At 63.6% G+C, this 114763-nt stretch carries 100 protein-coding genes and 1 tRNA gene (2 of these 101 only partly in view); 59 read left to right on the forward strand and 42 right to left on the reverse strand.

What is annotated here, in order from left to right:
- From SIN08_RS14945 to SIN08_RS14965, 5 genes are all read left to right on the forward strand, one after another.
- On the forward strand, positions 1–535 hold the 3' portion of the coding sequence (locus SIN08_RS14945) for a helix-turn-helix domain-containing protein (protein WP_322452398.1). It extends 353 nt beyond the left edge of the window; only the last 535 of its 888 coding nucleotides appear in the window; the start codon falls outside the window, past its left edge; the stop codon is at positions 533–535.
- Positions 536–993: 458 nt separating this feature from the next.
- Positions 994–2826, forward strand: a complete 1833-nt coding sequence (locus tag SIN08_RS14950) for a mechanosensitive ion channel family protein (protein WP_322452399.1) — start codon at positions 994–996, stop codon at positions 2824–2826.
- A gap of 150 nt (positions 2827–2976) precedes the next feature.
- The gene (locus SIN08_RS14955) at positions 2977–3132 is read left to right on the forward strand and encodes a DUF5993 family protein (protein WP_322452400.1); all 156 of its coding nucleotides are present in this window, start codon (positions 2977–2979) and stop codon (positions 3130–3132) included.
- Between the two features lie 7 nt (positions 3133–3139).
- Entirely contained in the window at positions 3140–3727 is a 588-nt protein-coding gene (locus SIN08_RS14960) for a disulfide bond formation protein B (protein WP_322452401.1), read from the forward strand.
- A gap of 86 nt (positions 3728–3813) precedes the next feature.
- The gene (locus tag SIN08_RS14965; protein ID WP_322452402.1) at positions 3814–4302 is read left to right on the forward strand and encodes a hypothetical protein; all 489 of its coding nucleotides are present in this window, start codon (positions 3814–3816) and stop codon (positions 4300–4302) included.
- 34 nt (positions 4303–4336) lie between these two features.
- Here the strand turns inward: SIN08_RS14965 and SIN08_RS14970 are convergent, their stop codons facing one another.
- Positions 4337–5191: a PrsW family intramembrane metalloprotease gene (locus tag SIN08_RS14970; protein ID WP_322452403.1), complete on the reverse strand. Its 855-nt coding sequence runs from the start codon at positions 5189–5191 to the stop codon at positions 4337–4339.
- Positions 5192–5669: 478 nt separating this feature from the next.
- On the opposite strand from SIN08_RS14970, the gene SIN08_RS14975 reads away from it, so the two are divergent.
- The 4 genes from SIN08_RS14975 (at position 5670) to SIN08_RS14990 (ending at position 9152) form a co-directional block, all read left to right on the forward strand.
- The gene (locus SIN08_RS14975) at positions 5670–5948 is read left to right on the forward strand and encodes a hypothetical protein (protein WP_322452404.1); all 279 of its coding nucleotides are present in this window, start codon (positions 5670–5672) and stop codon (positions 5946–5948) included.
- On the forward strand, positions 5945–7123 hold the full coding sequence (locus SIN08_RS14980) for a low temperature requirement protein A (RefSeq protein ID WP_322452405.1): 1179 nt from the start codon (positions 5945–5947) through the stop codon (positions 7121–7123). The genes SIN08_RS14975 and SIN08_RS14980 overlap by 4 nt, the downstream gene beginning before the upstream one ends.
- A complete protein-coding gene (locus SIN08_RS14985) occupies positions 7123–7782 on the forward strand; it encodes a potassium channel family protein (RefSeq protein ID WP_322452406.1) in 660 nt (219 codons plus the stop codon). Before SIN08_RS14980 ends, SIN08_RS14985 begins: the two co-directional genes overlap by 1 nt.
- A 131-nt stretch (positions 7783–7913) precedes the next feature.
- Entirely contained in the window at positions 7914–9152 is a 1239-nt protein-coding gene (locus SIN08_RS14990; RefSeq protein ID WP_322452407.1) for a PQQ-dependent sugar dehydrogenase, read from the forward strand.
- 72 nt (positions 9153–9224) lie between these two features.
- Here the strand turns inward: SIN08_RS14990 and SIN08_RS14995 are convergent, their stop codons facing one another.
- The 5 genes from SIN08_RS14995 to SIN08_RS15015 all read right to left on the reverse strand — a co-directional run bounded on the left by SIN08_RS14995 (position 9225) and on the right by SIN08_RS15015 (position 15719).
- Entirely contained in the window at positions 9225–10259 is a 1035-nt protein-coding gene (locus SIN08_RS14995; protein WP_322452408.1) for a LacI family DNA-binding transcriptional regulator, read from the reverse strand.
- Positions 10252–12666 (reverse strand): GH116 family glycosyl hydrolase, encoded by a 2415-nt coding sequence (locus tag SIN08_RS15000; protein ID WP_322452409.1) that lies wholly within the window; start codon positions 12664–12666, stop codon positions 10252–10254. Before SIN08_RS15000 ends, SIN08_RS14995 begins: the two co-directional genes overlap by 8 nt.
- Before the next feature lie 98 nt (positions 12667–12764).
- Positions 12765–13850 (reverse strand): TRAP transporter substrate-binding protein DctP, encoded by a 1086-nt coding sequence (gene dctP / locus SIN08_RS15005; protein ID WP_322452410.1) that lies wholly within the window; start codon positions 13848–13850, stop codon positions 12765–12767.
- Positions 13851–13880: 30 nt separating this feature from the next.
- Positions 13881–15167, reverse strand: coding sequence for a TRAP transporter large permease (locus SIN08_RS15010; RefSeq protein WP_322452411.1), 1287 nt, complete (start codon positions 15165–15167; stop codon positions 13881–13883).
- Positions 15168–15170: 3 nt separating this feature from the next.
- Positions 15171–15719: a TRAP transporter small permease gene (locus SIN08_RS15015; RefSeq protein WP_322452412.1), complete on the reverse strand. Its 549-nt coding sequence runs from the start codon at positions 15717–15719 to the stop codon at positions 15171–15173.
- Positions 15720–15987: 268 nt separating this feature from the next.
- Here SIN08_RS15015 and araD (SIN08_RS15020) point away from each other — a divergent pair, with 268 nt between their 5' ends.
- The 5 genes from araD (SIN08_RS15020) to SIN08_RS15040 are packed head-to-tail and all read left to right on the forward strand — an operon-like array spanning position 15988 to position 21346.
- Complete coding sequence (gene araD / locus SIN08_RS15020) at positions 15988–17712, forward strand: L-arabinonate dehydratase (protein ID WP_322452413.1); 1725 nt, start codon at positions 15988–15990, stop codon at positions 17710–17712.
- Between the two features lie 21 nt (positions 17713–17733).
- Positions 17734–18534, forward strand: coding sequence for an HpcH/HpaI aldolase family protein (locus SIN08_RS15025; RefSeq protein WP_322452414.1), 801 nt, complete (start codon positions 17734–17736; stop codon positions 18532–18534).
- 9 nt (positions 18535–18543) lie between these two features.
- Complete coding sequence (locus SIN08_RS15030; RefSeq protein WP_322452415.1) at positions 18544–19413, forward strand: SMP-30/gluconolactonase/LRE family protein; 870 nt, start codon at positions 18544–18546, stop codon at positions 19411–19413.
- Positions 19414–19421: 8 nt separating this feature from the next.
- Positions 19422–20192: an SDR family NAD(P)-dependent oxidoreductase gene (locus tag SIN08_RS15035; RefSeq protein ID WP_322452416.1), complete on the forward strand. Its 771-nt coding sequence runs from the start codon at positions 19422–19424 to the stop codon at positions 20190–20192.
- A 38-nt stretch (positions 20193–20230) separates the two neighbouring features.
- Positions 20231–21346, forward strand: coding sequence for a Gfo/Idh/MocA family oxidoreductase (locus SIN08_RS15040; RefSeq protein WP_322452418.1), 1116 nt, complete (start codon positions 20231–20233; stop codon positions 21344–21346).
- Positions 21347–21457: 111 nt separating this feature from the next.
- Here the strand turns inward: SIN08_RS15040 and ppk2 are convergent, their stop codons facing one another.
- Positions 21458–22357 carry a polyphosphate kinase 2 gene (ppk2, locus tag SIN08_RS15045; protein WP_322452419.1) on the reverse strand — a complete coding sequence of 300 codons (900 nt, stop codon included), beginning with the start codon at positions 22355–22357 and terminating at the stop codon, positions 21458–21460.
- A gap of 312 nt (positions 22358–22669) precedes the next feature.
- On the opposite strand from ppk2, the gene SIN08_RS15050 reads away from it, so the two are divergent.
- The 8 genes from SIN08_RS15050 to SIN08_RS15085 all read left to right on the forward strand — a co-directional run bounded on the left by SIN08_RS15050 (position 22670) and on the right by SIN08_RS15085 (position 31691).
- The gene (locus tag SIN08_RS15050; protein ID WP_322452420.1) at positions 22670–23296 is read left to right on the forward strand and encodes a hypothetical protein; all 627 of its coding nucleotides are present in this window, start codon (positions 22670–22672) and stop codon (positions 23294–23296) included.
- 69 nt (positions 23297–23365) lie between these two features.
- Positions 23366–24499: a transporter substrate-binding domain-containing protein gene (locus SIN08_RS15055; RefSeq protein ID WP_322452421.1), complete on the forward strand. Its 1134-nt coding sequence runs from the start codon at positions 23366–23368 to the stop codon at positions 24497–24499.
- A gap of 469 nt (positions 24500–24968) precedes the next feature.
- Positions 24969–25754 carry a DeoR/GlpR family DNA-binding transcription regulator gene (locus tag SIN08_RS15060; RefSeq protein ID WP_322452423.1) on the forward strand — a complete coding sequence of 262 codons (786 nt, stop codon included), beginning with the start codon at positions 24969–24971 and terminating at the stop codon, positions 25752–25754.
- Entirely contained in the window at positions 25751–27340 is a 1590-nt protein-coding gene (locus SIN08_RS15065) for a sugar ABC transporter ATP-binding protein (RefSeq protein WP_322452424.1), read from the forward strand. The genes SIN08_RS15060 and SIN08_RS15065 overlap by 4 nt, the downstream gene beginning before the upstream one ends.
- The gene (locus tag SIN08_RS15070) at positions 27333–28316 is read left to right on the forward strand and encodes an ABC transporter permease subunit (RefSeq protein WP_416208079.1); all 984 of its coding nucleotides are present in this window, start codon (positions 27333–27335) and stop codon (positions 28314–28316) included. Before SIN08_RS15065 ends, SIN08_RS15070 begins: the two co-directional genes overlap by 8 nt.
- 51 nt (positions 28317–28367) lie before the next feature.
- Entirely contained in the window at positions 28368–29309 is a 942-nt protein-coding gene (locus tag SIN08_RS15075; RefSeq protein ID WP_416208080.1) for an ABC transporter substrate-binding protein, read from the forward strand.
- Positions 29310–29391: 82 nt separating this feature from the next.
- The gene (araD, locus tag SIN08_RS15080; protein ID WP_322452425.1) at positions 29392–30105 is read left to right on the forward strand and encodes an L-ribulose-5-phosphate 4-epimerase AraD; all 714 of its coding nucleotides are present in this window, start codon (positions 29392–29394) and stop codon (positions 30103–30105) included.
- Positions 30102–31691 (forward strand): ribulokinase, encoded by a 1590-nt coding sequence (locus tag SIN08_RS15085; RefSeq protein WP_322452426.1) that lies wholly within the window; start codon positions 30102–30104, stop codon positions 31689–31691. Before araD (SIN08_RS15080) ends, SIN08_RS15085 begins: the two co-directional genes overlap by 4 nt.
- A 61-nt stretch (positions 31692–31752) precedes the next feature.
- Here SIN08_RS15085 and SIN08_RS15090 read toward each other — a convergent pair whose 3' ends face one another.
- From SIN08_RS15090 to SIN08_RS15115, 6 genes are all read right to left on the reverse strand, one after another.
- Positions 31753–31965, reverse strand: a complete 213-nt coding sequence (locus SIN08_RS15090; protein ID WP_322452427.1) for a hypothetical protein — start codon at positions 31963–31965, stop codon at positions 31753–31755.
- A 244-nt stretch (positions 31966–32209) separates the two neighbouring features.
- A complete protein-coding gene (locus SIN08_RS15095) occupies positions 32210–33337 on the reverse strand; it encodes a substrate-binding domain-containing protein (protein ID WP_322452428.1) in 1128 nt (375 codons plus the stop codon).
- A 75-nt stretch (positions 33338–33412) separates the two neighbouring features.
- Positions 33413–34405: an ABC transporter permease gene (locus tag SIN08_RS15100; protein WP_322452429.1), complete on the reverse strand. Its 993-nt coding sequence runs from the start codon at positions 34403–34405 to the stop codon at positions 33413–33415.
- Positions 34402–35385: an ABC transporter permease gene (locus SIN08_RS15105; protein WP_322452430.1), complete on the reverse strand. Its 984-nt coding sequence runs from the start codon at positions 35383–35385 to the stop codon at positions 34402–34404. Before SIN08_RS15105 ends, SIN08_RS15100 begins: the two co-directional genes overlap by 4 nt.
- Positions 35382–36917 carry a sugar ABC transporter ATP-binding protein gene (locus tag SIN08_RS15110; protein WP_322452431.1) on the reverse strand — a complete coding sequence of 512 codons (1536 nt, stop codon included), beginning with the start codon at positions 36915–36917 and terminating at the stop codon, positions 35382–35384. The genes SIN08_RS15105 and SIN08_RS15110 overlap by 4 nt, the downstream gene beginning before the upstream one ends.
- Positions 36914–37780, reverse strand: a complete 867-nt coding sequence (locus SIN08_RS15115; RefSeq protein ID WP_322452432.1) for a sugar phosphate isomerase/epimerase family protein — start codon at positions 37778–37780, stop codon at positions 36914–36916. The genes SIN08_RS15110 and SIN08_RS15115 overlap by 4 nt, the downstream gene beginning before the upstream one ends.
- A gap of 266 nt (positions 37781–38046) precedes the next feature.
- On the opposite strand from SIN08_RS15115, the gene SIN08_RS15120 reads away from it, so the two are divergent.
- Entirely contained in the window at positions 38047–39105 is a 1059-nt protein-coding gene (locus SIN08_RS15120) for an AraC family transcriptional regulator (protein WP_322452433.1), read from the forward strand.
- A gap of 234 nt (positions 39106–39339) precedes the next feature.
- Here SIN08_RS15120 and SIN08_RS15125 read toward each other — a convergent pair whose 3' ends face one another.
- Positions 39340–41316 (reverse strand): BTAD domain-containing putative transcriptional regulator, encoded by a 1977-nt coding sequence (locus SIN08_RS15125; RefSeq protein ID WP_322452560.1) that lies wholly within the window; start codon positions 41314–41316, stop codon positions 39340–39342.
- Between the two features lie 158 nt (positions 41317–41474).
- Between SIN08_RS15125 and SIN08_RS15130 the strand changes: the two genes are divergently transcribed.
- From SIN08_RS15130 to SIN08_RS15140, 3 genes are all read left to right on the forward strand, one after another.
- Entirely contained in the window at positions 41475–42014 is a 540-nt protein-coding gene (locus SIN08_RS15130; protein ID WP_322452434.1) for a cupin domain-containing protein, read from the forward strand.
- A 123-nt stretch (positions 42015–42137) separates the two neighbouring features.
- Positions 42138–43223: a cysteine synthase A gene (gene cysK, locus SIN08_RS15135; protein ID WP_322452435.1), complete on the forward strand. Its 1086-nt coding sequence runs from the start codon at positions 42138–42140 to the stop codon at positions 43221–43223.
- Entirely contained in the window at positions 43168–44718 is a 1551-nt protein-coding gene (locus SIN08_RS15140) for an aspartate aminotransferase family protein (protein ID WP_322452436.1), read from the forward strand. Before cysK ends, SIN08_RS15140 begins: the two co-directional genes overlap by 56 nt.
- Before the next feature lie 168 nt (positions 44719–44886).
- Here the strand turns inward: SIN08_RS15140 and SIN08_RS15145 are convergent, their stop codons facing one another.
- Positions 44887–46179: an NCS2 family permease gene (locus tag SIN08_RS15145; RefSeq protein ID WP_322452437.1), complete on the reverse strand. Its 1293-nt coding sequence runs from the start codon at positions 46177–46179 to the stop codon at positions 44887–44889.
- Between the two features lie 323 nt (positions 46180–46502).
- The gene (locus SIN08_RS15150) at positions 46503–47417 is read right to left on the reverse strand and encodes a LysR family transcriptional regulator (RefSeq protein WP_322452438.1); all 915 of its coding nucleotides are present in this window, start codon (positions 47415–47417) and stop codon (positions 46503–46505) included.
- 96 nt (positions 47418–47513) lie between these two features.
- On the opposite strand from SIN08_RS15150, the gene SIN08_RS15155 reads away from it, so the two are divergent.
- From SIN08_RS15155 to cml, 7 genes are all read left to right on the forward strand, one after another.
- Positions 47514–48476, forward strand: a complete 963-nt coding sequence (locus SIN08_RS15155) for a TAXI family TRAP transporter solute-binding subunit (RefSeq protein ID WP_322452439.1) — start codon at positions 47514–47516, stop codon at positions 48474–48476.
- 1 nt (position 48477) lies between these two features.
- The gene (locus tag SIN08_RS15160; RefSeq protein ID WP_322452440.1) at positions 48478–50337 is read left to right on the forward strand and encodes a TRAP transporter fused permease subunit; all 1860 of its coding nucleotides are present in this window, start codon (positions 48478–48480) and stop codon (positions 50335–50337) included.
- Positions 50334–51680, forward strand: coding sequence for an acyclic terpene utilization AtuA family protein (locus tag SIN08_RS15165; RefSeq protein WP_322452441.1), 1347 nt, complete (start codon positions 50334–50336; stop codon positions 51678–51680). Before SIN08_RS15160 ends, SIN08_RS15165 begins: the two co-directional genes overlap by 4 nt.
- 57 nt (positions 51681–51737) lie before the next feature.
- On the forward strand, positions 51738–52067 hold the full coding sequence (locus tag SIN08_RS15170; RefSeq protein WP_322452442.1) for a hypothetical protein: 330 nt from the start codon (positions 51738–51740) through the stop codon (positions 52065–52067).
- A gap of 213 nt (positions 52068–52280) precedes the next feature.
- A complete protein-coding gene (locus SIN08_RS15175; RefSeq protein WP_322452443.1) occupies positions 52281–52979 on the forward strand; it encodes a hypothetical protein in 699 nt (232 codons plus the stop codon).
- Between the two features lie 55 nt (positions 52980–53034).
- On the forward strand, positions 53035–53250 hold the full coding sequence (locus SIN08_RS15180; RefSeq protein ID WP_322452444.1) for a hypothetical protein: 216 nt from the start codon (positions 53035–53037) through the stop codon (positions 53248–53250).
- A 361-nt stretch (positions 53251–53611) separates the two neighbouring features.
- Positions 53612–54820, forward strand: a complete 1209-nt coding sequence (cml, locus tag SIN08_RS15185; RefSeq protein ID WP_322452445.1) for a CmlA/FloR family chloramphenicol efflux MFS transporter — start codon at positions 53612–53614, stop codon at positions 54818–54820.
- Positions 54821–54935: 115 nt separating this feature from the next.
- Here cml and SIN08_RS15190 read toward each other — a convergent pair whose 3' ends face one another.
- The 10 genes from SIN08_RS15190 to SIN08_RS15235 all read right to left on the reverse strand — a co-directional run bounded on the left by SIN08_RS15190 (position 54936) and on the right by SIN08_RS15235 (position 64351).
- Complete coding sequence (locus tag SIN08_RS15190) at positions 54936–55958, reverse strand: formate dehydrogenase subunit gamma (protein WP_322452446.1); 1023 nt, start codon at positions 55956–55958, stop codon at positions 54936–54938.
- A 41-nt stretch (positions 55959–55999) separates the two neighbouring features.
- Positions 56000–56596: a formate dehydrogenase FDH3 subunit beta gene (gene fdh3B / locus SIN08_RS15195; RefSeq protein WP_322452447.1), complete on the reverse strand. Its 597-nt coding sequence runs from the start codon at positions 56594–56596 to the stop codon at positions 56000–56002.
- Positions 56597–56609: 13 nt separating this feature from the next.
- The gene (locus SIN08_RS15200; protein ID WP_322452448.1) at positions 56610–59522 is read right to left on the reverse strand and encodes a formate dehydrogenase subunit alpha; all 2913 of its coding nucleotides are present in this window, start codon (positions 59520–59522) and stop codon (positions 56610–56612) included.
- A 7-nt stretch (positions 59523–59529) separates the two neighbouring features.
- Positions 59530–59748: a formate dehydrogenase gene (locus SIN08_RS15205; RefSeq protein WP_322452449.1), complete on the reverse strand. Its 219-nt coding sequence runs from the start codon at positions 59746–59748 to the stop codon at positions 59530–59532.
- Between the two features lie 53 nt (positions 59749–59801).
- Positions 59802–60596, reverse strand: coding sequence for a molecular chaperone TorD family protein (locus SIN08_RS15210; protein ID WP_322452450.1), 795 nt, complete (start codon positions 60594–60596; stop codon positions 59802–59804).
- Between the two features lie 242 nt (positions 60597–60838).
- The gene (locus SIN08_RS15215; RefSeq protein WP_322452451.1) at positions 60839–61528 is read right to left on the reverse strand and encodes a DUF3306 domain-containing protein; all 690 of its coding nucleotides are present in this window, start codon (positions 61526–61528) and stop codon (positions 60839–60841) included.
- The gene (locus tag SIN08_RS15220) at positions 61525–62016 is read right to left on the reverse strand and encodes a DUF3305 domain-containing protein (protein ID WP_322452452.1); all 492 of its coding nucleotides are present in this window, start codon (positions 62014–62016) and stop codon (positions 61525–61527) included. The genes SIN08_RS15215 and SIN08_RS15220 overlap by 4 nt, the downstream gene beginning before the upstream one ends.
- A gap of 9 nt (positions 62017–62025) precedes the next feature.
- Complete coding sequence (locus SIN08_RS15225; RefSeq protein WP_322452453.1) at positions 62026–63039, reverse strand: DUF6352 family protein; 1014 nt, start codon at positions 63037–63039, stop codon at positions 62026–62028.
- Entirely contained in the window at positions 63036–63581 is a 546-nt protein-coding gene (locus SIN08_RS15230) for a DUF6505 family protein (protein WP_322452454.1), read from the reverse strand. Before SIN08_RS15230 ends, SIN08_RS15225 begins: the two co-directional genes overlap by 4 nt.
- On the reverse strand, positions 63572–64351 hold the full coding sequence (locus SIN08_RS15235) for a biotin/lipoate--protein ligase family protein (protein ID WP_322452455.1): 780 nt from the start codon (positions 64349–64351) through the stop codon (positions 63572–63574). The genes SIN08_RS15230 and SIN08_RS15235 overlap by 10 nt, the downstream gene beginning before the upstream one ends.
- Positions 64352–64414: 63 nt before the next feature.
- On the opposite strand from SIN08_RS15235, the gene SIN08_RS15240 reads away from it, so the two are divergent.
- Positions 64415–66454, forward strand: a complete 2040-nt coding sequence (locus SIN08_RS15240; protein WP_322452457.1) for a 4Fe-4S binding protein — start codon at positions 64415–64417, stop codon at positions 66452–66454.
- Positions 66455–66458: 4 nt separating this feature from the next.
- Here SIN08_RS15240 and SIN08_RS15245 read toward each other — a convergent pair whose 3' ends face one another.
- Positions 66459–67760 carry a c-type cytochrome gene (locus SIN08_RS15245; protein WP_322452458.1) on the reverse strand — a complete coding sequence of 434 codons (1302 nt, stop codon included), beginning with the start codon at positions 67758–67760 and terminating at the stop codon, positions 66459–66461.
- A 90-nt stretch (positions 67761–67850) separates the two neighbouring features.
- On the opposite strand from SIN08_RS15245, the gene SIN08_RS15250 reads away from it, so the two are divergent.
- Positions 67851–68057, forward strand: coding sequence for a DUF6494 family protein (locus tag SIN08_RS15250; protein ID WP_322452459.1), 207 nt, complete (start codon positions 67851–67853; stop codon positions 68055–68057).
- A 49-nt stretch (positions 68058–68106) separates the two neighbouring features.
- On the opposite strand, the gene SIN08_RS15255 is transcribed toward SIN08_RS15250, so the two are convergent.
- Positions 68107–68988 carry a helix-turn-helix transcriptional regulator gene (locus SIN08_RS15255; protein ID WP_322452460.1) on the reverse strand — a complete coding sequence of 294 codons (882 nt, stop codon included), beginning with the start codon at positions 68986–68988 and terminating at the stop codon, positions 68107–68109.
- 85 nt (positions 68989–69073) lie between these two features.
- Between SIN08_RS15255 and SIN08_RS15260 the strand changes: the two genes are divergently transcribed.
- From SIN08_RS15260 to fosX, 6 genes are all read left to right on the forward strand, one after another.
- Positions 69074–69766: an ABC transporter permease gene (locus SIN08_RS15260; protein WP_322452461.1), complete on the forward strand. Its 693-nt coding sequence runs from the start codon at positions 69074–69076 to the stop codon at positions 69764–69766.
- A 2-nt stretch (positions 69767–69768) separates the two neighbouring features.
- Positions 69769–70491: an energy-coupling factor ABC transporter ATP-binding protein gene (locus tag SIN08_RS15265; protein ID WP_322452561.1), complete on the forward strand. Its 723-nt coding sequence runs from the start codon at positions 69769–69771 to the stop codon at positions 70489–70491.
- A 16-nt stretch (positions 70492–70507) separates the two neighbouring features.
- Entirely contained in the window at positions 70508–71344 is an 837-nt protein-coding gene (locus SIN08_RS15270; RefSeq protein ID WP_322452462.1) for an extracellular solute-binding protein, read from the forward strand.
- A 61-nt stretch (positions 71345–71405) separates the two neighbouring features.
- Positions 71406–72536, forward strand: a complete 1131-nt coding sequence (locus tag SIN08_RS15275) for a molybdopterin-binding protein (RefSeq protein ID WP_322452463.1) — start codon at positions 71406–71408, stop codon at positions 72534–72536.
- A 10-nt stretch (positions 72537–72546) separates the two neighbouring features.
- Positions 72547–74526 (forward strand): molybdopterin biosynthesis protein, encoded by a 1980-nt coding sequence (locus SIN08_RS15280; protein WP_322452464.1) that lies wholly within the window; start codon positions 72547–72549, stop codon positions 74524–74526.
- A 90-nt stretch (positions 74527–74616) separates the two neighbouring features.
- A complete protein-coding gene (fosX, locus tag SIN08_RS15285) occupies positions 74617–75036 on the forward strand; it encodes a FosX/FosE/FosI family fosfomycin resistance hydrolase (RefSeq protein ID WP_322452465.1) in 420 nt (139 codons plus the stop codon).
- Between the two features lie 83 nt (positions 75037–75119).
- Here fosX and mobA read toward each other — a convergent pair whose 3' ends face one another.
- Together mobA and fdhD are read right to left on the reverse strand one after the other, a co-directional pair.
- Positions 75120–75746, reverse strand: a complete 627-nt coding sequence (gene mobA / locus SIN08_RS15290) for a molybdenum cofactor guanylyltransferase MobA (RefSeq protein WP_322452466.1) — start codon at positions 75744–75746, stop codon at positions 75120–75122.
- Positions 75736–76623: a formate dehydrogenase accessory sulfurtransferase FdhD gene (fdhD, locus tag SIN08_RS15295; protein WP_322452467.1), complete on the reverse strand. Its 888-nt coding sequence runs from the start codon at positions 76621–76623 to the stop codon at positions 75736–75738. Before fdhD ends, mobA begins: the two co-directional genes overlap by 11 nt.
- A gap of 155 nt (positions 76624–76778) precedes the next feature.
- Here fdhD and glp point away from each other — a divergent pair, with 155 nt between their 5' ends.
- The 9 genes from glp to SIN08_RS15340 all read left to right on the forward strand — a co-directional run bounded on the left by glp (position 76779) and on the right by SIN08_RS15340 (position 88795).
- Positions 76779–78035 carry a gephyrin-like molybdotransferase Glp gene (gene glp / locus SIN08_RS15300; protein WP_322452468.1) on the forward strand — a complete coding sequence of 419 codons (1257 nt, stop codon included), beginning with the start codon at positions 76779–76781 and terminating at the stop codon, positions 78033–78035.
- 250 nt (positions 78036–78285) lie between these two features.
- On the forward strand, positions 78286–78519 hold the full coding sequence (locus tag SIN08_RS15305) for a sulfurtransferase TusA family protein (RefSeq protein WP_322452562.1): 234 nt from the start codon (positions 78286–78288) through the stop codon (positions 78517–78519).
- A 245-nt stretch (positions 78520–78764) separates the two neighbouring features.
- Positions 78765–80372 (forward strand): NAD(P)H-dependent oxidoreductase subunit E, encoded by a 1608-nt coding sequence (locus SIN08_RS15310; protein WP_322452469.1) that lies wholly within the window; start codon positions 78765–78767, stop codon positions 80370–80372.
- Position 80373: 1 nt separating this feature from the next.
- Entirely contained in the window at positions 80374–83169 is a 2796-nt protein-coding gene (gene fdhF, locus SIN08_RS15315; protein ID WP_322452470.1) for a formate dehydrogenase subunit alpha, read from the forward strand.
- A 641-nt stretch (positions 83170–83810) separates the two neighbouring features.
- Positions 83811–84941 (forward strand): sterol desaturase family protein, encoded by a 1131-nt coding sequence (locus tag SIN08_RS15320; protein ID WP_322452471.1) that lies wholly within the window; start codon positions 83811–83813, stop codon positions 84939–84941.
- 55 nt (positions 84942–84996) lie between these two features.
- Positions 84997–85689, forward strand: coding sequence for a TVP38/TMEM64 family protein (locus SIN08_RS15325; protein ID WP_322452472.1), 693 nt, complete (start codon positions 84997–84999; stop codon positions 85687–85689).
- A 45-nt stretch (positions 85690–85734) separates the two neighbouring features.
- The gene (locus SIN08_RS15330; RefSeq protein WP_322452473.1) at positions 85735–85935 is read left to right on the forward strand and encodes a hypothetical protein; all 201 of its coding nucleotides are present in this window, start codon (positions 85735–85737) and stop codon (positions 85933–85935) included.
- A gap of 289 nt (positions 85936–86224) precedes the next feature.
- Positions 86225–87775: an alpha/beta fold hydrolase gene (locus SIN08_RS15335; protein ID WP_322452474.1), complete on the forward strand. Its 1551-nt coding sequence runs from the start codon at positions 86225–86227 to the stop codon at positions 87773–87775.
- A 180-nt stretch (positions 87776–87955) separates the two neighbouring features.
- Positions 87956–88795: an alpha/beta hydrolase gene (locus tag SIN08_RS15340; protein WP_322452475.1), complete on the forward strand. Its 840-nt coding sequence runs from the start codon at positions 87956–87958 to the stop codon at positions 88793–88795.
- An 84-nt stretch (positions 88796–88879) separates the two neighbouring features.
- Here SIN08_RS15340 and SIN08_RS15345 read toward each other — a convergent pair whose 3' ends face one another.
- On the reverse strand, positions 88880–89692 hold the full coding sequence (locus SIN08_RS15345; RefSeq protein ID WP_322452476.1) for a helix-turn-helix transcriptional regulator: 813 nt from the start codon (positions 89690–89692) through the stop codon (positions 88880–88882).
- A gap of 113 nt (positions 89693–89805) precedes the next feature.
- Between SIN08_RS15345 and SIN08_RS15350 the strand changes: the two genes are divergently transcribed.
- The 7 genes from SIN08_RS15350 to SIN08_RS15380 all read left to right on the forward strand — a co-directional run bounded on the left by SIN08_RS15350 (position 89806) and on the right by SIN08_RS15380 (position 98590).
- Positions 89806–91827 (forward strand): CocE/NonD family hydrolase, encoded by a 2022-nt coding sequence (locus SIN08_RS15350; protein ID WP_322452477.1) that lies wholly within the window; start codon positions 89806–89808, stop codon positions 91825–91827.
- Between the two features lie 167 nt (positions 91828–91994).
- Positions 91995–93578, forward strand: a complete 1584-nt coding sequence (locus SIN08_RS15355) for an ABC transporter substrate-binding protein (RefSeq protein WP_322452478.1) — start codon at positions 91995–91997, stop codon at positions 93576–93578.
- Positions 93579–93596: 18 nt separating this feature from the next.
- Positions 93597–94535, forward strand: coding sequence for an ABC transporter permease (locus SIN08_RS15360; protein WP_322452479.1), 939 nt, complete (start codon positions 93597–93599; stop codon positions 94533–94535).
- A 1-nt stretch (position 94536) separates the two neighbouring features.
- A complete protein-coding gene (locus SIN08_RS15365; protein ID WP_322452480.1) occupies positions 94537–95424 on the forward strand; it encodes an ABC transporter permease in 888 nt (295 codons plus the stop codon).
- The gene (locus tag SIN08_RS15370; protein ID WP_322452481.1) at positions 95421–96443 is read left to right on the forward strand and encodes an ABC transporter ATP-binding protein; all 1023 of its coding nucleotides are present in this window, start codon (positions 95421–95423) and stop codon (positions 96441–96443) included. Before SIN08_RS15365 ends, SIN08_RS15370 begins: the two co-directional genes overlap by 4 nt.
- The gene (locus SIN08_RS15375) at positions 96440–97429 is read left to right on the forward strand and encodes an ABC transporter ATP-binding protein (protein ID WP_322452482.1); all 990 of its coding nucleotides are present in this window, start codon (positions 96440–96442) and stop codon (positions 97427–97429) included. Before SIN08_RS15370 ends, SIN08_RS15375 begins: the two co-directional genes overlap by 4 nt.
- Positions 97430–97453: 24 nt before the next feature.
- The gene (locus SIN08_RS15380; protein WP_322452483.1) at positions 97454–98590 is read left to right on the forward strand and encodes a succinylglutamate desuccinylase/aspartoacylase family protein; all 1137 of its coding nucleotides are present in this window, start codon (positions 97454–97456) and stop codon (positions 98588–98590) included.
- Between the two features lie 114 nt (positions 98591–98704).
- On the opposite strand, the gene SIN08_RS23670 is transcribed toward SIN08_RS15380, so the two are convergent.
- The 4 genes from SIN08_RS23670 to SIN08_RS15395 all read right to left on the reverse strand — a co-directional run bounded on the left by SIN08_RS23670 (position 98705) and on the right by SIN08_RS15395 (position 100510).
- A complete protein-coding gene (locus SIN08_RS23670) occupies positions 98705–98797 on the reverse strand; it encodes a hypothetical protein (RefSeq protein WP_416208081.1) in 93 nt (30 codons plus the stop codon).
- Positions 98798–99010: 213 nt separating this feature from the next.
- Positions 99011–99220 (reverse strand): hypothetical protein, encoded by a 210-nt coding sequence (locus SIN08_RS15385; protein WP_322452484.1) that lies wholly within the window; start codon positions 99218–99220, stop codon positions 99011–99013.
- On the reverse strand, positions 99213–99746 hold the full coding sequence (locus tag SIN08_RS15390; protein WP_322452485.1) for a TatD family hydrolase: 534 nt from the start codon (positions 99744–99746) through the stop codon (positions 99213–99215). Before SIN08_RS15390 ends, SIN08_RS15385 begins: the two co-directional genes overlap by 8 nt.
- Positions 99743–100510: a hypothetical protein gene (locus tag SIN08_RS15395; RefSeq protein ID WP_322452486.1), complete on the reverse strand. Its 768-nt coding sequence runs from the start codon at positions 100508–100510 to the stop codon at positions 99743–99745. The genes SIN08_RS15390 and SIN08_RS15395 overlap by 4 nt, the downstream gene beginning before the upstream one ends.
- Positions 100511–101012: 502 nt before the next feature.
- Between SIN08_RS15395 and SIN08_RS15400 the strand changes: the two genes are divergently transcribed.
- Together SIN08_RS15400 and SIN08_RS15405 are read left to right on the forward strand one after the other, a co-directional pair.
- A tRNA-Phe gene (locus tag SIN08_RS15400) sits at positions 101013–101088 on the forward strand.
- A 213-nt stretch (positions 101089–101301) separates the two neighbouring features.
- Positions 101302–102537 (forward strand): tyrosine-type recombinase/integrase, encoded by a 1236-nt coding sequence (locus SIN08_RS15405; protein ID WP_322452487.1) that lies wholly within the window; start codon positions 101302–101304, stop codon positions 102535–102537.
- Between the two features lie 40 nt (positions 102538–102577).
- On the opposite strand, the gene SIN08_RS15410 is transcribed toward SIN08_RS15405, so the two are convergent.
- From SIN08_RS15410 to SIN08_RS15440, 7 genes are all read right to left on the reverse strand, one after another.
- A complete protein-coding gene (locus SIN08_RS15410; protein ID WP_322452488.1) occupies positions 102578–105346 on the reverse strand; it encodes a hypothetical protein in 2769 nt (922 codons plus the stop codon).
- The gene (locus SIN08_RS15415; protein ID WP_322452489.1) at positions 105343–106182 is read right to left on the reverse strand and encodes a hypothetical protein; all 840 of its coding nucleotides are present in this window, start codon (positions 106180–106182) and stop codon (positions 105343–105345) included. The genes SIN08_RS15410 and SIN08_RS15415 overlap by 4 nt, the downstream gene beginning before the upstream one ends.
- A 6-nt stretch (positions 106183–106188) precedes the next feature.
- Positions 106189–108258, reverse strand: coding sequence for an AIPR family protein (locus SIN08_RS15420; protein ID WP_322452490.1), 2070 nt, complete (start codon positions 108256–108258; stop codon positions 106189–106191).
- 2 nt (positions 108259–108260) lie between these two features.
- The gene (locus SIN08_RS15425; RefSeq protein ID WP_322452491.1) at positions 108261–109238 is read right to left on the reverse strand and encodes a PD-(D/E)XK motif protein; all 978 of its coding nucleotides are present in this window, start codon (positions 109236–109238) and stop codon (positions 108261–108263) included.
- Positions 109235–111985, reverse strand: a complete 2751-nt coding sequence (locus SIN08_RS15430; RefSeq protein WP_322452492.1) for a Z1 domain-containing protein — start codon at positions 111983–111985, stop codon at positions 109235–109237. Before SIN08_RS15430 ends, SIN08_RS15425 begins: the two co-directional genes overlap by 4 nt.
- Positions 111982–113472, reverse strand: coding sequence for an ATP-binding protein (locus SIN08_RS15435; protein WP_322452493.1), 1491 nt, complete (start codon positions 113470–113472; stop codon positions 111982–111984). The genes SIN08_RS15430 and SIN08_RS15435 overlap by 4 nt, the downstream gene beginning before the upstream one ends.
- Positions 113473–113559: 87 nt before the next feature.
- Positions 113560–114763: the 3' portion of a DNA cytosine methyltransferase gene (locus SIN08_RS15440; RefSeq protein ID WP_322452494.1), read on the reverse strand. The gene runs 290 nt beyond the window's last position; the window shows 1204 of its 1494 coding nt (coding positions 291–1494); its start codon lies off the right edge, out of view; the stop codon is at positions 113560–113562.

The raw sequence follows: 114763 nt of genomic DNA on the forward strand, positions 1-114763 counted from the left end.
GTTCCGGCCTCCTGCGACCGGCCATGTCGATGAGAAGGCGCTATTTCTCGCCCATCTGGTAAAAGATGAAATTCAGCGAGGGAAATCGATAAACCATCTCTATATGGATTCCCTTCTTACCGTCTTCTCCACCTACCTCCTGCGCAATTATTCGACGCTTCAAGATCGTCCCGCATCCCGACATCGAGGGGGGCTTTCGCCCAAAGCCTGGCGTGACGTTCAGGATTATATCAGGGCCAATATCGGTGAACGGTTGTCGGTCGAACGGCTGGCATTGTTCGCCGGTTTATCGCCCAGCCATTTTCTGCGCGCCTTCAAGCAGACAGCCGGCCAATCACCCCATCAATATATTCTCACGACACGCCTCGAGGTGGCCGAGCACCTTGTGATCACGACAGACATGCCCCTGGTCGAAATCGCCAGCCTCACCGGATTTGCCAATCACAGTCACCTGACCGCATCCATGCGGCGCCACAAACTCACGACTCCAAGCGCCCTGCGTCGCAATCGCATCCTTCGCGGAGCAGGAGCATGACGGTACCTCAAGGAGAAGCGTATAACGAAGCTCGCGATCCATGCGGCTGATCGGCTCATGCCGAGATTGCCGGCTACACAATGGACGGCACCAGCGCCTATGACGACTGCTCGTGGGCTGCAAGGTCGACAGCCCTGATGTGAGCGTGCCAACCATCGATGACGAGCCGTAACTCGACAAGGAGAGGAATCCCAACTTTGATTCGGAAGACAACTGCAACGCCCCGGGGCGTCACGGTTCCGGCTGTGATCCCGAAAATGCAGGCTGGGACCGGAGATCTGCTGCAGACCTGTCGGAACCGTTTGCCAACTGGCAGGGCGTCATGATTGGCGATGTCGGGTGACCATTCGGAAATGGTGAAGAATGCTGCACTGCTGTTTTATTCTAAGCCCATATTTGAGACCTTAGGCACCTGGCTTTGCCAGCTACGCCTTCCAAACACGTGTTGATCGAGTGAAATGAGCAACCAAAATCGGATTCTGCGCCTTGTCATGGCGCTCCTTGTCATCGCTCTTGGAACAACGGCATTTGCCCAAGATGCTGGCTCTGACCCGGTCGGGGAGGACGCCGGCATATCTTTCTTTCCGTCCGAAAGTGTGCGCGACGTCGAAAACATCCTCAATCAGCTCACCGAATCTGGTGAAGAGGGTATCCAGCCCCTGGAGGAGTTACTGGAGCCGGCGAACACCAACAGCCCTCGCGATACGATCATCAGCTTCATCAAGCTGACCCAGCGCTACTACGACCTGCTGCAGCAGGACGCATACACCCGGGAGGACGCGGCGGAACTGCAGCATCTCTACGACGAGATGCAGTGGTTCTTCGATCTCAGGAACGTCGCCCCTTCATTACGCCAGGACGTGGCGGTAAACGACGCCGTTTATCTGCGCGAGGTCATAGACCGGATCGGTCTGCCCCCGCTTGAAAATATCCCTGACCGGGAACAGATGCGCGCCGCAATCGACGAGGGCCACGCACCGTCCTGGAAGATCGAGAACAGCCCCCTGGAGATCGTACGAATCGACGAGGGGTCGAATCAGGGAAAGTATCTGTTCAGCGAGGAGACGCTCGAGAGCGTCGAAGACCTGTACTGGCAGCTCAGATCGTTTCCCTACCGCACCACGGCCGCTGAAGGGTTCTACGAAGCATCTTTTCTGACGCCCAACCCTACGCTCCAGGCGTGGACGGAGGGCTTGCCGGGCTGGTTGTATAAAGACATCCTGGGACAGACCCTTTGGCAGTGGATCGCCATGATCGCTCTCTTTGTCCTGGCGATTCTGGCAATCTGGCTTCTGTGGTCGATCCTCAAACGCCTGACGCGAAGCGCTTCGGCCCTCACGCGGGATTCGATACTGCTTCTCGTGCCGCTTTTTGCGGCTCTAGTCAGCTTTGCTCTCTACGACCTGATCGGGGACAAGATCTTCATCACCGGCCTGGTGTTTCAGAGCGCGGTTTACGTCATCTATGGCATGGCGCTCATAGCGACGATCATCTTCATTTTCTCGCTTGGGACAGTGACGATCGATCTGTCTGCCGCCACCGAATACGCAAAGCAGCGTCCATCCGACGTCCATCTTGTCGCCCTTGGTATTCGCGTTCTCAGCATCGTTGCGATTATCGCCGTCCTGCTGCAGGGAATGCGCCTTATGGGCTTTTCTTTGGCCACGATCGTCGCCAGTGCCGGTGTCACCGGTCTTGCGGTCGCGCTCGCCGCGCAAAACACGCTGAAGAACGTCTTCGGCAGCCTCATGCTGCTCCTGGACAAGCCATTCGAGGTCGGCCAGCGGATCAAGATTCGGGGCTACGATGGCGTTGTTGAAGATATCGGCATGCGCTCCACGCGGCTGCGGCTGCTCAGTGGCCATCTCGTCAGCATTCCCAACGAAAACGTGGCCGAGATGGATATCGAGAATGTTGACATGCGGCCTTCGATCAAACGCACGATCAACATTCCCCTGCCTCGCGATGCATCCCTGGAGAAAATCCAGCGCGTGGTGACAATCCTGGAGGAAATCTTGGCCGTACCCGGTTCCGGCAGGGCGAAAACCGACGGGCAGCCCTCGTCGCAAAGGCAATCGCATGATGAGCAAGTGTCATCTGCGCCGCACCCGAATGAAGCGATCAATCATCCGGATCAGCCGCCACGCGTCTTCTTCGATGAAATCAATCCGGATTCTCTCAACCTCAACGTCACATACGCGTACAGTCCGCCAGACTACCCGGCCTATCTGGAGCACGCCCAGATGATCAATCAGGAGATTCTCCGCCGCTTCCGCGAAGAAGGCATCTAGCCAGGTGTCTCCGGGCGGCCAGTCAAGACCGTAAATGCCTCGCCGGCCAACACTTCCGTCCGATCTTGACCAGGCGGTCAGAAGTCAAAGGAAGAAAAGGCATGAGATTCAGAGACTTATCGATACCGGCCGTTGGTGCGTGTAGCTGAAATGATGGCACTGCCTTTCGCAACACTCTTCATCGGCGTCCTGTGCGCATGGTGGGGCTACCGTTCCTGGGCGATCGGGCTGTGGGCGATCACGCTCGTTCTCATGATCGTGCTTCTCCTGCTTCACGCAACCGATCCCCTGGGCCTGCAGTTCTGAGGTATGAATGCTTGACGACAGCGCCAGATTTTTGAATGCGTTAGCGCTTCTCGGCATCAGCGCCTTGCTGACATTTGCGTTTATTGACCAGGTTGTCTTCTTCGACCTGCCGTGCCCGCTATGCATCCTGCAGCGACTTGGCTTTGCGCTCGCCGGGTTTGGCTTCGTCTTGAACCTGATGTGGGGCGCGCGTCCCGACCACTACGCCCTGTCCATCCTTGCTTCGGTTGCCGGCGCGACGGCGGCTGGAAGACAGGTTCTGCTTCATATCGTTCCTGGAAGTGGCTCCTACGGACAACCCTTGTTCGGGTTGCATTTCTATACATGGGCGTTCATCGCCTTCACGATGATCATCATCTGGTGTGCGTTGCTGCTGGCGATCGACCGCCGGCTCCCGCTCCAGGGAAAAGCTTCGCCAGGGCACGAAAACGCCGGCTCCGCGGCGCACTCGGTTGCCCCGGCCCGGAAATTGATCGTCGTGTTCCCGGTTGCGATTTTTGCTCTGCTGGTCGGCTTGAACGCGCTCTCGACGTTCCTTGAATGCTCGACCGGCATTTGCCCCGCCGATCCCTCCCACTACGAATTGCTACGATGAGGGAATTTGCGCCACGTCTGCAACGGCATTTTGGGAGGGCGGAAACTGATGCTTTTCGTCGAGAACTGGAACAGGAGAAAAGGCAAATGAGGCTCGGTGTTATAGCGGTTGCGACAACCATCTTTGCATACTCCATGCCGGCAATGGCCCAGGGCGATATGGGCTTCGACGTCAACGTCACGCTTTCCAAGGAGGCAGCCGCCAAGCTCGCGGCTGAAAAGGAGGGGATCGCAGCCTTTGCCTCCTATTACGGCGACCCGAAGCCGAATGCCGAGAAGCACGCCAACGAGATCGGCCAAATCAGCGTTTCACCCGAGGACGAGTGGGTGGAAATCCCGGCTACAGGCGGACACGCCCACATCAGCGGCACAAAGGTCGATAGGCAAACCCTCAAGTGGGTGGATGGCGGCGTTATGGTCAACGTCAACGTCGTGTCAGCACGCAAGAGCAATCCGGATAATATGCTGGACTGCGATATCATTGACGGTGCGGTTGCTGAAGTCAGGAAAGCACCGGTTACGCTCCACTGCTACCTGATTGAAGAAGCGCATCCGGACACAAAGGTGAAACCGTAAGGCACCCGGTGATGCACCCTGCCGGCGACAATCATCAATCGATGTCGGTAGAGTGCCGGTGGACCTTTTCGACGATCTCGCGCCGGTGCAACCAGCGCAGCGCGATGACGAACAGCGCGCCGTAAGCAGGTGCGATGAAGAACACGGCGTATGAGGCAAGTACAGTCGCGCTGTCAAAGATCGCGTGCAGGATGAATGCGATCAGGAAGCCCCGAAAGATCCACCGAAGTGCTCTGCCCGGTGATAGCCGCTGCCGCGCAGCCATCCCGGCGGCCAGACCCGTAGCAGCGGTGAACATCGGATGGGCATGGGCCGTGAAAATCTCCCTGACCACATAGGTCGCAACGAGGCCGCCGAAACCGTCATCGGAGAGGCTGCTGTTCAGATACGCGATGTCCTCTGCGAAACCGAAACCAGTGCCGACCAACGCCCCATAGACAAGCCCGTCCCAGGGGCCACGCAGACGCCGCCGCGCGTAGGCATAGAGCAGGACGATGAAGAGCCCCTTTGTAAATTCCTCCCACAAGGGCGCGACGACCATCGTATCGAGATTGGGAACTCCCAGTGACGCGTCAATGGCAACGAAGACGTCTTCGAGAACGATTGCGGCGGCGAAGGAGACCAGGCTACCCCACGCCAGCGCCGATACCATCAGGTCTTGCGGACGCGGCGGGCTGGGATCGTAGTGCAGCAGAACCGTGAGCCAGACCCCATAAGGCACCAGGATCGTCAGTCCGCACAGCGCATAAATCCAAGTCTGCTTCAGTGGCGCCTCTTGCAACAGCATGACCAGCAGCACTGTCGCAACGAAGATACCTGCCGCTGCAACGGCAGCGGCAAGGCGAGAAGCGCGGACATTATCGACTTTAAATGGAAAACGCTGGTTCATCGCCTCTTCGAGTAACCTATGACAAGATAAAGGGAAGAACATTGGCAAAAATATTATCCGAAGCCATGATCATTTTGCCTGCAAATCGATATCAATTGTTAAAATGTTGCGAACTTTCAGGATGGTATCAAAAAATGACTATACTAAAATTTGTCCTTAACACTTCTCCTCCAATAGGCGCTATGAAGAATCATCCATGGCAGCATCGATGTGCACGGAAGCTATGTGGAAACCGACATTGGTTCACTCATCTGGCTGGTCCGATTTGGCGATGCGGCAGGAGACCGTTGGTCCGGTTCTGCCGATGCTGCGCTAACGTGACATCGGCGGCCTCAGCGCGCATTTGAAGATCCGTGGAAACTCTGGTCGCCTATACTCCAAGTCGTTGCTCATCTCGCCAGGTTATCAGAGTATATCCGCTCCATGGCAGGGATATTGGCGTCATGCTTACACCGTTTTCCTAAGGCTGGGGATCGTTATGCACACGATTTTTGTCATACTCGGCGGCCTCCTGTTGCTCGCGGCCGTGTTTGGTGCCGCGCATCTGACCGGGCGGCCATTCAGAGCATTCCTGCCGTGGTATCTGCTCGTCTGGCTGATCTGCGCCGTGGTCAACATGTGGATCGGGGTCACGCAAGCCGGCTACAGCGTGATGGAGGAGCTTCCGATCCTCGTCCTCATCTTCGGCGTTCCCGCGTTCGCCGCCGTTCTCCTTTCGCGGAAATCGGTCGAAACTAGAGTGAGAAGAATTCCGTGACGCAGCCAGTTCTACACAAACTTGTCCCCAAAGCCGCCCTGCGCAGCCTGAGCCCTGGAGACAGCCCGCGTGTGACGAACATGGAGCTGTTCTTTGATCTGGTCTACGTTTTCACGATCATCCAGCTTTCTCATTTCCTTCTGGAGCATGAGACATGGCTCGGCGCGCTGCAAGCTGCCACGCTCTTTGCGGCGGTCTGGTGGGCTTGGAACTATACTGCCTGGGCGACGAATTGGCTAAATCCCGATCACGCTAGCGGGCGGGTGCTCATGGTGATGCTGATGGCCTGCGCGCTCCTGATGGCTGTCGCAATGCCACAGGCCTATTCCTCGCGTGCGGGCCTTTTCGTCGGGGCCTATGTCGCCATGGCCCTGATCCGCGCGGGCTATATGGCGATTGTATTCCGTGGCGAGCAGATGGGCCGAAACTACGCGCAGCTCTGCGCCTGGAGTGGGATATCCGGTGTGTTCTGGATCGCCGGTGCGATTCTTCCCGAAGTCCGCGTCTGGCTGTGGATCGTCGCGGTGCTGATCGACTATGCCGCGCCCTATATCGGGTTCTGGCTGCCCGGCCAAGGCGCGACGCCGATGGAAAGCTGGCCATTGAAGGGCCTTCATCTTCTCGAGCGCAACCAGCAAGTCTTTATCATTTCGCTCGGCGAATCCATTCTGCTTCTGGGCGGACTGCTCGTCGGCCACGCGCTGCATGCTGACATCATCGCTACAGCCCTCGTCGGGTTTCTGCTCATTGTCACTTTGTGGTGGATCTACTTCGTCCAATTGACCGAAGCAGGCGAATACCGGTTCGAGCACGAGGGCGATCACGCCAAGCTGGCGCGGGCGGGCTTGGCCTATGCCCACGGCATCATGGTCTGCGGGGCAATTGTCGTGGCAGTGGCGATAGAGTTGCTCGTGGCCCATCCCCATGACGCGGTTGCCGCGTCAACGGCGTTCATCGCTGCCGCAGGACCGTCGATTTTTCTGCTAGGCAGCGCGCTGTTCCACCGCACGATGGCGCAGAAGATGCCCGCCTCTTATCTCGCGGCAGTCGGGGCGCTGGCGATCTGGAGTTGGTTGGCGCTGGCCCTGCATTTCCAGGGGCTTTGGCTTGGCATGGGCGTTCTTGTCATTATGATTGCGCTCGCCGGGTTCGGACGCGCGCGCGAGGCCGTCTGATGGAAGGGGCGCTGGCAGAGAGACAGGGCATCGCGGTCAACGCGGCGCTTCTGCTTGCGATCCTGCTGCATAACCTGACCTATCCATTGTCGGGGGCCGGCGGGATATGGCCGGCAGTTTTCTATCTCTTCTATGCAATGATTTTTGTCATTGGGACCTGGGCGCTGACGGGTGACGGACGGATGCGTGCGGCATCTGCGATCTCCGGCGCCGCGGTGCTTGTCGCCGGCATCGCGAACTCCTATGCGCCGAGCGACGGAGCGGCGTTGGCCGTCTTCATCGCCTCGATTGCGTATCATTCCACGATGTGCCTGGTGCTCGCGGTCTACACCTTTCGGGCAAGGACGGTGATGGGCGATGTCGTGCTTGCCGCGACTTCGCTCTACCTTGTCATCGGTTCGGGTTTCGCCGCCATCTTCGCGCTGATCGAATGGCTCGCGCCGGGTTCCTTCGCCGCCAGTTCCGGTGCCGAGATCACTTGGCAGCAGATGGTTTATTACAGCTATATCACGCTGACGACGCTCGGATATGGCGACATCACACCGGTCGGATCTTACGCGCAAGCCTTCGCGTCGTTCGAGGCCGTGCTGGGCGTGCTCTATACGGTCATCCTGCTGTCGCGGTTGGTTGGGTTGTATTCCGCTTCATCCGACAGCTGAAATGGTGGACATCAAAGGAACCGGTGCGACATGGCGTAGCCACACATGATTGAATGACCGCAAGCCTGCTCTAGTCTCTCTTTCAGCAAAGGGATATCCCGAATGCGGCTTGTTCTATACAGGAGGCTTTCATGACGCGTTTCGTGTCGGCATTGGCCATGGCAGCGGTCCTGTGCGGTCCTGGTCTTGCCCAGACGGAAGGCAGCGGAACCGGCGAGACGGCCGAGACTGCCGCGCCGAACGCACAGGGTCAGGAGCCGGCCTTCGCGAACCAGACGCGTGCGCCGCTTCCTGCCGAAAAGACCGCTGTCGAGGCCGAGACGATCGCGCAGGACCTGCCGAATTTGTGGTCGATGGAGTTCTTGCCCGACGGTCGCATGCTCGTGACCGCCAGGGAAGGCGACATGATGATCGTCTCCTCCGAGGGTGAAGCGGGGGCACCGATCGACGGCGTGCCGGAGGTGATGTCCGAGGGCCAGGGCGGGCTTCTGGACGTTGCGCTCGCTCCCGATTTCGAAGAAAGCGGGATGATCTACTTCTCCTTCTCCGAGCCGCGAGAAGACGGCGGCAACGGGACGAGCGTCGCCCGCGCCCGACTGGAAACCGACGGGTCCGGCTCGGAAACGCTGCAGGATCTGGAGGTCATCTTCCGGCAAACCCCGGCCTATGAGGGGGACATGCATTTCGGCTCGCGCCTCGTGTTCGGGTCGGACGGCCATCTCTTCGTCACGGTCGGCGAGCGCTCCGACACCCCCATCCGCGATCAGGCCCAGGACCTCACCTCCGGGCTCGGCAAGATCTTCCGGATCAATCCCGACGGGTCGGCGCCGGAGGACAATCCGTTCGCCCAGCACGCTGCGATCCAGCCTGAAATCTGGTCCTACGGCCACCGCAATATCCAGGCGGCCGCATTGGATCCGGACGGCCGGCTCTGCGTGGTCGAGCACGGACCGATGGGTGGTGACGAACTGAACCGGCCGGAAGCTGGCCTGAATTACGGGTGGCCGGTCATCACTTACGGCCTTGATTATGGCGGCGCGCCGATCGGTCGGGGCCTCACCGCGATGGAAGGTATGGAGCAGCCGGTCTATTACTGGGATCCGGTCATCGCCCCCTCCGGCATGCTCTTCTATCAAGGTGAGGAATTTCCGGCCTGGGACGGCGCCATCCTCGTCGGCGGCCTTGTCAGCGAAGGCCTCGTCGTCCTTCATCTAGAGGACGGGCGGGTGACGAGCGAGGAGCGTATTCCGCTTGGAGCACGCGTCCAGGACGTCAAGGTCGGGCCGGATGGCGCGGTCTACGCCATTACCGAGGCCGACAACAGCAGCTCAAGCGCGATCGTCCGCGTGACCAGCCAGGCCGGCGAATGATGGCACCCGCCGCAAAGCAGCCGCGCTGATGTTTGCCAGAAGAAACCGGTCGTGAGCGGGGAGGGCGTTGAACTAGCGTACCGAACTTTCCCGGACGATAAGCTCGAAGCCGAGATCGCTACGGAGAGGGCCCTCGTCTCCGTCGTCCAGCCTTGCCAGGATCTGGTCGGCCACGCGCTCGCCGATTTCCGTGCGCGGCGGCGCGACCGTGCTTAGGGTGGGCACGCTGTCGCGCCCGAAATCGAGGTCGCCGAAGCCGATCAGGGCGACGCGGTCGGGAATCGCGATCCCGCTTCGCTGTGCCTGGAACAATGCTCCCAGCGCCAGAAGATCGTTCGAAAACACGACGCCGTCGATCGAGGGACGCCGCTCCAGAAGTGCGGCGAAAGCCGCACCGGCAGCCGCCGTGGAGGCTTCGCGTCCGATATCGATGATTTCGGGCGGCGCCGTTTCGCTGTGGCTGCGCAGGGCCTCCGCATACCCTTCCGCGCGTTGCGCGGCGCGCTGGTCGCGCTCGAGGCGCGCCCCGATAAAGGCGATTTCGCGCCGGCCCTTCTCGATCAGGTGGCGCGCCTGCATGCGGCCGACATCGCCATGGGCAAAACCCACGAGCCGGTCGATCGGCTGTGGTCCAAGCTCCCACATCTCCACCACCGGAATATCGGTGGCCTCCAGCATGCGCCGGGTGGCCCTGTTATGATGGAGGCCGGTCAGCACCATGGCCCCCGGCGACCAGGAGAGAAACGTGCGAACCAATTGCTCCTCGGTGGCCAGATCGTAATGGGTATGGCCGATCAGCATCTGGTAGTTTGCCGCCCAGAGCCTGGTTTGCAAGGCTGTCACCGTATCGGCAAAAAACGAATTGACGATCGACGGGACGACGACGCCCACGACACGCGTGCGCGTTGCCGCAAGCGCGCCCGCCATCAGATTGGGAACGTAGTTCAGACTGTCTATGGCCTTCTTTACGCGCATTCCCAGCTTGGGAGACACCGCCTCCGGCGCGCGCAGATAAAGCGATACGGTGGACGGTGCCACGCCGGCCATGCGCGCGACATCGGTCATCGTCGTGCGGTTGGTGCCGCGCCGGCGGCGGGTCTCACTCATCGCGCTTCTTCCAATCCTTATCCCGTGGGCCGGCGCGCGCATCGCCGGCCATCATCGCCCAGAGGGCGAGGGGACGCATGTTGAGCGGTGCCCGGAAGCGCCCCTGCCCATCCCACGCCGCGGGCGTGCGGAACTGAAGACGGGCCACATGGTCATGATGCCGGCTCATCGCCTGCAGCACCTTTCGTGCCTCTTCGACAAGTCCCCAGTCGCGCAAGCAGCCGGCCAGAACATAGCCCGAGCCCACCAGCACCTCGTTGACCTGGAGTTCCTCTCCACCATCGCCCTCATAACCTGTCACACCCGGCTCGGCCACCAGCAGCGGTCCGAAACGGCCTTCCTCGAATGCAAGAAAGTTGGTTGCGAAGACTTGCATGAGGTGGGCCTGTGCCTTGTCGGGCGGGACAAGATCATCGATACCGATGAGCAGTGCCTGCCACGGGCCGAAGAGGGAGTCGGCCTGGGTCGCGTTGCGGTATTTGCCGTCGCTGTTGGTGCGGTAGAAGGACCCGGTCCATAGACTCTGCAGCGTCTCGGCCGCACGGGCCCGCAACTCGGCATAGCGCCGCTCGCCCTCTATATCGCCGTGCTCGGCGGCCAACCGCTCCATGACCGCCCAGGCGGCCAGGCACAGCCCTGTCGCATAGGTCGAGTGGCCGCGCATATCCAGATTGTCCCAGGTGCTGTCGCCGAAATCGCTGTGCCGCGGCGCGCCCTCGCCGTGGATGTCCTGCACGATGGTGAAGGCCGCCGCTTCGCAGAGGGCTGCATAGGCCTTCGCCTCGACCGGCCGGCCAATGATGTGGCGGTGCAGCGCAAAGGCGACGATGAAGGCCGGATTGTGGTCCTTCCACAGGTTGGGATCGTCACGCATCACATAGCCGTTCAGCCGCACGAACGGATCTTCCGGCGGCGAGCCGAGATCATGGGGCAGCTTGCCCCGCACGAGCATCGGCTCGATGGTTTCGGTGCGGTAGACGATGCGCCGCCGCTCATTCGTCATGGCGATGGTGTCGATGAAATCCTGAAAGACGCTTTCGGCAAGCCGGGGATAGGTCAAGCTGAGCGCAGGGGCCGCGTAGGCCCATAAATCCAGCGTGTTGTAGTAGTAATAGCCGGAGTCGAAACCCTCCAGGAGCCCGAAATGCGACTGGTTGCGGAAACCGCTCCGCTCGGGCTTGTCCAGCGCCTTGGCAAGATAGGCCGTGCCGCCGCCGGTAAGAAAGCCGAGCTGATTGATCGCGGCTGGTGCAAGTTCGTGGCTGCCGCCCAGGAGACTATTCTGCCATGTGCCGATCCGTTCCAGCCAGTTGCCGCGCCCGTCGAGTGCCCGGGCAGCAAGGCGGTAGCTGTTGGTGCCCTGCCGCCCCACGGAGTCCGTGTAGGCGCGCCACCAGCGCCGGCCCATTCCGAAGCGGACCACCGGCACATCCATCGCGAGTGCGAAGTGGATCGGCGCCGGCGCCTCTCCCTTCACTAAGATGCGGCCGCCGATCGCGCTCGCCAGCGGTTCGTGCCAGTGCGCACTCCAGCTTTGGTCGTACCCCTCCCATCCGGAGCCGTCGGCGAACGCGGCTTCCATATGAGCGATGGTGTAGCGTTGCGTGCCGTCCGGCCGGCCGAGCGCGTTCTGGTCCGCCTTGAAGGTGAGCGCTCGCGAGAGTTCCCAGCCGGCCCCTTCCGCAACCAGCGCGACTTCTCCCGGCGGAACCACATCGGCATCGAGGGTTTCCCGCGTCTGGACAACGCCCAACCGCCCGTCAGCCTCCCGCGCATCATGGTGAACCTGTCCGGCATGGGTCTGGTTCGGCCATAAAGTTCCTTCTCGCCGGGCCGGTGTCATGGGCGGCAGGGACCAGCCGAGCAGGTTGGGCCAGCAAAGTCCGACCGCGACCTCCAGCTCTTTCGTGCCGCGCGGTTCGATATGAGCTGAAAACAGGGTAACGGGTAGCGCCGAGACCGTCTCGTCGCCCGGCAGAAGCGGTGAAAAATATTCCAGTGTCAGCACAAAAGGCAGGGCTGGATCGTCATAGGTCTCGACCACCAGGGGATACAGGACCGCCACGCTGCGCATGGGCGGATCGAAGCCGTCGGCGCCTTCATAGAGCCGGCGATATCCGACGCCGCCATCGGACGAACGCCAGCGCAGCATGAAAAACGCCGCATCGATGTCCTGATGACCGTGGCGACCGGGCTCGAGCTGCCAACGCGAGAACCGGCCCTTTAGGTCACGCGCGTAATTCGGCCCGCCAAGGCCGCCGAGGAACGGGCCGCAGTCCGGCCCGTCATCATGGCTCCGCTCGCGGGCGCAGGCACCGGCCGCCGGTTCACCCCCGCCTGGCGCATAAAGCAGGCCATGGCGGCGCGTGCGGTCGAAACGGGCGTCACGGTCGTTCTCGAAGGACATGCCGGCCGAAGATCTCGCTTGGTGTGGGAATACAGGAGGGCCGGCGATTGCACCGGCGCTCCTGGCGGTCCGTCCGGCTTTGCGGACGGACCCTTCAGCTATTGCATGGCCGAGGCGCGGGATTCCTCGACCTGCTTCTCGGCCCGGGCGATCGCGGCCTCGAACGCATCGAGGAATTCCTGTCCATCCTCGCCGAGCTCCTCCAGATACCAGTCGCGGATCGGCTCGGCGGCGGCACGGAACTGTCCCATCTCCTCCTCGGTCGGTGTGTAGATTTCACCGCCCGAGTCGATCCATTCCTTGAAGGCCTCCAGCTCCTTGCGCGGTTGGATGCCGAACTGGACCGAGGACATCAGGGCTGCGCCGTCGAGCACGACCTGCTGCTGGTCGGGCGTAAGCGAATCGAACTTCTGCTTGCCCATGAACCACATGGAAGCCATGTAGGCGTGGCCGTCGAGGGTGAGGTACTTCAGCTGCTCGTTCAGATTGGCATTGACGATGTCGCTGATCGAGTTCTTCGAACCGTCAACCACGCCGGTCTGCAGGGCCGTATAGACTTCCAGCCACGGAACGGGCGTCGGAGAGCCGCCCATTTCCTCGACGAGCCGTTGCTGGATTTCCGATTCGATGGTGCGGAAGCGCAGGCCCTCGACATCGGCGGGCGACCGGATCTCACGCTGGGTGTTGGCGAAATTGCGCCAGCCGCCGGTCTGGGTCATGGAGAGCATCAGGAAGCCGCCGCCGGAAGCCTCCAGGACCTTTTCGCGGATGAAACGGTTGAACTCCGGATCCTTGAGCGTCAGCTCCGCAACGCGGTCGCCGGCCAGCATATAGGGGATGTCCATGCCCTGAACCGGCGGGTAGACCGCCGACGTGCCGCCGGCGGTGGCCGTATATATGTCGAGCACGCCGGAGCGGATCGACTCGAAGCATTCGTTGGCCGAGCCGCACAACTGGGCGCCCACATAGATGTTGACGGATACTTCACCCCCGGTGCGGTTTTCGACATAGTTCTTGAAAACCTGTGCGGCGTCGTACTCCTCGTCCTGCTCGTTGGCGAGGAAGGTCAAATTGAGCTCCACGGCGCTCGCCGCCTGGGGCGCAAGCAACATCATGAGTGCGGTGGCGGAACCGAAAAGCATGGGGCGTGCACGTGCACCCGGAGCCATGGTGTCAGGCATCATTGCAGAATCCTCCCTTTGGTTGACCATTCTTCACACATACCCGAGCATCCGGGGCAGCCACAGAACGAGCTCGGGGAAATAGACGAGTGCGGCGACCACCGCGACCTCGAACAGGAAATACGGGATCAGGTCCCAGGAGATGCGTTCGATGCGCTCACCGGAAATGCCGGAGACGACGAAGAGCACCAGCCCCAGCGGCGGCGTGATCAGTCCCAGGATCAGCACGATGCACATCACGACGGCGAAGTGGATCGGATCGACTCCGACGCCGGTCAGAACAGGCGCCAGGATGGGACCGAGAATGAGGATTGCCGGGCCGGCGTCCATGATGGTGCCGATCACGAACAGGAAGGCGACGACGCAGAAGAAAAGGGTCAGCGGATCCTCGGTGAGCCCGAGCACGAAGCCGCTGATCATCTGCGGCGTGCCCTTGAGGCTGACCACGGATGCGAAGGCGACGGCCGCACCGACCAGCAGGAGCACCACGGCCGAGCGCAGCGCGGCCGCGCGGAAGAGATCCGGCAGGTCGGAAAACCTTATCTCGCGCGTGACGAACAGGCCCAGAAGCAGCGCGTAGAAGGCGGCGACGGCCGCCCCTTCCGTCGGCGTGAAGACACCGCCGACAATGCCGCCGATCAGGATGATCGGGGTGAGCATCGGTAGAAGGGCGTCTTTCCCCGCTTCCCAGCATTCGCGCCAGCTCGCGCGGGGCGAGGGGTGGGGGAAGCTGCGGAAACGCGCGACGATCGCCACCACGAACATCAGGCCGAAGCCGATGATCAGGCCGGGAACGATACTCGCGGCGAACATCGCCGCCACCGAGACGTTCATGATGAAGGCGTAGAGGATCATGAGCCCACTCGGCGGAATGATGCTGGCGAGGACTGCAGAAGCCGCCGTGATGGCCGCCGAGAAGGACTTGCTGTAGCCGGCCTGGTGCATGCCCGGGATCATCACGCCGCCGAGCGCCGAGGCGTCGGCCACCGCCGAGCCCGAGCCGCCGGCCAGCATGATGGAGGAGGTGACGGAGACCTGGCCGAGGCCCGCCCGCCGGTGAGCGACGAATGTTTCCGCGAAACGCACGATGCGCTGGGTGACCCCGCCGGCCGTCATCAGATCGCCCGCCAGGATGAAAAAGGGAAGCGCCATGAGGGGAAAGCTGTCCATGCCCGCGAAGAGGCGTTGCACGAGCAGGTTCAGAAACCGGAAATTGCCCTCGATCACCAGCGCCATGGCCGGTGCCAGCAGCATCACGAAAACGATCGGCGCGCCGACGACGAGAAGGACGAAGAAGAAATAGAGGTAAAGCATCGCCATCTGTCAGGCGTCCGCGCCCGTCGAGCTGCCGAAGACGTGCACCTCGTAGCGCCCGGGATCGATCAGGTTCCCGGCGATCCGCAGCAGCCGCTCGAGCGAGCACAGCGCCACGAGCGCAAAGCCGATGGGCATGATGGCGTAGACGTAGATCAGGGGAATCCTGAGCGCCAGAGTCTCGCTGCGCGCCGCACCCGCCGCCAGGTTGTAGGAATAATAGATTGCGCCACACAAAAGCAGGAAGATGGCCAGTTCGATGATAAGGCCGATCCACCGGTGAACGACGGTCTTTTCGAACGGGGCGACAAAGAGATCGAGGCTGACATTCAGGGCCTTGCGGTGGGCGGTGGGGAAATAAAGGAAGCCCATCCACACCATCATGGTCCGCGAAAGCTCCTCGGTCCAGGCAAAGCCGCTGTGGAGCACATAACGGAAAAAGACGTGCACCACGACGACGGCGAGCATCCCCGCCAGCAGGGCACCGGCCGCATAGCCGCAGAAGCAGGCCACCACCGTGTTGACACGTTTCAAGGCCTGGATGAAGGCATCCATCATGTCCTCCCGCGTGCGCACATTCGGCCGGTTGTAATACCGCTCGCCTGCTATCATAGCGCTTCGAAAATCGAAGCTAGCAAGGCCGCAAACCTTTGTCAAACCTCCCGGAACATCGTGGAAATGCGCCTTCCATCTTCAAATTCCCTCTGAAATGCCCTGATTCGTGACCAATCTCCCGCTGTCCTCGCGATGCATTTGACAGGGGGGATGATTTCAGTTCTATAATCGTAGCGCTACGATTTTGCAAAAGGACAGGAGCAGGGCGTAGATGGCGTCGAAAACCGTGAACGAGTTGCGCAGCCAGCGCTGGTTCGCGGCTGCCGATATGCGCGCTTTCGCCCACCGGCAGCGTGCGCAACAGATGGGCCTCAGGCGCGAGGAGTTCATGGGCAAGCCGGTTATCGCCATCCTCAACACCTGGTCGGATATGAGCCCCTGCCACGCCCATCTGCGCGATCGCGCCGAGGCGGTGAAGCGCGCCGTGTGGGCGGCCGGCGGTTATCCGGTCGAGTTGCCGGCCCTCTCGCTCGGAGAGGTGATGGTGAAGCCGACCACCATGCTCTATCGGAACCTGCTGTCGATCGAGGTGGAGGAGCTTCTGCGCTCGCACCCCATCGACGGCGCGGTTCTGCTGGGTGGCTGCGACAAGACGGCTCCGGGCCTGGTCATGGGCGCTCTCTCGATGGATATTCCGGCCATCTTCTGCCCCGCCGGCCCCATGCTCAGCGGGCGCTGGAAGGGGCAGGTGCTGGGCGCCGGCACGCACACCCGCAAATACTGGGACGATCTGCGCTCCGGCGAGATCAGCCAGGAGGACTGGATCGATCTCGAAAGCCGCATGACCCGCTCCCACGGCACCTGCAACACGATGGGCACTGCCTCCACCATGACATCCATCATCGATGCCATGGGCCTGACATTGCCCGGTGCCTCCTCGATCCCCGCCGCCGATTCGGGCCACATTCGCATGGCCTCGGCCTGCGGAGAGCGGATCGTCGAGATGGTGTGGGCCGACCGCAAGCCGTCGCGCGTCCTGAAGCGCGCCAACTTTCTCAACGGCACCCGCGTCTACATGGCGCTCGGCGGCTCCACCAATGCCGCCATTCACCTGATCGCGCTGGCGCGCCGGGCCGACATCGAACTCACCCTCGACGACCTCGACTCCATCGCTCGTGAAGTGCCGGTTCTGGCCAATATACGTCCCTCCGGCGACCGCCTGATGGAGGATTTTTACTATGCAGGCGGTTTGCCCGCCCTGCTGAAGCGCCTGGAACCCGTGCTCGACGGCGAAGCGGGGAATGTTCTGGGTGGCACGCTCTCCGACACGCTTGCGTCCGCCGAATGTTACGATGATGACATGATCCGGCCGATGAATCGGCCGGTCACTGAGGGCGCCGCGCTTGCCGTTCTCAAGGGCAATCTGGCCCCGACAGGGGCGGTCCTCAAGCCAAGTGCGGCCAGCCCCCACCTGAGCCGCCATACCGGCCGCGCGGTCGTGTTTGAAAACTATCCCGACCTCGTCGCGCGGATTGACGACCCGGCGCTGGAAATCACGCCGGATTCGGTCCTGGTCCTGAAGAACGCCGGCCCGAAGGGGGCACCCGGCATGCCTGAATGGGGCGCATTGCCCATTCCGAAGAAGCTGCTCGCCAAGGGCGTGCGCGACATGCTGCGCATTTCCGACGCCCGCATGAGCGGTACGCATTACGGTACCTGCGTCCTGCATGTCAGCCCCGAATCGGCGGTCGGCGGGCCGCTGGCCCTGGTGCGCGACGGGGACGAGATCGTCCTGGACGTGGAAGCTCGCCGGCTCGATGTCCTGGTGGACAACGCTGAACTCGAGCGCCGGCGTGCGGCATGGACCCCGCCCGAGCCGAAGACCCGGCGTGGCTATACCGGGCTCTACCAGGATCACGTCACGCAGGCCGACCAGGGATGCGACTTCGCCTTTCTGGAGGGCGGGCCTGCTCAGGGCGAGCCGGATATTTTCTGAGCCAGCAAGAAAGAAGTACCCATGGATCTGCCGCAAAATCGTCTCAAGCAATGGTTCCGGAACCCGCCGCAGCGCCGGCCTCTGGGCTCTTGGCTCATGGCCGCCAGCCCCGTCACCGCCGAAGCGATGGGCTTTGCCGGCTTCGACTTTCTCGTGCTCGACATGGAGCATGTGCCCGTCGACGTGCCGCAGGCCGCGGCGCTGATGCGGGCCATCGCCGGCACACCGGCCGAGACGATGGTGCGCCTGCCCTGGAACGATCCCATAACCGTCAAGCGCGTCATGGATGCCGGCGCGACGACGCTGATGTTCCCCTATATCCAGAATGCGCAGGAGGCGCGGGCTGCCGTCGCCTCGACGCGCTACCCCGGTCGTGGCACGCGCGGCGTGGCCGCGATGCACCGTGCCAGCCGTTATGGAACGGTGGATGACTATCTCAACCGCGCCGACGACGAGATTGCCGTCGTTCTGCAGATCGAGACGCCGGAAGCGCTCGAACGCCTGCCCGAGATCGCTGCTGTGGAGGGGGTCGACGCACTCTTCCTGGGGCCCGGGGACCTGTCGGCCGCGATGGGGCACAAGGGCGCGATCGGCCATGCGGACGTGCAGACGGCACTGCGCGAGGGCGTGGCGCGCGCGGGCCGCGAAGGCATGCCGTGCGGCATCGTCGGCGCGACGCCCGAACTCGTGAAAGGCTATATCGATGCAGGCTTCGCTTTCGTGGCCATAGCCTCGGACCTGGCTTTGATGATGGGCGCCGCCCGCAACGCGCTCGCCGAGATCGGGGCCGGTCATGAGGGTAAGTCCGGGACCGGGCGCTGAGGAGGGACCATGGCTTTCGAGACCGTTCTCGACGCCCGGGCCGCACTTGGCGAATGCCCGGTCTGGTCCATTCGGGAGGAGGTGCTGTGGTGGGTTGATATCGAGGCGCCCAGCCTCAATCGCTTCGATCCTGAAACGGGTGTGAACACCGCCATACCCATGGACGAGAACATCGGCTGTATCGGCCTCAGGGACGGCGGCGGGTTCATCGCCGGTCTGCGCTCCGGCCTGTGGTTGCTCGATGAGGATGGCAGCAAGCGCGCGCCGATCGCCAACCCCCAGGAGGATACGACCGTTAGCCGCTTCAATGACGGCCGCGTCGATCCCTGGGGGCGCTTCTGGGCCGGCACGATCCATGAGCCGCGCGACCGGCCGGCGGCCGCTCTCTACCGGGTGGATACCGACCTTTCCTGCCATAGGATTGCCGGCGGCATAAAGGTTTCGAACGGCGTGGCTTTCGCCCCCGATCGGCGCACCGCCTATCACGCCGACACGCCGGCCCATGTGGTCTATCGCTATCTTCTCGATCCGGCGAGCGGCGAAATCGGTGAGCGCTCCGTCTTCCGCCGCTTTCCCGAGGGGCAGGGGCGGCCCGACGGCGCGGCGGTCGATGCGGAGGGCTGCTACTGGTCGGCGCTTTACGAGGGCGGTCGCGTCGTCCGGCTTTCACCCGAGGGTGAGCTGCTGGCGGAATATCCTGTGCCGGCACGCTGTCCGACCATGTGCGCCTTCGGCGGCAGCGACCTGAAGACACTTTACGTCACGTCCGCCCGTCATGGGCGGCCTGCCGATGAACTGGCCGAATGGCCGCAATCCGGCAATCTCTTCGCCATGCGTGCCGATGTGGCGGGTCAACCCGAACCCCTATTCGCAGGATGATCAGGATCATGGCTGCCGACTACACGACCGTACGCTACAATTCGCTTGCCGGCGCGCGCGTGCTGGTGACCGGCGGCGCAAGCGGCATCGGCGCCGAACTCGCCCGCGCCTTCGTTGCCCAGGAGGCGAAGGTCGGCATCCTTGACGTCGACGCGACAGCGGGCGAAGCGCTGGCGGCGGAGTTGGGCGAGGCCGCCGTCTTCCGCGCCTGCGACCTGCGCGACGTCGAGGCGCTGCGATCGGCCATCGCCGCGGCGTCGAAGCAGTTGGGCGCCTTCACTGTGCTCGTTAACAATGCCGCGCGCGACGACCGCCACGCCTTCGAAAGCCTCTCGCCGGATTACTGGAACGACTGTCTGGCGACGAATCTCTCACACCACATCTTCGCCAGCCAGGCGGTCCTGGAGGGCATGAAAGCCGCGGGGCGCGGCTCCATCATCAACATGGGCTCGGTGAGCTGGATGCGCGGCAGGCCCGGCATGCTCGGCTACGCCACGTCGAAAGCGGCAATCAACGGCCTGACACGCTCGCTCGCCAGCGAACTCGGCCCTTTCGGCATTCGCGTCAACGCGGTGGTGCCGGGCGCTGTTCTTACCGAACGTCAAGAGCGACTCTGGCGAACGCCCGAGATGGTCCGCGAAATCAATGAACGGCAGGTGCTGAAGATGACGCTCCGTCCGGAGCATGTGGCGCGCATGGTCCTGTTTCTCGCCTCCGAGGAAGCGGGCGCCTGCACGGGGCAGAATTTCGTCGTCGACGCGGGCATCACCCTGGGCTGATCGGCACCGCCGCGAGGCATTCATTGGAAGGAGAAAGCATGAGCACGATCCGCTACGGCCTTGTCGGCGCGGGCATGATGGGGCAGGAGCACATTCGCAACATCGCGCTGCTTGAAGGCGCCGAGGTCGTCGCCATTGCCGACCCCGACGATGCGATGCGCCGCAAGGCGGCCGATCTGGCCGGACCTTCCGTCCGCACCTTCACCGACCATCGCGACATGCTTTCGGCCGGTCTGTGCGACGTTTATGTCGTCGCCGCGCCCAACGACCTGCACCTTTCTCTGATGCGCGGTCTCATGGCCACGGACAAGCCGATCCTCTGCGAAAAGCCGCTCGCCACCACCACGCGCGACTGCCTCGAGTTGATGCGCCTGGCCGAGGGCCGTGCCGCGCCGGTCTGGGTGGCGATGGAATACCGCTATATGGCGCCGATCACGCGGTTGATCGAGGAGGTGCGCCGCGGGCGTGCGGGCGCCCCCCGCATGGTGAGCATCCGCGAACACCGCTTTCCGTTCCTCACCAAGGTGGGCGGCTGGAACCGCTTCAACGCGCGCACCGGCGGCACGCTGGTCGAGAAATGCTGCCACCTGTTCGATCTCATGCGCCATATTTTCGACAGCGAACCGGTGCGCCTTTTCGCGACCGGGGGCGCGGACGTCAATCATCGCGACGAGCGCTATGACGGCCGCGTGCCGGACATTCTCGACAATGCGTATGTCTGCGTCGATTTCGAGGCCGGCCAGCGCGGCATGCTCGACCTGTGCATGTTCGCCGAGGGCGCACGCTGGCAGGAAGAGGTGATGGTGGCCGGTGACGTCGCCCGACTCCAGGCGCTGGTGCCGGGACCGGCGCGCTTTTCCCGCGATGGCAAGGAACGTGCCGCCGAATTCGTTGTCGCGGACCGCCGTGAGAAGGAGGAACTGCACGAGACCGTCACCGTGGAGGAGAAAATCCTGCGCGCGGGCGATCACTACGGCGCGACCTTCTTTCAGCACCAGCGGTTCCTGGAACTGACCCGCCGCGGCGCGGGCAAGCCGGAAGTCGGCATTTCGGAGGGATATTGGTCCGTTCTGATCGGGGAAGCGGCGGAACGTTCCGTGCAGACCGGCCAACCCGTCGATCTGCGCCAGTTTGCGCGTGAGGCAGCCCGCTGATCGTGCTCTGTCACGAGCGCCTGTAAGAGAGCGTGCTGCCGCTCGTCATCGCGGGGATCCTCCCCGTCCGCATGGCCGAGAGAAAGGCCGCATTGGCCCGCGCGCAGCGCGTCAACGCAGGAACGCGGGGCCTTGACCCACCACCGCGACGTCCTCCTCGCCGATTGCTTCCAGATCTCGCCCAGGATAGTCCAACGATACGAGCATGCGGCGAATCACCGCCAGACGCGCCCGGCGCTTGTCGTTTGCCAGTACGATGGTCCATGGCGCATGGTCGGTATGGGTGAGCCGGATCATGAGATCGCGCATTTGCGTATACGCGTCCCATTTCGCCATGCCTTCCATGTCGATAGGTGAGAATTTCCAATGTTTCAGCGGGCTGTGCCGGCGGTCGTGAAACCGTTTGAGCTGCGTCTCTTGGCCAATGTTGAGCCAGAACTTGAAGAAATGGATCCCTTCATTGACGATGAGCTGCTCGAAATGCGGCACCTCTTTGAGGAAATGCTCATGCTGCTGCGGGGTGCAAAACCCCATGACGGGCTCCACGACACCCCTGTTGTACCATGAGCGATCGAAGGTGACGAACTCCCCGGCCGTTGGAAACTGCGCGACGTAACGCTGGAAGTACCACTGTCCGCGCTCTGTTTCCGTAGGCTTGGGCAATGCGACGTTTCGTGCCGTGCGCGGGTTCATATATTTGCGGATGCGCGCAATGCTGCCGCCTTTGCCCGCCGCATCGCGCCCCTCGAACAGCGCTAGTACACGCTCCCCGCTTTCTTGTAGCCAGGACTGCAGCTTTACGAGTTCGATCTGCAGACTTTCAAGCTGCTTGCCGTAGGTCTTCTTCGGCAGCTTCTTCTTGTAGGGATAACCACCCGCCGTCAGTGTGTGGTTTTCGATCCAGCGCGGCAGCGTCGGATCATGGATATCGAAGACGCGTTCGCTTCCGTTCACGGAGAGCCTCAGCGGCTCATGGAGTTCCTCTGCAGTATCGTTCAGAGCCTTGTTCATAAAAAATCTGGTCCCTTCGAGCACCGATCAGGCGTCTGCCTGGATCGTCATCATCGTTGCGCCCTGCCGGACTGTCCCCGCATCGGCAGGCTGGACGTCACTTTGGCCGCGCAACCGACAATACAGGAATTATTTGGCAAAGACATGCGCTTAGGTCTAATGTTGGCTTTGCATTCCCGGGCATCGAGGTCGCAGCGAAGCCTGCCGGAATGCACGGCCGAGTGTGGGAAGCACATCCAGGTTGGGGGATAATATCCATGCAATGCACGGACCAGGCGATGCGGAATTCTGCGTCCGCCGACGGGGGTGACGATGGTCGCTTCAACTGATCGGAGACGCCTTGAGGTCGCGGGCGTTCAGCGGTCGCCCAAGGTCCTCTTGTTGATGCTTGGCGCAGCTGTCGGTGCGGGCATATCTCCGGCTCTCGCCGACGATGCCTGGACTGTGACCAAGCCTTATCCGGATAATCCGCTGCGTGAAGCCTCGATCGCGGGGAAAGTGCATGTCGGCGATTCGACCGAGCAGTCCACGCTGACGATCGGGTGCCGTGCGGATGATGACGGCGCCGTGATGACCGCCAGCTTCGTAGTTCCCGATACGCTCGATTTTCAGTTTGGCATGTTTGAAGGGCCTGGCGGTGTCGGCGAGGACGAGGAGTTGTTGTCGGTAGCTTTGCAGGACACGGATCCTGTCACTCACAACGTATCCGGCTGGCACAGCGATGATGTCGAGTTCACGTTTTCCTACCTCTTGCCGCAGGACGAGGCGTCCCGCTGGCGGGAGCACGCAGGCGAGGAACTGACAATGGCCGTCCACCTCGCCACGGCTGAGGACCTGCCGCCGGCCGGGCTGAGAGCCGAGTTTGACCTTCCGGAAGACGCGAGGGGATTGAGCGACGTTATCGCGCCATGCCTCGCGGCCACGGTGATCAATCGATGATTCGCCCGGCGTACTGCTCGGCTGGGCGGACACCGGAATGTAACCACCACTGCGTATATCCGACGGACAATGACACGCCTTGCCATCTCGAAACGACACATTGATCGGTGCATTGGTGCGCGTTTTGTCCGCTGCGCCATGGCCGCCATGTTGATCTTGCTTGCGGCTCCGGCTCAAGCACAGCAAGAGCCGGTCGAACAAAGCCAGCCGCTGACAGTCGGCATTTACCATAGCCCACCCTTCGTGATCGAAGAGGATGGGCAACCTACCGGCATGGCGATCGAGCTATGGGAGGCGATCGCCGACGAGCTCGGCCTCCAGTTTGAGTATCGGGATTTCGATACTCTACGCACCCTTGTCGATGCGGTCGCTGCCGAAGAGATAGACGCGGCCGTCACCAATCTGACCATAACCGAAGGTCGCGCCGAACGGATTGATTTCACCCAGCCGTGGTTCGATGCCGGCCTGCGTATCATGGTCAATGAGGAACAAGGCGCCGGCTTTTGGGGCGTCATCGCGGGGCTTCGCGATTCCGGCTATTTGCGGGCCTATGCTTGGCTGGGTCTCATTATCATAGTCGCGACGATTGGCTTCACACTGTTCGACCGCCGCTTCGACAAGGATTTCCCGCGGCGCTGGCACGACGGCCTCGCCGAAAGCTTCTATACTGTCATGTCCATCGTCACCGCCGGCAGGGCGCCCTCGCGCAAGAATCTGTTCGGCTGGATCGGCCGCATTTGGCAGGGGATTTGGCTGGTCTGCGGGATAGCGGTTCTGGCCTATGTCACGTCTACGGTGACCAGCGTCATGACGACGCTTGCGCTGACAGGCCACATCAACAGTATTGCCGACCTGCCCGGAAAGACCGTCGGCGTAGCCGAGGGCAGCACGGCGGAGGAATTCGTTCAGGCGTCCTTCATCTCGTCGGTATCCTTCGCGGGCATTGCCGAATCGTCGCAGGCTCTCCTTGACGGCAGGGTTGATGCCGTGATCGGCGACAAGCCGGTGCTCGAGTATTTTGTCCATACCCATTCCGACCTGCCGCTCTCGACGGTCGGCGCCGTGTTTAAGCCCGAGAAATACGGTTTTGGGCTGCCCCATCAAAGTCCGCTGCGCAAGCCCCTGACGGTTGCCGTCGTCGGCGCGCACGAAAGCGGCCTCGTCCAACAGCTGCGCAGAAAATATTTCGGCGACAGCCCGTGAACGTATGAAGGATAGAGAGGCCTTATCGTGCCGATAACGACGAACGCGTTGAAGACATCGGTATAGACCCGGTGTCGCGCGACAGAAGCAGGCCGCCGACGCGTGTCCCTATGGCTTCTGCCAATCCTGCCCCAACCGTTCACGCATCGCCGACATGGCGGCGGAGCAGCGCTCTGTGAGCAGCTCCAGATTCGTAAGTCCCGAATGAAGAGACAATCGCACCAGGCAATGCTTGCGCGGCGTTGCCGGCGGACAAAAGACCGCCCCGAACACACCCGCATTTTGTAGAAAATCGCGCACCCGGCGTGTTGCGCGCTCGTCTCCACTTTCGCATCAGCCCATCCGTCAGCATCAACGCAACCTCCAGTCCCGCGTTGTGATTGAATATGATCATATGATGATTTTTTATTTGCATGTTAGGGTCGAGTATGAGAGTTGAATCTCATTCGCGAACTCGGGGAGGAGACTGTTGAGCGATCTGCATCGCCATAAGGCCATAGCCGATGTCCTGCTGGACAAGCCCTTTGTCTCGGTAAAGGAGCTGCAGGAAATCACCGGCGTTTCCGCAGCGACCGTGCGCCGGGACATCGACAAGCTGGACGAGGCAGGCGTGGCGCGGAAGGTTCACGGCGGGATCGCCGCGCCCGACGGTTTCGGAGCGGGGCGCCGGTCGACAGCGCTGCCCTTCGTGGAAAATCGGGACATCGCAGTCGAAGCCAAGCGGGCCATCGCCCGGAAGGCGAGCACGCTGGTGCGCGACGGCAGCCTCATCATCATTCACGGCGGCTCCACCTGCTTCCATTTCGGCTGTGAAATGGCCAACCGCAACGTGCGGGTCTTCACCAACTCCATGCCCCTCGCCGCCTATATCAGCGAGCACGGCACCTGCCAGCTCACGGTCGGCGGCGGCGACCTGCACCGCGAGCCCGGCATACTCTACGATGCCGCCTGCGGCGGCTACACTTTCTATGCCTCTCAGTTCTTCCTCGGCGCGCTCGGCGTCAGCCGCGAAGGCCTGCTCGAGCAGCACCCGCTTCTGGTTCGCTTCATCAACGACATGAGCGGGCTCGCCAACGAAATCATCGTGCTCGTCGACAGCCGCAAATTCTCCATGCGCCCGCCGACGGTGGCACTGCCTTTGCAGCGTGTTTCCAAGCTCGTCACCGATGACGGCCTTTCGGATAGCGACGCCAAGATGCTTGAGGATCAGGGTGTCGAATTCCTGGTCGCCCCCACCGGCGAAGCGCAGCCATGACCAAGCCCGTCCCGAACAAGGCGCCGGTTCTGGAAATGCGCGCCATCAGCAAGACCTTCGGTTCGGTCAAGGCGCTGGCCGATGTCTCGTTCACCGTCAATGCCGGAGAGCTGCATGCGCTGATGGGCGAAAACGGCGCCGGCAAATCCACCCTCATGAAGGTGCTTTCGGGCGCGTATCAGGCCGATCCCGGCGGCAAGGTCCTGATGGACGGCGCGCCGATCCAGCTTGGCGATCCCAAGCTCGCGAAGGAAATCGGGATCTCCGTCATCTACCAGGAGCTTTCGCTGGCGCCCAATCTGACGGTTGCGCAGAATATCTTCCTGGGTTGCGAGCCCGCCAGCATGGGGATTACGGACCGGCGAGCAATGAACGAAGCCACGGCGCCGATCCTGAAGCGGCTGGCCGTCCGCTTCCGGCCCGACACGCTGGTCGGCGACCTTTCGCTCGGTGAGCGCCAACTCGTCGAAATCGCCCGTGCCATGTCGGCCAGGGCGCGTGTCATCGTCATGGACGAGCCCACTACCTCGCTTTCCACCCGCGAGACGGAGCAGCTTTTCAAGGTTATCGCCGGCCTCAAGGAAGAGGGCGTGGCGATCATCTATATCAGCCACCGCATGGAAGAGATCTACCGGCTGTCCGATCGCTGCTCCGTGCTGCGCGACGGGGCTTATGTGGGCACCTTGACGCGCGCCGAACTCTCCGCGCCCAAGCTCGTTTCCATGATGGTCGGGCGCGATCTCAGCACGTTCTACAAGAAGGAGCACAAGCAACTCGAACGCTCCGGCGAGACCGTTCTCTCGGTGGAGGGGCTTGGCGACGGGCACTTCGTCCACGACTGCTCGTTCGAGGTGCGCCGGGGCGAGGTTCTGGGCATCGCCGGCCTCGTCGGCTCCGGGCGCACCGAGCTTGCCCGCCTCATATTCGCGGCCGACCCGGCCGCATCAGGCGCCATACGCCTCAACGGCAAGGACATCCGTTGCCGCAATCCACGCGAGGCGCTTTCCAAGGGCATTGCCTATCTCACGGAGGACCGAAAAGGGCTCGGTCTCTTCCTCGATATGTCGGTTTCGGAAAACGTTAGCATGTGCGTGCTGGAGCGCGACGCGGGCAGGCTTGGAATCCGCAATTTCCGCGCCGCCGCCCGCCGCGCCATTGGCGCGATGAAGTCGCTCAGCATCAAGGCGCCCAACGCCCGCATCAATGTCGGGGCGCTTTCCGGCGGCAACCAACAGAAGGTCTTGCTTGCACGCCTGCTCGAGGTCGACCCGGAAGTCGTCATCCTCGACGAGCCGACCCGTGGTGTCGATGTCGGCGCGAAGTCGGAGATCTATCGTCTCATCCACGATCTGGCCGCGCGCGGTCTCGCCGTCATCATGATCTCCAGCGAACTGCCCGAGATTGTCGGCGTCGCCGATCGCGTGCTGGTGATGCGCGAGGGGACGATCGCCGGCGAGGTCGCGGCAACGCCCGACCAGCCCATCGACCAGGAACGCATCATGGCGCTTTCCACCGGCGCCGCAAACGACAACGTCATCCCGACCGATGCCGAGGAAACGCAGCCCGAACGGATTGCCAATGACTGACATTGTACAAAGCGAAGAGGTGCGCAGGCGCCTAGAGGTAAGAGCCGTAATCCGTGCACTGGGCATGTTGCCCGTGCTGCTTCTCCTGGCGATCGGCTTCGAGTTGCTGAGCGGCAAATTCCTGTCGGTCAACAATCTGTCAATCGTCATGCAGCAGGCCTCCATCAACACCGTGCTGGCCGCCGGCATGACCTTCGTGATCCTGACCGGCGGCATCGACCTTTCCGTGGGCTCCATCCTCGCGGCTACCGCGATGATTGCGGTGATCGTCTCGCTGATCCCCGAATACGGCATGCTGGGCATCCCCGCCGCGATGGCGCTGGGTCTCGCCTTCGGGCTGGCCAATGGCGGGTTGATCGCCTTCTTACGCTTGCCACCCTTTATCGTGACGCTCGGATCTCTGACGGCCGTGCGTGGCGTGGCGCGCCTGATGGGCGGCGACACCACCGTTTTCAATGCCGACCTGCCATTCGATTTCATCGGCAATGGCTCGCTTTTCGGCGTTCCCTGGCTGGCGCTGATCGCCATGTCGGTCATTCTCATTTCCTGGTTCATCCTGCGCCGCACGGTGCTTGGCACCTGGATCTATGCCGTTGGAGGAAACCAGGAGGCCGCCCGGCTCACCGGCATCAAGGTCTGGCTGGTGCTGCTCTTCGTCTATGGCATGTCCGGCCTCATGTCGGGCCTTGGTGGCGTCATGTCGGCCGCTCGGCTCTACGCCGCCAACGGCCTGCAACTGGGCATGGCCTATGAGCTCGACGCGATCGCCGCCGTCATCCTGGGCGGCACCAGCTTTGTCGGCGGTGTCGGCTCCATATGGGGAACGCTGGTCGGGGCGCTGATCATCGCCGTCCTGTCCAACGGACTCATCCTCACCGGCGTGTCCGACATCTGGCAATTCATCATCAAGGGCCTCGTCATCATCGCCGCCGTGGCGCTCGACCGCTACCGGCTCCAGGGCGGGGCGCGCACGTGATCGCCGATGGCGAGAGCAAGACTGAAAACGCATAAACCATGGAGGAGTAACATGCGTAAACTGAAGACACTTCTTTGCACCGCCGCGGCAATGGCGACCCTGACAGGGGCTTCTATGGCCAAGGATCTGGAGAGCATCGGCATCTCCGTCGGTCTGCTCGGCAATCCGTTCTTCGTCGCCACCATCAAGGGCATCGAGGACCGCGCCAAGGAGATCAATCCGGACGTTCAGGTCACGTCGGTTTCCGCCGATTACGACCTCAACAAGCAGGTCTCCCAGATCGACAACTTCATCGCCTCCGGCGTCGACATCATCATGCTGAACGCCGTCGACGCGAGCGCCATCGCGCCGGCCGTCAAGCGCGCCAAGGACGCCGGCATTGTCGTTGCCGCCTTCGACGTTTCCGCGCCGGGCGCCAACGTCACGGTGATGACCGACAATGTGGCCGCAGGCGCCAAGGCCTGCCAGTACATCATCGACAATCTTGACGGTGGCGAGGGCAACGTCATCATCATCAACGGCCCGCAATCCTCGTCGATCATCGATCGCGTGAAGGGTTGCAAGGACGTGCTGTCCAACCATGAGGGCATCACCATCCTGTCGGACGATCAGAACGGCCAAGCATCGCGCGATGGCGGGCTCGATGTGATGCAGAGCCTGCTGACCCGCTACGACGACATCGACGCGGTTTTCGCCATCAACGATCCGACCGGCATCGGCGCGTCGCTCGCCGCCAAGCAGCTCGGCCGGGACGATTTCTTCATTACCGCCGTTGATGGTGCGCCGGACATCGAAGAAGCGCTTTCTTCGGGCGATTCCATGATCAAGGCGTCCGCTTCGCAGGACCCGTATGTCATGGCCGGCATGGCGCTGAAGATGGGCTATGACGTCTTTATGGGCAACGAGCTGGAGCAGGACACCGTCTTGCTGGAACCCGAGCTGATCACGGCTGAAAACGTCGACAGCTACAAGGGCTGGACGGACCCGCGTTAATCGTCCGCCACAAGACGGCTGCGCCCCGTCGCGGACGGGGCGCGGCCGCATTCATCCCGGAAATCGAGGACCCTTCAGGTAAATGTCGCTTACGAAGCTCAAGCAATCGGTTCTGGAAGCCAATCTGGCCACGGTACGCCACGGGCTGGTCATGGCGACATTCGGCAATGCCAGCGGCATCGATCGTGAAAGCGGCATGGTGGTCATCAAGCCGAGCGGGGTCGCCTATGAGGATATGACACCCGACCATATGGTGGTGACGGATATCGACGGCAGGCCGCTCGACAACCGGTACAAGCCGTCCTCCGATCTCGACACCCACACCACGCTCTACCGCGCCTTCACGGGGATCGGCGCCGTCATCCATACCCATTCCACCTATGCCACGATCATGGCGCAGACCCTGACGCCGATCATTCCGCTTGGTACCACCCACGCCGACTATTTCCGGGGCGAGATTCCGGTGACGCGCCATCTGACACGCAGCGAGATCGAAAACGGCTATGTGGCGGCCACCGGCGACGTTATCGTCGAGACGTTCAAGGGCCGCGACCCCCTGGAAGTGCCCGCCGTTCTGGTAGCCGGGCACGGACCCTTCGTCTGGGGCCGCGATACCGAAGAAGCGATCCTCAATGCCCTTATTCTGGAGGAGGTGGCCAAGATGGCATGGCACTCCCAGACGTTGAAGCCCGCTCTCAAACCCATTCCCGACAGCCTGCTGGACCATCACTACCGCCGCAAACACGGGCCCGACGCCACTTACGGACAATATGGACGGGGCAGGGGAGGATCATGACACTCGTAGCAGGCGCCGATTTCGGCACTTTGAGCGTCCGCGTGACCATCATGGACACTGCGAATGGACGGACGCTCGCCTCCGAATCCGCTGAATATCCGCTGGAGCGCTCGGCAAGCGACCCGCTTCTCGCGCGCCAGTCCCACGCCGATCATATGGCGGCGCTCGAGCGTGCCACGCGCGCGGCGGTGACATCGGCCGGGATTTCCGGTGAAGAGATTGCCGCCTTCGCCGCCGATACGACCGGATCGAGCGTCATCGTCGTCGACGAGAACCTCGAACCGCTGGACGACTATTATCTGTGGTGCGATCACCGCGCCCACGAAGAAGCGGCCGAGATTACCGAGCGGGCACGGTCCGAAGGCATCGAAGCGCTCGACTGGTGCGGCGGCGTCTACTCCCATGAATGGGGTTACGCAAAGCTGCTTCACTTCTTGCGCCACAATCCCGAAAAGCGGGAGCGCGTGGCCGCCGCGCTCGAACATTGCGATATGCTGGCAGCCACCCTTTGCGGCGTTCGAGGCGTGGCCGATCTGCCGCGCAGCATCTGCGCCATGGGGCACAAATGGATGTGGGGCGAGCGCTGGGGTGGCCCGCCGCCGCAGGCGTTTCTCGAAAGCGTCGACCCGCTTCTTGAAGGTGTCAACGCCAAGCTCGTCGGGCGCTACGGCACGTCGCGCGAATTGGCGGGGCATCTGTCGGCCGAATGGGCGGAAAAGCTCGGCCTGCGTGCCGGGATCCCCATTCCCATCGGCGCCTTCGATGCGCATTGGGACGCGGTGGGCAGCGGCTGCCGGGCCGGCGACGTGGTGAACGTTATCGGCACTTCCACCTGCATCATCGCTCTCGGCCACGAGGACATGAAACCTGTTCGGGGCATCTGCGGCGCGGTTCCAGGCAGCGTCATTCCCGGCCTCATGGGCGTGGAAGCCGGACAGTCGGCAACCGGCGACATATTCGAGGCCATCGCCCGCCGTGCCGGCACGGACGTGGCGACGTTATGCCGGGGGCTTGAAGATTATGGGCCGGGCGCGACCGGCCTCATGCGGCTGACCTGGGACAATGGCGACCGCACCGTTCTGGTTCGGTCGGACCTCGGAGGCGTGACGCTCGGCTGGGACCTGTCCCACAGCGCGGCGGATGAAATGCACGCGGCCATAGAAGGCATGGCCTTGCACACCCGGATCATCCTCGACCGCATGGGCGAGGGCGGTCTGTCTTTCGAGCGTGTGCTGAACGCGGGAGGCATCCCGCAGAAAAACGACGTTCTGAACCAGATCTATGCAGATGTGCTCGGGTGCGATGTGCATGTGCCGGACCGCTCGCCCGTCGGCGTCGGTGCCTGCATCTTCGCCGCTCTTGCCGCCGGTGCCTTCGATACGATCGATGACGCGCAGGCCGTACTCAGCCCCCGCACGCGTGTCTTCAGGCCGCGTGCGGAGCGAAAGGACGCCTATGATGAACTCCACGGCCTCTTCCGCGACCTCTACTACGGTTTCGGCGCTGGAGAGCAGGTGGCGCTGGACAGGATATTGCCTGCGTTGAGAGCTTTCAGGCTCGGCAAACACAAGGATCGGTCTCGCTAGCATTGCTTCGGCGGATTGACGTTTCGGGTCGTGGAGAGTTGGGCGTGGCCACCCCTTCTGATTATCGGTTCGACACGCGCTCAGCGGTGGATGCAAGCCTCAGCCAGGGCGGCAGGTGGAAGAGGCTCATCAGCAGGTACATCGCGGTCATGCCGTCGATCGGAAGGATGCTCGTAGCTGCGGAGCAAAGTGCAATCCGGGTCGCATCGTTCGCAGCGATCAGGCCCATGATAGCGAAGGTCGGCGAGGCGGCGTAGGTGAGCCAGCCGGCCATATCGCGCGCCCGCCGAGCCACTGCGCTTCCGTTGTTTGCTGCCGGTATTGCCATTCCTTGGCTCCCGCTCGATTGCCGCTGTTCCCCGCCGTTGCAGGATCGAGTGGGAATATAAGGCGGGGCGGATGCCGGGTGAGAGTGACAAGTGTGACGGGATTTCGATGGACACACTGATTGTTGCGGCGGGTAATCCGGGCGTCTCGCAATGAAACGGGCGCCTGCGCGCCCGTTTCAAGTGAACCGCCTACCGACCGCCGCCCCAGCGTTCGGGATAGCCCGGCAGTTCCTCGCAGCCGCACATGGCGTAGTGCAGCGGCGGCATCGTCTCGTTGACGTAGTCGTCGAGGGTCTCGGCGGTGATCGCCGGTTGCGGCAGCACCCATTCCGGCCCCGGGACCTCCTCGCCGTTGAGGATCTTCAGCGCGGCGATGATCGGCGTGCGCCACTGATAGGTAGGATAGGTCGGCGCGATCGCCGTCAGCCCCATGGCCTTCCACTTCTGCAGGAAGTCCTGCTGGTCCTCGCCGACGAAGACCGGCACTTCCAACCCGTTGTCCTCGAAGGCTTCGATGGCCGCTACGGCGGTGGCGCCGGAGTCCATCCACACCGCGTCGATGGGCCCGCGCTGGATATAGTCCTGGACGATCGACTTGGTCTTGGCGTTGTCGCCGTCGGTGAACTCGGCGCCGACAATGTTGAGGCCGGCCTCCTCGAAGATGCGCCGGCCGGCGGAAAAGCGTGTCTCCAGCACGTCGACGCCGGGCAGGATGCGCAGCATGAGCACGTTGGCGCCCTCGTCGACGTTCTCGGCCACGAATTCCGCTCCCTGGATGCCGAAGCCGTAGCCGCCCACCGGATGGATGAAGGTGACGGGGCAGTCGGTGTTGACGCCGCGGTCGAAGACGATCACCGGCATCTGCTGGCAAGCCTGCTCGACGGCGGGGGTCAGCGCTGCCGTGGTGTTCGGCGAGACGATCATGATGTCGCAGTTGCCGCCCGCCAGAAGATCGCCGATGTCCGCGATCTGCTTGTCGTCCGAGCCCTCGGCGTCGACGTGGACCAGCTCCTCGATCTCGGGGTGGAGCTCGGCTTCGGCCTGCATGTTGGTCCAGCCGACCACGCGCCAGGGATTGTTGACGCCGGCGTTCGAGAAGCAGACCGTATAGGGACCTTCCTTGGCGTATTCCGAGGTGTCGACCATCGAATCCTCGAGATATTGCGCCCAGGGCTCGCCCTCGGCCCCCATCGGTTCCATCTGGAGCTGCTGGCGCTGCCTCTCGAACTCCTCCGGATCGTCGAAATTCGGGCTCTGTGCCCAGGCGCCCGCGACCATCAGGCCGAGCGCGGCGCTCAATGCGATCACTCTCTTCATGTCGTTTCGCTCCCTTTCATTGCCGTACTTTCTCACAGGATCCGCGGCTTCCCGCATTTGGCGGACCCCGCGAATTCATCGGGCGGCATGCCGCCGCCGGTGCATGGCGTAGGCGACCGCCGTGATCAGGATCACGCCCTGCACCACCTCGCGCACGGGCTGCGGCAGCCCGACGAAATTGAGCAGGGTGAATATGGCCGTCAGCGTCAGCGCGCCGGCGATGCTGGCCGAGACCGAGCCGCGGCCGCCGAGAAGCTGCGCGCCGCCCAGGACGGCGGCCGTGATCGCCTGCAATTCATAGCCACGCCCGACGTCGGTGGAGACGCCTGCGAAGCCGCCGAGCAGGATACCGGCCGTGACCGCCGACAGCGACGAGAGCACGAAGGCGATCACGCGCACGCGGGTGACCGGTATGCCGGCGAGCATGGCCGCGCGGGGATTGTCGCCGACGGCGTGGACGAGCCGCCCGTAATTGGTGCGGTGCATGAGCCACCAGAGCGCACCGTCGAAGACGGCAAGGACGATCAGCGAGACCGGCAGGATGTTGACCACGGGCACGTCGAGAATGTTGGTGCGCCCGAAATAGCGGAAGGTGTCCGGCAGGTAGCCGCGCGGTGCCCCACCCGACCAGACGAGCGCCACTCCCCCCAGCGTGATCATCATGCCCAGCGTGGCGATCAGCGAGGGCACTCTCAGGACTGAGACGACCAGCCCGTTGACGAGGCCGACCGCCAGGCCGACCGCATACATGAGGGCGATCACCCACCAGGTGGCGTCCGGATCGTTGTCGAGCAGCATGGACGAGCCGATCACCGTCAGGGTGATGGTGGAGCCGACGGAAAGGTCGAAGCCGCCCGAGACGATCACATAGACCTGGCCGGCGGCCAGGATGGCGAGCGGCGCGGCGCGCTTCAGGAAATTCATGTAGCCGACCGGCTGCACGAAATAGGGGTTGTAGACGATGAGGGCGACGATCAGCGCCACCAGCACGAACCAGATCGGATTGATCGCCGGCAGGCGCCGGCGGGAGCGGCTTTCCTGCCTCTTGCGCACGGCCCCCTCGCTCATGCCGCGATCCTCTGCGAGCGGACGGAATAGAATCCGACGGCGGCGATGATGATGATGCCCCGCAGCACCTGCTTGGCGAAGGCGTTCATGCCGACGATATTGAAGAGCGAATCGATCAGCGCGAAGATCAGCACGCCTGCCACCGTGCCCCATACCCCGCCGCGCCCGCCGGCCAGGATGGTGCCGCCGATGACGACGACGGCGATGGATTCCAGGTCGTACATGCCCTCGCGGCCGATCCACGGCGCGCCCGAGCCCAGACGGCTCGCCAGATAGAGCCCGGCGAGTGCTGCGCAGAGCGAGCACACGACATGGGCGGCGATCGTCACGCGGGCGGTCTTGATGCCGGCGAAGCGGGCGGCATCCCTGTTGCCGCCGACGGAATAGATGTTGGCGCCGAAGCGCGTAAAGCGCAGTACGAACCAGGAGAGCACGACCAGGGCGCCTAGGACGACGAGGCTGAAGGGCAAGCCGAAAAACGTGCCGTAGGCGAAGAACTGGAAGGTGCGTGGCACCGCACCGGCGAAGTTGGAGACGAAAGCCGACAGACAACCCTGGATGATGAGCGCCATCCCGAGGGTGGCGATCAGCGGGTTGACCTCGAGCTTGGCGACCACCAGGCCGTTGATCAGCCCGACGACAGCGCCAAGCGCCATAACCGCGGCGATGGCCGGCACGATCATGGCCGGGTCGCCGCCCATCACCACCGAGGCCAACACGGCGGACGCCGAAATCAGTGCCGCCACGGAGAGGTCGATGGACGCCGTCAGAATGACGAAGGTCTGGCCGATGGCGGTGATCGCCAGCGCGATGGAACGGCTGAGCACACCGACCAGATTTCCCGCGCTCAGATAGTGGGTCTGGCCTGTGGCGACGATGAGGACGACATAGATGACGACCGCCGCTGCCAGGATCGCCGCCGGAGCGACGGTCTCGAAGCGGATGCGCGGCCGGCGCGCGGGCGCGGCGGAAAGGCTCATGCCGCGACCTCCACGTGCCCGGTGGCATCCGCCATGATGGTGGCCTCGCTGACCCCGCGGCGGTGTTCCGCCACGATGCGGCCTTCGCGCATCACCAGGATCCGGTCGGAGGCGCCCAGCACCTCGGGCAGGTCCGACGAGACCATCATGATCGCCGCACCGCCGCGCGCCAGCTCACGCATGAGATCGTAGATGCCGGCCTTGGCGTTGACGTCGACGCCGCGCGTCGGCTCGATGAAGATGAGCACCTTCGGGGCGAGCGACAGCCAGCGTGCGACGACCACCTTCTGCTGGTTGCCGCCGGAGAGGAACTGGATCTCCTGGTCGTAATCGGCCGCGCGTACATCCAGCTGGTCGAACAGCGCCTCCATCCCGGCCGTGGTGAGCGCGGCGGAGCCCTTGTGGGAGCCGAGCATCCCCGCGAACGCACGGGCGCTGACCATGCCGTTGTCGATCACCGGCTGCATCAGGAAAAGGCCCTCCGCCTTGCGGTCTCCCGGCACGATGGTGAGGCCGGCGCGGATCGCCTCGCGCGGCCGCTTGAAACGCACTTCCTTGCCCGCCAGGGTTACCGTTCCGCGCGTAAAGGGATCGCGCCCGAACAGGGCCAGGGCGACCGCCGTCCGCCCGGCGCCCTGAATGCCGGCGAAACTGGTGATCTCGCCGGCCCGCAGATCGAAATCGATGTCGAAGAGCCGGTCATTGCCGCCGCCGCGCACCGTGAGGACGGGGTCGCCGATCTCTTCCGGGGCGGCCGCCGGCGGATAGAAGTCGGCAAGCGCGCGGCCGACCATCGCGTTGACGATGCGCGAAGGCTCAGGCAGGTGATCGAATTCGGCGGCGACGCTGCCGTCCTTGAGGACGGTCACGGTGTCGGCCAGCCGTGTGACCTCGCGCATGCGGTGGGTGATGTAGACGACGGCCGTGCCACGCTGCTTCAGCCGCTCGATGATCGAGAAGAGCACAGCGCATTCGTTCTCGTCGAGCGCGGCCGTGGGCTCGTCCATGACCACCACGCGGGCCTCCAGCGAGACGGCCTTGGCGATCTCGACCATCTGCTGCTGGGCGATCCCGAGTTCGGAGACAAGGCTGTCCGGCTCGATGCCGTGGCCGCTGCCGAAGAGTGCCAGCGCTTCGCGCGTTTCGCGCCGCATGCGTGCGCGATCCATAATGCCGCGGCGCACCGGCTCGCGGCCCAGGAAGATGTTGTCGGCCACGGTGCGGTCTGGCAGCAGCGAAAATTCCTGATAGATCACGGAGATACCGGCGGCCAGCGATTCCACCGGATGGTTGAACGCCACCGCGCTGCCTTCGAGCAGGATCGACCCGCTGTCGGCCTGATAGACTCCGCTCAGGATTTTGATCAGCGTCGACTTGCCGGCACCGTTTTCGCCGACCAGCGCCCGCACCTCGCCGCGCCCGCAGTGAAAGCCCACCCCGTCCAGCGCGCGTACGCCGGGGAAGGTCTTGACGATGCCGCGCATCTCCAGGATCGGTGCGGTGCTGTGGCTTTCCGGCACGGCTTCGCTCATGCGGTCGTCTCCGCTGCGGCCTTGCTCCAGCCCTCGCGCATGAATCGAAGGCCCTCCCGGAAGAGCGTCTCGTGGTCGGGAAACAGGGGCCGCCAGACCCGCGTCGCTGCGGCAATGGCCGGCAGTCCGGCGCCGAAGGCTTCAAGTGTTACCCAGCCGTCGAACCCCGCCGCCTGCGCCGCTCGGAAGATGGCCGGGAAATCGATGTGCCCGCGGCCTGGAATGCCGCGGTCGTTCTCGGAAATGTGGAGGACGCCCACGCTGTTGCCGAGTGTCGCAAGGGCGCGGCTCTGGTCCTGTTCCTCGATATTGGCATGGAACGTGTCGTACATGATCTTGAAGGCAGGGTGGCCGACAAGGTTGACGTAGGCACGCGCCTGCTCCGCCGTGTTGAGAAAATGCGTCTCGAAACGGTTGAGGGGTTCGAGGCTCAGGATCATGCCGTGTCGTGCTGCGCGTTCGGCCATCGCGCGGTGGGCGTCCGCTCCGCGCGCCCATTCCGTCGCTGTCGGCCCTGCACCCGTGAAATGACCGATCGGCGCGTGGAACGGACCGCCGACGCTTTCGGCCCCGAGCGCGATGGCGCAATCGAGCGCCCAGTCCAGATGCGCGATGCCGCGCCGGCGCACGTCCGGGTCGGCGCTGGTGGGGTCGGCATCGGGAGATGGGACGATCGAGGTGGTGGTCCGCCTCAGGCCGAGACGGTCCAGTTCGCCGCCCAGCCAGGCGTAATGGTCCGGATCGCCGCGCAGTACGCAGACCTCGACGCCGTCATAGCCGATCCGCTTGATGAGGCTGATCGTGTCGAGATGTTTCTCCTCGACGAAATCCGTCAGGCACAACAGGTTGATGCCAAAGGGCATCGGCGCTCCTCCTCCCGATCACGCGGCGGTCCGGCTGCTCATCCTAGCGAGGCGCTTTGGGGCCTCTGGCGGATTTTGAACATCCGAAACCCAACGTATGCCGTGGCATTCCACGGCAGCGTTTCCGTCCTCCGCCGCCTTCTTCTCCGCCTCGCAATCATTGACTTGCGCACACTCCGAACCGTAGGCTGGATGGTGCGCGACGCAATTCCGATCATTGGCGATTGGGATGCGGTCTGGCGTTCAACTGGATACGGCGGTAAATTTTGAACATTCTCGACGTTTCCGCATCGAATATGTTCAGGCGCCAGCGGGCGCTCTCCCGCCCGGCCGTCTTCCGCGAGCCGGGAGCGCTTCTTTACGCCGGCAACTGCAACGACCTCCTTGAGGCCTCGCTGGCCGGCAAGGTCGTGCTCAATGCCTGGACACGGCGACGCTATCCCGGCAGGGATCTGGGCGAAGCCCTGCCGCAGGTCCTGTCCGTAGGAGGCTGGGATGCGACGGCGCCGCAGGACTGGGGTCTCAAGCTGCACTGCAACGAGGGGGTCAAGATCGCCTATCTGGCGCGCGGCTCCATGACGCTGACACTGGACGGCGCGAAGCACGAATTGCGCGCAGGGGACATGTTCGTCGTCCGTCCGTGGCAGTTGCATGCCTTCGGCGATCCGCATGTGGTGGCGAGCCATATCATCTGGGTGCTGTTCGACGTCGGGGTGCGCCGGCCGCATGAGCAATGGTACTGGCCCGACTGGCTCGCCTGGTCCGAGCAGGACCGGAAGCGGCTGACCCTGCTTCTTTCGCGCAACGAGCAGCCCTTCTGCCGCGCCAGCCGCGAGGTGGCGCGCCTCTTCCGCAAGATCGACGATATCGTGCTGACGGGCGATATCGGCGGCCAGGAGACCCTTCTCCGGCTGACCATCTCCATGATGCTCCTGCAATTCATGCAGCAACTCCAGTTGCAGGAGCCGGGTCTCGATTCGGAACTGACCAGTTCCAAGCGCACGGTGCAGATCTTCCTCAGCCGGCTCGAGCACGCGCTCGACGAGGACTGGACGCTCGAGAACATGGCAGCCGAATGCAACCTCTCGCGCACGCAGTTTTCCCAGCACTGCGTGGCGCTCACCAATATGTCGCCGGTGCGCTACCTCCAGTTGATCCGCCTGGAGGCGGCGCGTCACAAATTGGCCGCGGGCCGGGGCACCGTGACCCGGATCGCCCATGAGTGCGGCTTTTCCTCGAGCCAGTATTTCGCCACCTGCTACCGGCGCCGCTTCGGAATAACGCCGATGGAAACAGCCCGCTTCCGCGACACGGCCGCAACGTAAGGCGGTTCACCGTCTTGGGTGCCGGAAGCGTGATTGCCGTCGATCCAAAGGCCCGTTCCTCGCCGAATGGCGGATCGGTGCTGTGCGCGACAAAGAAAAGCCGGGGAAATTGTCCGACTGCACCCTCTGGAGCTAGATCAGTTCACCGTTTCACCGAAACGGTGAACTGATCTAACCATTTGTTTCCACGCAATTCCGGACGGAAAACCGGCTTCCACTTTTCCTGGAATCGCTCTAGCCCAAGCCGACCCGTTTTGCGGCTTTCTGGAAGAGAGCCTCGGCATCTGGAGCGAACCTGAAGGTGGCGAGGAAATCATCGACATTATAGCTCGGAAGGGTCTCGCGGATGGACCGCGCGTAAGCCTGCCCCTCCTCCACCCGACCGGCCAATGCAAGGCAATGCGCAGCGATCGCCCGGATGATGATGTGGGCGTTCGGACGTGCCGCCGCCCTCAAGGCCCACTCTGCGGCATGATCGAACTCGCCCATGCGCACATGCGCCATCGCGCGTGCACCGAGCATGCCGAACAGCAATGGATCAAACGGGCTCAGGCTGCGGGAATGATCAGACGCCCCGATGGCTGCACGCGGATCGCCTGATTGGGACTGAACGAAGGAGAGCGCATAATGGCCGAGCGCGAAATTCGGACTAAGGTCCACGGCCTGTTCCAACTCGCCCAGAGATTCCTCATGTCGGCCGCGAAGCCAGAGGGCCCGCCCCATCGCCCAATGCGCCGCCGGGTCGTGCTCGTCCACGATCAGGCTGCGGCCGGCCGCATCGAATGCAAGGTCGGTCTCGCGCTGGCGGTCCGCCCAGTGCTGAAATGCGTTCTGCCAATGGGTAAAGGACAGGCCGGCATGAGCGCGGGCAAAGGTCGGATCCAGCCGCACGGCCGTCTCGAAAAAGTGCGCCGCCTGCTCGTTGTCCCCCTTGGTGAAGCGGTACATGTGCCACAGGCCGCGATGATAAGCCTCCCACGCATTTAGAGAACTGGGCGGCTTGAGGATGGCGCGGTTTCTTTCGGCCATCTCGATTTCGTTGGCGATCGAGGAAACGATTCTGTTGCCGATTTCGTCGAGGACGAAGAAAGCATCGTCCGCCTTGCGGTCGAAAACCTCCGCCCAGACGATCCTGGCCGTGCGCGCCTCGACTAGCTCAATGGCGACGGTGAGGCGGCCCGCCTGCCGCCGCATCGTTCCGCCGGCGACATAGTCGACATTCAGCATCCGAGCGGCTTCCTCCGGCCCGATATTCCGTTCCGCCAGGGCGAAGACGGAGCCGCGTGCGATCACGAACAGGCTTCGAAGTTTGGCAAGGCGCGTGATGATGTCCTGGGTAAGGCCTTCGGCCGGTCCGCCGCGAATGCCATCCTCCGCCGGCTGATTGATGAAAGGCATCACGGCAAGTGAAGCGCGGGGAGATGAAAGTGTGCCAACCTCGGCAGCGCCGACCACCAACGAAGGCACGGGAGTCGCCGGGGCGGTTCCGACGGAGCGTGATGCGCCCGCTCGCCCGTCGCGAATGGTCCGCCATGCCTCCCGGATCGGACCGAAGTCCAGCTCTTCGGATTCGAAGACTTTTGCCGTGGCAGCAAGATGCTCCTCGCACTCGCCGATCTTGCCGTGCCCGCACAGAGCGCGCAGCAGCAGCACGTGCGCGCGCCGGTCATAGGGGGCAAGCTCTATCCATCTATCCAGGAGAGGGAAGACCTCATCGCTACCGGCCGGAAGACATTTGACCAGATGTTCAAGCACAGCCGTATGGCAGGCCCTGAAACGGCGCCTTTGCGCGACGAGCCAGCTGTCGAACTGCGGGCTGCGGTCGATCTCCAGCCCTTCCATGAAATCACCGGCGAAAAGGCCGGAGAGCATGCGCAGCCGGTCTTGATCGAGCTTTTCAATGCCCTCCTTCGCCGCAGTGGAAATCTCGACGGCATCCACGAAGCAATCGCCAAGATCGAGCGCGACCATGTCGCTCGACGTCACGACCCGGTCCCTTCCGGGCTCGTCGAGAATGCTTCGCAGCTTGCTCAGGCACCAGCGCAGCTCACCCCGCGGATCGTTCGGGACGTCCCAGAAAAGCTCGCATAGCCGGCTGCGGCCGACCGCACGCGGGGCAAGCGCCAGATAGGCAAAAAGCGCCCGCATCTTTCGCGATCCCGGAAGGTCCAGCGTGGTACCGTTCCGGTCGATGGTCAGCGGGCCGAGCATCCGGATCTGAACGCTGCCGGCGCCCAGCGTAGCGGATTCCACGCGCGTTTCCACGTCTCCTCCCACGATGGGCTCGTCGCGCGCACCTTATCATGAAACGCAATGGGCAGCATCCCGGATCGAGCGAAGCATCACCCGCCGCCCGGCGCTTCTGCTCCATGGAACGAACCGAAAAACAGAGTGATAAAGAGGAGGATGAAATGAACCTGCGTTATGCACGCCGCGCTTCTGTGCCGGCGCTTTGCAGCGTCGCGGCGCTGGGCGCTGTCCTTGTCGTATCGACGCCCGCATTTGCCGACGACGCGCACCACGTGACCGTGACCGCGGACCAGGTGGCATGGAAGCCCGGCCCGCCCACCTTGCCGCCCGGCGCCGAATTCGCGGTGCTTCATGGCAATCCGGCTGAGGAAGGCCAGTTCGTGCTCCGGCTGAAATTTCCCGCAAACTACAGGATACCGCCGCACCTGCATCCGAAGGAGGAGCATGTGACGGTGATTTCCGGCGCATTCGGCATGGGGGCCGGAAAGGAGTTCGACCAGGAATCGGCACCGTTGCTCGAGCCGGGCAGTTTCGTGCGCATCCCCGTCGGCATGGCACATTACGCCTGGACGGATCGTGAGACCGTTGTCCAGCTCAACAGCATCGGCCCGTTCGGGGTGGAGTATGTAAACCCCGGGGACGACCCACGAACAAACTAGGTCTATGATGCTCGGCTTGCCTGAAAAACCGGGCGCAGCCCCGATAGAGCGAGGTCGCCGTTACCGGCGGCCTCGCCGCACATCCCAGTGGAACAGGATCGCAACAGACAAGGAATAGCTCTCATGTCCTTTCCAGCGACAATACGAACGACAGCGGGCCGCGGCCGCCTGTTCGACAGCATTCTCGATACGGTGGGCGACACGCCCGCTATCCGGATCAACAATCTCGGCGTGGACCACGCGAGCATCTATGTGAAGGCGGAGTTCTTCAATCCGGCTTCTTCCGTGAAGGACCGGCTGGCGCTCAACATCATCGAAGAGGCCGAGCGTACCGGAGCTCTCAAGCCGGGGCAGACCGTCGTCGAGGCGACCAGCGGCAATACCGGCATCGGCCTTGCCATGGTCTGCGCCCAGATGGGCTACCCGCTCGTCGTGACCATGGCCGACAGTTTCTCGGTCGAGCGCCGTAAGCTCATGCGCATGCTCGGGGCCAAGGTGGTGCTGACGCCGCGGGCCGAGAAGGGCTTCGGCATGTACAGAAAGGCCGTCGAACTGGCCGAGGCCAATGGCTGGTTCCTTGCGCGCCAGTTCGAGACGGAAGCCAATGCCGACATCCATGAATCGACAACGGCACGGGAGATCATAAACGATTTTGCCGGTTCCCGGCTCGACTGGTTCGTGACCGGCTATGGCACGGGCGGCACCGTCGCCGGCGTCGGGCGGGTGCTGCGCAAGGAACGCCCCGAGACGAAGATCGTGCTCAGCGAGCCGGCGAACGCCCAGCTTATCGGCAGCGGCCATGCCCAGGAGCGGGCGCCCGACGGCGCGCCGGCCGTCAGCCACCCGGCCTTTGAGCCGCACCCGATTCAGGGCTGGACCCCGGATTTCATCCCGCACGTCCTTCAAGAGGCGATCGACTCGCGCTTTTACGACGAGGTGATTCCGGTCGCGGGCCCCGAAGGCATCAAATGGGCCAAGGCGCTGGCGCAGAAAGAAGGCATCTTCACCGGCATCTCCGGCGGCGCAACCTTCGCCGCGGCGCGGCAGGTCGCGGAGCAGGCGCCCTCGGGCTCCGTCATTCTGTGCATGCTGCCCGACACCGGTGAGCGCTATCTGACCACGCCGCTCTTCGAGACGATCGAAGCGGATATGGATGAAGAGGAACTCGCCCTTTCGCGCTCCACGCCGGGCTTTCAATTCGCCGCTTGACGGCGACGGCAGGGAGGCAGCCGTGAACAATGTGGAGAACGCCCGGGATGTGGCGGAAGAAACGCTCGACCCGGGCGACTGGAGCGACGTGCAGGCCCTCTCGCACCGCATCGTCGATGATTCCATCGCCTATCTGCGTGATATCGGCAGACGGCCCGTCTGGCAGGAGATGCCTCCGGAAGTGAAGACCTTCTTCGAGGCTTCCCTTCCGCGGTCGCCCGCGCCGCTGGCCGAAGTCTACCGCGAGGTGGCGGAGAATGTGATGCCCTATCCGATGGGCAATATTCATCCGCGCTTCTGGTCTTGGTACATGGGCGCGGGCAACTTCACCGGGGCGCTGGCGGATTTCCTGGCGGCGGTCCAAGGCTCCAATCTCGGCGGCGGCAACCATGCCGCAGCCCTTTTGGACGGCCAGGTGGTGAACTGGTGCAAGCAGATGATCGGCTTTCCGGCTTCGGCCAGCGGCACCCTGGTTAGCGGCGGCTCGATGTCCAACCTCATCGCACTGACCGTGGCTCGGAACGTCAAGGCGGGCGTCGACGTACGGGAAGAGGGCGTAGCCTCTATCGACAAGCCGCTGCGCTTCTATGGCTCGGACCAGGCCCACAGTTGCCACCGCAAGGCCCTGGAGGCGCTGGGGCTGGGAAACCGGGCCCTGCGGCGTATTCCGACAGACCGCGACCTGCGGATCGACATACCCGCCCTGAAGAAGGCGATCGCGGAGGATCGCGCCGGCGGATTCCATCCAGCCTGCGTGATCGCGACCGCCGGGACGGTAAACACGGGCGCCATCGACGACCTTGAAGCCCTGGCCCGGTTGGCGGCGGAAGAGGACCTCTGGCTCCACGTCGACGGCTGCATTGGCGCGCTTATGGCCATTGCGCCAAAGAACGGACACCGCGTCGCCTGCATCGAGCATGCCGATTCCATCGCCCTCGATCCCCACAAATGGCTGCACGCTCCCTTCGAGGTCGGCTGCGTCCTGATACGGGACGCTTCGGCTCACCGAGACACCTTTGCAGTTACACCCGAATATCTGGAATCGACGCCGCGTGGCCTAGCGTCCGCTGCATGGCTGCACGAATACGGCCTGCAGACCACCCGCGGCTTCCGGGCCTTAAAGGTCTGGATGGCGCTGAAGGAGCACGGCGTGGAAAAGTTCGGCCGATTGATCGACCAGAACATCGCCCAAGCTGCCTTTCTCAGCCGGTTGATCAGAAACGAGCCTCTTCTTGAACTTGTTGCGCCGACGAGCATCAACATCGTGTGCTTTCGCTTTCGCCCAAAGGGGGTGGACGGCGAGTCTCTGAAGGCGCTCAATATAGAGATCATGTTGCGCCTGCAGGAGCTGGGTACGGCGGCGCTCTCCGACACGACGGTGCATGGCGAGCACTGCCTGAGGGTTGCCATCAACAATCATCGAACGCGCCGCGAAGACCTAAGGCTCCTTGTTGACGAAGCAGTGCGGCTCGGGCGCCACATCTCCGGTGCGTAGTCCTCCGGTTCAGGAGGCCGGGCCGGGGAGGATCGTTCAACTGCTCAACCCGCACATTCGCACTTGGCGCTGGCGCCCGGCCGCATCGCTTGGGTTCAGGGGGCCGCCGCGATGATATCGATAGAGACCCGCACCATCTTCTCAACGGTGCTGGGTTTTGACCTCTCGCTATTCTGAGAAGAACATGAATTTCACGATGAACAGCGCCGCCACGATCCACGTTGCCGGATGCACCTCGCGCCAGCGACCGGTGAGCGCCTTCAGAACGGCATAGCTGATGAAGCCGAAAGCGAGGCCGTTGGCGATGGAGTAGGTAAAGGGCATCATCACCGCCGTCAGCACCGCCGGCACCGACTCGGTCATCTCCTCCCATTTCACCTCCGTGATCTCGCGCATCATCAGCGCTGCCACGTAGAGGAGCGCGGGCGCGGTGGCGTAGGCCGGCACCGAGCCGGCAAGTGGCGAGAACATCAGTGCGGCGATGAAGAGGCCCGCCACGACCAGCGCCGTCAGCCCCGTGCGTCCGCCCGCCTGCACGCCCGAAGCGCTTTCCACGTAGGCGGTGGTGCTGCTGGTGCCGAGAGCCGAACCCGCGATGATCGCCGTGCTGTCGGCCATCAGGGCGCGGCCGAGGCGGTTCGGCCTGTCCGGGTTCATCAGGCCTGCCCGCTTGGCGACGCCGATCAGCGTGCCGGTGGCGTCGAACACCTCGACGAGTACGAAGACCAGGACGACGTGCAGGAGGCCGCCATGCAGCGCACCCCAGATGTCGAGCTGCAGAAAGGTCGGCAATATGCTGGGCGGCATGGAGACGACGCCCCGGAACTCGTTGATGCCGAGCAGCATGGAAAGCGCGGTGATGATCACGATGCCGATCAGGATCGCCCCACGCACCCTGTAGGCGTCGAGGGCGGCAATGATGAAGAAGCCGAGGATCGCGAGCAGCGGGCCGGTCTCCGAGAGTTCGCCCAGCGTAACGAACGTCGCTTCCGAGGCGACGACGATCTCGGAGCTTTTCAGCGCGATGATCGCCAGAAACATGCCGATGCCCGCGACGATACCGCAGCGCATGGATTGCGGAATTCCTTCGATCAACCAGCGGCGTATGCCGGTGACGGTGAGGATCAGGAAAATCACACCGGAGATGAACACTGCGCCCAGCGCTTGCTGCCAGGTGAACCCCATGGTGCCGACGACGGTGAAGGCGAAGAAGGCATTGAGGCCCATGCCGGGGGCCATGCCGATGGGCCAATTGGCCAACAGCGCCATGACCAGGGTGCCAAGCGCCGCGGCAAGGCAGGTCGCCACGAATACGGCACCATGATCCATACCCGTCGTCGACAAGATGGCTGGATTGACGAAGATGATGTACGACATGGTCAGGAACGTCGTCACACCTGCGACGACCTCTGTGCGCACGGACGTTTCGAGCGCATCAAGCCCGAAGAATTTCTTGAGCATTTCTCCTCCCATATCGGGTGCTCAGCACCACACCCCGGCGTAATCCCAGGTATCAGTCAAATCCAGAACGAAACCCCATTCGGGACCCCCATAACAGGCGCTGGGAGGCTAAGGAGCCCTGGTGCTGACGGCAAGCGGCCCCTTTCGGAAGCAGTTTCAAAAAATACTAGAACTCGAATGAGCTTGTGGCGGATGGCGCGATATGAGCCGATCTTGCTGGATCGCGTATGCTCGACGACGTCATCGGTAATGTCGTCCGCCCTCCCACATGTGGCCCGAACTGTCGCCGCAACCATTGGCTGCCACAGGTTCCGGACCGCCGCTCAACCCGTTTGCTCGGCGATGCCGGACTTGCGTACATGCTCCAGGAATGCACGCGCCGGTGGAGATAGCGAACGCCCCGATCGGCGAACCAGCCCGATGCGACGGCGGGCGCCGAAATCCGGAATCGGCCGCTGGATCAGCGCCTCGGTCCTCAACACCGGCAGGGTGAGTGTCGGCAGTGCCGTGATGCCCAGCCCCTCGGCCACCAGCGCGCCCGCTGTAGCGAGATGCGCCACCTCGAAGCGCGGCGCAAGCGTATGGCCGATGCGCAGACAGGCGCCGTCGATCAGTTCGCGCACACTGGTACCCTGAGCCATGGCGATGAAAGGCATCCCGACCAGTTCCACCCAGCGATAGGGCCGATCTTCCGACAGCGGTCCGCCTGGCGCGCCGATGGCGACGAAAGCGTCGTCCATCAGCGGCTGGAAAGCAAGGCGGCTGCGCGCCGATACCGTGCCCGCGGTAAAGCCTATGTCGGCAGCCCCCGTCTCGACCGCTTCGAGCACGCTGCCCGAAAGCGCGTCGACGATACGCAGGTCGATGTCGGGATATTCGGCGGTGAAGCTGCGCAACAACCCCGGCAAAAGGCCCGCAGTGACCGATGGCAGCCCCGCGATCGTCAGCCGCCCGTTGCGCGCCGAAAGATGCGCGTCGAACTCGGCCATCACATCCTCGGCCGTATTCACCATGCGCTCGGCCACGCGGCCGAACGCGCGGCCGGAAGCGGTCGGCACCACGTTGCGCGTGTCACGGTCGAAAAGGCGCGTGCCGAGCCGTGCCTCGAGCGCCGAGATCTGCCGCGAAACGGCCGAGGGTGAGAGCCCGAGTTCGTCCGACGCCGTTCGAAAGGACCCTTTGCGCAGCAGCACGAGAACCGCGTGGAAATCACTCAGTGTGGGATTATTGCGATCCATTCATGAATAATGCATCAATTCGCACTTCTGGCAACAAATGTCTTGAGCCATGCTGTTGCCGCGATCCCGGCTTCGGGACCTCAAGGGAGGACATCAATGAAACACGCTATTTGCGCCCTTTTGGGGGCCACCATGCTTGCCATGCCCGCTCTGGCGCAGGACACGGATCTTCTGATCGGCTCCACCTCGGCCTCGTCCAGCCACTACGGCTACTTCGTCGCCGTCGGCCAGCTCATCAACGAAAATGCGGAGGGCCTCAGCGCCTCGGTGGTCGAAACAGGGGCCACGATGGACAACATCCGCCGCATGGCGCGCGGACAGGTCGATCTCGGCCTTGTGACCACCAACACGGTCCAGCACGCGGTCTCCGGCACCAACGCCTTCGACGGCAATCCGCAGGATCTGCGCCTGCTTTGGGTCTACACGAACGCGCCGCAGAATGTTGTGGTGCGCGAGGATGCGGGTGTCGATAGCCTCGAGGGGCTGGAGGGCGTGCGCTTCAATCCGGGCATCAAAGGCTCCAGCACAGAGGCGACGACCGAGGCAGTCTTTGAGACACTGGGCCTGACGGCCGATTTCGTGCGCGGCTCCACCACCGACATCGTGGGCGCGATCAAGGACAACCGTGTCGCGGGCTATGTGAAATCCGGTGCGGGGCAGAAGCTCGACGGGTCCACGATGGATATCGCAACATCGGTCGATATCACTGTGCTCGGGCTGACGAATGAGCAGGTTCAGACCTTGCGCGACGAGATGCCCGACATCTCGGTCGTGGATATCCCCGAGGGTGCGGCCGAGGGCATCCCGGACTATTCCACATGGAGCTTCGGTGTCGGCGTCGCCGCGCCCGCCTCGATGGACGAGGAAACGGCCTACAAGATCGTCAGTGCCATCATGACCGACGAGAGCGCGCAGACCAACGCCATGGCCAGCCTCAAGGGAGTCGATCTGGCGCAGATGACGCTCGACTACGGGACCATACCGCTGCACCCGGGCGCTGCGCGCTGGTTCGAGGAACAGGGGCTGGACATTCCCGCCAAGCTGCAGCCCGGCGGCTGACATGCCCCTGGAGCGCGTCCAGAGTGCGCTGGCGATCCTCGTCGGGGCCTTTGTTTTCTATACTGCGGCAACGGGCCCCTTCGAGGGGTTGATCCAGCGTGCGATCTTTCTCGCGCTGGTGACCGCATTGGGATTCGCGCTCTATCCGCTGGGCGCCGGGAAGCCCTGGCGTCCGCTCGGACTTGCCATTGACCTTGCGCTCTACGCGGTGACGCTGGCGGCCTGCGGCTACGTGGTTTGGAACTACGACGAGATCATGACCTCGTTGCCCTGGGCTACGCCGCTCGACAAGGCACTGACCGCGGGACTGGTGCTGGCGGTGCTCGAACTCGGGCGACGCACCGTCGGCGTAATCTTTCCGGCGCTGGTGGTGCTGGGGCTGTGCTATGCGCTCTTCGGCAATCTGCTGCCCGGCGCGTTGGGGCATCGCGGTTTCGACAGCGCCTTCGTGACCGAAACGATCTTTCTGGGCGATCTCGGCATCTGGGGCATGCTGACTGGCGTTGCCGCTACGGTGATTGCGGCCTTCGTGCTGTTCGGCGCGCTGCTTTTGCATTCGGGCGGCGGCCAGGCGTTCATGGACCTTGCCATGCGGCTGGGCGGACGCCAGCCCGGCGGCGCGGCCAAGATCGCCACCATCGCCAGTGGAATGTTCGGGATGATCTCCGGCTCAGCCGTCGCCAATGTCGCAACGACCGGCAATTTCACCATCCCGATGATGATCCGTCTCGGCTATCCGCGCCCCTTTGCGGCGGCCGTCGAGGCGGTGGCTTCGACCGGCGGGCAGATCGCGCCGCCGATTATGGGGGCCGCCGCCTTCGTGATGGCCGAGATCCTGGGCGTGCCGTACCTGACCATCATCACCGGCGCGGTGTTGCCGGCGGTGCTGTTCTACGTCTCGGTCTTCGTCACCGTGCATTTCGTCGCCCTGCGCCGGGGCCTTGCCATCGTGCCGGAGGAGGAGCTGCCCGCCTGGGGCACGATCGCAGCACCCCGCCGGGTGCTGCCGATCCTTGCCGCGCTGGGCGGTTTGGGTATCGGCATCTGGCTGGGCCGCTCGATCGCAACTTCGGCCTTCTACGGCATCGTCGGGCTGCTCATCGCCTTCGTCGTTACGCAGGCCGGGCGGATGCGGCCGCGCGACATGGTGAAACGGATCGTCAACGGGCTCGAGGACGCGGGCAAGGGCATGGTCATTATCGGCGTGCTGCTCGCCGGCGCGCAGGTTCTCGTTTCCATGATCAACCTGACCGGCATCGGGGTCACCCTTTCCTCGCTGATCGTGACGCTTGCGGGCGACTCGGTCGTGTTGGTGGCGCTGATCGTCGGTGCCGTCTGTCTCATCATGGGGATGGGCCTGCCGACGACCGCCGCCTATGTGCTGGTGGCCGCGGTTCTTGCACCCGCGATGACCGCGGTCGGGGTCGATCCACTCGCGGCGCACCTCTTCGTCTTCTACTTTGCCACGATCTCGGTCATCACCCCGCCGGTCTGTGTCGCGGTTTTCGTCGGCTCGGGCATCGCCAATACAAACTGGCTTCCTGCTGCGGGCGAAGCGGTGCGACTGGGGGCAGTGACCTATCTCGTGCCCTTCCTGCTGCTCATCTATCCGGGGATGACCTTGCGCGGCAGTGGCCTGGACATCGTCGAGGCCGTGGCCGCGGGTTTTGCCCTGGTGCTTGCCGTGCCGGCGCTCCTGTCGGGCGCGCGGCTCATCGGGCGGCGAGCGCTCGACACGATTCTTCTGCTCGCCGTGATTGCGCTGGCGATCTGGCCACATCCCGCTACCCCCTTCATCGCGCTGGCGGTTTTCCTGGGCGCACGCGCCGTCGGACGTCTCCAGAAAAAGGTGCCGGCATGAGCGTCGTGCGGATTGGCGCGGGTGCGGGGTTCCAGGGCGATCGAATCGCCCCCGCCGTCGACCTCGCAGAGCGGGGCGAGCTCGATTTCCTGGTCTTCGAATGCCTCGCTGAGCGAACCGTTGCGCTGGCCCAACAAGCGCGGCTGGCCGACCCGGGGGCCGGCTATGACCCCTTGCTGGCCCGGCGGATGCGGGCAGTGCTGCCGGCCTGCGCAAGAAACGGCACGCGCATCGTCACCAATATGGGGGCCGCCAATCCCTGCGCCGCGGCCGAGCGCACCTGCGCCATCGCGCGTGAATTGGGGCTGTCACTGAGGGTGGCGGCGGTCACGGGCGACGATGTGCTCGACCGTATCCAGGGTTACGTCCTGGACGAGACCGGCGCGCGCGCCAGCGCGCTCGGCGAGCGGCTGGTTTCGGCCAACGCCTATATCGGCGTTCCAGGCATCGTCGAGGCGTTGGATGCGGGTGCCGACGTGGTGATCTGCGGGCGTGCCTCGGACCCCGCGCTGTTCCTCGCGCCCCTTGTGCACCGCTTCGGCTGGGCGATGGATGACTGGGTGCGGTTGGGACGCGGAACGCTGGTCGGCCACCTGCTGGAATGCGCCGCACAGGTGACGGGCGGATATTTCGCGGATCCCGGGTTCAAGGACGTGCCCGACCTCGCCCATATCGGCTTTCCCCTGGCCGAGGTTGCCGAAGACGGAAACGCGATCGTCACCAAGCTTCCAGGCACCGGGGGTATGGTCACCCGCGCCACCTGCACCGAGCAATTGCTCTACGAAATCCACGATCCCGCCCGCTACCTGCAACCTGACGTCATCGCTGATTTCTCGGGCGTTTCACTCGAGGAGATCGGCCCTGACCGGGTTGCCGTCTCGGGCGCTTCCGGAATGGCAGCAACCGGACAGCTCAAGGTTTCGGTCGGATATCGCGACGGCTGGCGCGGCGAGGGGCAGATTTCCTACGCAGGCGCGAATTGCGTGGCCCGCGGGCGGCTCGGAATCGCGGTGCTGCGCGAGCGTCTCGCCGATTGCGCTGCGTTGATCAGCGAGGATCGCGCCGACTTGATCGGTCTGGATTCGATCCTGCCGGGACCTCGTGCGGGAACTTGGGAGCCGCCCGAGGTCCGCCTGCGCTATGCCGCGCGCTGTGCGGACGAGGCTACGGCTCAACGCGTGGGCGAGGAAGTCGAGAGCCTTTACCTTTGCGGTCCGGCCGGTGGCGGCGGGGTGACCCGTTCCGTGCGCGAAATCCTGGCTATCGCTTCGACCCTGATGCCCGCCGCGGAGGTGGCGGTGCGTGCTGAGGTTCTGGAGGAGGCCACTGCATATCTGCGCTGAATTTACTCGGGCCGGTTCCTACGGCCCGCTATTCACGGTCAAGGCGAGGACTGTCCCATGAAGCTGCACGAAATCGCCCATGCCCGTACCGGCGACAAGGGCGACATCTCGAATATCTCGGTTATCGCCTATCGTCCCGAGGATTGGCCGCTGATCGAGCGTGAGGTGACGGCGGAGCGTGTTGCCACGCATGTCGGACAACTGGATGCCTGCGAGGTCACGCGCTTCGCGCTGCCGCAACTGCAGGCGTTGAACTTCGTCCTGAAAGGCAACCTTCGGGGTGGCGTCACCCGATCGCTCGCACTCGACGGGCACGGCAAGTGCATCGGCTCGGTCGTTCTGGAGATGGAGATCGCCGGTGAGCCCCATGGGGTGGAACGACGCTGACAGCCTTGGTGCTTTCAGCCCTCTTGCAGGTGAGGGATGGTCCTTCGGACCGGCCGTACACCTTCAACGCACCTGCCTGGTGGCTTACCATTCATCCCCTACCATATCAGCCGGATGCACCTTTCATTTTGCTGTCGTTCAGGCATACTTTGGGCTACTGTAGTCGGGCGGCGGAACGGGAGATTTTTTAGGAAGGAGATCAATGCGATGAGAATGATTGTTCTCACGGGAATCTTCGCCCTGGCAGCGTCGACTGCGCTCGCACAGACAGATGCCGCGCCGGAACCGGCCACCCCGGAGGAAGAGGCTCCCGCGTCCGCGACGCCGGAGACCACGACACCGGCCGATCCGGCGGCTTCGCAACAGGCCGAGGCCGGGCAACCTGCCAATCTCTGCCGGGAGCTCCTCGCCTTTGTGCAGGAGAACCAACCGGAGCCCGACGCCCCGGCTGGCTCCTCCTCCGCTGCGGCCGCAACGGATGAGTCTGCTGGAACGGGCGAGGATTCTTCGCCGGCCTCGGGCGAGGCCGTGCCGCCGGAACCTGCCTCCGAGGGCGGTTCAGCGCAGGAGGCTACCGGGCAAAGCGGCCCGGCCCATGAGGCGCCTGAACCCAGTAGCGAGGACTCGGCGGAAGGCGATGCGGAAAATGCGCCCCAGACCTCCAGCCTGAGCGCACCGGTGCCCACCGAGGCCGTTGAAGCGGGGGAGAACATGCCGCTGAATCTCGACACGGCCGAGCAACTTGCCGAAGCCAACGACATTGAGGCGTGCCGGGATGCGGCCAGGAAGCTCAGGCTTGCCGGCGCTCCCATGCCGGCGCCATTGCTCGCGCTGACGGCGCTTGATCTGCAATATCAAACGCAGGCGAACGAGGCGGAATCTCCGTCGCAGCAAACGCAGCCGCAGCAGTGAGCGGCTGTCCGGCCCGGGCGGGGCGCTTCGAGGAAGAGAAAAAGGGAGAAGCCGGATGGGTATGATATTGACGGGAATTGTCGTCGCCATCGCAATCGCGATCGGCGCCGGCTATTTCATGACTTCGGAACAGACGCCGTCATGGGAGGCCTACAGCACGCCTAGCACGCGTGTGGGAGACCCCGGCCATAACCTCGTGGGCAGCGCCTGGACGGGAGAGTCCGAGCCTGGCGTCGTCGCCTCGGCGGAGCCGGAGGAGCCGTCTTCCTGATAGAACCGTCGATTTCGGCGGAGGACCACAGCAAGGTGCGCAACGGCTGCAAGGTTGCGATCCGATTGTGTGCAGTGCTGGTTGGTGAACACTTATGCCAGGTCCTTAGCCGGAATTCAGTGGTGCCTGCCTAACGGCCAAGGTTGCGTCGGCGGTTGCCGTTAGAGGGCGTGCTTGGTAAAGGACGGCCATGACATTCCGATCACATTCACGCAGGCTCGAACCCATGGAACCGAAGCAGTCAGACCGATAGGCCGCAACAACGCTTGCTTCGTTGTTGCGGCAGTCTGCTCGGCTCCAGTCTCAAACATGACAGCGCAGACCGCCGCCGAATACCACTCATTCGAGCGGACGCTTCGTCATGCCTACTCAGAATCCGCGGCTGTGGACCTACAGCCTGCCGGCGGCCTTGCTGCTGCTGGCTCCCTTCAACATTCTCGCTTCACTCGGCATGGACATATACCTGCCGATTGTCCCCGCGATGTCGGGAATCCTCGGGACCACGTCGGCGGTGGTCCAATTGACCCTCACCCTCTACATGATCATGCTCGGCGTCGGGCAGATCGTCTTCGGCCCGCTCTCCGACAGGGTTGGTCGTCGCCCGATCCTGATCGGTGGCGCGGTGTTTTTCGCAGCGGCGTCCTTTGCGCTGGCGACGACCACCTCGGCATATCTGTTCGTGGCGCTGCGGCTGGTCCAGGCGATTGGGGCATCGGCAACGCTGGTCGCGCTGTTTGCGACCATACGCGATGTCTATGCGCAAAGGCCGCAGAGCGCCGTCGTCTACAGCCTCATGAACGCGATGCTGGCCTTCGTGCCGGCGCTCGGTCCGATTGCGGGCGCGCTTATTGCCGGTTCGCTCGGGTGGCGCTTCATCTTCATCGCCCTGGGCGTTCCTGCCGTGGTGATGCTCGTCTGTGCGTTGCCGGCATGGCATGAAACGCGGCCGGTCAAGGAAACACCGGGCGGGGCATCGTTCGGCCCGGTGCTGAAGAGCCTCGCTTTCTGGACCTATACATTGGGCTTCGGCACGGCCATGGGCACGTTCTTCGTCTTCTTCTCGACGGCACCGCGTGTCCTGATCGAAGGCGCCGGATTCTCCGAACTCGGCTTCAGCCTGGCCTTCGCGACCGTCGCTTTCGTCATGATCGCGACGACACGTTTCGCAAAGCTCTTTGTGGAGCAGTGGGGCCTTGCCGGAAGCGCTGCCCGCGGCATGACGCTCCTGATCCTGGGCGCTTGTGCGCTGCTGCTCGGCCAGCTCTTGTTGCCGCCGTCGTTCTGGTCTTTCATCCTGCCCATGTGGCTGATGGCGGTGGGAATCGTGTTCACGGTCTCCGTCACGGCCAACGGCGCTCTGCAGGAGTTCGGGGATATTGCCGGGACCGCGGTCGCCCTGCATTTCTGCGTCCAGAGCATCATTGTCGGTACTGTCGGCACCTTCTTCGTGATTGCGCTGAATGGCGACACCGCCTGGCCCCTGATCGCCTATTCCGCCGGCATGGCGGCGGTCACGCTCGCGGCGCTATTGTGGCTTCGCATGCGCAGTATGCGTCTGCAAACCGCGTAATGCATGAGCGGCCCGCACCGGCGGGCCGCTCATCTGCATCGACAGTGGCTTGATGTAACCGTCCCGTGCGGACTGCGTGCGATGGCTCGCGGAAAGAGCTCGCCCGGGAGAGTTGCTATTCGGCCGGTGTCGGCGGCGCGGACGGCTGAGACGGCTCGGTCCTGGCGCCCTGTTTCTCCACCCAGACGCTGTGGTGCTCCTTGGCCCAGTTGAGGTCGACGGTGCCGGAGCCCATCGCCTCGTAGGCGCCTTCCATGCCGAGGGTACCGATATAGATGTGGGCGATGATGACGGCCACCATCAGCACCCCGACCGTGGCGTGGATCGTCTGTGCCAGCTGCATCCCGTTCACATCGGCGTAGGAGAACGGGAACAACATGAATATCCCCGAAACGGAAAGGGCGATGCCGCCGATGATCACCGACCAGAAAATGAGCTTCTGGCCCGCGTTGAACCGGGTAGCCGGCGGGTGCGTCCGGTTGGTCTTGTCGAACATGCCGCCGCCGACCTTGAGCCAATGGGCATCGTAGCGGTCGGGAAGATTGTCCCAGACCCACAGGACCGCCATGACGAGAATGCCGAGCATGAACGCCCAGGAGAAGAAGTCGTGGGCATATTTCGACCACTGGGACCACGCGGAGAAGGCGTCGGGTCCGATCAGTGGCATCAGCAGGCGCTTGCCGAAGATGAAGTTCAAGCCGGTGATGGCGAGGATGATGAAGGCGGTCGCGGTGATCCAGTGGGTCAGGCGTTCTAGGGCGTTGAAGCGCAGGATCTTGACGCCCGCTTCCGGAGACCGCAAGCGAATGCGGCCTCTGACAAAATAGAACAGCGCGAGCAGGAGGAGCATCCCGAGCACGGCGATGCCGCCGATCCAGGGCAGGGCGCCTTCGTGATAATCACGGAAGCCCCGCCCCTGAGGCTGTTCCAGCGTCGCGGCGTTGGCGTCCGGTATGGACACGCGGCCCTGGATCTTGTTCAGTTCCTGGAGGAGTTGCTGCTCGTTCACCGACTGGGCGGTGGGATTACTCCCGGACGGGCCCTCCTGGGCTGCTGCCGGAGCGACGAGCAGACCGAAAGCCAGAACGATCGCGGCGAGAGCCGGTCCGATCGGCCCAAAACGCTTCAAGACCTGCATTTCTCCACCCTCCCTTGGGTCTCTGCGGGGTCGGTCTTTCGTCAGACCGTGATCGTTTCCTGGTAGGCCGTCTGCCAGCCCCATGCGCCCGAGCCGTAGCCGCGCTGCGTGACCCGCTCCTTGTAGATCGCCGCAATGATCTCGCCGTCGCCGGCAAGAAGCGACTTGGTGGAGCACATTTCGGCGCAAAGCGGCAGCTTGCCCTCGGCCAGCCGATTGGCGCCGTATTTGGCGTACTCGACCTCGGTGGAATCGGCTTCCGGGCCACCGGCGCAGAATGTGCACTTGTCCATCTTGCCGCGCGAGCCGAAATTGCCGGTGCGCGGATATTGCGGCGCGCCGAACGGGCAGGCGTAGAAGCAGTAGCCGCACCCGATGCACAGATCCTTGGAGTGCAGCACCACCGCGTCGGCCGTCGTGTAGAAACAGTCGACCGGGCACACCGCCGCGCAGGGCGCGTCGGTGCAGTGCATGCAGGCCATCGAGACCGAACGCTCGCCCGGCTTGCCGTCGTTGATGGTGACGACGCGGCGGCGGTTGATGCCCCACGGCACGTCGTGCTCGTTCTTGCAGGCGGTGACGCAGGCGTTGCATTCGATGCAGCGGTCGGCGTCACAAAGGAATTTCATTCGGGCCATTTTTTCCTCCCACTCACGCCGCCTGGACCTGGCAAAGCGTGACCTTCGGCTCCTGCATGTTCGTCACGGGATCGTATCCGTAGGTGGTGATGGTGTTGGCGCTTTCGCCGAGCACATAGGGATCGGTGCCCTCGGGATAGTTGGCCCGCAGGTCCTCGCCCCCGAGCCAGCCGCCGAAGTGGAACGGCATGAACGCCACCCCCTGGCCGACACGCTCCGTCACCAGCGCCTTCACCCGCGCCCGTGAATTGTTCTCGGCGCCGGTCACCCACACCCAACTGCCGTCGGAGATGCCGCGCTCGGCGGCATCCGCCGGGTTGATCTCCAGGAACATCTCCTGCTGCAACTCGGCCAGCCACCTGTTCGACCGTGTTTCCTCGCCGCCACCTTCGTATTCGACCAGCCGGCCCGAGGTGAGAATGAGCGGGAAATCCCTGGCGATGCCCTTTTCGATGGCCGCCTGCTGCACCGTGTGACCGATGTTGGGCACACGGAACTGCATGGCATCGGGAAGGGTCGGATATTTCTCGACCAGGTCGACCCGGGGCGTATAGATCGGCTCGCGGTGGACGGGAACGGGATCTGGCAGGTTCCACGCCAACGCGCGCGCCTTGCCGTTGCCATAAGGATGGCAGCCATGGCTGAGCACGACGCGCTGGATGCCGCCCGAAAGGTCGGTCGACCAGGAGACCGCGTCGATGTCGCTGCCGATGCCCTCGATGACGCTGAGTTCCTCAGGCGTGAGGTCGGCGTCCCAGCCGAGCTTCTTCAGCACGGCCATGGTGAATTCGGGATAGCCGTCGGTGAGCTCGGAGCCTTTCGTGTAGGACCCTTCCGCAAGAAGGGTTTCGCCTTCCCGTTCCACGCCGAAGCGCGCCCGGAAGGGGCTGCCGCCATCCATGACGTGTAGATCCGGATTGTAGAGGTTCGGGGTGCCCGGGTGGCGCAGTTCCGGCGTACCCCAGCATGGCCACGGCAGGCCGTAATAGTCGCCGCCGACTTCGGGGTCGTCCTTCGGCGCGCGCAGCGTGACCAGATCGAATTTGTGCTGGTTCCTCATATGCGCCTTGAGGCGCTCGGGCGACTGACCGCAATAGCCGGTCGACCAGCCGCCGCGGTTCATCTCGCGCAGCACGTCCTCGGGTACCGGACGGTCGCCCTCGACGGCGATGTTCTTGAACATCGGCTCGGAAAGCCCGAGCTTTTCTGCCAGGCGATAGATTACCTGGTAGTCGTCCTTCTGCTCGAAGGAGGGCGCAACGATCTGCTCGCCCCATTGGATCGAGCGGTTGGAGGCGACGCGCGAGCCCGAGGTCTCGAACTGCGTGCACACCGGCAGGAGGTAGGTGTTCTCCGTGCGTCCCGCCTGGACGGCGAGCGAAGCCCAAGTGGTCGGATGCGGATCGGCGACGACCAGGAGGTCGAGCTTCGCCAGCCCCTTCACGGATTCGGGGATACGCGTGATGCTGTTGCTCGCGTGACCCTGCACGAACATGGCCCGCAGATTGTCGCCCTGCTGGACCTCGTCCTTCGGCAGCAATGTCGCATCGAACCATCGCGTCAGCGGGATGCCGGGCGTCTCCATGATCTCCTTGGAGGCGAACCGTGACAGAAGGTCCTCGTAATCGATCTCCCAGACCCGCGACCAATGATTCCAGGCGCCTTCCGTGAGGCCGTAATAGAAGGGCAGGGTGACCACATCGAGCCCGATATCGGTGGCGCCCTGCACGTTGTCGTGGCCGCGGAAGATATTGGCGCCGGTGCCGGGCTTGCCGACATTGCCGGTGGCAAGACACAGGATGCAGCTTGCGCGCACATTGGCGGTACCGACCGTGTGCTGCGTCTGGCCCATGCACCAGATCAGCGTGGCCGGCTTCTGCGTGGCGAACAATTCGGCGACGCGCTTCAACTGCTCGCCGGGCACGCCGGAGATGCGCTCGACCTCGTCGGGCGGATACTTCGCCACCTCCTTGCGGATCTCGTCCATGCCGTAGACGCGCTGGGCGATGAACTCCTTGTCCTCCCAGCCATTCTCGAAGATGTGCCAGAGCATGCCCCACAGCACCGCGATGTCGGTGCCGGATCTGAGGCGCACATATTCGGTCGCGTGCGCGGCAGTGCGGGTGAAGCGCGGATCGATGACGATGAAATTGGCGTGGTTGAGCTCCTTGCCCTCCAGGAGGTGCTGCAGGGAGATGGGATGCGCCTCCGCCGGATTGCCGCCCATGATGATGAGCGTCTTGGAGTTGCGGATATCGTTGAAGGAGTTCGTCATCGCGCCGTAGCCCCAGGTGTTGGCCACGCCGGAGACGGTCGTCGAATGGCAGATGCGCGCCTGGTGATCCTGGTTGTTGGTTCCCCACAAGGCGGCGAGCTTGCGGAAGAGGTACGTGCCTTCGTTGGAAAACTTGGCCGAGCCCATCCAGTAGACGGAATCCGGGCCCGAAGCCTCGCGGATCTCCATCATCTTGTCGCCGATTTCGCCGATCGCCTCGTCCCAGGACACCCGGGTCCACTGACCGTCGACGAGCTTGAGCGGGTACTTGAGCTTGCGGTCGCTGTGTACGAGTTCGCGCACGGCTGCGCCCTTGGCGCAGTGGGAGCCGCGGTTGATCGGGCTGTCCCAGGAGGGTTCCTGACCGGTCCACACACCGTTCTGGACTTCCGCGGTCACAGTGCAACCGACCGCGCAATGGGTGCAGATGCTCTTCTTGAGCTCGATGGGCACGCCGGGCTGCGGCGGGCTGATCGCCTCCGCCTTCCGGACGGAGCCGAGTTGGAATGAGCCGATTGCGGCCAATCCGCCGACGGTGAGTCCGGAGCGCCGCAGGAAGGTCCGCCGGTCGATGGGGGCCGCGCCGCCCGCGCCCAGTAGGGATTGCAGTTTCGTTTGGCCAGCCTGGCCGTTCTTCCGCTTCGTCAGCATGGCAGCCTCACTTGTCCAGCGTCTCGTAGCCGTTCACGCGGTAGAAGGCTTTGACGTGATCGGTTTCCTGATAGCGGGGGCCCGTCTCCTCCTCGCCGGGATCGTAGGCCTGTGCTTCGCTCGCGGTGAACGTTGCGGCGGCCGTGGCGACGGCGATGGTGGATGCGCCGCTGAAGGCACGAAGGAAATTGCGGCGGTTGATCGCCGTCCGTTGCTTGTCGTGCATCCTACTTCCTCCCATGCGGTCGTCCGGCTCGACGCCCGTCTTCCTGTTGATCGTTACGCGCTGCGGCGCGTCTCCATGGCGAAGCCCTCGGCTTCTATGTCTATGAACAGTCGTCCCACCGTGCCGACGGCCCGGTAGAACCGCGCTGCGTTCGCCTTTTCGAGATCGGCGAAGAAGTGTCCTGCCCATCGCGCTATGTGGCGCTCGAAGAAGTCGCGCTCCTCGTCGGTGGACGCCTCGAAGCGTCCGCCGGCCAGGCCGCTCATGATCTCGCACAGGGTGCCGAGATGGTCTTCCGGGTCGCAATGGCCCTCGGCGCGCTCCAGGCCGAGACGCTTGAGATCCTCGCGCAAGCGGGCAAGCGGGCGCTCGTTCAGGAACCCTGTCAGGTAATACGACGCATAGGGCAGCAGCTCGCCGCGTCCGACCCCCTCGAAGAGGTCGAAATATTCGCGTCTGAGCGCTTCGGGAGAGGCAGCGTTCGCCGCCTGCCCAAGCGCGATATGCGCCGCGCCGAACGGCGTGTCCGTGCCCTGGAGCATCGACAGCCGGGCGAGGGTGTCCGCATTCGGGGCGCGCAGCAGAAGGGAGCCAAGCAGGGCGTATTCCTGGGCGCGCGCCATATCGACTTCGTCGACATTCGCGCCGCTTCCGGCCGGTTCGGGGTAAAGGTCGGGACGCAGGATTGTCCGCGCGACACCGGTCACAGCCTCGACTTCGAGCACATGCTCGGCGGGGATCGTTTGCCAGGCCGACACAGAAGACGGGGTCAATCCGAGCGCTTGCGCAAATGCGCCGACGCCACCCGCCTTCCTGATCGCTTCCTCCAGACCTGAGACCATGTCCATGCCACGACCTTGACGGCGCGCACCGCTATGGAGTCGCCGTCCAACCGGTAGTAAAAACCCACATCGATGTGATTGCAAGGCTCAAATGAGAGCGATGCAAGCAGAACATAAAGTTTTCTGCAGAGATGGCGGCTATTTTTCCGGCAAAAATATGCAGTCGGCGACGATGCCTCGATGCAATGTGCAGAAAAAGCATAAAGTTGACTTTAATAGTCAAATTATATTCTTGCTGATGGACTTGCTTATCGCGGCAAGGCGCCGCCATGGCGCGGGCGCGCCGATGCTTCATGTGTTCCTGCAGGTGCCGGGTCTTCGGAGGGGGACGCCTCCGCTACTTCTTTTTGCGAAAGTTTGGATTGCAGCGTTTCCGGCCGTTCTGCAGGCTTGGCCGGTTCGGCCGGAGCGGAGGCCTCCGCCGCCTCGTCCGGCGAGGTGGCCGTCTCCGGATCCGAGGGGGCAAGTGCTTCCTGTTTCGGCGGCTCTTCCGGCTCGTCCGCCCCACCTTTCGGGTCGGAGCCGCCCACTTTCGACAGGAAATTGGCCACCGACTTGCCCGCCTCCAGAGGGCCGAAGCCCGGCATAGAGCCTGGCTTGTTGAAATCCCAGGCATATTCGGCGGGACCGACATAGTTGCGGATCACCGGATCGAGCGACCACATTTTTCTCAGCGCCGTGTTCCTCAGCGCCGCCGGCACTCCTTTGCGCAGGAAGGCTGTAAGATCGCTCTCCGGTGTAAGGTCTTCGAGACGGGGAAGGGGCTCCGGAGGCTCGGCGGCATCGGGCTCCGTTGCGGGGAGCTGGGTTTCGACCCGCTCTTCTTCTTCCTCCGGGACCGCGTCCCTTGCCTCATCCCGGGCGGGAGCCTCTGCCTTCCGCGCCGCTTGCTTTCGGCGCGACCAGCGGGCGAGGGGATTGTCGTCGCGGCTGGTCATTTGCCTGGGACCTTTTTTGCCATGGCCTCGATATCGGGCCGGTCGCGCTTGCGCTTGACGAAGGGGCGCTCGACGTGATGCGCCGCGACGAAGGCGGCCAGCCGCTTTTCGATCTCGGGCGGCATCGGGACGGCCTCGATGATATCGGTGCCGGGCTCCGTCCGCGCTTCGGCTTCGGACGGGTCGGCGGTGACGAGGTGAAGCGCGACGCCGGGCGGCGTGCGGGAAGGGCGGAGCGAGATCCAGAGACTCGGCTGCCTCGAATGCAGATTGTCACGATACATTCCGGTCTCGGACGCGAATAGTTGAAGCTGGAAGGCGCCGGCGAAATAGCGCGTCGCCTCGGGAGTTTCGCTGAGCACTGTCCAGGGCGCGGCGGCCGGCGCGCCGGCCAGCACCGCGACAGGCACCCAGGCATGATCGGCCCACGGGTTCTTCAGGACCCGCCGCTCGACGATCACCCCGACTTCCGTCACCTCTGTTATCATCGTGGTTCCTCAACTCGCCGGTGCGGCAACCCGGTAGGGCAATCCGGCGATCAGATTCTGCGGCTTCATGCGGATCGTCCGGTCCGGCATCATCGCCAGGATCAGCCAGACGGGGCGCGTTCCAACCTCGGGGATCACTTCGCGCGTGTCGGAGAAGGCGAGCCGGAACAGTGCGATGACGCGCTCCGCCGCCTCGGATTCGAGCTCGTGCCCGTTCCAGAGCGTGTTGCCGATCCGGGTGGCCTCGGCATCGAGACCGACGAACCAGGTCCAGCTCTCGTCCTCGATCCGGTCGACCGGCTCGATCTCCACCTCGACCGCGAGGAGATGACGTATCCAGGCGGCCATCGCGGTCGCGAGACCACGGCGCGCCAGACCGTCGCCGCCGAGATTGAGCACCATGTCGAAGGCGTCGCTCCGAGCAAAGTAACCCGCAGCGTTCGCCTCATCCAGGATGTCGAGCTCGGTGACGGCAGGACCGCCAAGCATGTTGAGGAGTGGCGAGGCGTGGCGATTCTGCTCGTGCAGTTCGACCGCTTCGGCGTCGGCAAGGAGCACCGTTCCCTCATGGAACGTCACGCGCTGGGGACGGAAGAACAGTTCCGCGGCGCGCAGGACATAAGGGTCCTGCTCGCCGTCGAGCGCATTGCGCAGCACCACCTGGGCGAGCTGGTTCATGAAGAGCGGCGGGGTATTTTCTGCCGAGCCGCGCACCAGCTTCAGGTAGGCCGCTTCAAGGCTGGGTGCGGAAAGCAGGAGGTCGCGGAAGGCGATCATGAACGTCCAGTTCTCGCGCGCGTCCGCGTCCTCCATCGCGGCGATCTCGTCACCGGTCACCGGCCGGCGTGGATGGTGCATCAAGAGCTCGTGATGCAGCCGCAGCTCCGCCTCGCAGGCATTTTCGGGCGGCAGCAGCTCCGGCCGCGCGAGATAGGCCTTCAGAAACGCATCGGTGACGAGCAGCCGCCCCGCCTCGTCCCGGTCGAGGAGGTGATGTCCGGATGCCACCCAGAAATCCTTCATTTTCGCTCCCTTGCCATGGCGTGGAGATCGATATCGTCGAGTTGCACCTCCTCCTCCTCTTCGACCTCTATGATGCGGAAGGCATTGATGGGCTCGAGCCGGCTGGCGTTCCGGTGCAGGGTGCGGAATTTCTCCCGTATACCGTCACCCTCGCTCGTCCGCTGAATCCCGAGGAGCGTGTTCGGCGGGTGATCGCAGAGCGACTGGGCGAAGTCGATTTCCTCCTCGGCTGCCGCGCGTGCGCGGTCCATGTCGGGCGCGCCGCAGTGGGTGACGAGCTGCTCCGACAGCCGCTCGACGGCCTCCGCGCGCTCCTCGGCGCTCGCTTCCGTCACGACGGCGAGGGTGGACCAGCCGAAGCTGTCGATGCCGAGGAAACCGGCGCGGAAGGCTTGGCGCTCCTTGCCGGCAAGGCCGCCCGTATCGACGCCGAAGAACAGGAAAGTGCCGGTCACCGCCCATTCCCCCGGCTCAGCCGCGCGATTGTAGACAAAGGTGTCCGACGGATCGAGCCGGATCGTCCGAGGCAATTTTACAGCCATGGTGCCCCCGTAGCCGGATCGAGCCAGGAAGGCCTGGCAAGTGCGCCTCTCAGGTTCCTCCGTTCGGCGGGCTGCAGGTCGGCCGCCCGGAAGAGCAGGAGGTCTCCATTGTCGGCCAGCCGGACGCGTTGGTTCTCCTTCCGGGGCAGGCGGTCGAGCCAGCCCTTGGCGACCGGTGTGAACCCAGCCTCGCTCCATTCGTGGAAGCCGTGCATGAGGTGCCGGGCGAAGCTCGCGACGATCTCGCCCGCATCGAGCATCTCGAAGCCCACTTCCTCCAGCGCTCCGTTGTGCGGACGGGCACCGGGCTCGGCGGCGCGCAGCGCCACGGTGCGGACCATGCCGGAAAAGATGAGCCAGGGCGGGACTTCGTTCTCGCGCACCCCCTCGGGCCAGCCGAGCCGGCATCCTCCGACGAGCACGCCGTCGATGCGGATCGCGTCCGGCCAGTCGAAGGTGATCGGCTTTTCCGGCGGAGCGTGGACGGCGAGCGCATCGGCGAGCGCATTTGCGCCGGTATAGAGGGCGCGGCGCGCTTCCGCGAGTGGCTCCTCGGGCTCGAGGACGACGGCGAACTCGGCCAGGTCGTAGCGGCGTACCCACACGAGCGTGCCGGCGCCCTGGTTGCCGGCGATGGCGCAGGCATGCGCGAAGGCGTCACCGGCCTCACGCAGCGGGACGAGGTTGTAGGGCGGGGGCAGATCGATGGCCCGGTCGGTGACGGATGGGCGCAAGGGCATTTCGAGCCGTGTGTTGATGAGTGCGGCCAATCATTATAATACTTCTAAAGTGGCAACGCTACCGATGGGCGGCGGTGCGCCACGGGAGTTGAAATGACCCTAGAGAAACGGCGGAAGGTACTGGTCTGCTCCTGCGAAGCGAGCATGCCGGACTATGGCGACAGCGTCGCGCGCGGATGCCACGGCGCCGAGGTCGAAACGGGAAACCAGTTCTGCGGCGCCGAGCTCGACCGGGTACGCGCCTTCCTGGGCGGCACCGACGCGGTGATAATCGGCTGCACCCAGCAGGCGCCGCTCTTCAGGGAGGTCGCCGAAGATCTCGGCTTCGCCGGCGAACTGGCGTTCGCGAACATCCGCGAGACGGCGGGCTGGGCTGAGACCGCGGCGCAGGCCGGGCCGAAGGCTGCCGCCCTCATGGCCATGGCCGCCGAGCCCGCCGAGGCGCCGGCGCTCGTGACACTTTCCAGCCGGGGCGTGATCCTGATCTATGGCCGTGACGAGACGGCAATCGAGGCGGGGCGGCAGCTTGCCGACAAGCTCGACGTGACCGTCCTCCTGTCACGGCCGGGCGAGGTGATGCCGCACCGGGTGTGGGATTTTCCCGTGGCGAAGGGGACGATCCGCAATGCGCATGGCCATCTCGGGGCCTTCGAGCTGACGGTGGACGATTTCGCCGTGCCGTCGCCCTCCTCGCGGGAGAAGCTGCAGTTCGGACAAGCGCGCAACGGCGCGGTCTCGCATGCCGACATCGTGCTCGACCTCTCCGGGCAAACGCCGCTTTTCCCGGCCCATGAATTGCGCGACGGCTATATCCGGGTCGATCCCGGCGACCGGGCGTCAATTGCCGAGGCGATCTGGAAGGCCGCCGACATGGTGGGCGAGTTCGACAAGCCGCGCTTCATCGATTTCTCCGATTCCCTGTGCGCCCATTCGCGGTCGCGTATCACCGGCTGCACGCGCTGCCTCGACCTGTGCCCGACGGGCGCGATCGCGCCGGCCGGCGACCACGTTGCGATCGATGCGGAAGTCTGTGCCGGATGCGGCAATTGCGCGGCCGTCTGCCCCACGGGTGCGGCCGCTTACGCCTTGCCGGCCGCCGACGCGCTTTTGCGGCGGGTTCGCACACTTCTCCTCACCTACCGAAATGCGGGAGGTCATGAGCCGGTCGTGCTGTTCCACGATACCGGCCACGGGGAGCCACTGATCGACGCGCTCGCCCGTTTCGGGCCCGGACTCCCGGCCAATGTCCTGCCGGTGGCGGTGAACGAGATCACGCAACTCGGCATTGAAGCCTGGGCCGCTTCCGTGGCGTGGGGCGCCTCCGCGGTCAGGGCGCTCGGCCCCGCCAAGCCGAAACACGATTTGGCGGGTCTTGCGGCAAACATCACCATCGCGAACCTTCTGACCCACTCCCTCGGCTATGGCTCAGAGGCCTGCGGATTGATCGAAGCCGACGATCCCGACATCCTTCGCTCTGCGCTCGACCAGGTGGTCCCCGGCACCCCTTCGTCCCGGCCGGCGACATTTCTGCCTGTCGGCAAGAAACGGGACCTTCTGAGAAACACGATGGTCGAATTGCACCGTGCCGCGCCGATGCAGACCGACCGTGTGTCGCTGCCGGCCGGCGCTCCCTTCGGAAGCCTCGACGTCAACACAGACGGGTGCACGCTGTGCCTTTCATGTGTATCGGCCTGTCCGACAGGTGCGCTCTCCGACAGCGAGGACAAGCCGGCCCTCTATTTCGCCGAGAGCGCCTGCGTGCAATGCGGGCTTTGCGCGGCCACCTGCCCGGAGGACGTGATCCGGCTTGCGCCGCAGCTCGATTTTGAGGCCTGGAGGGCGCCGCGCCGGCTGGTGAAGGAGGAAGAGCCCTACTGCTGCATCCGCTGCGGCAAGCCGTTCGGCACGAAGAGCACGGTCGAGCGCATCGTTGCCACGCTCGAAGGCAAGCACTGGATGTTTGCGGGCGAGAACGCGCGGCGAATCGACGTGGTGCGGATGTGCGACAATTGCCGGGTCGAGGCGGTGACCAACGAAGGGTTCGATCCCTATGCCAGCCCCACTCGGCCAGCACCGCGCACGTCGGAAGACTATCTGCGCGACCGCGAGACGAGTGGCGACAAGCCTGCCTGAACCCTCAGTCGGCAGTCTCCCTTTGAAGAAAGCGGATGAGGGCGGCGCGGGTTTCGTCGTTGTTGATCGTCTGTTCCGGCATCTTGGTGCCGGGCGTGTAGGTGCTCGGTCCCACCTCGAAAAGCTCCGACACCGTTTCCGGCGTCCAGACGATGTCCATGTCGCGCAGCGCCTGCGAATAGCGATAGCCCGGGACGGAGGCGATCCTGCGGCCGAAGATGCCGTGAAGGGTGGGTCCGGCGCGGTTGCCGTCTTCCGGGTCGAGCGTGTGGCAGGCGACGCAGGCGCGGAAGGCTTCCGCCCCCGGATCACCGGCGAACTCGGCCAGCGGATCGGTCTCGCCGGCCGCGACCGTGCCGATGGGCTCGCCGGTTTCGACGTTCCATTGGCGCACGACGCGGTCCGCACCGCCGGTCAGGAGCGTCTCGCCGTCCGGTGTGAAGGCAAGGGACCAGACCGGCATGCCGGGGCTGTTCAGTTCATGCACGGGCGCGAGATTCGCCGTATCGAGCAGGACGATGGCATCCCGGACGCCGGCGGCGGCAAGATGTTCTCCATTCGGTGAAGCAGCAAGCGCGACCACCGGTGCCCGGGCGACACGCGCTTCGGATAGAAGCGTGCCGTCGCGGTCGAGCACGCGCACCGTTCCATCGGCCCCGCCGAGGGCAACACGGTCGCCGGGCAGTGTCGCGAGCGTATTGAGCGGGGTGGACATGGTTACGCGCACCGGCGCCGCGCTGGCATCTTGCGGCCAGAAAATCAGATTTGCGTCGTATCCCGCGCTGACGGGTGTGCCATCGGCGAGGAAGGTCACCGCATTGACATTCCCCGCATGGCCGTCGAGCAAGCGCGCATCTCCTCCCGCAAGCGGCCAGAGCCGGACAGTGGTGTCCCACGAGGCGGAGGCGAGGATGGATCCGTCGGGCGAGACGGCGAGCGCCGTGACGGGTGCGGTATGCCCTTCGAGCACGCGGGCCGGGGCGTCCCGGCCCGGCTCCCAGATCGCAACGCGTGAATCGGCGCCGGCGGTGGCGAAGCGGCCGTCGGGCAGGACCGCGACGGCATTCACCTCGTCGCCGTGGAAAAGCAGCACCCTGCGCGCTTCGCCGGTCTCGAGCGACCACACGATGGCTCTCGTGTCAAAGCTGCCGGTGATCGCGGCCGTTCCCTCCGGCGCCACGGCGATCGCCCGCACCGGGCCACCATGGCCTCTGAGTTCCATCCCGTCCGCCGCCGTGCTGAGCAGGAGGAGGGCGGCAGCCAGGAAGCGTGGAGCGCGTCTCATATGCATTGCGTAGCGAATCATTCCGTGTTCCGCTAGCCGGGCAGCTTTGCGAAGCTACCTTAAAAGAGATCAACCCGACGGTTCGACCGTCCCAGACTATCGAGGCAATCTATGACCCGGAACATGGAAGTCGATCCCTTCAACGTGTCCATGCGCAAATTCCTGAAGCAGGTCGGCGTCACCTCCCAGCAGGCCATCGAGAAGGCCGTCGAGGAGGCGGGACTGCAGGGCAAGGGGACTCTGACCGTGAAGGCCGTGATCACGGCGGAGGGCACGCCCTTGAACCATGTGGTGGAAGGCGAAATCGATCTCGGCTGATCGCCGGGGCTATGCCGCACCATGGCCGTTCAGGTGAAGATCCGGAAGGTCAGGTGTAGAAGCGGATCTTTCCTGCCGGGGTCGCGTCATATCCCGTGAGCTCTCCGGCGCGGCCGCTGAGGCCACCCTGGGCCAGGAAGGTGATCAAAGCCTGGAGCGACGGCTGGAAATAGGTCCGCTGGCGCATCAGCAGATCGAAGTTCTCCCATAGCAACGGCACGAATTCGAGGCCGGCTGCGCGCGCTGCCGCGCGGGTCGCGACCCCGCAATCGGCCTGGCCGGTACGGATCGCGGCCGCAAGGTCCGGGCCCGTCAGGCACGGCGGTTCGAGCCGGTTCAGCTCGTTCTGGCCGGCGCCGGCGTTGGCCAGCAGGACGTCGAGCAGCATGCGCGCACCGGCTCCCGGCTGGCGCACCGCCATTTTCGCCCCGCTCTCCAGGACATCGGCGAGCGTTCGAAGCTGGCGCGGATTGCCGGTCGCGACCAGAAGGCCCTGTTCGCGCCGCACGAACCCGACCAGCACCGCATCGTGCAGCCGCGGCATCGCCCGCACGGCGGCGATATTCGCCTCCGCGCCCAGCGCCTCGCCGTGGAAATGAATGGCCGCGGCGGCGACCTCGCCGCGCATCAGCCGGCCGACGCCGCTCTCGGTGCCTTCCGTTAGAGATGCGAGGCCGGAGCCGGACTGGCGCAACGCCCATTCAAGCAGGTCGTCCTGGCTGCCTCCGACGATCGGCGGGGGTGCCGCCGGCACCATGCCTTCGGGGCGCGTGAGCCCGGAGAGGACCCAGCGGTCGAGCTCATGGCGCGGAAACAGCCATTTGCCCGTAACCTTGCTGCACGGGATGGCGTTGTCGGCGACCAGCTCATAGAGCTTGCGTTCGCCGAGGCGCAGATATTCCGCAGCTTCGCTCGTCGTGAGAAAATCCATCTGCATATCTATGCATATTTCAGCTTGAATTCAAATATTTGACTCCTCTGGAGAAATTGCAGCAAAAGACCGCCGGGAGGTGCGCATGCAGGAAAGCTTGAGCGCGTGGCAGCTTATTGCGAGCGGTGATGCGACGCTGTTCGCGATCGTGCGTCTGTCGCTGATGGTCAGCCTGTCGGCCGCGGCCATCGCCGGGCTCGTCGGCCTGCCGCTTGGCGCGATCCTGGCTCTGACGCGCTTTCCCGGCCGCAACGCGGTCATCGTCGTGCTCAATGGGTTCATGGGCCTGCCGCCCGTCGTGGTCGGCCTCGCAGTCTATCTGCTTCTGTCGCGCTCAGGACCACTCGGCGCCTTGGGGCTCCTGTTCACGCCGACCGCCATGATCATCGCCCAGTCGCTTCTGGTGCTGCCCATCGTCGCAGCGCTGGCGCGGCAAACCATCGAGGACCTGTGGAGCGAATATGGGGACGAGCTCACCGCCATGGGGGTGGGGCCGTCGGGCCGGGTGGCGACGCTGCTGTGGGACGGCCGCTTCAGCCTGATCACCGCGATGCTGGCCGGCTTCGGGCGGGCGGCGGCGGAAGTCGGAACGGTGATGATCGTCGGCGGCAATATCGAAGGTTTTACGCGGACCATGACGACGGCGATCGCTCTCGAGACGTCGAAGGGGAACCTTCCGCTCGCCATGGGTCTCGGCCTCATCCTCATCGGCCTCATCCTCGCCATCAACGCCGCCGCCTGGGGGGTGCGCGTGTGGTCCGAGCAACGGGCGGGGTGATGATGCGCGCCGCACTCAGCGACCTGCCTCTCGTCCTAGACCGGGTGTCGTTGCGCGCCGGCGCGACGGCCATCTTGGACCGGGTGAGCCTGACCCTCGGTCCCGGCGCGCCCACCCTCGTCGTCGGCCCGAACGGTTCCGGCAAGACGTCGCTCCTGCGGATTTGCATGGGGCTCACCGCGCCCACCGAGGGGACCGTGCGTTGGGGAGGGCGCAGTGAAACCCGCCCGACGCGCCGCGCATTCCTGTTTCAGGAGCCGGTGATGCTGCGCCGCTCGGCTGCCGCGAACATCGCCTATGGCCTGGCGCAGGCGGGCTATCCACGAGAACGCCGCGCGGCGCGCGTCGAGGAACTGCTGGATCGCGTGGGCCTCCTCGATCTCGCGGGTCGGCCCGCGCGGCGTCTTTCCGGCGGCGAGCAGCAGCGCCTGGCGCTCGCCCGGGCGCTGGCGCGCGAGCCGGAGATCCTGCTGCTCGACGAGCCCACCGCCAGCCTGGACCCGGCCGCCACCCGCCACGTCGAGGAGATCGTCCTGATGGCCGCCCGTTCAGGCACCAAGATCGTCATGGCCTCGCACGATCTGGGCCAGGTGCGCCGGCTCGCCGGCGACGTTCTTTTCATGGTCCGCGGCCGCCTGTGCGAACAGGCGGATGCTGCGGATTTCTTCGATCGTCCAACGACACCCGAGGCCGCCGCCTTCATCCGCGGCGATCTCGTCCTTTAACAATCAGGAGGGATTTATGCCGAACCGTCTGCTGGTTTCCGCAATCGCCGCGACAGCGCTTCTGTTTTCCGCGGGCCTTTCAGCCATCGCGCAGGATAAATCGATCGTCGTGGCATCGACGACGTCCACGCAGGATTCCGGCCTGTTCGAGCACATCCTGCCGCTCTTCGAGCAGAAGACCGGCATCGACGTGAAGGTGGTTGCGCAGGGCACGGGCCAGGCGCTCGAAACCGGGCGGCGCGGCGATGCCGATGTCGTCTTCGTGCATGCAAAGGCACAGGAGGAAGCGTTCGTTGAAGAAGGCTTCGGGGTGGAGCGCTTCGATGTCATGTACAATGATTTCGTGCTGGTCGGCCCGAAGGACGATCCGGCCGCCATCGGGGGCTCCTCGGATGTCGCCGCAGCGCTCGAAGCCATATACGCCGCTGAGGCGCCGTTCGTTTCGCGCGGCGACAATTCCGGAACGCATAGCGCCGAACTTCGCCTCTGGAAGGAAGCCGGCATCGATATCGCGGCACAGAAGGGCAGCTGGTATCGCGAGATCGGGCAGGGAATGGGTGCCGCGCTCAACACCGCCGCGGCCATGGACGCCTATGTGCTGGCGGACCGGGGGACGTGGCTGTCGTTCGAGAACCGCCGTGATCTGGACGTTTTGGTGGAGGGCGACAAGCGGCTTTTCAACCAGTATGGCGTCATCCTCGTCAATCCGGAAAAACATCCGAGCGTGAAGGCCGAACCCGGTCAGCAATTCATCGACTGGCTGATCTCGCGGGAAGGGCAGGAGGCCATCGGCGAATATGCGATCGACGGAGAACAATTGTTCTTTCCGAATGCCGAGCGGGAACGCTCCTGATTGCCTCGTTGCCGGCCAACTGCTGTTGCAAACGCAAGCGCATCTGGCACATCATGCGGGGATGAACAGTTTTGAGCCTTCCCAAGGCGCGCTGACCAGCTTCGAATCAGCTCTTGCCGCATTGTTGGACGGGCTCGCGCCCGTCCCTCCGACATGTTTGCCGCTTTCCGAGGGGCTCGGCCGCATTGCCGCCGAGATGCGGCCGCTGCGTGACGCGCTGCCGCCGCGCAGCATCGCGGTCATTGACGGATGGGCCTTTCGCGCGCTCGATCTGGCGGGAGCCTCCGCCTACGCGCCGGTGCCGCTCGGGTCTCCGCCGGTCTGGGTCGAGGCGGGCGAGGCAATGCCGGAGGGATGCGACTGCGTTCTGGAGGCCGATCTGGTGGATTGCAGCGGGCCGATGGCGCAAGTCTTTGCCGAGGCCATTCCGGGTAGAGGCATCCGCCGCGCCGGCGAAGACATGGCGGCGGAACGGCCGGCGAGTTTGCCGGGCCGCAGGCTGTCTGCCGTGGATCTGCTGGCCTTGCGCAGTGCCGGGCTTAAGGAGGTCGCTGTGCGCGCGCCGCCTCTGCGCGTCATTGATGTCACTGCGGCAAGCAGCGCCGGGCTGACGGCCCGGTTCGTGCTTGAAAGCGCGGTGGCTGCTGGCGCGGCGGTGGCCTGTATCGAGACCGTGGGCCGCGACGCGAAAAGCATTGCCGGGGCGCTCGACGGGAGCCCGTGCGATCTCATCCTCCTGATCGGTGGCACGGGCGCGGGCCGCACCGACGCCACGGCGGACGCGCTTGCCGCGCGCGGAGCGCTGGTGGCGCACGAGATCGCACTGCAGCCCGGCCAGACGGCGGCGGTCGGCCGGCTCGGCGATTTGCCGGTCGTCGCTCTGCCCGGCGCCCCCGATCAGGCCTTCGCCGCGTTTCTCGCACTGGTTCAGCCGATCATCGACCGGCTCGCCGGCCGGTCGGCGAGTCGCGGGATGGTGCTGCCGCTGGCGCGCAAGGTTTCATCGGCTGTGGGCATGGCCGAACTGGTGGTGGTAAAACGCGAAGAGGCGGCCTGGATGCCGCTTGCCGCCGGCGACCTTTCGCTGGATCAGATGCGCATGGCCGACGCGTGGTTTATTGTACCGGGCGAGAGCGAAGGACATGCCGCGGGAACTCCCGTCGAGGCGCTCCCGCATCGAGATTTCACATGAGCCTGCTGCAATGACCGACACGCCGAGTTCTTCCGATTTCTCCGACCGCCAGGGAATCGGCCAGGACCAGTTCCTCACGATCCTGTCGCGGGAGGAGGCGCTCGCCCGCTTCGAGGCTGCGCTGTTTCCGCGCGCCATCACGGCGGAGGCGCGGCCCCTGGCCGACGCGCTGGGGCTGGCGCTTGCGGAAAACGTCGTCGCGCCGATCGACGTGCCGCCCTTCGACCGCTCGAATGTCGATGGTTTCGCGGTGCGTTCGTCGGACATTGCCGAAGCGACGGAAGGGCGCCCCGTCCGGCTCACGCTCAACGGGGAAACGATCGCCTGTGGCGTCACGCCCGAACTGACCGTTGCCGCCGGCACCGCGACTCCCATCTCTACGGGCGGGCCTGTGCCGCGCGGCGCGGACGCGATCGTCATGGTCGAGTACACGCATCCCGCCGAGGGCGGCGCCATCGAGATCCGGCGCAGCGCCTCGCCCGGCCAGTTCGTCTCCTATGCCGGTTCCGACATCGCCCGGGGCGAGGTCTTGCTGCGGGCCGGCACGGTGATCGGCTCCCGCGAGATCGGAATGCTCGCCGCATGCGGCGAGCATTCCGCCCCGGTGGCGCGGAAGCCGCGCGTTGCGGTGCTTTCGACCGGGGATGAGCTCGTTCAGCCCGGTGCGCCGCTGCCCTCCGCCGGCATCTACGACACCAACGGTGCCATCGTGACGGCCGCCATTGCCGAAAATGGCGGCGAGGCGGCGTTCCTCGGCAGCTTTCCCGACGACGAGGCGCGGCTGGAAGCTGCGATGCGGCAGGCGCTGGCCGAAAACGACATGCTGGTCCTGTCCGGCGGGACGTCGAAGGGCGCGGGCGATGTCAGCCACCGCATCGTCTCGCGGCTCGGCAAGCCGGGCATCATCGCGCACGGGGTCGCGCTGAAGCCGGGCAAGCCGCTTTGCCTCGCCGTCTGCGACGGCAAGCCGGTCGTCATCCTGCCGGGGTTCCCGACCTCGGCCATGTTCACCTTTCACGACATGATCGCTCCGGTCCTGCGCCGGATGGCCGGCCTGCCGCCCAGAGCCGATATGCAGGTTACGGCGCGGGTGCCGCTGCGCATCGCTTCAGAGCTTGGCCGCACCGAATTCGTCATGGTGTCGCTGGTCAAGGGAGAGGAGGGGAACCTCGTGGCCTATCCGACCGGCAAGGGCTCGGGCGCCATAACCTCCTTCGCCCAGGCCGACGGCTTCATCCGCATCGAAGCGCTGGCGGATCACATGCCGTCGGGCAGCAAGGCCGAGGTGACGCTTTTCACGCCGCAGGTGCGGGTGCCGGACCTCGTCATCATCGGCAGCCACTGCACCGGGCTCGACCGCATCGTGACGCCGCTCGTGGCAGGGGGACGCACCGTGCGCATCCTCGCCGTCGGCAGCCTTGGCGGGCTCGCCGCGGCACGCCGGGGCGAATGCGACCTCGCGCCGATCCATCTCATGGAGGAGAAGACGGGGCGCTACAACGAGCCTTTCCTGGAGCCGGGGCTTGAGCTGGTGCCCGGCTGGCGGCGGATGCAGGGCATCGTCTACCGCCCGGGTGACGAGCGATTCGAGGGGCTGGATGCGCGAGAGGCCCTGCGCGCGGCGCTCGGCGATCCGACCTGCCTGATGGTCAACCGCAACCAGGGTGCGGGGACGCGCATCCTGATCGATTCCCTGCTCGGTGGGGCCCGGCCGGACGGCTATTGGAACCAGCCCCGCTCGCACAACGCGGTGGCGGCGGCGGTCGCGCAAAAGCGCGCGGACTGGGGGGTCACCATCGAGCCCGTTGCTGAGGGAGCGGGGCTCGGCTTCATTCCGCTTGCCGAGGAGCACTATGATTTCGCGCTGGTCACGTCACGGAAGGACCGGCCTGCCGTCACGGCCTTTCTCGCGGCGCTGCAGTCGGAAGAGGGTGGAAAGGCGCTGGAGGAGGCGGGGTTCCGCAGGACGATTGCGGGAGAGGCGATTTGAGACCCTAGAACAGACTGCAATCCCCGGTCATTCTTCTTCATCAAGTGCCTGTGATTCCGAAAGCGCATCACATTAAAGCAGGAGGAAGATTTGGTTCAGGGCCTCAGTCACATCACCTTCATTGTCCGCGACCTCGATCGTATGCAGGAAATTCTCACAAGAGTCTTCGACGCCCGCAAGGTCTATGACAGCGGTTCGGAGAGCTTCTCTCTTTCCAAAGAGCGTTTTTTCCTCATTGGAAAAGGAGAGGAGCCGATCTGGGTTGTAGCGATGGAAGGCGAGCCGCTTCCGACACGGACCTATAACCACGTTGCTTTCAAGATCGCCGACCATCAATACGAGGACTACTTGCAACGCATTCGTGGACTCGGCCTGGAGGTCCGAGAAGGGCGCTCACGCGTGTCTGGCGAGGGGCAATCGATCTATTTCTATGACGACGATAACCACATGTTCGAGCTGCATACAGGCACGCTTGACGAGCGTTTGAAGCGCTATGCGGAAGGACGCTAGCCCCCAGCCCTGAACCCCGCTGATTGGCAGCAAATGCGCGAGGCCGTTTCGGGCCGGTTGAACAGGTTCCGTCGGCGTGACCCTCACTGCTCGACAAGCCGGGCGAGGCGTTCGGCCTCGGCAAGGTCGTCCAGCGTATTGGCGTTGAAGAACGGGTCGACCGGTTCGATCGGCCAGGAAACGGTCGCGAGCCGGTAATTGGCGGTCCAGCGGTCGATCTTGCGCATTCCTTCCATAAGCGCCCGGCGCAGATCGTGCCTGAGAGCGACGCTCCAAAGGCCGATCACCGGGTGCGACCGGTCCGCCGTTGCCGCGACGCAAAGCTGCGCGTCTTCCGCGACCCGCGCCTGGTGGAAGCGCGCAACGAGATCGCGCGGCAGGAACGGGCAGTCGCCGGCAACGCTCACGACCCATTCCGCTTGCACTCGGTTCCCGGCCGACCAATCGAGCGCGGCGAGCACGCCGGCGAGCGGGCCGGGATAATCCTCCACCGTGTCCGCGACGACCGGCAGGCCGAAGCGGGCGAAGCGGGCGGGGTCGCCATTGGCGTTCAGCAGGAGCCCATCGCATTGCGGCGCGAGGCGGGCGATGACGTGATCGAGGATGGCGCGTCCGCCGATCTCCCGCATCGGTTTGTCACCGCCGCCCATGCGCCGGGCGAGCCCGCCCGCCAGGATGACGCCGACCGTTGCGGAGCGCTCAATCGTCATGTCTGCTGGCCTTGCGTTGAATGCGCGCCGGCTCCTCCTCGACGGCAGCCGGATCATCGTCGAAGACGATCCGCTCCTGGCCCGACAGGACGGCGAACCTCTTGCCGCGCGCGCGGCCGACGAGCGTCAGGCCGGCCTGCCTCGCAAGGTCCACGCCCCAGGCGGTGAAGCCGGAGCGCGAGACGAGGATCGGGATGCCCATGCGCACCGTCTTGATGGTCATTTCCGAGGTCAGCCGGCCGGTCGTATAGAGGATCTTGTCGCCCGCATCGACGCCGTTCTGGTACATCCAGCCGGCGATCTTGTCGACGGCGTTGTGGCGCCCGACATCCTCCATATAGCAGATCGGCGTGTCTTCCTTGCAGAGCACGCAGCCATGGATGGCGCCGGCCTCCAGATAGAGCGAAGGCGTGGTGTTGATGGTGCGGGTCAACCGGTAAAGCCAGGAGGTGCGCAATTCGGCCTCCGGCAGGGTGATGGTCTCGAGCGCCTCCATGAGATCGCCGAAGGCGGTGCCCTGGGCGCAGCCCGAGGTCAGCGTCTTCTTCTTCAGCTTCTGCTCGAAATTGGTTCCGCTTCCGGTGCGCACGACCACCACCTGAAGGTCGTCGTCATAGTCGATCCCGGTCACGAGATCGGTCGGCTTGAGCATGTTCTGGTTGAGCAGATAGCCGAGCGCCAGATATTCTGGATAGTCGTTGATCGTCATCATGGTGACGATCTCCTGCGAATTCAGATAGAGGGTCAACGCACGCTCGACCGGAACGCTCACTTCCACCGGGTTTCCCATGTGGTCCATGCCGCTGACCCGCTCGGTCAGCCGCGGGTTTTCCGGATCCGGCATGACCACGCTGACGTGGCTCTTGATCTTATGCATGACGCTCTCGCAGAATGGGTGTTCGTCGCCGCAGCGATCGGGATTTGCTGCCAAACTCGCATGAAAACGCTCGCGCGTCAGCCTTTCGTTCCTATAGTAGCGGGCGAATACGTCCAACGTCGATCGGCGCGCGCAAGTGGAAACGGTATATCAGGATGGCGCAACTTTCTGACGACTGCTTTGCTTTCGGCGGGCCGCTGAAATCCGTCGACGAAACGGTCGCGCTCCTCACCTCGCGTCTGGAAGCGGTGGAGGAGACCGAGACCGTATCGCTCGGGTCCGCCGACGGGCGTGTCCTCGCCGAAGACGTGATGGCCCCGCTTGCATTGCCGCCCTTCACCAATTCCGCGGTGGACGGTTACGCCGTGAGCGGCGCCAATCTGCCGCAGACCGGGGAACGGGCTTATCCCCTCGCGGGCAGGCTCGAGGCCGGCATGGCGCCGGGATCGCCGGTCCCCGAGGGCCGGGTCGTGCGCATATTCACCGGTGCCGCAATGCCCGAGGGAACCGACACGGTCTTCATGCAGGAGGATGTCCGCCTGGACGAGACCGGGAGGGCGATTCTCCCGCCCGGCCTCAAACAGGGCGCCAATGTGCGCCCCGCAGGCGAGGATATCGCCGCTGGAAAGACCGTTTTGCGGGCCGGCCATCGCATGCGCCCCCAGGACGTCGCGCTCGCCGCAGCCATGGGCTTGTCCGAGGTCACCGTCCGCCGGCGCATACGCGTTGCGGTGTTCTCGACGGGCAACGAGATCGTCGCGCCGGGCCGGCAGCGCAGCCCGACGCAGCTTTTCGATTCCAACCGTTTCATGCTGATCGCCATGCTGGGCCGGCTCGGCTGCCATGTCACCGATCTCGGCATCCTCCGCGACGACCCCGATGCGATTGCCGACAGCCTGCTGACCGCTGCTACGGCGCACGACATGATTCTCACCTCGGGCGGGGTCTCCACCGGTGAGGCCGATTACGTCAAGCAGAGCGTCGAGCAGGTCGGCTCGCTGGTTTTCTGGCGTGTCGCCATCAAGCCCGGCCGCCCCGTCGCGATGGGCGTGATTCGGGGAGCGGCTTTCATCGGACTGCCGGGGAACCCGGTGGCGAGCTTCGTCACCTTCGCCCACATAGCGCGTCCCGCCATTCTGGCCCTTGCCGGAGCGCAGCTGCCACCCCAGCTTCCTATAAGCGTCCGCGCCGCCTTCTCCTACCGCAAGAAGAAGGGCCGGCGCGAATATGTCCGAGCCAGCCTGCGCAGGGCCGAGGACGGTTCGTACGAGGCGGTGAAGTTTCCGCGCGAAGGTGCGGGTCTTCTTTCGTCGCTGGTCGAAACGGACGGCCTTGTCGAACTCGACGAGGAATGCACTGGGATCGAAGCGGGCCAAACGGTCAGTTTCATCGCTTATTCGAACCTGATCTAGTTGGTTTTCCGCCCATTGCGCGTCGCGTGTTGCGTCGCCGTGAAAGTTACCGGTTGACACACAGCGCCTCTGGAATACAAAATGCCAGATATGGAACAAAGTGGCAGCTTTCGGGATATTGCCTCTAGGTCCACGCAAGTTTCGCCTCGTCCAGGAACGCGAGGCGGCAAGGAGGAAAGCATGCTCGATAGGACCGTTCGGAACCCGTGCGAAAAGGCCGGAGGGCATGCCCTTCGTCGTGCCAAGGCGCATGGCCACCATCCAGCTTGACCTGACGGGGCTGATGTGCCCCTTGCCTGCGTTAAAAACGCGCAGGGCGCTGGGCAGGCTCAAGAGGGGAGACCGGCTTGAGGTCCATTGCACAGATCCGCTCGCAGCCGTCGATATCCCTAATCTTATTAGCGAAACGGGAGATCGCATTGAGGACATTACGCGCGATGAAGAGCGTATAATCTTCCTGATCGAGAGGCGAACGGACCCATAAAGACAGTTCCCCGACAACCTCCAGTTCTGTTAAGTGTTGGGGTCAGTATACGGTTCGCGAACGGAGGAAAACCGAACCGGTTTGCAGGTGAATGAGGAGGAACGTCTTTGCGCGACAGTGGAAGTTCCGGTGTGACTGCCGAGTTGGCGAGGAATAACTCCTCCCGCGGCGGGCGGGCAGACGCACTTCAAGATCGGCGCGGCCGCGATCGTGGCCCAAAGGGGCGTGCGATCGATGAAGACGCGTTGCATGAGGTCCGGGCGCTTCTTGGACCTCAACCGCGTCGTCGCGACCTACTCATCGAGTTCCTGCATCTGATCCAGGATCAATACGGCTGCCTTTCTGCGCCCCATCTGCGGGCGCTCGCGGAGGAAATGCGTCTGTCGCAGGCCGAGGTGTACGAGGTTGCGTCATTCTACGACCATTTCGACATCGTGAAGGAAGGCGCGGCGAAGCCTGCGCCTCTCACGATCCGCGTCTGCGATTCCATAAGCTGCATGCTGGCGGGAGCCGAGACTCTCTTGGAGAAGCTTTCCGCATCCGTCGATCCGCAGGATATCCGCGTGGTGCGTGCGCCATGCATGGGCCGCTGCGCCACCGCGCCGGCAGCACGCATCGGTGACCGCGAGGTCGATCATGCCGATGCCGATGCGCTCGTCGAAATGGCGCGTTCGGGCGATGTGGGGGTTGCGGTTCCCGACTATATCGGGCTCGACGCCTACAAGGCTTCGGGCGGCTACCAGCTTCTGCAGAAGGTGAGGGCAGGGGAGACCCCTGCCGACGAAATCATCGAGACGATGCAGAATGCGGGCTTGCGTGGTCTGGGCGGGGCAGGGTTCCCGGCCGGCAGGAAATGGAGCATCGTGCGCTCCTTCCCCGGCCCGCGACTGATGTCGATCAATGGCGACGAGGGCGAGCCGGGAACCTTCAAGGACCGCTTCTATCTGGAAACGGACCCGCACCGCACGCTGGAGGGCGCCTTGATCGCCGCCCATGCGGTCGAAGCCGAGCGCATCTATTTCTACATGCGCGACGAATATCCCGCGGTCCTGCAGATCCTACGCACCGAGATCGCCGCACTGGAAGAAGCCGGCATCGCAACGCCCGGATTCATCGAGCTGCGCCGGGGGGCCGGCGCCTATATCTGCGGTGAGGAAAGCGCGATGCTGGAGAGCATCGAGGGCAAGCGCGGCCTGCCGCGCCATCGCCCGCCCTATATCGCCGAGGTCGGCCTGTTCGGCCGCCCGACGCTCAACCACAATGTCGAGACGCTGTGGTGGGTTCGTGACATCGTCGAGAAGGGCGCCGGGTGGTTCGCCGAACAGGGTCGGCCCGAGCATCCGGGGCTCCGTTCCTGGTCGGTTTCGGGTCGTGTCCGCGAGCCGGGGGTAAAGCTTGCGCCGGCCGGCGTTACCGTGCGCGAGCTGATCGACGACTATTGCGGCGGCATGGCGGAAGGCCACGAGTTCAAGGCCTATCTGCCGGGCGGCGCCTCCGGCGGTGTCCTGCCGGCGTCGATGGGCGACATTCCGCTCGATTTCGGCGGCGAGCTCGCCGAGCAGGGAGCCTTCGTCGGCTCGCACGCGGTCGTGATCTTCTCGCAGGCGGACAACATCAAGGACGTGACGGTCAACCTCTTGAAGTTCTTCAAGCACGAAAGCTGCGGCCAGTGCACGCCCTGTCGCGAGGGTACCGAGAAAATGGTCACGCTCCTGAAGAAGCAAGGCAAGCCCGATGAAGATGCCATCCATGACCTCGAAATGGTGATGCGCGATGCCTCCATCTGCGGGTTGGGCCAGGCTGCGCCCAATCCGGTCACCCACCTTCTGACTCATTTCCGGGACGATCTTTGACATGACCAGCAAGATCACCTTCACGCTCGACGGAAAGACTGTCACCGCCACCGAAGGCGAGACCATCTGGGAAGTGGCCAAGCGCGAAGGCACACGCATTCCACATCTGTGCCACGTCGACATGCCCGGCTACCGGCCCGACGGCAATTGTCGCGCCTGCATGGTCGATATCGACGGCGAGCGCGTGCTCGCCGCATCCTGCATCCGCAAGCCGGCGGAGGGCATGGTCGTGCGCACGGACACCGAACGCGCCGAGAAATCGCGCGAGATGGTGTTCGAGCTTCTGGCCAGCAACATGCGTCCCGCCGAGGAAGGGCCGGACAACCAGTCCCTTTTCTGGGAGTGGGCGTCCTCCATGAGCATTTCCGGAAGCGATCGCCTAGGGTCGAAATTCGCCTCAGATGATCTGGCGCCGGAGTTCGACATCACAAACCCGGCGATCGCCGTCAATCTCGATGCCTGCATCTCCTGCGGCGCTTGCGTACGCGCCTGCCGCGAGGTGCAGGTGAACGACGTGATCGGCATGGCGAACCGCGGCAATCATGCGGTGCCGGTGTTCGACATCCATGACCCGATGGGCCTTTCGACCTGTGTGACCTGTGGTGAATGCGTCCAGGCCTGTCCCACCGGCGCGCTCTACGAAAAATCGCTGATGGACAAGGAAGGCAAGACCCGCGCCGTCCAGTCCTTCGACAAGGTGGTGGATTCGGTCTGCCCGTTCTGCGGCGTCGGCTGCCAGACCAAGGTGGCGGTGAAGGACAACAAAATCGTCCAGGTCGACGGCCGCGACGGCTATGCCAACGAGAACCGGCTTTGCGTCAAGGGCCGCTTCGGTTTCGACTACGTCATGTCTCCCGAGCGGCTGACGAAGCCGCTCATCCGGCGCGATGACGCACCCAAGTCCGCCGATATCGACCTGCGCGGCGTCGATCCGCTCACCGTTTTCCGCGAGGCGAGCTGGGAAGAGGCGCTTGAGCGTGCAGCCGGCGGCCTGACCGCGCTTCTGAAAGCCCATGGTGGCAAGGCGCTGGCCGGCTTCGGTTCGGCCAAGGGCTCGAACGAGGAGGCCTACCTTTTCCAGAAGCTGGTGCGGCAGGGCTTCGGCACCAACAATGTCGACCACTGCACGCGCCTTTGCCACGCATCCTCGGTGGCCGCGCTCATGGAAGGGGTCGGCTCCGGTGCCGTCTCGGCGCCGTTCAACGACGCGCTCAAGGCGGATTGCATCGTCATCATCGGCGCGCGGCCGACCGTGAACCATCCGGTGGCCGCGACCTATTTCAAGCAGGCGGCCAAAGGCGGCAAGAAGCTGATCATCATGGATCCGCGCCGCCAGGACCTGATGCGGCATGCCAGTCATGCGCTGGAATTCAAGCCGGGCACGGACGTCGCCATGCTGAACGCGCTGATCCATGTGATCGTCGAGGAGAAGCTCTACGACGAGCAGTACATCCAGGCCAATGTGTCGGGTTTCGAGGCGCTGAAGGAGAAGGTGAAGGACTTTTCGCCCGAGGCGATGGCGGAAGTCTGCGGCATCGACGCCGAGGTGCTGCGCGACGTCGCCCGGACCTACGCCAAATCCGAGCGCTCGATCATCTTCTGGGGCATGGGCATCTCCCAGCACACACACGGAACCGACAATTCCCGCTGCCTGATCGCGCTGGCGCTGATCACCGGCCATGTCGGCCGGCCCGGCACCGGGCTCCACCCGCTGCGCGGCCAGAACAACGTCCAGGGCGCCTCGGACGCGGGCCTCATCCCGATGTATTTCCCCGACTACAAATCGGTCGAGTCCGTCGATATCCGCAGCCAGTACGAGAATTTCTGGGGCCAGACGCTGGATCCCAAGCGCGGCCTCACCGTGGTGGAGATCGTCGACGCCATCCATGAGGGCGAGATCAAGGGTATGTATATACAGGGTGAGAATCCGGCCATGTCGGACCCTGACCAGACCCATGCGCGTGAGGCGCTCGCAATGCTCGACCATCTGGTGGTGCAGGATATCTTCATGACCGAGACCGCATGGCACGCCGATGTGGTTCTGCCCGCCTCGGCCCACGCCGAGAAGATCGGCACATACACCAACACCAACCGCCAGGTGCAGATCGGTCGCCCCGCGCTGGATCCGCCCGGTGAGGCCAGGCAGGATTGGGAACTGATCGTCGAGATTGCCAGACGCATGGGGCTCGACTGGAAGTATGAGCAGGTTTCCGACGTCTATACGGAAATGGCGAGCATGATGCCCTCTCTCCGCAACATCTCCTGGGAGCGCGTGGAGCGGGAGGGCTCGGTCATCTATCCGGCCGATGCCGAAGACAAGCCGGGCAACGAGATCATCTTCACCGAGGGTTTCCCGACGCCGGACGGCCGTGGCCGCATCACACCGGCCGACCTCCTGCCTCCGGCCGAGGTGCCCGACGAGCAGTTTCCGCTCGTGCTAACGACGGGCCGTCTGCTCGAGCATTGGCACACCGGTGCGATGACGCGCCGGGCAGGCGTTCTGGACGCCATCGAGCCTTACGGGATCGCGGCGATGAACCCGCGCGAGATCGCCAGGCAGGGGCTGACGCCGGGTGACATCATTGAAGTGGAAACCCGGCGGGGAACCATCGAGGCGGTTCTGCGCGCCGACCGGGAAGTCGCCGACGGCATGGTGTTCATGCCCTTCTGCTTCAACGAGAGCCCGGCCAACCAGCTCACGAACCCCATGCTCGATCCCTTCGGCAAGATCCCGGAGTTCAAATACTGTGCCGCCCGCGTCGGGCCGGCAGCACAGATGGAAGCCGCCATGACGTGATCGCCAGCGCGCGCCGTCCGCCGGCGCGCTGGCGGCATCGCATGAAGCTTGTCGCGTTGCGATGCCTTACAATCCATCATGGCGATCCGAGCAGGCGGGCTGTTGGAAACGCCCGCGCCGCCCCGATCTCACCGCGGTAGGCGGCGAGAAGGCCGTTCGTGTCGTCAATGGTGTCGGAGACCATGCCGAGGGCAGGCGCTTGGCTTGCTGCTACCCTTCGCAATCAGGATGGCATCTGGAAGATCCCTTCACGAATACCTGAGCCGGGGTTGTCACTTCTCTTGAAGCTTCGACCGATGGCGCCAGCGAGCGTCTTGACGCCAGCCTTTCACCGCTTGCTGCCGGGTGATCCGCTGGTGGTCGAGTCGCGAGAGTGGTCGCGCATGTCTTTGCGCGGTTACTGCCGCGACCTAGATCATGATTGAGAGATCCGCCGTTCTTGGTCACGATCGCAGTGGCATTTGGACGATACAGCACGTCGGTGGCCGATTGGAGATGTGAGTTGTCCAGTGTCCCATTCCGGATGTCTTGGAGACATGCCGCGCCGCCAGGAGGAGTGATGCGACAGTATCTGATGGACCTGACCAGCCCTGGTCTGAGCCCGTTCGATCTGCGCCACTCCCTGCAGGAAGATGACAGGCGTGCGATGGATCATCGCCGGGCGCTACGGCATGCCGGGCCGGTCGCTTGCAATTGCAATGCATGCCGTGAACCTGGTCTTTGCCGCCGCCGGACCGCCCGATCGGTTCAGGCGGCGACCATGGCTCCCGCTCACCACTGCCGTGGCTTTCGCGGCGCAGGTGGCCGTCGCAGCCAAATATCTGTTTTACCAGATGCCGAAAGTGGCCAAGGCAGCGCTGCCGCAGCGGCTGTACCAGGGCGGAGCCGGTAAATCGGCGATGGGGCAGGATAGGCGCATAGCGGGTTGGGTGAGCGGTGCACTGGTTGTCGGTGCTTTCGGGCTTCTGGTATGGGCGGAAATGCGCCGGCCGCTGCGTGAGCACCGGGAAGGGAAGGTCAGGCGAAACATTCGCAACGTTGCGGTGGCGGCTCTGAGCGCCGTCACACTCCAGGCGCTGGAAAGGCCGATCGTCAATCCGCTCGCGAAACTTGTGCAGCGTCGCCGCCGGGGTTTGCTCAAGCGGTTTCGCCTCCCTGCTTGGGTCGAGAATGTCCTGGCCGTGGCGCTGTTGGATTACACGCTCTATCTCTGGCACATCATGGTCCACCGGGTGCCGTTCCTCTGGCGCTTCCATCAGGTGCATCACGCCGATCTCGACATGGACACCTCAACGGCGCTCAGGTTCCATTTCGGCGAGATGGCACTGTCGGTTCCTTATCGGGCAGCGCAGGTGGCTCTCCTTGGCATCGCGCCGCGGCCGCTTTCGATGTGGCAGACATTTCTGCTCGTCTCGGTGATGTTCCATCACTCGGACCTGCGGCTACCGCTGCCTCTGGAGCGTCGGCTCTCCCGGTTCTTCGTCACGCCGCGCATGCACGGCATTCACCACTCGATCATAGAGGACGAAGTCAACTCCAACTGGTCGAGCGGTCTGACGCTGTGGGACTGGCTGCATGGCACTTTGAGGCTCGACGTGCCGCAGAGCGAGATAGACATCGGCGTGCCGGCCTATCGCAGTCCCGATGACGTGACCTTGCCGAAACTGGTCGAAATGCCGTTCGCCGAACAGCCGCCGACCGATCGCTTGCCGTCGGGCGAGAAGCCGCGTCGATACCGGCGTTTCAGCGTCGGCAAACGGCTTCCGGGGTAGTATAACCGGCAGGCGGAGCGTGGTGCGAAGTTGCACCGAAGAGGAGCATGGGCCGTTGGCGGACCGTCGCCACCGTGGAACGGCGTGGACCAAGGTCGCGGTCGGGGCCGTGGTCGTGCTCGCGCTGGCGGTCCTGTACTGGTGGCTCTCTCAATCCGGCGCGCTTGAGACCCTCGGCGATGAGCGGGCGCTGCAGGACCAGGTCCGGCGGTTCGGTTTCTGGGGACCGTTGGCGATTATCGTGATGATTGCCGGGGCAATCATATTGAGCCCTATCCCGAGCGGCCCCATCGCTCTTGTAGCCGGTGCGGTCTACGGGCCCATCCTGGGCACGATCTATGTCGTGGCGGGAGCGGAGGCCGGAGCGATCGTCGCCTTCTCGATCGCCCGCATCTTCGGCTATGAAGCGATGCGGCACTGGTCAAGGGTGGAGCCGCTCCTCGACCTGCTGCGCAAGGACCGGTCGCAGAACTGGCTGATGGCCATCGTCTTCGCCTCGCGGCTTGTTCCCTTCATTTCCTTCGACGCCATCAGCTATGCGGCCGGGCTGACGCCGCTCGCATTCTGGCGCTTTGCGGTCGCTACGCTTGTCGGCGTCGTTCCGATCAGCTTCCTGCTCACCTATTTCGGGAAAGAGTTCATAACCGCCGATCCCACGCGCATGATGATCATAGCCGTCGCGGTCGGTGGGATCACGCTTCTGCCCATCGCGCTGAAGCTTCTGTGGGAGCGTTACAGGGATGGATGAACCAGGCGTGCCCATGGCCCTGACCTTGTCCGTCATCATCCCGGTGTGGATCCGCGGGCATGCCGGCAGCGGCTTCTCATACGCCCAGATGGCATTTTCGGCGACGAGCGGCTCTCCGCGGCGCTTGCGGCGATGCTGGAACGCCCGGCGGAGGAGCACACGCTGCGCAGCCTCGCGCAGGCGCCGGCCATGAGTCGCTCCGGCTTTGCGCTACGCTTCATGGTCACTTTGGCCAGCCGCCGCTGACCTTTCTCCGCGACCTTCGCCTGCACCAGCGGCACGCCTCCTGGAAAAACACGGACCTGTCGGCCATTCGAGCGAAGCTATTTCACCCGTGCGTTCATGGCGCTGTGCTTCAAAGACGGTCTTCTGCTCAAGGATGACCGCTCAGGGTGGTTCTGCCCAAGGCCCTCCTGTGCAACTGTCAGCATCCAGCCGGCGAGCGGAAAGAGCTGCAAGTCGGGATGTGGCAGGTTGTGGCGGCGATCGCGTCGCTGCTATGTTGACAGAACGCACGAAGATGATCCGGTGCTCCATGGCTACCCGTCTTCAGATCGAAGTCCTGGGCGGATTGAGTGTCAAATGCGGCGGACGGCCTTTGGCGCTGCCGCACTCGAAAAAGACACGCGCCCTTTTAGCCTATCTTGCGGTGGTGGGACGGCCGCAACGTCGCGAACATCTGTGTAGCCTGTTCTGGGGGCTCACGGATGATCCGCGGGCCTCATTGCGCTGGAGCCTCCACAAGCTGAGGCGGCTCACCAACACTGCGGATTGTAAGCGCCTGGTCGCCGACCGTCACTCTGTTCTGCTCGATCCGGATATGATCGACCTTGACTTCGCGAGTGTGACCAGCTTCCGGTCCGGAAAGATAAACACTTTGGATACGGTCGACCTGGAGGCGCTTGTAGCGGCGTCTCGTGGAGAATTTCTGGCCGACCTTTGCCTGCCGCGCTGCCCAAGCTTCGAGGCATGGCGGCTCTATCATCAGAACGCCGCGCGGCGATGGCACATCGAGATTCTGCGGCGGTTGGCAGAGCGGCTCCAGGATCGGCCCGAGAAACGGTCGGTTTATCAGGCCATGCTCGAAAGCCTCACCGAAGAGGAACCCGGTGAAGCCGCTGTGCTACCTGTGCCGGCATGGCACCCGGCGGAGGCCGCGTCGCGGTTTGGCCGGCCTGTGATGCCGCAAAGCTCGCAACCGCCGGAGGGCGCTATGCCGGGCTCCATGACTCCCGCTCGCCCTCAGGAGATCCGCTTCCGCACCACTCCTGACGGCGTGCGGATCGCCTATGCCGTATGTGGGCAGGGGGCGCCGATCGTGCGTGCGGCCCACTGGATGTCGCATCTCCAGTACGACTGGGAAAGCCCGGTGTGGTGCCACTGGATCGACGCGCTGTCCGACGGCATGACCCTCGTTCGCTACGACCAGCGGGGGAACGGCCTGTCCGACTGGGATGTCGGCGATATTTCGTTCGAGGCGATGTTCTCGGACCTCGAGACCGTGGTCGATGCGGCGGGGCTGCAGCGTTTCACCCTTCTGGGCGTGTCGCAGAGCTGCGCGGTTTCGGTCCGCTATGCGGTCCGGCATCCCGATCGGGTATCCGGCCTTATCCTTTATGGAGGCTTCGTCAAGGGGTGGCAGAAACGGGGGAACGACCATGAGGTGGCGACCCATGAGGCCATGACGACGCTGATGCGGGAAGGGTGGGGACAAAGCAATCCGGTGTTCCGGCGCCTCTTCACGATGACGCTCATACCGGGCGCGAGCCCGGAGCAGATGGACTGGTTCGACGAGTTGCAGCGCGTCACCGTTCGGCCCGAAAACGCCTGCCGGCTGCATTTGGCCTTCGGCGAGATCGACGTTGCGGGGTTGCTGTCGCAGGTTTCCGTTCCCACGCTTGTCTTGCACGCCCGTGACGATGCTGCCGTTCCGTTCAGTTCCGGGAGAGAGTTCGCTACGGGTATCCCCGGAGCACGATTTGTCGATCTCGACAGTGCCAACCACATCTTGCTCGCCGAAGAACCGGCCTTTGCACGCCTGATGCGGGAAGTGAAGCGGTTCGTGGCGGAAACGGCGCGGCCGTAGCGCTCGGAGGCGTGGCCGCCCTTGCCATCTTTCGGCGAGAACTTGCCAAACCTTCACCCTTACGACCCCGCCAATTTCAACGGCGAACCGCCCAATTTCGACGGTGTCTCCGACGCTGTTTTCAACGGCCGCCCCTTACCCTGATCGGGTAGCAGTCCACGGATGGCGAGAGGAACTATCATGAAGGTTCACGAGCTGAAAGGCGGTGGTGGAGTCCGGCTGCACGTCCGCGAATGGGGCGAGGAGACCGCGCCGTCGATCCTGTTTATTCACGGTTGGTCGCAGAGTCATCTGTGCTGGCAAAGGCAGTATGAAAGCGAACTGGCGGACGCGTTCCGTCTCGTGGCCCTCGACCTGCGCGGCCACGGCATGTCGCAGGCTCCGCTCGAACCGGACCACTACACCCAGCCCCGCTTGTGGGCGGACGACATCGCCGCGGTGATCGAGCAACTGGACCTTCACCGGCCCGTTCTCGTGGGCTGGTCCTATGGTGGCTTCATCGTCGGCGATTATCTGCGCGCCTACGGGACCGCCGAGATCGCGGGCATCAACTTCGTCGGCGCGGTGGTCACGCTGAACAAAGAGGCCCTTGGCACCTTGATCGGTCCCGGCTTCGTTGACAACGTCGTCGGCGCCACAAGCGACGATCTGCCCACCAACATCGAGGCGATCCGACGTTTCCTGCGCGCCAACACTTCCACGCCCTTGCCCGCGGATTTGTTCGAGACTGCGCTGGGCTGGAACATGGCCGTACCTGCCAAGGTACGGGCGGCGCTGGTTGCCCGCGAGATCGATTCCGATGATGTCCTGGCGGCGCTGACCGTGCCCGTCCTCGTGAGCCACGGGCACAAGGATCAGATCATCCTGCCGGCGATGGGCGAGCATATCGTGGCGACGTGCCCGCGCGCCGTCCCATCATGGTATCCGGACATCGGCCACATGACGTTCGTGGAGGAGGCGGACCGGTTCAACAGTGAACTGATGCAGTTTGCGCAAGACGCCCAGGAACGGCAGCCGTGACGCAGTAGACAATGGTACAATTATCGATCTAGACGGATCGCTGCAGCCGCGGCGGCGCGCGGTTGGAAGCTCTCCCCAACAAGATCATGCCTCGTCGGTCTCAAGGACGAAGCTGTCTGGCTTGACGTGATTGCTGATCATCGACCGGATGCTCGGATCGATCATCGGATCAGTATCGTCGTAAAGGCCGCACGTTTTCAGGGCCTTGCGCTGATCGATGGATCTTCCGAGATACTCCAGGAGGACGATCGATGCCGCAGGCTTGCGCCCGCGCAAGAGCGGCATTCCGGTCTGCACGCCTATCAGAAACGTCAGGCTCGTCCGGTAGCTCGGATAGAGGATCAGCTGGGTGATGCTGCTCTTGAGCAGCGTCTCGTATTCCAGCGCAAAGATGCGGTCGCCAAGCAGAAACAGCGCACCGGTGTATTTCGACGTCTTGACCCCGTAGCGGCCATCGAGCTTCAGCCGTTCGACGCTCCGCCAGTAGTAGCGCCCGTCCCTCTCGTAGATGGCAGCCAGGCATTTGATGATCTTGCCGGCATGGCCGAACGAATAGAAGTAGCGGAAATAGTAGCCGACATAGCGGCCGAGATCGCCCGATCCGCGGTAGAGCTCCTCGATATGCGTCAATATCTCAGTCGGCCCATCGCCAGCAATCGGCCGGCGCTTCAGCCCGGCGATCTCGGTGAAGCGTCGGTGATCGAGCAGAAGCTCGCTCTCGCTCACTCCGAAAAAATCGCAGATCCGGCGCATGTTACGGCGGGACGGCACCGTCTGACCGCTCAGATACTTGTTGAACTGCTGGCGGTTGATCCCGATGCGCCGGCAGACGGATGCGATCGAGGGATAGTAGCTGCACAGGAAAGCAAGATTGTCGGAGAGTGGATCGCGGAGCATGCATCTAATGCACTTGACGCTGAAATAGTGTCAAGTCGCGAAGGGTCGCGAAATTGCCTGAAAGGTTGAGCTGCCGCAGGGTGGCGCCGTCCATGAGAGGATTGCCGCACACAATGCGAACCGTAAACGAGTTTCCCCACGCGATCCGCGCGGTAGACCATTTCGAGATACCCATGCCCGACGGCTGCCGTCTGGCTGCGCGCATGTGGCTTCCGGCCGATGCCGAGCAGAACCCGGTTCCGGCAATCCTGGAATACATCCCCTACCGGAAGAACGACCTGACAGCCGCCCGCGACATCGTCATGCACCCTTACGTCGCCGGCCACGGTTACGCGGTCGTGCGGGTCGATTTGCGGGGCGCAGGCGATTCGGAAGGGCTGATGCGCGACGAGTATCTGCAGCAGGAGCTCGATGACGGGGCTGCCGTCATCGACTGGCTGTCACGCCAGCCCTGGTGCGACGGCAATTTGGGCATGATCGGCATCTCCTGGGGCGGTTTCAACGGTCTGCAGATCGCCGCAATGCGTCCGCCGGCACTCAAGGCTGTCATCAGTTGCGCCTCCACCGACGACCGTTATGCCGACGATGTGCACTACATGGGCGGCTGCCTGCTCATCGACAATCTTTCCTGGGCCTCGATCATGTTCGGGCGCAACACGCTGCCGCCCGACCCGCGCAACAAGCCGGATAGCTGGCGGGACCTCTGGCACCGCCGGCTGGAGGAAAGCGGACTGTGGCTGAAGAACTGGCTGGAGCACCAGCACCGGGACGAATTCTGGGAGCACGGCTCCGTCTGCGAGGACTATTCCGCCATCACCTGCCCGGTCTTCGCCGTCAGCGGCTGGGCCGACGGCTATTGCCGATCGGTCTTCCGCCTGATGGAGAACCTGCCGGGCCCGCGGATGGGACTGGTCGGTCCGTGGGCGCATACCTATCCACATATCGGCAGGCCCGGTCCGGCGATCGGTTTCCTGCAGGAAAGCCTGCGCTGGTGGGATCACTGGCTGAAAGGCCGCGATACCGGGATTATGGAAGAGCCGATGCTGCGCCTGTTCATGCAGGATCACGCGCCGCCACAGACTTCTTATGAGGTGCGCGCGGGGCGCTGGGTTGGCGAACCCGCCTGGCCTTCGCCGAATATCGAACGCCAGCCGTTCTTCCTTTCGGGAGGAGGGCGGTTGGCGCGGGAGAAGGGCGGCGAAGAGCCACCGGTCACGCTACGCTCGCCCCTATGGGTCGGGCTCCGCGGCGGCAAATGGTGCTCCTATGCCACGCCCGGCGATCAGCCGACGGACCAGCGCGCCGACGATGCCGGCAGCCTCGTCTACGAGACCGAGCCGCTGGAAAACGATCTGGAAATCGCCGGCGACGCGGTACTGGCACTGGCGTTTGAGAGCGACACACCCGTGGCTATGGTCGCTGTACGGCTCTCCGATGTATCGCCGGACGGAAGCGCCACCCGCGTCAGCTACGGGCTTTTGAACCTGACGCACCGGGACAGCCACGAGACCCCCGAAGCGCTGGTGCCGGGCAAGCGATACCGCGTGAACGTTCCGTTCAAGCATGTCGCCCAGCGTTTCTCCGCCGGCCACCGGATCCGGCTTGCGATCTCGACCAGCTATTTTCCCGTCGCCTGGCCCACGCCCGAGCCGGTGACGCTGACCGTTCACCCGTCGGATTGCCGCCTCGATCTCCCGAGGCGCAGCGCCGATCAGGACGACGGGGCACCTGTCGCTTTTGCCGGGCCCGACGGTGCCGCCCCACTCGAGACCGAGACGATCGTCAAGGCAGAGGAGGGCTGGACCCTCACCGAAGATCTCACGGATGGCACTACGGTGCTGACGATTCGCGACAGCGGGGGCACGTTCCGCATCATCGAAAACGATCTCACAATCACCTCCGACGGCACGGAACGCTATTCCTTCCGCGGTGGCGACTACGCGAGCCTCAGGGGCGAAATCGGCTGGACGTGGGAAATGTCGCGCGGCGACTGGCGGATCCGCAGCGTTACCGAGACCGTGCTGACCGCTTCGCCGTCGCATTTCCACATCGAGGCGCGATTGAAGGCGTGGGAGGGCGACAAACTGATCCAGGAACGGAAATGGGTGGAGGCAATCCCTCGGCAGCTTCTCTAGCATTCGCGAGTTGACGCATTATTGGCGTCGTAAGGCGTCGCAAGCGAAATTGACGATTCCGGGAACCCACCAAACAATGGGCCTCCGTTACTGGCGGACGGCGAGCGACAAAGGGCGATGCCACCTGGGAGAAAGGGGCCGCTCCATCAAAAAAGGGGAAGGCAATCATGACTGACGTGACAATGAGCCGTAGACAGCTCCTCAAGGTGGGCGCCGGGCTGGGCACCGGCGTCATCGCCTCCGGCCTGCCGCTGTCGCAGGCGGTATGGGCGGCGGAAGGCAAGGAACTCATCGCCCGCTCCTATGCGGACATCAACAAGCTCGATCCCGGCTTTTACCAGAACGCCTACAATGTCGACGTGATGAACTGCATCTACACAAAGCTCACCCGCTATGTGCCGGGCTCGGAGTGGGGCTGGGAACTGGAGGGGGCGGAATCCGTCGAGCAGGTCGACCCGACCCACATCCGCTTCCGTCTCAAGAAGGGTATCCAGTTCACCGGCGGCTACGGCGAGCTGACGGCAGAGGACGTGAAGTTCTCCTTCGAGCGGGTGATCGAGCACGATTCCCCGGTGAAGGGCGACTGGGGCCCGCTCGACCATGTGGAGATCGAGGACGACTATACCGGCGTCATCGTGCTGAAGAATCCGTTCGTGCCACTGTGGAATATCACGCTGCCCTACGGGTGCGGCCACATCGTTTCGAAGAAGGCGGTCATGGAGGCGACCGGCAATGGTGGTGATTTCGGCATGAATCCCCCCTGCTTCTCCGGTCCCTATGTGCTCGAGGAGTGGAAGCCGAACCAGTCGATCCTCCTGGCGCGCAACCCCGAATGGAAAGGGCCGAAGCCGGGCTTCGACCGGGTGCGCATCCTGCCGATCGGCGACGTCAAGACGGCGGAGCGCGCCTATCAGGCTGGCGATCTCGACTTCACCGACTTCAGTCTCGATTCGCTGGCGACGCTGAAGAGCAGCCCGCCGGCCGACACGACCATCGAGGAAAAGCCCTCGCTTTATTACGTCTATGTCGGCATGAACACGGATCATCCCAAGCTTCAGGACGTCAATGTCCGCAAGGCCATCCAGTGGGCGATCAACGTACCGCAGATCATGGACGCGGCCTATTCGGGACAGGCGGAAGTGGCCACCGGCCTCATCGCGCCCGGCCTTGTCGGTCACCGGGAAAAGGCCCTCGTCCCGCCGGAAGGCGATCTTGAAAAGGCGCGCGAATATCTCGCAAAGGCCGGCGTCGAGAACCTCACGCTGACCATCGATGCGCTCAACCAGAATACCTTCTCGACCATTGCCGAGATGGTGCAGGCGCAATTGTCGCAGATCGGCATCGCGGTCGAGGTGAACGTCCAGGATTCGGGCTCCTTCTGGACCATCGGGATGGAATCGGAGGGCGAGCGCTGGAAGGAGATGCAGTTGATCGTCCAGCGTTTCTCGATGGTGCCGGACCCCTATTACGCCACCACCTTCTTCGTGCGCGACCAAGTGGGGGTCTGGAACTGGGAGCGCTTCAAGAGCGAACGCTTCGACGAGCTCAACGATCTGGCGGTGGCGGTGGAAGACGACGAGGAGCGGGCCAAGCTCTACCATGAGATGCAGGACATCATGGAGGAGTCCGGCGCCTATCGCTTCCTTACGCATGAAGGCTCGCCGATCATGTACCGCGCCTCCAAGATGACGGCGGCAACGCGCCCGGACGGACGTCCGCTCTACATCGACTTCGACCCGGCTTCGAACTAGACCGCCGGGTCGGCTGGCATGTGGCTCTATGTCCTCAAGAGGATAGTGCTGGCGGCGGCGATCACGGTGATCGCCGTCACCCTTCTGTTCGTGATGATCCAGGCCGTCCCGGGCGATCCTGCCGCGGTACTTCTTGGTCCGCGGGCAACGCCCGAACTACGGGCGGAGCTTCATGAGCGGATGGGTCTCGATCAGCCGCTTCCCATGCAGGTGGTCATGTTCTTCGGCGGCCTGCTGCAGGGCGACCTCGGCTTTGATGTCTTCACCCAGCGTCCGGTCCGCAGCATCGTCTTTGAACAGCTTCCCTATACGATCGCGCTCATCCTGACCGCGATCGCCTGGTCGGTTCTCGTGGCGGTGCCGCTCGGCTGCTACTCGGCCATGCGGCGCAATTCGGTGATCGACAAGGTGGTGGGCGTGATGGCGGTGGCGACCATCGCCATCCCGTCCTTCGTCATGGCGATCTATGCGCTGTTGATTTTCGCCGTCTGGCTCAACTGGCTGCCTGCTATCGGCGCGGGCTCGGGCTTCTGGGGCGGGGTCACCCATCTCATCCTGCCGGCCTTTGTCGTCGGCATCGGCTGGGTGGGCTATCTCTCCCGCATCGTGCGCGCCTCGATGCTGGAGATCCTCGGCGAGAACCACGTGCGGATGGCGCGATCCTTCGGCCTGTCGGAAGGGCGCATCGTTGCCCGCTACGCCCTGCCGCTCGCCATCCTGCCGACCGTTACCATTCTCGGCGTCGGCATGGCGCATCTTCTCTCGGCGGCTGTCTTCGTCGAGGTGGTCTTCGCGCGGCCGGGCATCGGCACGCTGATCGTGCAGGCAGTGGATTCGCGCAATTACCCGATCGTCATGGGAACGGTGCTGGCCACGACCGTCCTCTTCGTCGTCTCCACCACCATCGCCGACTTCGTCAACGCGGCGCTCGATCCCAGAATCCGCGGGGACCTCTGACATGGCCGAAGGAACGCACGCGATCGCGATCGAAGAAGCAAGGTCCGGCGCACTCACCGGCTTCGCACGCCGCCTCGCCCGCAACCCGCTCGGGCTGTTCGGCGCGGTGCTCGTCGTGCTGATGGTGGCAAGCGCAGTTTTCGCGGATCTGATTGTGCCCTACGACCCGACCCAGATCATGGTGGGCCCGCGGCTTGCGCCGCCCTCGCTCGAATTCCTGATGGGCACCGACCAGCTTGGGCGCGATGTCTTCTCGCGCGTCATCACGGGCGGGCAGGTAGCGCTTCTCGTCTCGGCCACGGCACTGGGGACAGCGCTGTCGGTCGGGCTCTTGCTCGGGCTCGTGGCAGGCTTCGGTCCGCCCTGGCTCGACAACGCGCTGTTGCTCCTCTTCGACACGATCCGCTCCTTCCCGGTGATCATCTTCGCCCTGGCGGTCGTCACCCTGCTCGGGCCGAGCCTGGCGAGCGTGATCTTCGTCGTCGCGGTGACGACGGTACCGATCTATGCGCGCGTCGTGCGTACCCAGACGCATGCGCTGCGCAACAGCGAGTTCATAACCGCAGAGCGGGCAATGGGAGCCGGCGTGCCACGGATCCTCGGCATCCACATTCTGCCCAACGTCATCGGGCCGCTTCTGATCCTCGTGAGCATGGACGTGCCGCTCGTCATTACGCTGGAGGCGGGCCTGAGCTTCCTCGGCATGGGCGTGCGTCCGCCGACGCCCTCCTGGGGCACGATTCTCAATGACGGCTACGGTTACATCAACCAGTCGGTCTGGCCCGTCGTCTCGGGCGGCATTCCGATCGTACTCACCACGCTGGGTTTCACCTTCCTGGGCGAAGCGCTGCGGGACATCTTCGACCCCAAGCTGCGGAAAGAACTATGAGACCCGGTGAACCCGCCCAGCAAGTGGCGAGCAGCCGGCCGTCGCTCCTGGAAGTGGTGGATCTCGACCTCGCGTTCCAGACGCCGCGCGGCCGTGTTCTCGCCCTTCGCGACGTCAGCCTTGCGGTCCAGCCCGGCGAGATTGTCGGCGTCGTCGGCGAAAGCGGCTCGGGCAAGTCCACGCTTGCCTACACCGTGATGGGGCTGCTTGCGGAAAACGCCGAGGTGACGGGCGGTGCGATCCCCTTCGAAGGGCGCGACCTCCTGTCCATGACCGCAGAGAAAAGGCGGAGACTCCTCGGCAACCGCATGTCGATGATCTTTCAGGACCCGACGACCGCGCTCAACCCGGTGCGTTCCATCGAGAAGCAGATGATCGATATCCAGCACCACCAAGGTGGATCGCGGCGGGAAAAGCGGCGGCGTGCCATTGAGATGCTGGAGCGGGTCGGCATTCCCGATCCACAAAGTCGGATCGGCGGCTACGCGCACGAGTTCTCGGGCGGGATGCGCCAACGCATCTGCATCGCCATGGCGCTCCTGGTGAAGCCGGCGCTCCTGATAGCGGACGAGCCGACGACAGCGCTCGACGCCACGCTCGAGGTGCAGATCATCCATCTGTTGAAGGATCTGCAGCGGGAGATCGGCTGCTCCATCATTTTCGTCTCGCATCACCTGGGCACGGTCGCCGAACTCTGCGATCGCGTAGCCGTCATGTATGCCGGCGAGATGGTGGAATACGGGACGGTGCGGCAGATATTCCATCATCCCGGCCACCCCTACACGAAAGCGCTTCTCGAGTGCGATCCGGGGCGGATCAGGACGAAGACGCGGGTGCTGCCGACCATTCCCGGCGAGGTACCCAACCTTGTCGAACCGCCCTCCGGCTGCATCTTCCGCGAGCGTTGCCCCCATTCGTTCGACCGTTGCGTGACCGAAGTCCCGGCGCCGCGCGACCTCGCCCCGACCCAATGGGCGCGCTGTCATCTCCTGGACGATGCAGCGGAGGCGCCAGCATGAGCGCGCTTCTGTCCGTCAACGATCTCCGCGTTCGCTTTCGCGCCATGAGCCGTCTGAAAGCAATGGCCACCCGTGCAGAAGATCCATTCATCGATGCCGTCTGCGGCGTTTCCTTCGACATTTGCAAGGGCGAGACGCTGGGGCTGGTGGGCGAGAGCGGTTCAGGCAAGTCGACGATCGCCCGCACGCTCATGGGGCTCGTCTATGCGCAGGAAGGCTCGATCCGTTTCGACGGGCAGGAACTGACGGGCCTTATCGGCAGCGCCCGCAAGCCGTACCGCCGGCGCATGGCGATGATGTTCCAGGATCCCGTCGGGTCACTTTCGCCGCGCCTGACGGTGCGTTCGCTGCTAATGGAGCCGTTCCGCATACACGGGATCACCGGTCGCGATCCCGCCGCGGAAGCCGACCGGCTGCTCAAGATGGTCGGCCTCCCGGTCGAGTTCGGGCGCCGGTATCCGCACCAGCTTTCCGGCGGTCAGGCGCGCCGGGTGGGGGTGGCGCGGGCGCTTGCGCTCGAGCCGGATCTCATCATCGCCGACGAGCCGACGGCGGGCCTCGACGTTTCGGTGCAGGGGGAAGTACTCAACCTGCTGTCCCGCCTCCAGCGCGAGCTCGGCATCGCTATCCTCATCATCACGCACAATCTCAACGTCGTGCGTCACATGACCGATCGCATGGCGATCATGTATCTCGGCCGCTTTGTCGAGGTCGGTCCCACCGATGCGATTTTCGAGCGGCCGCGCCATCCCTATACCGAGGCGCTGCTCTCGGCCAATCCGGAGGCCGATCCCGACGCGGTGCTCGACCGGGTCGAGATCAGCGGCGAGGTGCCGAGCCTGATGATGCGGCCTTCAGGCTGCGAGTTCCACACGCGCTGCCGCTACGCCCAGGACATCTGCGGCCGCGTCTTCCCCCAGCCGACGGCGGATGGGGGCGAGGATGGTTCACATGTCTTCAAATGTCATTTTCCGCTTCCCGCCTAACGCATCATCCAACCGGAGCTCTTCATGCCTCGCGAAGTGATCGACGTGCCGCTTTCCGGCGGAACGCCCGGCAATCGAACTGCCGTGCGTATGTTGCGTTACGGGGCGCCCGAAGCACGCCCCAAGGCGTACATCCACGCCGCCCTTCACGCCGACGAGGCACCGGGGCTGCTTGTTGCCCATCATCTGGCCGAAAAGCTCGACGAAGCTGATGCGCGCGGCGAGATCACCGGACAGATCGTCCTCGTCCCTGCCGCCAATCCGCTCGGCCTCGCACAATATATCAACGGCGACCATCTGGGCCGCTACGACCTGCCGAGCGGTCGCAATTTCAATCGCAACTGGCCGGCGCTGGGGGATGATATCGTTCAACGGGTCGGCGGGCGGCTGACAGACGATGCGGGCCCCAATCGCGCCGTGATCCGTGCGGCGATCCGCGAGCTTATCGACGAGCACCCGCAGGCGACGCCGATCGACTCCCTTCAGGCCATACTTTCCCGGGAAGCTTATGACTCCGACCTTGTGCTGGATCTCCATTGCGACGACGAGGGTCTGATGCACCTCTTTGTCCATCCGGAGATCTGGCCGGAGGTGAGGGATCTTGCAGCCGAGCTTGGTTGCCACGCCGTGTTCTCCCAGGCGCGGTCGGGCGGCTCTACCTTCGCGGAAGCGGGCGTGGAGCCGTGGCTGCGGCTTGCGGAGGCGTTTCCTGATCGCTCCATCCCCATTGGCTGCCAGGCCATCACGCTGGAATTGCGCGGCTTCATCGACATAGGCGACGAGATCGCCCGGGCCGATGCTTCGGCGCTGATCAACGTCCTGCGCCGGCGACGGTATCTCTCCGGAGATGCCGATGCCGCTCCGGAACCATTGTGCGAACTCAGTGGATTCGACGCCTGCGACATCGTTCGGGCTCCGCAGTTCGGCGTCATCGTCTATCACGCGGGACTCGGGGAAAGGGTAAAACGCGGGCAGCCCATTGCAGATATTGTCAGCCCACCGGCGGCCGGTAGCGAGGAACGGATCACGCTCCACGCGGGCACCGATGGGCTTGTGGTCACCAGACGGCTGAAAAAGCTGGTCGCGGCCAATCAGGTGATTGCGAAGATCGCCGGCGTCGTTCCGCTGAAACACCGAAGGGGCTACCTCCTGGAGGATTAGTCGTCATACCTGGAATGCACTCTTTCTGCTATCAAACGGGCAGGGCGCGCGCGCCATGCCCGGTTTCCTTCAGGTGCTTGAATGCACTCATGGCGTTCTCGGCGCCGGGAGAGATCACGGGCGTCGAGTGAAAGATGGCGGTCGCGTTCCGGTATGCGTCGGCGGATCGGCGATCGGCTCGCCGGAATAGTGCCGGCCCCAACTCACCGCCAGCCAGCCGTAGTTGCGGCCGGCCTCGGGAAGATGAGCTCATCACCGCCCCAAGTCCGAACTCATGGAGCAAGCCGAAAAAGGGATTGCCCTATTCGATTACGAGATCGTCGCGCCTCTTGCGCTTTTCCGCGTCGATGACCGGCTCACGCCCGCCGCGCAGGATGGAGTTTCCGGCATAGAGCGTGCGCTGGTCGATCTCCGGCGGGCTCAGCCAGTCCTCCTCGCGGTCTGGCCGCTCTTGCCGTAGACTTCCAGCGCGTTGGCGTAGCAGACGCGCTTGACCGTCTTCTCGGGGATGCCGCTTTCGAGCGCCAGCCGCGCGGTCTTGGGCACGCCCAGCGAATCCGAGATGCCCCAGTCGCAGGCCGAATCCACGATGATGCGCTCACCGCCATATTGCTTGAGGAGTTCAACCATGCGGCGGTTGCCCATCTTGGTGGAGGGATAGATGGAGAAGCCGGCCCAGAAGTCGCGCTGCAGCGTCTCGGCGACGGTCTCCTCGTTGTTGTGGTCGATCACGACACGGGAAGGATCGAGGCCGTGTTCCCTCGATGACGTCCAAGGAACGCGTGGTGCCGCGCTTCTTGTCGCGGTGGGGCGTGTGGATCATCACGGGCAACTCAAGCTCCTTGGCGAGCTCGAGTTGCGCGCGGAAATAGTGGTCCTCGAGGTCCGTCTGCTCGTCGTAGCCGATCTCGCCAATCGCCACCACGCCCTCCTTCAGCGCGAAGCGGGGCAGCCATTCCATCACGCCCTCGGCAAGCTCCTCGTTGTTGGCCTCCTTGGAGTTGAGGCCGACGGTACAATAGTGCCGGATGCCGAACTGGCCCGCGCGGAAGCGCTCCCAGCCGACGATGGACGAAAGATAATCGACATAGGTGCCGGTGAAGGTTCGCGGCTGGCCGATCCGACCACGGATGCGTAAAAATTCAACAGCCCTCACTCTCCTCTTGCTCCGTCGCGGGGAGGAGGCAGAGATGTACCCCGCCTGCTTGCAGCGACCGCGGTTCCGTTGGTGTCGGAATCCTGGTCCGAGGCCGCAACGACTTGCCAAAGCGTTCCGGGCGGGTTCTCTTGCGGTAGCGGACCGCCGTAGTTGCAGTTGCAGGACGTCACGTAGAGATTGCCGTCCGCATCCGTCCCGCCGCCGGTAAGCTGCACGCCGGAGGCAAGGAGTTCCTGAAACACCCACTGGTCGTCCTCACCGCGCGCCAGGCCCCAGATCGTGCCGGCGCAGTAGTCGCCGGCGAGATAGACACCGTCGAGGTCCTCGATCTCTCCGCCGCGATAGACGCCGAGCCCGATCGCGGAGCAGCCTTGCTCATGATCGTATTCGGCGACGGGAAGGACGCCGACCTGCGGACATTCCTCCTGTTCGATCGGGAAGCAGTGGGTTCCCATGAGGAAGTCCCAGCCGTAGTTTTCGCCGCCCTGGCTGTCAGCCGGCTGGAAGTTGATCTCCTCCCAATGGTTCTGGCCCACTTCGGCGATATAGAGACCACCGGTTTCAGGATTGCGGCCGGTGCCGTCCTTCGCGCTCACGACGTTGACCGGATCGATGAAATCGCCGGTTACTTCCCTGAGCTCGATCGAGGGGCCGCCCGGGAGGGTTCCGCTCTCACCGGGGCGGGCGACGCTGATGGTGTCCTGCCAGGACGGCCCGGTCTGCTGGTCAGCGCCCTGATCCTGCGCGTGGGCGGCTGCCACCAGGACGGCCGAGAAAAGGCGATGCTAGGCAATCGTTGCACGATTTCCTCCCCAAGTGTGTGCAAGGCCTCCATGAGGCCAGGCGCGATTGCGTCGATGATGCCGGCGGGAGGGCAGGGGGCATGGGCGCCGGCCCGTTCCGCCGACCTCCGAACAGCCTGGGCGCCACATGGTCCCGAAGCGGAAACGTAAAAAGCTTCGCGAAATCGGCCGATGTATGCATCGCCGCAGCGCACGGTCTGCGTACAACTTCTCGAGCCCCTGCGGCGCAGTTATTGACCTGGCTAGGCCACCTTTTGGTGTGCGCCCCGGCGGGAAACCGCACCACTACATTTCGGAGCTGCTCCAGGCCTCAGCCGGCACCCTCGGCTGCCATGGGACCGCGCCGCAATAATTCGCCCTGGGGCGCTGGACAGAGCAAATTCTCATGCTATAACCCACGCGCTTTCGGCGGTCCTCACCCGTCGGCCCCATGCGGGCGGCAATCCGCCGGCAGGGCCAGGCCCAGGTAGCTCAGTTGGTAGAGCAGCGGACTGAAAATCCGCGTGTCGGTGGTTCGATTCCGCCCCTGGGCACCATCCTTTCTTCTCCCGACATTCCTTTTCGCCGAACCTTCTACGCAGAAATCTCTGCAAGCAACTGAATTTACTTGCTTTTCAAGCGTCTTCGGCGCGCCTGGGCGTGTTTCGGCTGGCTTGAACGAACTTGATCCAACAAGGCGGAGGGGTGGTATTTCCGTTGGTAGTTGGCATCCTGATGGTATCGCAGCCAGCCAACAGGAGGTTCCGAAAATGGCCCTCTCCGACATGAAATGCCGAAACGCCCGACCCGCTTCCAAGCTTCGGAAGCTGTCCGATGGCGGGGGACTCCAGCTATGGGTGCAGCCCACCGGATCACGGCTATGGCGCCTCGCATACCGGTTCGACGGCAAGCAGAAGCTATTGGCACTGGGCAGCTATCCTCTCATTTCTCTCGCCGAGGCTCGTCAGGCGCGTGATGACGCCAAGCGCCTGCTCCTGGCCGGCATCGACCCCGCGCAGGAACGCAAATCCCGCAAGGTCGGCGCGGCGAAGGACACCTTCCGCTCGATCGCGCAGGAGTACGTCGACAAACTGAAGAAGGAGGGGCGTGCCGACGCAACAATCACCAAGGTCAAATGGCTGCTCGACTTCGCCTATCCGACGATCGGCGACAAGTGCATTCGGGAGATCGATGCGGCGACAATCCTTACAGCCCTTCGGGGCGTGGAGGTACGCGGTCGGTACGAATCGGCGAGGCGCCTGCGGTCGACGATCGGCAGCGTCTTTCGGTACGCGATCGCGACCGCGCGCGCCGACATGGACCCGACATCCGCACTGAGGGATGCACTCATCAGACCGACGGTCACGCCGCGTGCCGCGATCACCGATCCAAAGACCTTGGGCGGCTTGCTGCGCGCGATCGACACATTCGACGGACAGCCTGCAACGCGTGCGGCCCTGAAGCTGATGGCCCTCCTGTTTCCCCGTCCCGGGGAGCTGCGCGCCGCCGCGTGGGAGGAGTTCGACCTCGGCAATGCGCTGTGGACCATCCCGGAAGAACGCACAAAGATGCGAAGGGCGCACCGGGTCCCGCTGCCGAGGCAAGCTGTCAGCATCCTCACCGAGCTCAGAGAAATCTCCGGTGCCGGAACGCTGCTGTTCCCAAGCGTCCGATCGGCTTCCCGGCCAATTTCCGACAATACGCTCAACGCTGCCCTGCGTCGCATGGGGTATAGCAAGGAGGAGGCGACGGCGCATGGCTTCCGGGCAACTGCGTCAACTTTGCTGAACGAATGCGGCAAGTGGCATCCAGATGCTATCGAGCGACAGTTGGCCCATATCGAAAACAACGACGTCCGGCGCGCCTATGCCCGCGCGGAGCACTGGGAGGAGCGGGTCAGGATGATGCAATGGTGGGCGGATTATTTGGAAGAGATTAGGTGCCAGGATAGAAGGATAATACGCGAGGCAGGAGCTTTCCGGGCGAACACGGCTACTGACATGTAAGATTCAGCATATAACCTGATAGCGAATAGTCACTGATACGTCAGTCTGGCGCCACTCGATTCATGTCCAGGAGACGTTCAAGGATGTCGAGATCTGTTGCCACCGCCGGTAGTTCGATTGCCGCGAGCAGGGCTTCGTCAATCGCTTGCAGAAGCGTGCCAGGTTTGCGCTCGTGCCCAGACGCTCCTCTTTCCTCCATCACGCGACCAGAAACGAAATCGTCCCGGTCAAATGTGGCAAGCAATTTGGCAAAGCGACTGTTAAATTTCCCATGCAATAGCTGCAGAGGTCCGTCCGACGGCCGCTGGAGATGAAACAGCCCTGGCACCGGAAATGTCTCAAACGTACCGCTTACAGAAAAACGAGACATCCAGCTGGTCGATCTCGACATGGTCGCGCGAGCCCAGACGGCAAACACGCGGGATGTGAGAAGCGCCGGGACCGAACTATCGCCGTCAATAAAGAAGAAGCGTTGCGAAGGAACTTCGTTCGGCCCGATTTCTCCAATCGAGACCGGAATGACACCATCATCAATGATGAACCGCCTGGCTCCACCGGACGGCCTCGACCAAGCGTTCTGGAGATCAGACAAACGTTTGGCCGCACCAGACCGCAGCGGGTCACGGCGGGAGAGCCGGTTGAGAAGACGTGTTGCGGCAATATCGCCTTGCTCAAACGCATCCCGAATTTCACGGAGAGGTAACACGCAATCGAGATCGGATCGGCGAAGCGCATCGGTATCGGTCCTGATAGATGACCTGTATCGTCGTGCTCGCGTGACCAAGTGTGCGTCTCCGTCCACTGCACGCCATTCCTCAAAGTCGTCGAATCCGAACCGAACCACATCCCGCGGGTCGATTCCGCGTGTGGCAAGTCCGCGGTTCCCCTTCAGACGACGGACGTTCGGCAGAAGCACCTCTCGCGGCAGAAGAGGCAGTTCGACGCTTCGATCGCCATCCAGAACGTCGCGGATCGTCTCCCTGTCTGTATACCGGACAACTGCCCAGCCGTGCGCTCCAGCAGTTCGGACCGCATTAAGCGAAGGTGTTTCCGATGTTAGAAGTGCGCCGGCGAGGTCCGGCCGGCGCAACGCAAACCCGGCGCTCGATTCCGGATATGCGAGTTCGCCCAGAATGGCCGATGGAACATTCTGCTGGCCGGGTTGAGACATCAGACTTTGCTCATCCGCGACGTTTTCAAGCACAGCGCGGGCAAAATCTTCGAAATGAGGACGTCGATCCCGGACTTCCACAACTCCTCTAACGTGCGATGACGGAGCCCGATCGCACATCCGCGCAGCAAACTCGAGCTTGGTTAGAGTCCGGCCGTACGAACCCGGATCAGCGCGCGAAGCCCATGTTGTTTCGGAGGCCATTGAGGGCATGGGGAACAATGCAGGGGAGTGATCCGCTTTACCATGTCGACCACCCTGTATTGCGAAAGTCATCAATGTGTCTCGATGACCAGCGCGCCTGGAGGTCAAGTGCTGCACAATCGGAGTCAGTCCGACGCACAAAACGGCGGCGCCGACGACGATGTCAGCTATTCGCCTGTCGAGCGCCCTGCGTGGATTGCCGGACCAGAATGGAGAACGTGCGATCGACGTATCTACAACAGTGTGAAATTTTAGACTGCCAATCCTGGGTTGCTCGCCAGCTTCCGCGAGAGCCTGGGAAGGTCCCTGGACGGGCAGTGCAGGAGCAAGCAAGGTCACACCACGTGCCTCCATGCCAACACGCTCGACGAAACCGAAGAGGTGCTCCGCGCCTTCGTGCAGGTCGTCGTCTGCCAAACATACGATAACCGCGTAGCCTGCCAGCGATTCCAGCACTGAAAGATCATCAACGATGTCGATCGACGGACGATCTGTCTTCTCTTTGCCAAGCTTCGCACCATGATTCATGCGCCGGATCTCGTGCGGCACCGCGTCTTCCAACCATTCCGGCAGCCATTCCGGCGGCGAAAGATGACGAGCTATTTCTCGAGCTCGACGCCCCGAGACCAAAATCAGAATGTTGATGTCATGCAAACCCGACCATGATGCCGCGGTGGCTGCGCTTTCCGCGAGGACTTCCGCACTCGCTGCCCCCTCGGTTTGGCTATGTGATGGCTCGATTTGCGTGTCCAGAAGCTCGCCCAGAGCCGCCAGCTCTGCTGCCACGTCGTCGAGCTGGTTCGCCCTCGCAAACGCATGTCGCGTCGTCGCGGAAAGGCAGATCGAGAATGTTGCAGGTGACGTCTGCGATACTTCAACTGACGACTTGAGGTCCTTGACTGTCCTCTGCGGAAGGCTGGCGGCGGCGGCAAGCCGCCTGAGTCGGAGAACAGCCTGTTCCCGGATAAGCGTATCACGCCGCCAAGTTTCGGCTTTCTCGACACCGTAGCGCAATCTCATGAAGTCGAAAGCTCCCTTCGCCAGACAGGCCGCTGCTTCCGGTTCTGCAGAAAGGGCCAGATCCAGGAGCGTCAGAGGTGCTTTCTCCGAGATATCACTTCGGAATGGTGCAACAGCATTCCATACGGCGTCGGCCGTCCCAACGTTCGTTACGCCGTCCCACAGAAAGACATCCAGCCATTGATCACCGATGGCCGCTCGCCGGTGCATTTCAGGAGGAAGCCGGCGAATCTCGTCTGACTCAAAAAGCTCGAAAGCCGTGATCAGACCATCATGGTCGCCGTCGATCGAACAGACTGCCGTGTACCATGCATTCGGTTGAGGTCCGCTCGCGAAGCATGGCAACGCAAAGCCGTGCTCCGTCAAGGGAACATAGCCAACGAGCAGAAGCTCCGACAATCCAGCGCCGGTCATAGATAACCTTTCCCTTTGAACCAGGCACGTGCGACTCGCGAAATCTCGTCCTGAAACTCATTGGGAGCGGTGTTCGGCTGCCAGTCATAAATGTCCCATTCGATCTTCTGTGCCTTGAGACGATCCATGAAGTCCGAATTGGAGCCTGAAGCATCCTCCAGATACTGCTTTGGCAGAATGGCGAGTTTCACATTCCCCTTCAGAGCAACGTCCTGGCTGCTGGCAATCTCGATAGCCGATGCTCTTTTGTCAGGCTGATTGCTTCCGCTTCTCGCTAGCCGGGTAATGTCAATGAAGCTGCGCGTCACTGTTTCGTGCTGCGGGACGTCATGCAGAACGTCCGTTCGGATCTCGCCGTCGAAATATGCCTCCAGACTGCCAAAAGCCCAGCCAATCTGGCCTGCAACGGCAGCATGTTCTGGCGCCAGCTCGTAATCCTCCAGGAAAACATAAGGATCGGCATGCTCGCCGAAAATTCCGTTCGCCGCGCCCCCGGTGTCGAACGGATAGACGTGATACGGAGGCGCGACCGCCGTCGGTTCAGCGACAAACACAAATGGGAATCTATTGATCTGGTGTGATTTCGCATCCCCGCCCCTGAGGCGGTATGCCGGCCGCATAATAAAGAAGTAGAGAAGCCTCTTGTTGAAAACAGTGCAGTGTCTGGTCTCAAGCTTGCCGCTCTTGAGGATTTCTCTCGCTACGCCAACGGCCGTGACATGAACCAGCGGCAGCTTCTCAGGAATGCCGTCAGGCCGCGCCCGCGCCCGCAACTGGCGTTCGGCTGCTGTTCCATTGCGCCGTGCCATCCTGGATAGAGCCGTTCCCTCGCTCATTGAAGTCTACTGCTCCACGTTTTCCGAACTGGCTTGCGAACCCGAAATGATCCCGGCACGCTCTACATTCCGATACGCATCTAGCGCAGGCTTCGCCTGTTTTGCGGAAGGTTTCCGCTCCCACCCTCCGGCAGCATAGCTCGCCAATGTCCGGCAAATACCGGCTACCTTCCAATGAATGATGCCGGCCCGCTGGCCGAGTTCAGCAATCTCAAGCCATGTTGCGCCGTTGATCTCCATGCAGCGAGCGATTCGGTCATAATCCTCGACGGAGACGGCGGGAGCAGTTTCGCTGCGGTTGCCGTTTTCAGCGACATACGACAGCTCGGCCGGCAAGGGATCGGACAAGGCCGGGAGCCGTTCCCGGAGCAAGGTCCAGCATTCCTCCTTCTTGAACCACTCGCTCGGATTGCGTTGGCCGGCGGATTCCCGTAGCGCAGCGTCTATAGCGGGCGCCCACGACTTGACGAGATTTTCCAGTTCGGGCGTGATCACTTGGTGCGCCCAGATACGGTCGAAATCGACGCGACCACCTGTGCGATGACTGATCGCGGCCACCAGATAGGCGATGATCTGCGCTCCATAGGCGGGAAACTTCATGGCGCGTACTGTGCGCTCGACGGCGCGATAAAGGATGGCGATGGCGATAATGCGCTTGAACCACGTAGTGTCAGATGGCGGGGGTGGTTCATCCTTCAGCCGCTGCATGAAATGCTGGAAATTCTTCTGTCCGCCCAGGCATACGCGGTGCGGCAGACCCGACCACGCCGAGAGATATCTCGCCACATCCAATTTGTTGATTCGCCGCTGCTTCGGCGTCTGAAGACGAAATGACCTGTGCTCGGTCTTCCGATAGGACGCCTTCTGCTCGGCCGCCAGATAAGAGCCACGCGTCCGCTCGTAGAACCAGCGCCCTTTCCCGTCGTCCAGCCAAGTGTTGTTCGCCAGCGTCTCGAGTTGCTGATGGAACGGATCATTGGCCGAAAAGTCCGCCAGCTGGACCGTGTTCTGCCGATTGGCGGCACGCGAGATGGAGGCGACCATCTCCGACAAGTCCGCACCCCCTACCTTGATGATTTTCACCGGCACAGCTACGTGATCGAGAGTGATGCTTTCCTTCCGTCGAGCACGATGAAGCGAAGCTGTCGTCTGCCCCCCGTTTACGATCTGCAGGCCCTGCAGGCTTCGGATGGCAGGCCGTCCGTTGGCTTCGTCCAGCTCTATTCCGTCTGCAGTCGCCACGATGCCGTTGTTGAATGCAAGAAACATCGAGGGCTGTTCCATGATGGTTCGCCTCAGTTCCGAGTTCACGCTCTTGCGTCCTCGAAGGCCCAGAAATGCTCTGACATTGAGTTCAAGAAGCCTCACGCCATAGCGTTCATAGATCTGCGAGAGCGCCCGTCCCGGCAGTACTGCAAGATAGGCTTCGTACCCGCCATGATCTGAGGGCACATGCAGACAGGGCACTGCTTCGCCGGTCAAAGCCACTAGGTCGACGGAAATATCGGCCCGGGTTTCTCCTTCGCCGAGGACGCGCTGCAGCCGGACGACGTCATAGGCATCGTATTCGACGGTTCGTCCCTTCCATTCTCCCGATGGGGGAAGCGTCCCGCCGAGTACACTGTCGGTAAGAAGTACAATTCGGATGGTCGACAGGGTCGCTGCTTCCGCCTCTATCCTTCGAGCAAGATCGCTGGCGTCCGTGTTGGAGGGTTCAAGTCGATCTGCCAGACCGTCCATGCACGCACTCGCAAACCGCAGTGCTCGTTCGAGTGCGCGCGCGGCCTCTGTTCCCGTTAAGCGTGATGGCTGGAGTTCGCCTCGATAGACTGTCGTGAACAATTCGAGCCGTCCACGCTCTTCATCAAATGCAAAGCCATCAATCCGGTATCCGGCATTGCCGAGCCGCCCTTCCTGGTGGAGATCGAACACGCTGTCGAGATGGCCGGCATCTTCCAGGCGCTCAAGCACAATCCGCGTGAAAATGTTCGCCGAGAAGGGCGCGTCAGCCGATAGACCCTCTTCGACATCGGTCGCCAGCTCTCTGGCAAAGCGTACCACTACATCGTCATTCAACTCTATATCCCCCTCGCAAATTCTGCGAGCACTGCCTCCGCCTCGATTGCATGACGCTCTATCGCACTCAGCTCAAGGCGGTAGTTCGCCTCCGTCACGGCAGAAGGAACGGAAGCACGGACTAGGCGCGGAAAACCGGCGTCGACCGTGAAGCCACTCAAATTCCTGATGATCACGCGAGGTGCAGAGCGAGCATTCATGTCGTCAGGTATGAGGCCGCGGCGCAAAAGGGCATTCTCGAACGCGCGTCGCGTGGCCTCGCTCGGGATCCGATCGTTGATCTCCCCTATCATCTGCTCCAGGCATTCACCGTCAGGTGCTTCCACCAACCGCACATGCAGAAGATCGAGGCGGCGAAGCCCTCCAGTGTCGAGCTGATCAAGACTTGAAACACTGAGCACGGTCGCCGGTCCCAGCGTCGCCTTGATTTCAAGCGCATGCCCCGAGAGGGTGAAATCATGCAGACCGTCTTCCGGGGCTGCCCAACTGGACAGCAACTGTGCATTGTGCTCGATGAGGCGACGCAGCACGGTCAATTCACCGATCAGGCCGACCGTTTCGTTCCGGCTGAGACCTGCCCGACTTTCTCGAAGAAAGCGCCGCCACGCAGCGAGCCGCGCAAGGAAGACTTCCAGTCCCTCCGACAAGGGCGCGCCCGCGGCTGCCTGAAGCATATCTGCGCAAACCGTTGCGAAGAGGTCCAGCCTTTCGACGTCCTCGAGAGAAAGGACCAGCAGAGCGCCCTCATCGCCTCGCGTATGCGCGAGACGCATCCCGCCCAGCTCGAAGAGCGCGTCTGCGGGCGCATATGCGTCGATGACGAGGCAAGGAGCATTGTCCACCGCTCGAATTCCGGCATGTACATTCAGAGCCGCAATCGCCGGAAGACGCCTGGTACGGTACTGCCGAGCCTGTGGAACGTGATTGCCAAGCTCCTCCCATGCCGCCCTTAGCGTCTGTTGCCAATCCGCTCCTGTCATGTCTGCTCACGCTGTCTGACAGTGTTTTCGAGGTACAGGCGCTGGATAGCGGTAGCGCTCTCTGGAAAGCTGGTCACGACCCCCATGAGCGGACGCGCCGTGCCAACCTCGGCAAGAACCGGATCGAGTGGATAGAGGATCAGCAGGCCATTCTGAGGTCGCTGTCCTCTGACCGCTCTTATGTTCGGGCCGGAAGGCCGGTCAGTCTCAGCCTTGCGCTCGAGCCGACGCTCCTTGTTTGTCTCCTGAAGCGCCATGTCAAACTCGCCGGCTGACAGATCGATGGCTTCGTCAGGCGGGTTCAGGATCGACTTGACGATGAATCGGGTGGTGGTGTCCCGATCGGCACGGGCTCGTCGTTGAATGCTCCGAAATCGTCGACCGGCCAGCTCGACTTCGGTCCCTCTGTCTCCCATCGCCAGAAACACTGTCCAGTCGGTCAGTTCGCCCACGGCGATCTGACCCTCGATATAGGACGCCATGCGCCCGCCTTCGATGTCATAGTTCTCCGGCGGGAACGCGAGGTTCCGCAGATAAACTGCGATGTCGCGCCCAGGGACATCTGTCCAGAGCTCGCCGCTGGCGGCCATCCTAGTTCCCGGCCGCGGCGGAGACACGGTGCCGGCGCCGAGGCTTTCGATGAAGCTGTCGGTCACGGCGACGTTCTGCTCCACCGTGGGGGCATCGCGGAACATGACGGTCTGGATCTTCCCCTCCCCGGCATAGCCGACCTGCCGCTGTACGGCATATCGCTGTTTGTTCACAGCAGTAACGCCCATGATGCTGTGCGCGGCGACGCGGAGCCCGTACTCCTTTGGAGTTGCGAGCATCAGTTGCATGTGCGCGAGCTGTGATCGCAGTTCCTGGTTTGCGGTCGCGACATGCCGGAACCAATCCTCCATGTCGGGCGTGGTATAGAGCCGGCAGACGTCCGCAAAGCCCCGCCGATATCCGAACCAGCGCCCCATCTGCAGAAGACTGTCGTACTGCTTTGAAAGCCTGAGGAAATAGCTGACCGTGAGACCTTCAAGCGTAAGGCCGCGCGAGAGCTTGTCGCCGCCAATCGCGATCACCGAAAGACCGGTCTCCTTGTAGGCCTCGTAGTCGAGACCTGCCTTCGACCGACCATTGGTGACGATGACCCGGATTTTGTCTGCGCTGTTAGGAAGTCTGGCAACCACTTCGGCCCAGTCCGTTGCATCCAGCCCGCGGCCGAACACGGTGGGGCGCACGTGTTCGTTGGTCGGAACGAAGTCGTCCTCCCATAGCCGACGCAGCCTATCGAGCGTTTCGCGGTCACCACCGGAGATCAGCGCGCGCGTAGTGTCCAGATATCGGAGCACCTGCCGGTGTACGGCATCGTGAACATCGACGAACCGCGAGACGTGGGCGAGCATTGAGTTGTGCTCCCGATCCTGGCCACGAGCAGATCGGGTCGCGCATGCCAGCAGAAATGCGTCTATTGCGCGCTCGAGACTCGGCGGGATCCGGTCGTCGCCGTGGTATGTCGGCCTGAGGCTCTTGTCGTGCCGATCTGGAATCCAGTTCTCGTCCGATTGATCAACGTACCGGACGAGCGGCAGTCCCCCCTGGTCACCTTCATCGTTGGTGCCGAACACGGCGACCGGACCGAAGTAGTCGTCCGGCGCGCTAAGCGAAACAATGAATGTCGAAGGAAAAAGATCGGCTCCGTACAGCTGCGCGGAGCGCTCATCGTGCATCAGGATGTTTGCGAAGGGGGTCGCCGTGTAGCCGACATATGCGGATCGATTGAAGGCGCTCAGAAGCTTGCGAATTTCACCGTTGATTCTCGTCGGATCGTAATCGTCGTCGAAGGTCCCGTCTGGGAGCAGCGGCTGATCTCGTGTATCGATGGACGCTTGGTCGGCCTCGTCATCGATGACCAGGAGCGGGGCTGCACGGGATTCGTCCGGCAGTCTTGTTATCCACCGGTTGAGATTCTTCAGGATGCTGGCGTTCTTCTTCACCACGAGGAGGCAGGGCTGGGTGAGAGGAGCAAAGTTCGCCTGCCGCGCAATCCGCAGGCTGAAGTCCCCGTTGGGGATGGCAACGGTCAAACTGTCAACGATCAGGGGTGGCGGAATTCGCCCGACGCCGATTGCCCTTCTGCGTCCGTCCGGTGACGCCGAATCCGGATTCGTGTCCCAGCCGAGAAAGTCCGATTCGAGCCGCTGCTGTGTCTGCAGCCGGAGCACGTTGTGCATGCCGGCCAGGACTACGATCACGCGATATCCAGCATCCGCAGCCCGATTAATTACGCCTGCGTAATGCGCGGTTTTGCCGGACTGCACATCGCCGACCACGAGGCCGCGCCAGTCCCATGGCCCCTCTCGCCGAGGATCGTCAAGCAGTTCCAGGACCTTGGCGGTGCTGTCCCGCAGTTCCTCGACCGAACGTATGGGCCACCCATCTTCGGCGACCTTCTGAAGATAGCGGGTCATGAAACGGCCTGGGCGGCGACGTTCCCCTACATACCATTCGGGCGGCCGTCTGCGATCCTTGAGGGTCAGGGCTTCACCCTGCTCGACAACAAACAAGCCTTCGAGAACCCTGATGACGCTGACCAGCTCGTCCGCTGTGAATTCGTGCGCCGTCGCGGCTGTGACGATCGGGGCGACAGTTCGAACCGCCTGCTCGATTTCCGCCCTGTCGAGCGGCGCGGGCGTCTGCGAGGTGAGGAGCTGACGCGCCATGTTGGTCAGTGTCGTGGCTGCATCGTTGCTCATGCCGTGGTCTCGACCAGCTTCAGAATGGATTGACGGAGGGACGTGGGAGCTCCGGGCAGCTGGCGCAGCAGATTGTCGAGGCGATCGCTCGCAGACTCGTCACCCGGCATGGCCGAGAGCAGGCTGGCGATCCGGCTGGCCAGTTCCGCAGTCTCGGCCGAGCCGAGCGGCGGCGCACCTGCACCGTCGGCTTCGGACACATCGAGCCAGATGCGCTCGACCGGTACACTGATTTCGATCAGGGCGAGCAGTCCGTCCAGCACCTTCGCGTCATCATTCAGTCGTTCGGCGACGGCGCGAACAGCCGGATGGGCGCGATTAATCCGGTATCGCAGCCGAGACGCGGTGCTTTCAGCGATCCACAACGCATCGTCCTCCGAAGGCGCCATCCGCCTTCGTCCTTGGTTACCGCGCCATGCGAATACCTCGCGAGCCCTCTCGCGGCATACCGTGCCGATTGCCGTCAGTCTCGAACGCATGGTGGCCGGCGGACGGGCGAGCGACTTCCGGACATCGATACGCCACTCGGCATCGACCCCCAGAGGAAGATCGATTGCGATGCGTGCAAGACGGCTCGACTCTTCACGCGACCAGGCGCGAGTTCCACCGAGCCCGAGCCAGCCGCCGGCCACGACCAGACGCTTTCCACGATAGACATAGAAACCTTGCCGCTCGCCCCAGCCTCCCGGCCCGCCGGCAGCCTCGTACTCGGCATCGTTGCCAAAGCGATCGCGATGCGGCAGGACGTGGGGCGTGACGACAATCATCCTTCCGGAATGCCGCAGCCTCTCCGTCGGCATCGTAATAGTCGCCGGGTGGGATCGCTGAAAGGGATCCCAGGATAGTACCGGTCGCCCATTGACTACGATCGCGAGCCGCTGCGCGTCTCCGCCGATGAAGCGGTGGAACACCATTGCAGCATGAGCACGGATGTCCTGGATCCGGAGGAAGAAGGCCTCCTTGTCCAGGCCGTAAAGCCCTCCGATCGCGTCCATTCTCTCCCACACCACCAGCGAGCCGTTCGGCTGTTCCGCCAATCTTTCGGCCAGCGGTACCGACGGGAGCTCGTCCGGAATGCTCGCTACCCATCGGCCTCGCTGCTGAACCTCGTCCACATCCCAGCTGAGGACGACCGTCTGGCGGTCCTGCCGACTGGCAACCGTCATCCGCCTGCACTGGGAGAGCGAGGCTGTCTTTAGTCCGAGACCGAACCGGCCCAGGTCGTTTTCAGGCCGTTCCGCGACGGGGCCGGCCCCGCCGAAAGTCATGGCGAAGACCAGGGCGTCCCCGTCCAGACCTGCGCCGTCATCGAGGACTGCGACGCGCGGGTCGCTATCGTTCCATTCGATGTCGATGTCGACCCTCGTTGCGCCGGCCGCTATGCTGTTGTCGATGAGATCGGCTACTGCCGTCTCCGGTGAATAGCCGAAGCCCCGAAGCGACTGCATCAGCGCCGACGCGGATGGAATTATTTCGACCGTCTGCAATTGCCCCCCTTTCCGGAGCGCCGTTCCACTGCTTCGCCGAAACCGCTCCGACCCCTTGCTGGCGGCCAGCCGCCGACTCTGTTGCCCCTATGCTGCCATGCTGTCGGGCGGCGTCGGACCGACGCCCTTCTCCGTTCGCGTTGCCATGAGATCGTTTCTGAGCCGCTCAGCAACTGCCATCGCAAGCAGAGGCGGCACTGCGTTCCCTATCTGCCTGAACGCCGCGTTCATCGCTCCCGCGAACTGGAAGCCATCGGGAAAGGATTGCAGCCGGGCGGCCTCTCGCACCGAGATCGTCCTCTGCTGCTTCGAATCCCAATGAATATGGGAATAGGTATCCTTCCCTATGTGCGCGGTAAGGGTCCGCGAGGGCAGAGCGGGATCGAGCTTCCACCATTTGTTGGGAAATTTGCCCCCATCGTACGGCGGTACGCACTGCCCGCGCAGATCATCCCAGGGCTTGCTGCCGTGTGGAGGCGGCGATAGTTCGAGAAGCAGCCGCTCCGCGAAGATTTCCTCCGCGATCTTCAGGGCTTGCGGATAATCCGCACCGGCAGGCATTCTGCGGAAGATCGGAAAGTCCCGCGGGGTCAGGCGCACGACATTGCCCGTAACGGACTCGCCAGCCTCGAATCCGGGCCATTCCCGCATGCGTCGGGCGTATTCGCTCAGATCGACGTAGCTCCGATACGCCAGCTCGTCACCCACCTTGCGGCGTCGCATGGCCGCGGGATCCCGAAAATGCTCGGAAATGTAAGGCAGGTCAGCAATCGCTTCCTTGGTGGACACTGCTCCTGCCGCCATCGCGGATGCCTGCGGGATCGGCGTGAAGCGCGAGCCCTCCGAGGGCACGTGTTTGAGCGCGACAGTGCGCGCGCCCTCATAGCCGGAAGGCAATTCCGCCTTGCAGGTCGGCTCGGGAAACGAGGGCCGAATGCCGAGTGACTGGTCGAGCGCGATCAGGAACAGGCGCTCGCGAATCTGGGGTACGCCGTAGAATGCAGCATTCAGGAGCGTGTAGCCAGTGTTGTACCCGGCTTCTTCCAGCGTGGCGCATATTTCCTCCGGCACGTTGTGGCCGCCGAAATTGAGAATATCCGGCACATTCTCGATCACGATCGCGACCGGCTGAACGGCCTCCACATATTGCAGGAAGCGCTTGTAAAGCCGCGCGCGTGGGTCGTTTCTGAACGCATCGACATCGCCCTTCAAGGATCGCAGCTTAGAACGCCCTATCCGCGCGAATGCCTGGCAGGGCAGGCCCGCCGCTAGGACGTCGAACGAAGCAGCG

Origin of the sequence: Chelativorans sp. M5D2P16 (assembly GCF_034427935.1) — a bacterium.
In the GTDB taxonomy this organism is placed as follows: Bacteria; Pseudomonadota; Alphaproteobacteria; order Rhizobiales; family Rhizobiaceae; genus Chelativorans.

Excerpts from the sequence above, each read along its gene's own strand:
- SIN08_RS14950 (WP_322452399.1), top strand. The coding sequence starts at position 994 with ATGAGCAACCAAAATCGGATTCTGCGCCTTGTCATGGCGCTCCTTGTC.
- SIN08_RS14955 (WP_322452400.1), top strand. The coding sequence starts at position 2,977 with ATGATGGCACTGCCTTTCGCAACACTCTTCATCGGCGTCCTGTGCGCA.
- SIN08_RS14960 (WP_322452401.1), top strand. The coding sequence starts at position 3,140 with ATGCTTGACGACAGCGCCAGATTTTTGAATGCGTTAGCGCTTCTCGGC.
- SIN08_RS14965 (WP_322452402.1), top strand. The coding sequence starts at position 3,814 with ATGAGGCTCGGTGTTATAGCGGTTGCGACAACCATCTTTGCATACTCC.
- SIN08_RS14970 (WP_322452403.1), bottom strand. The coding sequence starts at position 5,191 with ATGAACCAGCGTTTTCCATTTAAAGTCGATAATGTCCGCGCTTCTCGC.
- SIN08_RS14975 (WP_322452404.1), top strand. The coding sequence starts at position 5,670 with ATGCACACGATTTTTGTCATACTCGGCGGCCTCCTGTTGCTCGCGGCC.
- SIN08_RS14985 (WP_322452406.1), top strand. The coding sequence starts at position 7,123 with ATGGAAGGGGCGCTGGCAGAGAGACAGGGCATCGCGGTCAACGCGGCG.
- SIN08_RS14990 (WP_322452407.1), top strand. The coding sequence starts at position 7,914 with ATGACGCGTTTCGTGTCGGCATTGGCCATGGCAGCGGTCCTGTGCGGT.
- SIN08_RS14995 (WP_322452408.1), bottom strand. The coding sequence starts at position 10,259 with ATGAGTGAGACCCGCCGCCGGCGCGGCACCAACCGCACGACGATGACC.
- SIN08_RS15000 (WP_322452409.1), bottom strand. The coding sequence starts at position 12,666 with ATGTCCTTCGAGAACGACCGTGACGCCCGTTTCGACCGCACGCGCCGC.
- dctP (WP_322452410.1), bottom strand. The coding sequence starts at position 13,850 with ATGATGCCTGACACCATGGCTCCGGGTGCACGTGCACGCCCCATGCTT.
- SIN08_RS15010 (WP_322452411.1), bottom strand. The coding sequence starts at position 15,167 with ATGGCGATGCTTTACCTCTATTTCTTCTTCGTCCTTCTCGTCGTCGGC.
- SIN08_RS15015 (WP_322452412.1), bottom strand. The coding sequence starts at position 15,719 with ATGATGGATGCCTTCATCCAGGCCTTGAAACGTGTCAACACGGTGGTG.
- araD (WP_322452413.1), top strand. The coding sequence starts at position 15,988 with ATGGCGTCGAAAACCGTGAACGAGTTGCGCAGCCAGCGCTGGTTCGCG.
- SIN08_RS15025 (WP_322452414.1), top strand. The coding sequence starts at position 17,734 with ATGGATCTGCCGCAAAATCGTCTCAAGCAATGGTTCCGGAACCCGCCG.
- SIN08_RS15030 (WP_322452415.1), top strand. The coding sequence starts at position 18,544 with ATGGCTTTCGAGACCGTTCTCGACGCCCGGGCCGCACTTGGCGAATGC.
- SIN08_RS15035 (WP_322452416.1), top strand. The coding sequence starts at position 19,422 with ATGGCTGCCGACTACACGACCGTACGCTACAATTCGCTTGCCGGCGCG.
- SIN08_RS15040 (WP_322452418.1), top strand. The coding sequence starts at position 20,231 with ATGAGCACGATCCGCTACGGCCTTGTCGGCGCGGGCATGATGGGGCAG.
- ppk2 (WP_322452419.1), bottom strand. The coding sequence starts at position 22,357 with ATGAACAAGGCTCTGAACGATACTGCAGAGGAACTCCATGAGCCGCTG.
- SIN08_RS15050 (WP_322452420.1), top strand. The coding sequence starts at position 22,670 with ATGGTCGCTTCAACTGATCGGAGACGCCTTGAGGTCGCGGGCGTTCAG.
- SIN08_RS15055 (WP_322452421.1), top strand. The coding sequence starts at position 23,366 with ATGACACGCCTTGCCATCTCGAAACGACACATTGATCGGTGCATTGGT.
- SIN08_RS15065 (WP_322452424.1), top strand. The coding sequence starts at position 25,751 with ATGACCAAGCCCGTCCCGAACAAGGCGCCGGTTCTGGAAATGCGCGCC.
- SIN08_RS15070 (WP_416208079.1), top strand. The coding sequence starts at position 27,333 with ATGACTGACATTGTACAAAGCGAAGAGGTGCGCAGGCGCCTAGAGGTA.
- SIN08_RS15075 (WP_416208080.1), top strand. The coding sequence starts at position 28,368 with ATGCGTAAACTGAAGACACTTCTTTGCACCGCCGCGGCAATGGCGACC.
- araD (WP_322452425.1), top strand. The coding sequence starts at position 29,392 with ATGTCGCTTACGAAGCTCAAGCAATCGGTTCTGGAAGCCAATCTGGCC.
- SIN08_RS15085 (WP_322452426.1), top strand. The coding sequence starts at position 30,102 with ATGACACTCGTAGCAGGCGCCGATTTCGGCACTTTGAGCGTCCGCGTG.
- SIN08_RS15090 (WP_322452427.1), bottom strand. The coding sequence starts at position 31,965 with ATGGCCGGCTGGCTCACCTACGCCGCCTCGCCGACCTTCGCTATCATG.
- SIN08_RS15095 (WP_322452428.1), bottom strand. The coding sequence starts at position 33,337 with ATGAAGAGAGTGATCGCATTGAGCGCCGCGCTCGGCCTGATGGTCGCG.
- SIN08_RS15100 (WP_322452429.1), bottom strand. The coding sequence starts at position 34,405 with ATGAGCGAGGGGGCCGTGCGCAAGAGGCAGGAAAGCCGCTCCCGCCGG.
- SIN08_RS15105 (WP_322452430.1), bottom strand. The coding sequence starts at position 35,385 with ATGAGCCTTTCCGCCGCGCCCGCGCGCCGGCCGCGCATCCGCTTCGAG.
- SIN08_RS15110 (WP_322452431.1), bottom strand. The coding sequence starts at position 36,917 with ATGAGCGAAGCCGTGCCGGAAAGCCACAGCACCGCACCGATCCTGGAG.
- SIN08_RS15115 (WP_322452432.1), bottom strand. The coding sequence starts at position 37,780 with ATGCCCTTTGGCATCAACCTGTTGTGCCTGACGGATTTCGTCGAGGAG.
- SIN08_RS15125 (WP_322452560.1), bottom strand. The coding sequence starts at position 41,316 with ATGCTCGGCCCGCTGACCATCGACCGGAACGGTACCACGCTGGACCTT.
- SIN08_RS15130 (WP_322452434.1), top strand. The coding sequence starts at position 41,475 with ATGGAACGAACCGAAAAACAGAGTGATAAAGAGGAGGATGAAATGAAC.
- cysK (WP_322452435.1), top strand. The coding sequence starts at position 42,138 with ATGTCCTTTCCAGCGACAATACGAACGACAGCGGGCCGCGGCCGCCTG.
- SIN08_RS15140 (WP_322452436.1), top strand. The coding sequence starts at position 43,168 with ATGAAGAGGAACTCGCCCTTTCGCGCTCCACGCCGGGCTTTCAATTCG.
- SIN08_RS15145 (WP_322452437.1), bottom strand. The coding sequence starts at position 46,179 with ATGCTCAAGAAATTCTTCGGGCTTGATGCGCTCGAAACGTCCGTGCGC.
- SIN08_RS15150 (WP_322452438.1), bottom strand. The coding sequence starts at position 47,417 with ATGGATCGCAATAATCCCACACTGAGTGATTTCCACGCGGTTCTCGTG.
- SIN08_RS15155 (WP_322452439.1), top strand. The coding sequence starts at position 47,514 with ATGAAACACGCTATTTGCGCCCTTTTGGGGGCCACCATGCTTGCCATG.
- SIN08_RS15160 (WP_322452440.1), top strand. The coding sequence starts at position 48,478 with ATGCCCCTGGAGCGCGTCCAGAGTGCGCTGGCGATCCTCGTCGGGGCC.
- SIN08_RS15165 (WP_322452441.1), top strand. The coding sequence starts at position 50,334 with ATGAGCGTCGTGCGGATTGGCGCGGGTGCGGGGTTCCAGGGCGATCGA.
- SIN08_RS15170 (WP_322452442.1), top strand. The coding sequence starts at position 51,738 with ATGAAGCTGCACGAAATCGCCCATGCCCGTACCGGCGACAAGGGCGAC.
- SIN08_RS15175 (WP_322452443.1), top strand. The coding sequence starts at position 52,281 with ATGATTGTTCTCACGGGAATCTTCGCCCTGGCAGCGTCGACTGCGCTC.
- SIN08_RS15180 (WP_322452444.1), top strand. The coding sequence starts at position 53,035 with ATGGGTATGATATTGACGGGAATTGTCGTCGCCATCGCAATCGCGATC.
- cml (WP_322452445.1), top strand. The coding sequence starts at position 53,612 with ATGCCTACTCAGAATCCGCGGCTGTGGACCTACAGCCTGCCGGCGGCC.
- SIN08_RS15190 (WP_322452446.1), bottom strand. The coding sequence starts at position 55,958 with ATGCAGGTCTTGAAGCGTTTTGGGCCGATCGGACCGGCTCTCGCCGCG.
- fdh3B (WP_322452447.1), bottom strand. The coding sequence starts at position 56,596 with ATGGCCCGAATGAAATTCCTTTGTGACGCCGACCGCTGCATCGAATGC.
- SIN08_RS15200 (WP_322452448.1), bottom strand. The coding sequence starts at position 59,522 with ATGCTGACGAAGCGGAAGAACGGCCAGGCTGGCCAAACGAAACTGCAA.
- SIN08_RS15205 (WP_322452449.1), bottom strand. The coding sequence starts at position 59,748 with ATGCACGACAAGCAACGGACGGCGATCAACCGCCGCAATTTCCTTCGT.
- SIN08_RS15210 (WP_322452450.1), bottom strand. The coding sequence starts at position 60,596 with ATGGACATGGTCTCAGGTCTGGAGGAAGCGATCAGGAAGGCGGGTGGC.
- SIN08_RS15215 (WP_322452451.1), bottom strand. The coding sequence starts at position 61,528 with ATGACCAGCCGCGACGACAATCCCCTCGCCCGCTGGTCGCGCCGAAAG.
- SIN08_RS15220 (WP_322452452.1), bottom strand. The coding sequence starts at position 62,016 with ATGATAACAGAGGTGACGGAAGTCGGGGTGATCGTCGAGCGGCGGGTC.
- SIN08_RS15225 (WP_322452453.1), bottom strand. The coding sequence starts at position 63,039 with ATGAAGGATTTCTGGGTGGCATCCGGACATCACCTCCTCGACCGGGAC.
- SIN08_RS15230 (WP_322452454.1), bottom strand. The coding sequence starts at position 63,581 with ATGGCTGTAAAATTGCCTCGGACGATCCGGCTCGATCCGTCGGACACC.
- SIN08_RS15240 (WP_322452457.1), top strand. The coding sequence starts at position 64,415 with ATGACCCTAGAGAAACGGCGGAAGGTACTGGTCTGCTCCTGCGAAGCG.
- SIN08_RS15245 (WP_322452458.1), bottom strand. The coding sequence starts at position 67,760 with ATGATTCGCTACGCAATGCATATGAGACGCGCTCCACGCTTCCTGGCT.
- SIN08_RS15250 (WP_322452459.1), top strand. The coding sequence starts at position 67,851 with ATGACCCGGAACATGGAAGTCGATCCCTTCAACGTGTCCATGCGCAAA.
- SIN08_RS15255 (WP_322452460.1), bottom strand. The coding sequence starts at position 68,988 with ATGGATTTTCTCACGACGAGCGAAGCTGCGGAATATCTGCGCCTCGGC.
- SIN08_RS15260 (WP_322452461.1), top strand. The coding sequence starts at position 69,074 with ATGCAGGAAAGCTTGAGCGCGTGGCAGCTTATTGCGAGCGGTGATGCG.
- SIN08_RS15265 (WP_322452561.1), top strand. The coding sequence starts at position 69,769 with ATGCGCGCCGCACTCAGCGACCTGCCTCTCGTCCTAGACCGGGTGTCG.
- SIN08_RS15270 (WP_322452462.1), top strand. The coding sequence starts at position 70,508 with ATGCCGAACCGTCTGCTGGTTTCCGCAATCGCCGCGACAGCGCTTCTG.
- SIN08_RS15275 (WP_322452463.1), top strand. The coding sequence starts at position 71,406 with ATGAACAGTTTTGAGCCTTCCCAAGGCGCGCTGACCAGCTTCGAATCA.
- SIN08_RS15280 (WP_322452464.1), top strand. The coding sequence starts at position 72,547 with ATGACCGACACGCCGAGTTCTTCCGATTTCTCCGACCGCCAGGGAATC.
- mobA (WP_322452466.1), bottom strand. The coding sequence starts at position 75,746 with ATGACGATTGAGCGCTCCGCAACGGTCGGCGTCATCCTGGCGGGCGGG.
- fdhD (WP_322452467.1), bottom strand. The coding sequence starts at position 76,623 with ATGCATAAGATCAAGAGCCACGTCAGCGTGGTCATGCCGGATCCGGAA.
- glp (WP_322452468.1), top strand. The coding sequence starts at position 76,779 with ATGGCGCAACTTTCTGACGACTGCTTTGCTTTCGGCGGGCCGCTGAAA.
- SIN08_RS15305 (WP_322452562.1), top strand. The coding sequence starts at position 78,286 with ATGGCCACCATCCAGCTTGACCTGACGGGGCTGATGTGCCCCTTGCCT.
- fdhF (WP_322452470.1), top strand. The coding sequence starts at position 80,374 with ATGACCAGCAAGATCACCTTCACGCTCGACGGAAAGACTGTCACCGCC.
- SIN08_RS15335 (WP_322452474.1), top strand. The coding sequence starts at position 86,225 with ATGGCTACCCGTCTTCAGATCGAAGTCCTGGGCGGATTGAGTGTCAAA.
- SIN08_RS15340 (WP_322452475.1), top strand. The coding sequence starts at position 87,956 with ATGAAGGTTCACGAGCTGAAAGGCGGTGGTGGAGTCCGGCTGCACGTC.
- SIN08_RS15345 (WP_322452476.1), bottom strand. The coding sequence starts at position 89,692 with ATGCTCCGCGATCCACTCTCCGACAATCTTGCTTTCCTGTGCAGCTAC.
- SIN08_RS15350 (WP_322452477.1), top strand. The coding sequence starts at position 89,806 with ATGCGAACCGTAAACGAGTTTCCCCACGCGATCCGCGCGGTAGACCAT.
- SIN08_RS15355 (WP_322452478.1), top strand. The coding sequence starts at position 91,995 with ATGACTGACGTGACAATGAGCCGTAGACAGCTCCTCAAGGTGGGCGCC.
- SIN08_RS15360 (WP_322452479.1), top strand. The coding sequence starts at position 93,597 with ATGTGGCTCTATGTCCTCAAGAGGATAGTGCTGGCGGCGGCGATCACG.
- SIN08_RS15365 (WP_322452480.1), top strand. The coding sequence starts at position 94,537 with ATGGCCGAAGGAACGCACGCGATCGCGATCGAAGAAGCAAGGTCCGGC.
- SIN08_RS15370 (WP_322452481.1), top strand. The coding sequence starts at position 95,421 with ATGAGACCCGGTGAACCCGCCCAGCAAGTGGCGAGCAGCCGGCCGTCG.
- SIN08_RS15375 (WP_322452482.1), top strand. The coding sequence starts at position 96,440 with ATGAGCGCGCTTCTGTCCGTCAACGATCTCCGCGTTCGCTTTCGCGCC.
- SIN08_RS15380 (WP_322452483.1), top strand. The coding sequence starts at position 97,454 with ATGCCTCGCGAAGTGATCGACGTGCCGCTTTCCGGCGGAACGCCCGGC.
- SIN08_RS15385 (WP_322452484.1), bottom strand. The coding sequence starts at position 99,220 with ATGGTTGAACTCCTCAAGCAATATGGCGGTGAGCGCATCATCGTGGAT.
- SIN08_RS15405 (WP_322452487.1), top strand. The coding sequence starts at position 101,302 with ATGGCCCTCTCCGACATGAAATGCCGAAACGCCCGACCCGCTTCCAAG.
- SIN08_RS15410 (WP_322452488.1), bottom strand. The coding sequence starts at position 105,346 with ATGACCGGCGCTGGATTGTCGGAGCTTCTGCTCGTTGGCTATGTTCCC.
- SIN08_RS15415 (WP_322452489.1), bottom strand. The coding sequence starts at position 106,182 with ATGAGCGAGGGAACGGCTCTATCCAGGATGGCACGGCGCAATGGAACA.
- SIN08_RS15425 (WP_322452491.1), bottom strand. The coding sequence starts at position 109,238 with ATGACAGGAGCGGATTGGCAACAGACGCTAAGGGCGGCATGGGAGGAG.
- SIN08_RS15430 (WP_322452492.1), bottom strand. The coding sequence starts at position 111,985 with ATGAGCAACGATGCAGCCACGACACTGACCAACATGGCGCGTCAGCTC.